We start from the raw sequence: 115,343 nt of genomic DNA, 5'->3' as shown, positions 1-115,343 counted from the left end.
GATGTAAGCACCACAAGCCACAGAATGTCCGCCCCCAGTCCCTCCTACTTTATTGGCCACTTCTTTTATTACGTTGCCAAAGTGGATTCCATCGTAGGCTAAAAGCCGTGAACAGCGTAAAGAAACCTTTAGACCGTCTTTTTCGTCCCCTATTTCAGTAAAAGCTATCATGGGTTTTTTCCAATCCCCATAGCTCAACAACATTCCGGCTAAGGTTCCAATAACGTTACTTTTTATCCCGTTACCATCGAAGTATTGCAGGTTTTGCAGAGATTTAATCCGGCTTTCTTCCTGGAGCCAATCCATTTGACGGGCCAGATAGCTCCGATGATCCTTGGCCAAGTACTCCATGTCTTTTAATGCCATTTTACGGTTACCTTTAAGGACTTTAAAGGCAATGTCCGGTCGATCATGCCGGCTGCAGGCGTTAACTGCCGTTGAAAATTCACCGGCATCACGAAGTGGAGAATACCTCTCTTCCTTCAAAAATTCGTAGGAATCACCAGAGACCAGACGTGGAACATATTTAGCATATTTACGGGGAACTTCCAGGGTTAACATACGTACTAACTCTGAAAATAGTCGCATTTTTTCATCTTGTGTTAAATCTGAGAGGGTACGCGGATTCCTGCCATTTTTACTTGGTATTCCAAGTTTTTTTAGTAGAAGTAAACATTCATTCCGATTATTAGTTATGGGAAGTTTAACATCTCCAAAATAGGATAGAGCGACGTATATGGGTCGAGTCTGTCTGCCGTAAATAGCCAGATCATTAAATGATCGAACCAGACCCCTCCGGGTGCTGTCTTCCAGTATAAATTGGTTTATTCCTTCTAACTTTCCAGTTAAACTATTCTGCATATCCCCAACTGCACTGAGAACCCCAATCCAACTTAAGTCCTCGAAGCCGAACTTTTTAGCCAGTAGGTAGGACATACCCCCTCCAGAAACATGATAAGACCCGTCCATACCGAAATAATTGGGATTAATTTCAATAAACTCTCCCCTCCAGCATGGTCCCATCTTTCTTAAAGGAGGGTGGTGGTCTAGAATTAAAACTTTGGAGTTGGAAGTGGCAAAATGGTCCAGATTCTGTCCAGAACCAAGATCAGAAAATATGGTCAGTTCGTTATCTGCTTTACGTTCTGGAATCATATCCAGACTAATAAATTCTACTTCATGATCTAGCTCCAGCCGATCTAGGGTGGAGGAGAGAATTGCTCCTGCGGATATGCCATCACAATCAATGTGAGATAATATCTTGATGTCCTCAGAATTTTCCACCAATTCACGGGCCTTATGCATGGGTCGGTCAAGTGGCCGAAGAATGCTTTCTGGGGGAAATTTTTTATTCATGAATTTCAAGAGCTTGGTTTGTAAATAATCACCTTGTTAAGTTTTTTTATCATGATCTGGATGATTTAATAAGGGTACTGATCTTTAAAATGGTTTCTCTTTTGGTAAATCTTTTATCCACAATTACCCTTCCGGAGTTTTCCCACCAGGATTTGGGATATGATTTTCCTTTTTCAGTGAAGGGATTTAACCCCAACTTCGCTGCGGCCTGCTTAATTTCACGAAGTTTGGGTGCTGAAACTGCCTCGTTAATGGGAATTTTTCTCCCTTCCCTTTGGGACTTTTTGGAGTCCAGATAAGCCGGCCAGATTATGGTTTTATCTTTATCTGCCATATTAATTCATCTCTTTAATTCATCTCTTCCATCATTTTATCTAACATGGCCTCTACTGTGTATTTAGAGGGGGCAATGTAGGGTAAATCATATTCCTGGATTGCATACCCAGTTATGGGTCCAATGGCAATAATCATAATTTTTCCAGATTTTAAATGGTCAATAAGTTCCTTTTTCCTGTTAGCAGCAATTTCAAATAGGTTATGTACAGTTAGGGGGCTGGTAAAGGTTATGGCATCTACTTCATCGTTAAGTATTCCCTCCATTAAATCCTGCACTGGTTTCAGGTCGTGGGGTATGGTGGACTTATAAGCCTCAGCCAGTAAAACCTGAGCCCCCATCTTTCTCAAACCCTCTGGCAAGACATCTCGGGCCGAAAATGTTCGAGGGATGCCTATGATTTTTCCTTCCAGATTTAAAGGGGCCATAACCTTCAAAAGGCCCTCTGCTGTGTAATCTTCAGGCACCAGTTCTGCTTTTAATCCGTATTCTTCTAAAACTCTTTGGGTGCGTGGCCCAATGGCGGCAATCCTGCAATCATGGTGTAAATCATATTTGAAATCCGGACAGTACTGGAACAGTGATTGCAGTGATGCCGGGGAAGTGAATATGATCCAGTCCAGGTTTTTAGCATGCTGGCAAAGTTCCAGCAATGATTCGGTGCGGGACATCACCAGTTCCAGTGTAGGTGCCAGCAGAGCTTCACCACCCTCTCGGGTGATAATATCCACCGCTACCTGTGCCCTCTCTCGGGGTCTAGTAACGGCAATCACCCTACCTTCCAATCTTTTCATATCAATCTTGGTTACTGTTTATTTCTAATCTTTCTATAAACATCGACTACAGGGCCAATTATCACCAGAGCAGGAGGTTTAACGTCTTTTTGGGTAATATCTTCCAGTGTCCCCGTTACTATCCTCTGGCCAGGCATGGTCCCCTTTTCAATGATGCACACCGGGGTTTTTGGATCTTTATAGTTCAGGATCTCCTGCATATTTTCTTCTAATTTACCAATGCCCATAAGTATTATGATGGTGTCCGCGTTAAAGTCCCATTTGACCTGACTTTCAGTTTTCGACGGGTCTTCGTGGCCAGTTACCACAGTAAAGGATGTGGCCACACCACGATGGGTGACTGGTAATCCCACTGTCCCTGGAACTCCAATGGCAGAGGTGACTCCAGGGATAACTTCCACTTCTATTCCCATATCCAAAAGTGCTAACATTTCCTCTCCACCCCTACCAAAGACGAATGGATCTCCACCCTTCAGGCGCACCACTGTGTCATGTTTTTGACCTTCATCAATTAATATCTGATTTATCTCATCCTGGGTCTTGTGATGAGCTCCGGCCTTTTTACCCACGTAGATAAGCTCGGCGCCTGCAGCCTCTTCGAGTATCTCCTCGTTGGCCAGCCGGTCATAAATCACTACGTCAGCTTCTTTTAATACTTTTATGGCTTTAATTGTCACCAGTTCAGGGTCACCGGGACCAGCACCTACTAAATAAACTACCATCAGTTCACCTTGTTAAAAATAAATTTTACAGACCAAAGTTGCTAAAATTCACCATTGGGGGGTTAATAATTAACCAGGCCTTTGAAAAACTTTAAACCATCATCTGATCCAAGAACAGACTCTGAGGCCCGCTCGGGATGAGGCATAACCGCACAAACTCTACCTTCCAGGTCACACACTCCCGTTATGGATTCTATAGATCCATTGGGATTGCTTTCCACGAAGCTGAGCACCACCTGATCCTGGTCCTTAAGATCATCAATTAGCGGGTTAAAGTAACGCCCCTCAGCATGGGCTATTGGCATCCTTATAGTTTCTCCTTTCTTGTAGAGGCTGGTGAACGGCGTTCTGGTGGTTTTAACTTCCATCTCTTCCCACTGACAGATGAACTGGGCTTTCTCATTGAGAGTGAAAACTCCCGGAACCAAACCCACTTCTGCTAAGATCTGAGCACCGTTGCAAATTCCAAGGACAGGCTTATCTTCTTTAACTGCTGCCTTTATTCCATCAATAACCGGGGTGATGGCGGCTATAGCGCCGGCTCGTAGGTAATCTCCATAGGAAAATCCTCCGGGTATTACTATGGCATCGAATTTAGATAAATCTCGCTGGTTCCACCAGATATATTCACCTTCACATTCTACCAGTCCCAGGGCATGAAAAACGTCTCGATCGCAGTTAGAACCTGGGAAACGGATTATACCCACCTTCATTTTACCCATCTCCCGGCCTTACTTTGATCTGGTAGTCGTGTATAATGGGATTGCAGAGAAGTCGCTGGCACATCTGGTCAACTTCTTTCTGGGCTTCGTCCGGGCTATTTGCTTCCAGAGAGAATTTAATAATCTCTATGGTTTTAGTGTCCTCTACCTGGTAATCTAAAAGGGCCAGAGCCCTTTGGATGGTAGAAGCCTCCGGGTTTAGCATACCCTTCTTCAGACTTATCCTTACTTCGGCATGGTACTTCATGTTAATCACAATCCTTTTTAGTTTAAAGGGCCTGCGGGGCCCAATTATTCAGGATCCAGACTCCATTTTTCCAGATCATCTTCATCCAGAATTATTTCTGCTACACGTCTATATGCCTCAATAACTCCTGATTCTCCTTTGCGAAAGAGATCCTTGTCCAAGATATCACAGGTTTCACGATCCCAGAAGCGACAGGTATCGGGGCTGATCTCATCTCCTAGAACAATATTTCCCTCTTTGTCACGACCGTATTCTATTTTGAAGTCAGGAAACATCAGTCCTTTACTTTCCAGAAAATTTTTTAGTATTTTATTTATCTTCAGGGTTACCCTGCGGATATAGTCCAAGTCATCCTGGGTAACGATACCGAGGGCTTTGGCGATATCATCGTTTAACATGGGATCATGATATTCGTCGTTTTTAAAGTCCATCTGAATGAGGGGAGGATCCAATTCTTGCCCCTCTTGGAACGGAAAACGACGTACTAAGCTTCCTGCAGCAACATTACGGGCTATAACCTCCAGAGGTATCATTTCCAATTTTTTACAGAGCATGTAACCTGGTTCAGGAAGATCCAGGTACTGGGTTTCCACACCCTCCTCTGCTAATAACAGGAAGAACTTAGCGGAGATAATGGAATTGTAATATCCTTTCTTGCCTATTTTATCCTTTTTTTGGCCATCACCTGCTGTTATATCATCCCTGAATTTAACCATAACCTGATCAGGATGGTCGGTTTCGTAAACATCCTTGGCCTTGCCTTGATATAAGAGCTTTCCCACTTCAAGCTTCATGTATAACTCCATTTTCATTTGTATCCAAGGTTTAATATACCTTTGAAACTACAATTATTTTATTGTGATTTCCTTAGTTTAAAATTATATACGTAGAGTAAGTTAAACTCAAACCTCATTTTTGGTGAAATAAAATGTGTGGGATTGTAGGATGTATACTTAAAGATAAAAAAGCAGCACCCATACTCTTAGACTGCGTACGGCGTTTGGAGTACCGGGGCTACGATTCGGTGGGCATAGCCACCTCATCATCATCAATTAATATCAAAAAAGACAGTGGTAAAATAGATGAAGTTCATGAAAAATTGCAATTAGATGAACTGCCGGGTAAGGTTGGAATTGCTCACGTTCGCTGGGCAACTCATGGGCTTCCAACCCGTGAAAATGCCCATCCACATACTGACTGCGATAATAAAATAGTCCTGGTACATAATGGCATTATCGAGAACTACCAGGAGCTTAAGGACCAGTTACAGGAGGAGGGCCACCATTTCCGCTCCGACACGGATACCGAGGTGATCGCTCATCTGGTCGAAAAACAGATGGATGGAGGAAATGATTTTGAGGAAGCTGTTCGTGGAGCAACTCAGAAAATTAAGGGCTCCTATGCCCTGGCAATTATTCACGCTGATTATCCGGATACCATCATTGGAGTCCGCAAGGAGAGTCCTCTTATTCTAGGGGTGGGGGATGATGACTATTTCCTGGCCTCAGATGTACCGGCCATACTGGAAGAAACCAATCGTGTAATCTATCTGGATGATGATGATATTTTCATTATTCGAAGTGATGGCATAATCATTAAGGATGTAAATGGTCATATAAAGGAGAAGAATATAGACGTTATTAATTGGGGCCCGGAAATGGCCCAGAAAGGTGGTTATGACCATTTCATGATTAAAGAGATACATGAACAACCGGAAGCAGTCCGTAATACCCTATCTGAACTTGATGAAATAGAAAAGACTGTTAAAAACTTTTCCAAGATTAATCGCTTATGTTTTGTGGCATGTGGTACTTCCTATCATGCAGCTATGGTTGGAAAATATTTATTTGAAGAGTTAGTTGGTCTTCCAGTGGATCTGGCATTGGCATCTGAGTTTGAGTTCTCTGCTGGTGCTCTTAGACCAGATACCCTAGTAATATTCATCACTCAGTCTGGTGAAACTGCGGATACTATGAAGGCCATGGAATTAGCCAAAGGAAAGTCAGAAACCCTGGCAATTGTTAATGTGATGGGGAGCAGGGCTACCCGTGAGGCTGATCATGTAATATACACTCGAGCCGGTCCTGAGATAGGGGTAGCTGCCACTAAAACCTATGTGAGCCAGTTAACTTGTATATATCTCCTGGCAGCATGTATGGCCAGAGATAATGCAATTCTGGATGAATTGGGGAAGGTTCCGGATTATATGACCACCGTTCTGGAACAGGAAGATTTTATAAAAGAAATCTCTCCCCAGTACAGGGATGCACAGGATTTCTTTTTCATTGGTAGAGGTTTTTCATATCCCACTGCCATGGAGGGCGCCCTTAAACTAAAGGAGATCACCTACATTCATGGAGAAGGATACGCTGCCGGTGAACTAAAACACGGGCCATTAGCCTTGATAAGTGAGGGAGTGCCAGTGGTAGCAGTGGTTCCTCCTGGCAAAAGTCATGATCGGACCATGGGCAATGTGAAAGAGGTTAAAGCACGTGGAGCTCGAGTAATAGGCTTAGGATCACAGATGGACACCAATTTACGTTCTGAATCCCATGATATGATGGGATTGGATGATGCCATCAGTGAATTGATTTCACCCCTTGTTTATGTGGTTCCCTTGCAATTACTGGCTTACTATATAAGCGTAGAAAGAGGCATAAATCCTGATCAACCCAAGAATCTGGCTAAATGTGTTACTGTGGTATGATGCAGTAATTCATTGGATCTGAATCATCTTATGAAAGATGTTACTAATTTTGCACATATTTAGCTTATTTAGAATTGTCTAAAGGTTAGAAATTGCCAGGGTAGTTTATTTAAAGATGAAGGAAAAATATAGTTTCTTGTAAAATGGATGACCACTTGGTAGGGAAAATAATCTTGGAACATGAAGAAAGGTCATTCTGAGGTTGAAGATGAAACCCCAAAAAAATGGAAAACTGTTTATCATTCTCTTGATTGCGCTTTTAGCCTACGGATTTGCATCAGGAGTTCATGCCCTGGGAATAGGAGAGGATGTGGGGGATAATCTTATAACTTCGGATTTGAGCCTTTCCGGGGATCAGAAGATTAGTGAAGTCAGTGACCCGTCTTTTAAACCGACTTATCTGAACCGAAGGGCAGTTAACGTTACCAACACCACCACCCCAAAAAACACAACAACTAATCAGACTCAGTAAAGTTTCAAAATGTTTAAAGATAGATTTAAACTATTTTCAGAAACTCGAAATATAATGACCTATTCTTAAGTTTATTCAGGTGATTTGATGCAGGAAAGGAATACGATTGGACCAAAAATTCGACAATTAAGAGAAAGTCGTGACATGACCGTGGAACAACTGGCAGAAAGCAGCCAGTGCAATGCTGAACTAATAAAAAACCTGGAAGAAGGTGCACTGGTCCCATCTCTCACTCCTCTTTTACGGATTGCCAAGGCTCTGGGGGTACGTCTGGGAACCTTTATGGATGATCATCCTCAAAATGGTCCCTTTAAATTAGAAGCCGATAAACATGAAAATCTGATAAGATTCTCTGGTAAAGATGCTACCAGTGACCAAAGCGCCCTGGACTTCTATTCCCTGGCCTACGGTAAAGGTGATAGACATATGGAGCCTTTCATAATCGATGTCCATCCCCTGCAGGCCGATGAATATAAACTTTCCTCCCACGAGGGGGAGGAGTTTATTTACGTCCTCAAAGGAAGCATTGAGATTTTTTACGGACAACAGAAATTCCTGCTCAATGAGGGGGATAGTATATATTATGATTCCATTGTTCCTCATGATTTACACGCTCACCAAGAAGATGCCAAGATCTTAGCAGTGGTTTACGCATCCATATAATTACGCTAATGAAAGTGATAATACATGTTAAATATTGTAGTGACCCCCCGATTCGGAGATACAGATGGACTAAGACATATAAATAACATAACCCTTGCAGAATGGTTTGAACTGGCCAGAAATCCACTTTATCGTTTTTTCACTCCTGACTTGGATCTGAGTTATGAAAAATGGAAGTTGATCATGGTCCGCACCGAATTTGACTTTCTGGGGCAGATGTACTACGGGTGTGACGTTCATATTAAAACCTACATAAGCAAAATCGGAAACACTTCCTTTGTCACTGCCCATGAGGCTTGGCAGAATGGCCATTTACGGGCCCAGGGAAAGGCAGTTCTTGTTCATTTTGATTTTATGGAACAGAAAAGTAAGTTCATCCCAGATTCTATCCGAAAAATGCTCATGGAACATCTGGTGGATGAAGAAAAAGAATGAAAATAAGGTGTCATGATGCTTTTCACTGAAGATACCATAGGATATTTCCTGGAAAAGGGGGCTGAAGAACACCCCGATAGAGACTTTATGGTCTATCCTGACCGAGATCTACGATTAAGTTATAAAGAATTTGATGATCGAGTAAACCTTCTGGCTAAAGGGTTATTGTCCATTGGGATTAAAAAGGGCGATCATGTGGGTATATGGGCCCTTAACGTACCGGACTGGCTTACTTTTATGTTTGCCACCGCCAAAATTGGGGTGGTCCTGGTAACCGTTAACACCGCCTACCGCAGTCATGAACTTGCCTACGTGATGGAACAGTCTGATATGAAAGCATTGGCCATAATAGACGGCTTCAGAGATATTGACTATGTTCAAACCGTTTATGAACTGGTTCCTGAGCTGAGAACCCAGGAACGAGGGGAATTAAAAAGTGAGAAGTTCCCTTACCTAAAAAGTGTCATTTATATAGGTCCTGAGAAACATCGTGGTATGTACAATACACCTGAGTTAATGTTGCTTGGAAAACATACTCCTGATGAGGAATTCGTAGGTATAAAGGAGAGTTTAGATGGTGATGAAGTCATTAACATGCAATATACATCTGGAACCACTGGATTCCCCAAGGGGGTAATGTTATCACATATTAACATCCTTAATAATGGTTATTACATTGGGGAACGTCAGAAATTCACAGGAAAGGACAGACTATGTATCACTGTTCCTTTATTCCACTGTTTCGGTATCGTGCTGGGAATTATGGCCACCTTAACCCATGGATCCACCAACGTGATGGTGGAAGTTTTCGACCCACTGTTAGTACTGGCTGCAGTCCAAAAAGAACGGTGCACAGCCCTATATGGTGTCCCAACCATGTTTATAGCCGAGTACAGTCACCCCATGTTTGATATGTTCGATCTTTCCAGTCTGCGCACTGGTATCATGGCTGGTTCCACTCCACCCATCGAGGCCATGAAGAAGGTGGTCAACGACATGCACATGACCGAGGTGACCAGTGTTTACGGGCTCACCGAAGGTTCACCCGGATTCACCCAGACCAGTACCAATGAACCATTCGATAAACGAGTGGAGACAGTAGGCAAGGCCCTTCCGGAATGTGAGGTTAAGATTGTGGACCCTGAGACCGGGAAAACCCTGGGACCTAACGAAACCGGTGAGATTTGCTGTAAAGGTTACAATGTTATGAAAGGCTACTACAAAATGCCTGAAAAGACCCGAGAAGTTATTGATGAAGATGGATGGCTGCATAGTGGTGACCTGGCCACTGTGGATGAAGAAGGTTACTACTCCATAGTGGGCCGCATCAAAGACATGATAATCCGTGGTGGAGAAAACATCTACCCCCGGGAGATAGAGGAATTTTTGTACACCATGCCAGGTATTCTCGATGTACAAGTCGTCGGTATCCCTGATGATAAGTATGGTGAGATCGTTGGTGCTTTCATCATCCTGGCTGATGGAGCGGATTTAACCGAGGAAGATGTGCGAGATTTCGCCCTGACGAAAATAGCCAGGTATAAGGTTCCTAAACATGTTTTTTTTGTGGATGAATTCCCATTAACTGCCAGTGGTAAAATTCAGAAGTTTAAACTAAGGGATCAGGCTGTAGAATTACTGGAAAAAAGAAAGGTCCAGGAAGATGATATTAACTAATGTGAATTAACCACGAAGGTCAACTGATATACAACCACTAAAGATAAAAGTTAGAAATAGGGGTTGTCCCGACCCCTACTGATTATTATTTTTTTGATGAAGACTATGATAATCCTGCGGAAAAAAAATAGGATTGTGGAACTTTTCCCAATAGGAAGTTCTAAGGGTGCCTTAAACCAAAGACGCCAACCCTTATTTTATGCATATTTAAAACTTCGGCGGGTTAAAGGCCAGTTGAAGATTCACCGTTTCGTGGTACAGAAAGATAAGGAAATGATTTTACCTCCCTCCGAGGCAGTAAAAATCCTTAGAAAACAGAACGTTTTTCTGGTGGGAGATGACCCGGAAGTTGAGGAGTTAATGGAATCTTTACACCTAAAATACCGAAAGACCAGCATATGCCGGCACTGCACCTTCACCGGCCACATAACCTTACTGGAACGTGAAAAATCCTATCGTTACCATAAGGATAATATCTGCCTTATTTGTGCCGAGGAAGAGATAAAAAGGGAGCTGAAGAATCATTCCTTTGATTTAAAGATGTTTCCCACCTTCCGTAGGATTCTCTACCGCACCGGGGATCTGGAGAAGGTTCTTAAAATGTTTGACCCCAGATTCAACCCCCTGGAGGAACGTAAGCTCACCCTCTATGACCGGATAGCCGGGAGTGGGGATGGAAAAAATCTTAAAGTGAGTATGGATCAGCTGGATATTCCCGATAATTTTAAGGCCATCTTAAAAAAACAGGGCACTCATCTTCTCCCGGTCCAGGTCCTGGCAGTCAATGCCGGACTTCTAGCAGGAGAAAACCTGCTGGTGGTCTCGGCCACAGCCAGCGGAAAAACACTAATCGGGGAGTTGGCCGGCATACCTAGAGCCATGAAGGGGGGAAAGTTCCTGTACCTCTCTCCCCTGGTAGCGTTAGCCAACCAGAAGTATCGGGATTTCCGGAAAAGATACGGGAATCTGGGCCTAAGAGTGTCTATCAGGGTGGGTATGAGTCGTATCAAGGCACGTGAAGAATTATCTTTACCGGAAGGTAAAGTGGAAGATTCTGATATCATAGTGGGAACCTATGAGGGTCTGGATTTTCTTTTACGGGCTGGCCGGGCATCTGAGCTGGGCAATCTGTCTACGGTGGTAGTAGATGAGATCCACATGCTGGGAGATGAGGATCGTGGCCCCCGCCTTAAGGGACTTATACAGAGGCTTCGCTTTCTGTTTCCAAATCTTCAGATAATTGGCCTCTCAGCCACGGTGGGTAACAACCGGGAAATTGCCTATAAATTTGGAATGAAACTGGTGGAATACTCTAAACGGCCGGTTCCCCTGGAAAGACATCTAATATTCGCCCGCACCGAGGAGGATAAGAACCATTGGATGACCCAACTAACCAGATCAGAATTTCAGAACCGTTCCAAGAAAGGATTCCACGGTCAAAGCATAATATTCACCAACTCCCGGCGAAAAACTCATCTGATAGCAGATTACTTGGTTAAAAGAGGAATTAAGGCCGCAGCTTACCATGCTGGACTCTCTTATTCTAAAAAAAATAGAATAGAAAAAGAATTTGGGGATCAAAAAATATCTACGGTGGTCACCACCGCTGCTCTGGCTGCTGGAGTTGATTTCCCTGCGTCCCAGGTCATATTCGAGAGTCTCAATATGGGTCGGGAGATGCTGACTCCCAACGAATTTTCCCAGATGATGGGTCGGGCTGGTCGTCCCAGCTACCACGACCAGGGCAAGGTCTACCTCATACCCGAAGTAGGGAGAAAATATGGGGAGGATAACGAGGAAAAAATGGCAATAACTCTCTTAGATAGTGGTGTAGAATCCATTCACGTCCAGTACAGCGAAGCTGGATTGGTGGAACAGGTGCTAGCTGATGTTTGTGCCAGGGGGCCTTCCAAGATTTCTGAAATCTCTAAAGGATATGAAAAAGATGAAATTCCCCTGGCAATGGCTACGGTCTGGGATATTCTACTGGACCAGAGATTAATAAAAGATAAAAAGGGTCAAGTGTCACCTACCGCCTATGGTAGGGCGGTTTCCATGTCATTTCTCAACTATCATGATGCTCTTTACATCCAGGGGAAGTTCAAAAAGACCAGACCATTGGAAATAGCCCTGAAGTTAGAACCATTTGAGAGCGCATACCTCTCAAGTCGGATAACTAATAAACTAGGCCGGGTTCTTAAGATAAACATGTCATCCCGGTTATTCGCGGATTCCACCCTGGACATCATATCTTCTGGAGATACACTGGTCAAACTGGAACCTAACTTCCGGGAGCGTATCCTGAATATGCAGATGGAGTTTTTTTCTTGTAAATGTAAGGAACGACCATTTTGTGGTTGTTTCCAACGAGAACTGTCCCGGAGAATCGTCAGGCAGCGCTTGAATAAGGAAGACCCGGCGGATATAAGCCGTAAACTCTTGCGTAACTTTGAAATACATGCCTATGCCGGAGACATCTTCAGCTGGCTGGACAGCCTCATCCGGATGCTGGAAGCCATCGAAAGGATATCTATGGCATTTGGAAAAAATAATGTGGTTAAAGAATGCAGAAGACTTATCAGAAGGATTGAAAATTGATTATTTATGAGAATTATTTATGTGACCACTTGTAGTCTATTTAAAATCCTTTAAACCTGGAGGGACACCCTACCGAGTATTCGGAGTTCATACTATCGTATTGTCTAAATTATGCTTCATTTTATGTCCCATTATTTTTGCATTGGCTCCTATGTTTAGAACTTGTTTTTCTCTGCTCCCGTACCGATAAACCGTGATTCCTTTACATTTAAGTTGATGGGCCAAGAGAAAAACAGCCTTAACGTCCTGGGGTGATGCTTCACCCGGGAGATTGACTGTTTTGGAAACTCCATTGTCTACAAATTCTTGAAAAGCGGCTTGAATCTCCACATGCCATTGCGGATCCATCTGATGGGCGGTTACAAATAAGTTTTTAATATCAGGGGGGACTTCGTTTAAACCCTGTAGGGAGTGCCTTCTAGCTATTTTCATCATAAGCTCTGTAGTGTAGAATCCCCTTTCCCGGGCAATTTTCTCGAATAACCCGTTTACTTCCAGAAGTTGAGTACCCCCCATAACTTCCCTTATATAACAAACCGCGAAGAGAGGTTCTATTCCGCTGCTTACGCCTGCAATTATGCTTAAAGTACCCGCAGGGGCGATAGTCGTGGTAGTTGCGTTTCTAATGGCATTAAAACCTTCTTTATGCCATTTACTCCCCTTAAATGCTGGGAAAGATCCTCTCTTTGTTCCAAGTCCGGCCGAAGCTTCCCTGCTGTTTTTACTGATGAATCTCATAATTTTCCTGGCCCATTCCAGAGCTTTTGGAGTGTTGTAGGGGATCCCCATCATGATGAGCATCTCGGCAAACCCCATTACTCCCAGACCAAGTTTCCTGGTTTTTAAACTCTGGGTTTCTATCTCCTTTAAGGGAAAAAGGTTGGCATCAATGACATTATCCAGGAAATGAACAGCAGTTTTAACCACAAAATCAAGTTTATCCCACAAGAATTTGCCGTCCTTAACCATTCTGGCCAAATTCACGGATCCCAAGTTGCAGGACTCATAATCGAGGAGGGGCTGTTCCCCACAGGGATTGGTGGCATTGATCCGGCCTAGATGAGATACAGGATGGGTGTGGTTTATCTGGTCTAAAAATATGATCCCGGGGTCCCCACTTTTCCAGGCCATTTCTACCATGAAATCAAAGACTTCCCTTGCAGACAGGCTTTTTACCACCTCCTGGTTTCTAGGGTTCACCAGGTCGTAGGGCTCACCTTCTTTCACAGCTTGCATGAACTGATCATCAACACCCACTGAAAGATTGAAATTGGATAGTGGACCTTCCATCTCCTTGGCCTTTATGAAATCCAATACGTCCGGGTGGTTGACATTCATTATAGCCATATTTGCACCTCTCCTCCTGCCACCTTGTTTTATTACTTCAGTGGCCACGTCAAAAATGCGCATGAATGAGAGGGGGCCGGAAGCAATACCCTTTGTTGATCTAACCACATCACCTTGTGGCCTTAGATTGGAAAAAGAAAATCCTACCCCTCCTCCTGATTTATGGATTAGAGCCATATATTTCAGGGTGTTGAAGATGCCTTCCACAGAATCAGGTACCGGTAGGACGAAACAGGCTGATAACTGATTCATTGAGGTGCCGGCGTTCATTAGGGTGGGAGAGTTGGGAAGAAATTCTAAATTAGCCATTAAATGATAAAAATCTTCTTCTAATCTATCTACATCTGTATTTTTATCGTAAAGAAGATCCACATGGGCTATAAAACTGGCAACACGTCTGAACATCTCTTGGGGAGTTTCAATAATCTTGCCAAGTTCATCTTTCAGAAGATACCTTCGCTCTAGGACCTTCAAGGCATTGAAGGAAAGTTCAGGAACCGATGAATTCTGTTCCCCATCTTTCATAGTTACACATCCTATATTCTACTGTCGAACTAAGTTTTGTTGTTCACAATACAAGTTTTCTAGGATTGAATGCTATTTTTTTTTGTTTAAGATGAATATCTTCTTTAAGATGCCAGGAACAAACAGTCACTTAATATGGAATTAGTTAGTTTATATAACTCATAAATTCACAGATGAAACCCACAAGAGAAACAATCACACAAAAGAAATAATAAATGTGAATTCAAAAAGGGCATTATAACAAACACATTCGTAATTTAAAGATGATAAAATGATGAGGGACACCAAAATAATGGTAGTAGGTGCAGGTAATGCGGGAAGACCTGCGGCTCAGCTTTTAAACTACGTGGGAAATGAAATTAGATTAATAGACCAAAAAAGTTACTCTGAACTTCCCCAGAAGGCACAAGATCAGTTAGAAAACCTTGAATCCAGTGGAATTACTTTAGAACTTGGAGAAGATCCCAATGAAAGTATAAAATGGGCTGAGGCAGTTTTCATCTCACCAAACATTCCTGATAATGCTTTAATTCGCGATTTAATCAGGAAAGAGCAGAACAATAGGGATCTGAAAGAAATAAACACTGCTGATATTGGTCGTATCCTAAATTCCCTGGTAAAGATGCCCATTGTGGGAGTGGCTGGAACTGATGGGAAAACCACCACCACCAACATGATTTTTCATTGTTTTAACCGGGCATATAATCCGCTTCTTTTCTCATCACTACAGGATTCTCTGGTTATTGAGGGGTTAATCCGATTAATAGTATCTGATACTGAGAACTTTGACCTGGCTGTTATAGAACTTCCCCATGGCACAATCCGGATGACTGAGGGACTGGAAATAGCGGTGGGGGTGGTTACCAACATGACTCCCGATCATATGGAAGAATTCGACTCTTACTCTGATTACATTCAAAGAAATTTGTCCATCAAAGATCTGTTACATGAAAATGGAATTCTGGTGGTGAATGGTGATGACCCCATCCTTAGCCAGGCCCATCTGGATGATTATGAAACCATTTATTATGGGCTTAATCAACCCAAAACTATTGAATACGATGGTGAAGTTTACAAAAGCACTGGTAAAACAAGATTTAACTTAGTAGCGGATCAGATCAAAGATAAGGGCATGTTTGGATCAGAATTCAGGGTAAAAATTTTCAAAATACCCACCCTAATCTGTGAAAACTGTAACGAAATTAGCTGTGAATGTGGAGATTTCAAAAGAAAATACACTGATTACCAAACTACTAATATAAAAATAAGTCTTCCTAGCACCTTTAATATTGAAAATACCCTGGCCACCATAGCCACGACTCTGGCCTGGGGGTATGATCTGGAAACAGCAAAAGCTTGTGTGGAAAGTTTCACCAACCTAAAGGGACGTTTTGAGAAAATTGGTACCGTGAATAATGTTGACGTATATCTAGACGCTGCCCACAATCCAGATAGTATCGAGATGCTTTTAAGCAGTTTAAAGGTTGAGGGCAGGCTTATCGTTACCCTGGATAATCCCGACACCCTAACCATACGTAATAAATTTAAAATTGGACAAATTCTGGGCGAATACGCCGATATTTTAATGGTCAGTGCTAAAAATGAGACCACCAAAATGGTTGATACCGATGCCGCAGAAGAAGTCCTCAGAGGCGCTAACCTAAGTGACCAATCCATGACCCTGGATGTAGAGGAGGCCATAAAGCAAGCACTGCAAAAGGCAGTTAAGGGTGATTTAATTATCCATATGGGTCCCGGTGTGGTTAACGAATACCAAAATGTTAAAAATGATATTTTAAAGGCCTTATTTCCGATGTGAACCTGGACTTGAAAAAAATCAAATTAAGGTCATATTTTTGGTGATATAGGAATCTAAATGAACTTAGCTGGGATTTTCAGCTGGCTAATCTTTGTACAGATTCTAGTTCTGTAGTTTGTCGAATGCTGTTCCTTTGCGTTGATTTTTACAATAAACCCTGAAAGCGGAAATTGGTTATTCAATTTCAAGATTTACATCAGTAACTTCTACAATCACATCCGAATCATGTAACATTTTTTTATAAGCTTCCGCTTCTATTATTGTTTTCAGTTTTGATAGCGATATTTTAATCCCTTTAGAGGCAAGATCAAGGGCAATGGTCCTTATGTCCTCATATTCTGCTTTAAGGGACAACAATTCACTTTTATTTTGTACTAAATATTTTATACGTACTTCTGATTCTGACTGCACCTTTCCTGCTTTAAACCTAACTTTTGTGGACTTCACTTCGTAAGGAAGGGCTAAATGTTCAGCATGGATAATTTTAATCCCTAATGTCCCAAACTCAAGAGCAAGTAGGGAGGAAATATCATCAAGTTGGGTTCTATTAACGTCCACAAAAATTATGTATTCTATCCTCCCTTTCTTGGTAATCGCATTTAAAACATGTATATTATTAGCTCCAGCTGCCAGAACTCTTTCGATAATATAAGGCAAGCCTTCAGCTGGCAGATCATCTACCGTGGTCATCAGGAGCATTTAATTCACCAGAACTTAGAATTCTGACATTATTTTCCTAGCCCGGTTGGCGACTTCTTCTGCCCTGGGAATTGCTCCCGGGATTGCTGATGAGATGTAAGCTCCGGTAACAGCCTTTTCAGCTATATCTTTAGGTGGGATGTCAGTAAGGGTAGCAGCCACAGCCGCTGGCACTATTATATTGATAATAGTGTGTCCACATAGTTGTAACTCCACGACAGGCACGGCTGCTAAGGGGATGGCCTCTAGTAGATCTTGCTTTTTATTAATAACAGCATCAGGAATCACCTTATGGGATAAACCTTCAAAGACTACTTTTTCACCGTCAACTGTCACTTCTACATTGGCATCGGTATCAAAGCCACAGTATTTCATCAGGAAGTCGTTGGGTTTTCTACGGGCACATCCCTTGTAACTGGTGATTTTTATAACTATATCTTTACCAGTCATTTGACTGAATAGATGACCGCAGGCATTTTCTACGTTCTCTAACTTTTCATCATCGAGCATGCGCACTATTTCATCCAGTTCATTACCATTCTTAAGCTGGTCATATGTAAATTTAGCCCGATCATAGACTGCCTTGGTCACCGCACCATCAGTGGCTAGTATCATGGCTTTCGTTACCGGCCCCCGGTTCACCTGTTCAGCTTTTCTGGAAATGGTGTTAGTGGCTACCTTGGCAAATTCGGGTTCGAGCCAGAAGTTTTCTTTGATTTCTTTTATTTTATCAGCTGCTTTTTCTAGGTCGCCTTTGCTTTCGATTAGAACTTTCATGGCTAACACGGCATCTGCGGTCATGTGGCCCAGTGGAGGTTGTAAAGGCCCTCCAGAGAAACCAGCACCAATCGCCAGTGATTCCTCGAATGCAGATAGCATCTCTTCAAAGGCGATCATACCCACCACTGAGGGACCACCAATATCTTTGAGTATAACTCCCAGGTCACCGACCAGGCGGGCGGTGTCGTATTCTTCGCTGGTACCCCTAATGTGAAGTTTTTCGGGTAGTCCAGCAGCTTCTACTGCCCCCATTCCGGCCAAATAGGCGCTGTTAGCTTTGAAGATTTCGCCGTACTCTTCTGCCACTTCTGAATCAGGGTGCACTATCTCCAGTATAGCTGCCGCACCGAAGATCGCGGCCATAATGGGGCTGGGTGGCATTCCTACATTGGCATAGGCTTTCAACATGCCCCTGGTCCCGGAGGCAGCACCATTCTTGGCCAGTTCGGGGAAGGCCACGTCTTCCCCCAGGGCACCGTGACCGTACAATGGCCCTCCACCCACTCCCAGTGGAAGGATGCTACCATCTATGCGTGATACTTTGTTATCAAAAATATCATCGTACAATGCCTTTACTGCAGCATAGCCGGATATCCTGTTGTTCACCTTGGCGGTGGGAATGGCCAACACTCCGCACCGGTCGACTCCTGCAATCATCCTGGCCATGGCTCCCAATTTTCGGTTACCAGCAGGCACACCTGCTTGGGCATTTGATCCGGCAAAATAGCATAAAGTTGCAGCTATCAAGGCAGCATTAGCAGGATCAGCTCCAGCTAGCTCCGCTGTGTCTATAGCTTTCTTTAAAACGGTATCTATGGGTAAATACTGGACGTTTTCATCAGTAAGCTTTAATTGAGTGCCCCTCAACACTTCTTGAGCAATGGTGTTTGCGGTACAAATTGCAGCGATGTTTAACATACCATGGCCCTTTGTAAGAGCCTCTATACGGTCGTTAGTCAACATATCCACGTCAGAAACCGAAGCCATAATAGCTGAAACTATTTCCTTTTTCACGATAACATCTCCTTATAGACTATAGGGTGAAGTTTAGTAAATAATTTAGCAAGTTATGTGAAGAAAAATTTTAAGATAAGGGTAATTAGTATAAACACCAGTTTCGTCATAAAAACCGCTGAACATACAAAAATGATTACAGGTTATCTGACAATAAAAACTGGATAAATTGATTACGCTACTTACCAGCAATGGCATGTTGATTTTTTTTAAAAAAAAGAATAGAAGATTTAGTCCATGGATTTAGTACATGGAAATTTCCTGTACACCAAAAACGCTACCAGTTTCTCCATCTACTTTAACATAGGCCACCACGGTACCTACTGAGTGTTGCCCTTCCTTGGTTACAACCACGGGAACGTAGTATATGCCTCCTTTTAAAGAGGGAGTGCCGGCTTCAGTATTGGAGAATTGATCGGGATTGGCAGCCATGTAATCTGCTGCAATGGATTTAGCCTTTGCCGCGGAAATTTTAACCGAAGTGGACTGATTATCCTGTACTTGCTGAGAATTGTCAGCGGTGTTGGTGGTATTGTTGGTTACATTTAATGTGGCATTCTCTGCTGGTTGGCTTATCCACAGATAGGCCACTGCCCCCACTAAAAATATAACCACCACTAACAGAATCAGAATAATGCCTTTATAGTTCATAGAATATCATCTCCTACTGGTTTATTTCTATATTTCTATATTAATTAATTTTTTGGATAAAAGGACCTAAACTAACCTCTTAGGGGATAAAGATAGTTTTTTTTAGAGTATTTAAAAAAATATAAATTTTAAAATTAAAAAAATAATAGAGTATTTCAAACTTCAATCAGACTCTTGATATCTTTAACCACATCCCCAATAGCCTCTTCCAGTAAAGATTTGCCCAGTTCCGGGTCTACCCGGATATATTTCCCCTCCGCCTCTCTTGCCCCTCTATCGATTCCATCATCAGCCTTTCTTGCTTCTTCAAGTCCAATCATACAGAATTCAGGATACTTTCCCACGTTACAGTGTTCTTCCAGTCTTTTGTGATCCGTAATTCCCAGGAACTCTCCCATGGACAGTTCCCCGGTTCCGGCATGCGGACCTTCAATCTCGACGATACGATTGTTAAAACTAATATGGAGTCCTAAATCTTCTTCAACATCTTTCAAATAATCTATTATGGGCACGTTACCTCCATGTCCATTGATTAGTATGATTTTTTCCAGTTGCAGACACTTTTTAGCGGTACGGAGGGTGGGTTTAAGCTGTCTTTCCACCAGTTCCAGGGGTTCCAGGTGCACGCCATGTTTAACATAGCTGTATTCGGTGGCGGCATATAATATCCCTAAAAATGCAGTTCCGGTCCGTAGGGATGCCTGGAGTGCAATATAGGCCGCTATTTTTGAGTCCGTATCTATTGGTAACGCGGCTCCATGGTTTTCCAGGTGTGAACCAAGGGCTAACACGCCTATTTTATGTACATAGGGTGATAAGATATTTCCTGAAGAGTATCTCAGTTTTACCATGTTTATACCTGTAGATCTGTTCTTTAAATAAAATGAAAGTCACTTAAAATTTTAGTTAAACTTCTAAATTCCAGATCTTATCCCCCACATAGTGCAGTGTCTTCACCGCTTTACCCTGCTGGTTTTTCACCATCTCGTCTCCAGAAATAAGGGCACGACCTATACATAGAGGTTTTCTGTGGGTTTCTTCAATGATGACCACTATATCGCCTTCTTGTATTTGGGGGTCGGCTTCCACGATACCGGGGGACATGACATCTGCACCTTTAGCCACGAATTTCACAGCACCCATATCCACCACCACGTAATGAGATTCTAAAGAACGTTGTAGAACTCCTTTAAGGGCAGGATAAGGTTCTCCGTCAAGTATCATTATTAAGGGTTCGCCATCTACCAATATAAGGTCTTCCACGTCGGTCTCTAACATTTCTATCTGTGCATTGGCCGGTAGGAGGTCAGAGTAAATGCCAAGTTTTTCCTTTACCTTTTTGAGGTATTTCTTTTTAAGGTGGTAACGTTTTTTTATTCTCAAATAAACAACACCTCATTAGCTTTTCTTCTCTCTCATCTTAATATTTTTAAGTGACGGTACATTTAAATATAAATCTCAACTACATGATGGTAAAGGAAAGGTGATAATAGTGAGTGGACAGAAGAATGTTAACACTTCCCGACCACTGGATGTTTTAGGTAGATCACTAAACTCCCAGGTCCTCATTAAATTGAAAGGTGGACGTGAATTCAGGGGAGTTCTAGAAAGCTTTGACATGCATATGAATCTGGTCTTAAATGACGCTGAAAAATTAGAAGATGGAGAATCAACCACCCGTCTAGGAGTGGTACTCATTCGAGGCGATAACATCGTCTACATATCACCCGGATAGATTTTTGGTTTGTCTGGATAGAAACGAATTGTATTTAATTTTTACTGGAGGTAAATAATGAAAGGTACACCCTCATTTGGTAAGCGTAACAAAAAAACCCACATACGATGCCGTAGGTGTGGTAAAAACTCTTACAATGCCAGGAAAAAGTACTGTGCTGCCTGTGGATTTGGAAGATCCAGCAGAATACGCACTTACAACTGGCAGAACAAGAAACTCAATGGATACAGGTTGAAATAGATGGACATGAGAAACCCCATCGACGTGCGTATCATTGTGGAAGGAGCGTCCGACGTGGAAAACGTCTCCCGGGCCCTGCAAAACATTGCCCTGGGAGCAGAGTACCACATCACCATCTCCTCCATTGTACCTACCACCAGTCCTGAAATTGCCAAAAAGGCAGTTGGTGGGGCCGACATAGTATTGATAGCTACTGATGTAGACGCACCCGGCAGGGAACTGGCTGAAAAGTTCCAGAAAACCCTCCGGGGAGAGGTGGGGCATGTAGAACGCATGAAACTACCCTTTGGACACGATGTGGAATACATCGATCCAGCCATCATTCGTAGGGAGATAAAAAACGCCATTATTCGTTCGGGGCTCATCGCCATTGCCAACATAAACCGTTTTCAGGACGTTAAGGATAAACTGCGCCGATCTGAAGACACCATCAAAGAAATTCAGAAAGAGAATGAAGAACTCTTACTTTTAAACGAAAAACTGGTTTATCAAAACCAGGAATTATCATCCTCCCAGGAACTCTTAGAATCCAAGTTAAAAAGTCTGAAGGAGGAATTCAAGGTTTTAAAACAGAAATATGCTGATACAAAAAACAAACACAGCATGCTGCTTAACAAAAACCTTTTCGAAACTTTTCCTATACAAAAACTCTGGAAAGAAGAATTTAATGAAGATTTGACTGTAGAAGAACAGGTTATCTTCATCACCAGCGAATTCAAGCCGGATAATATTCTGATGGGTCAGGGGTACATTGCTGCTCCATCCAAAAAAGAAGCAACCGAGTGGTTGAAGGTTATTCGCACGGTCCTAATTTTTTATGATTCTAAACTGGAGGATCTTAAGGAAGAAATGGAGGAAGATAAACTCAGCCTTCACCTTCTTAAGGAATAAAATTTCATGAAGATTTCCATATTATTTCTCATTATTCGTTAAATACGCATAGTATCGGGAGAACTTGAAGTGCAAGATAAATGTGGTATTGTAGGTGCTTATTCTCTTAATAAGTTGAAAAATGTATCTAGAGATATTTATTACGGACTCTACGCCCTGCAGCATCGGGGTCAGGAATCTGCAGGCATATCATCCCATAACGGTAATCAAATGTGCACTTATCGTGGGATGGGATTGGTCTGTGATGTTTTCAACAATGGAAATGTGGAAGATCTGAAGGGTCATGTGGGAATAGGGCATGTGCGGTACTCTACCACGGGTAAATCTCTATTAGAAAATTCACAGCCTTTTGTGGCTGAATTTGATTCAGGAAAAATTTCGGTGGCCCACAATGGGGATATAATTAACTCTCCAGAGCTTCGCCAGGAGTTGGAAAAGAAAGGGATTCAATTTTGCTCCACTACCGACTCCGAGGTCTTGTGCCATCTTTTAACCGGGGAGTACCGGAATACCGGGGATATGGTGGAGTCTGTTAAAAACGTTTCAAAACGACTTGTAGGTTCATACTCTCTGGTGATCCTATTAAATGATGATCTGATTGTGGTTCGTGATCCTATTGGTATAAAACCACTGGCCATGGGGAAAATAAATCAAACCACCCTGGTGGCCTCAGAAACAGTTGCTTTTGATGCTATAGGTGCCAGCTACGTTCGGGATGTTGAACCTGGTGAAATACTACTTATAAACGATGAAATTAAGAGTTACCAGATGCCTCGGGATAAGAATATTCCACGAGCCCATTGCATGTTCGAATATGTTTATTTTGCCCGTCCAGACAGCATCTTAGACGGACGTTCAGTCTACAACGTGAGACTAAACATTGGGAAATCCCTGGCCCGACAGTACCCGGTGGAGGCTGATGTGGTTATGCCTGTTCCGGACTCGGCCATCACTGCCGCCATAGGATATTCACGGGAGTCAGGATTACCATACGGTGAAGGCCTTATCAAAAACCGTTACGTGGGCCGAACTTTTATTATGCCCACCCAGGAAGAACGAGAGAACTCAGTTCGTCTTAAAATGAACCCCATACGTTCTGAACTGGAGGGTAAACGTATCGTAATAGTGGATGACAGTATTGTCAGGGGAACCACTTCCAAAGCCCTGGTGGACGTGATTCGTGATGCAGGAGTGGAAGAAATTCATCTCCGAATAGGATGTCCGCCTATCATTTCCCCCTGTTACTATGGCATTGCCATGGCCACCAAAAAGGAGCTGATTGCCTCGGATAAGAAGGTGGAAGAAATCCGGAAAACCCTGGGAGTTGATTCCTTGGGATATTTAAGTGCAGAGGCCCTGGTGGAGTGTATTGGTATCAAAAAGGATGAATTGTGTATGGGTTGTTTGACTGGTGACTATCCCACCGATTTACCGGATAATATAGCGGACTACGAGGCCTGCCGGTGTTAAATAAGGATAATAGTTTTTTTCAGTCCATGAGACAATTACCAATTACCTACATTTGAATGTATCTTTTAGATCAATAAAGTATATATCATGGCAATTCAAGAGTACAGTTGGCAATAGTTCTTAACATATTGACAATTTTATTGATAACACTCGAAAAAAATGTGAAAAAAAGGAAATGCTGGAATTTGATGATCTATTGTGGTGACAGGAAACCTGAAACAACAGTTAATGGTCATTCTGACCAAAAAATTTATGAAGAAAAAGTTAATGAAGAATTCTTTGATTCGGGGGAACGTTTTTCAGGGGAACGTTTTTCAGATATCATAAAATTTCTTCCCGATGCTACTTTTGTTATTAATTCTGCCGGTGATGTTATTGCCTGGAATCAGGCCATGGAAGACTTAACCGAGGTTAAGTCAGAAAATATACTTGGTAAAGGTGATTACGAATATGCTATACCATTTTACGGTCAGAGGAGGCCCCTTTTAATTGATCAGGTATTTTTATCCGACTCCTCGGTAGCAGGGAGATATGTTCACTACCAGCATAGAGATGAATCCATCACCGCCGAAGTTTTCATTCCTAACCTTAGAGACAAGCCTACTTATCTATGGGGCAAAGCCGCTCCACTTTATAACAGAAAAGGAAAAGTTGTAGGCGCCATTGAATCTATTCGAGACATCACTGATAAAAAGGATGCCGAAGAAGAAATTAAAAGATATCAAAATCATCTGGAGGAACTGGTGGAAAGACGTACCTCTCAATTGGAAGAAACCAATGAAAGGCTTAGAATAGAAATAAAACAAAGGGAACAGGTTCAAAAAAAATTAAAATATTCCCGGGAGAAGTATCGTAGTATATTCCAGCACGCCGGAATAGGAATATTCCAGTCTACCCCGGAAGGAAGATTCTTCAATGTAAATTTAACCTTCGCCCAAATGTTTGGATACCAGTCACCAGAAGAAATGATAAATGATGTTCATCAAATTGGTCATCAGATCTACACAGAACCCGGGCGTCGCAGGGAAATACTGGATATCATCCAGGATAGTCAGGGTGTTGTAAAATTCGAGAATGAATTCATCAAGAAAAATGGGGAAAATTGGGTTGCTGATCTTAACTTAAGAGTAGTTCGTGATGATAAGGGAGATCCGATTTATTTTGAAGGATTTGTAGAGGATATCACTCAACGACGACGTATGGAAGAAGCTTTGCGTAAATCTGAATCTAAATATAGGACTATATTTGAAAATACTGGAACTGCAACAGTACTTATCGAAGAGGATACTTCCTTATCCCTCGTAAATACCGAATTCGTGAGGCTAACTGGTTTCTCCCTGGAGGAGGTTGAGGGAAAAAGCTGGATAGAATTTGTTACGGAAGAAGACAGGGAAAGGATGATGAAATATCATCTAAGACGAACTATGGACAAATCAGCCCCGAAAAACTACGAATTCAGTTTTATAAGGAAAGATGGAACTTTAGGTGATGCATACTTAACTATAGAAAGTATACCGGGAACTTCTCAAAGAATAGCATCTATTATAGATATCACGGATCGTAAAAAGTCTGAAGAAGAGCTGCGCAACCTCAATCAAAAATTAAAAGAATCCAACGTTGCCCTGGAACAATTCGCCTCTACTGCTTCTCATGACCTGCAGGAACCTATACGTATGATAATTAGCTTTTTACAACTTTTAGAACGACGTTATAAAGACAAGTTAGATCCTGAGGCTCATGAATTCATCGAATTCGCATCTGATGGGGCTATTAGGATGCAAAAGATGATTAGGGATCTTTTAACCTATTCCCGACTCACCACCCGGGAGAAGGATTTGGCGGAGGTTGATTGCCAGAGAATCCTGGATCAGGTTTTAATGAATTTGAAGGTGGCAGTGGATGAAGGTGGAATAAAGATCACCTATGATCCTCTACCAGTACTCATTGCCGATTATTCTCAGTTATTACAACTTTTCCAGAATCTTATAAGTAATGCCATTAAGTATCATTGCCGGGATAACCCCCAAATCCACATTTCAGCCCAAAAAAAAGATAAAGGATGGCTTTTTATCGTGGAAGATAATGGTATTGGGATAGATCCCAAATATGCAGATCATATCTTCATGATCTTCCAGAGACTGCATCGGACTGAGTATCCTGGTACGGGGATGGGACTGGCTATTTGCAAGAAAGTTGTGGAAAGACACGGTGGACGTATATGGATGCATTCTAAACCAGGAAGAGGTTCTAAATTTTATTTCACTATTCCAGAAATTAAGGTCATAAGTAATTCCAAGATTCAATCCAAATTCTGATCCCAAACAAAAAATGTAACCAAAAGAATGTAATGTAGGGGATTATATTATTCACAAACAGTATACTAATTTTTTTGATTGCTACTAAAGATGATCCCAAACATGAGAGGTGATAATATCGTAGAATTACTGGTGCCAGCGCGTGATTTTTCGGCCCTAAGTGCTGCTATTAATAATGGGGCTGATGCCGTGTATGTGGGCCTGGTAGGACACAATATGCGAGCCCACTCCGGGGGCTTCTCCCTGGAGGATTTGAGAAAGGCAGTAGGGCGCTGTCATGAAGCTGGTGTTAAGTTATACCTGTGCACCAACACCATTATGCGGGATAATGATTTGGAGGATTTGAGGGGGAAGCTGCCAGAAATTAGTTCTTCAGGAGTGGATGCGTTAATTGCATCTGATCTGGGTATTCTAAACCTGGCTCGACAAGGAGACCTGGATGTGCATATGAGTGTTCAGGCCAATGTGTCCAACATTGAATCTTTAAAGCTGCTGAAAGAACTGGGGGTAAAAAGAGTGATCCTCTCCCGGGAACTATCCCTCCTGGAGATAAAAGAAATTGTACAGAAGAGTCCCCTGGAGGTGGAAGTTTTTGTGCATGGAGCCATGTGCCTGGCCATATCCGGAAGATGTTTCTTAAGTTCACATCTGTACCAGAAAAGTGCTAACTGTGGAGAGTGCCTGCAGCCCTGCCGCAGGGAATGGAAACTCACTTCTCACGATTCAGAAGAACTTCTTATAGAAAAAAATTTTCCAGAAAACCCAAAAACGGGTTCAAACATTTTAACTGGACATATACTAAGTCCCAAGGACCTCTGCATGGTGGGGCACATACCGGAACTCATGGATGCTGGAATATCCTCTTTTAAAATTGAGGGACGGGCCAGACCCGCTGAATACGTGGCCACGGTCACCAGGGTGTACCGGGAGGCCATGGACCGTAATCTAAGTGGACACTGGAAATTCGAAGATAAATGGTTGAAAGACCTTAGAAAGGTGTTTAACCGGGGATTTGACACTGGATTTTATTTTAAAATCCCCCACCAGATCAGCAGTTCTAACCAGGCCACATATCTTAAAAAAGATGTCGGTGAAGTGGTTAATTACTACCAAAAGGCACAGGCTGCAGAGATAAGATTATGGGATAGTCTCCAAGAAGGAGATGAGGTGATAATTCAAGGCCCAACCACGGGATCAGTAGTCCAAAAGGTAGGATCCTTAGAAATCCACGGAAAAAGAATTCAAAAGGCGGGGAAAGGAGATAATGTCGGATTAATGGTTGAAACCAGGGTGCGTCCTCGGGATCTGATATACAAACTTCATGAAAAAGTATAATAAAAGTTCAAGTATAATAAAAGTTTATTTAACTTTAAATGAGTGTTATCTTTTGTTTTTTCTCTATTAAAATTTATAACGCAAAATGGAAAAAGAAATAATCCTATAAAACCATACTAAAATATAATAATTTAATCCAGGAAGTCTATATCACAAATTTTAGATAGAAAACCACGCTTATGGAAATGATAATGGAGATGGTCATGTGATGAAAATAGAAGATGCCATGCAGAAAGAGGTAATCAAATTCAACCCGGAGGATAGAATCGTGGAAGTAGCACAGAGCCTGCGGGATAATAAGATCAGTGGAGCACCCATAGTGAATAAAGAGGGCCTTCTCGTAGGAATAATAAGTGAAGGTGATATCATGCGACTTTTGGAGGTACACTCCCCCCGCATCAACCTGATTCTTCCTGCTCCCCTGGATCTCATCGAATTACCAGTGCGTATGAAATATGAGTTGGATGAAATCGCTGAAGACATGAACAAGGCTGCATCGGTGCTTATTGGGGAGATAATGACCACCAAGGTAATAACCATCGGTCCTGAAGCGGATTTATCTGATGCCGCCCAACTAATGGATACTCATAATATTAACCGACTGCCGGTAGTGGATGAAAATGGTAAAATAATGGGCCTGGTGACCCGGGGCGACATCATAGCCGCCATGGTGAGATGAGATGAAAAAGGCCCGGGGTATTGCCATTTACGGTAAGGGTGGTATAGGAAAATCTACAGTGGTCTCTAATCTGGCCGCAGCCTACTCCCAGAATGAAAAGGTCATGGTTATAGGCTGTGATCCCAAGGCGGATACTACTCGCACTCTGGTGGGAAGACGGATCCCCACCATCCTGGATACCATGCGTGAGAATAAAAACGCCTCCGGTGGAGATGTTTTATTCACTGGTTATGGTAATGTCATCTGTGTGGAGAGCGGAGGGCCGGAACCAGGGGTAGGTTGTGCTGGCCGGGGAGTAATTGTGGCCATGAGTCTCCTGGAGAGAATAGGAGTATTCGAGGATGATCTGGGAATAATAATCTACGATGTCCTTGGTGATGTGGTTTGTGGTGGATTTGCAGTTCCACTCCGGGAGGAGTATGCCAAAGAGGTGTACATAGTAACTTCCGGGGAATACATGGCTCTTTACGCTGCTAACAATATATCAAAAGGTATAAAGAAGCTTAAAGGCCGTCTTGGTGGTATAATTTGTAATTGCCGGGGAATAGAACGAGAACAAGAGATGGTAAGAGAATTTGCGGAGAAAATAGGTTCCCAAGTGGTAGGAGTTATACCCCGTAGCGATCTGGTTCAAAAGAGTGAAATCAATGCCCAAACGGTGGTGGAGAGGTTTCCAGAATCAGAACAGGCCCAAACTTATAGTCAACTGGCAGCTTCCATTTTGAGTAACCAGAAATTCGTGGTACCGGAGCCCATGGATGTGGAGGAGTTCGAAAAATTCTTTCACCAGTTTAATTAATTCTAAAGTGTAGCCATATTATCCACGATTTTGGTGTTTATGGGTAAAATGTCTGATTTTCCTTTTTAAGGGGATTATGGGGTTAATACGGAACAAACCCTGCATTCTGATCCCGCTTGACATTAAGTGTTCAAGTCATCCTGAGAGCAATCGTGGTGGATCGGAAGATTCTAAAGACACCTAATTATCTAGATTTTTTCAAATCTTTAATGGTTTGCTGTTCCTGTCCCAATACACTGAAGGCACGTTTACAGGCTTCAACTGCTTCTAAGCAGTCATTAAAAAAGAAAAGATGGGAGTGACACTTGCAGTCTGATGAACCAAATTTCTCTATACCCCATCCCCTATTGGAAATTTCATTGGCCACCTGACATTCCAGACGCTCAGTGGTAAGTGCATATTTTACCTCGACTATTTCTGAATTTCCATTTTGAAGTAAATAGTCTATATGCCAGTGTAATTTCTTCTCCTGCCTTAAATGTCGCTTTATACGGGGCAGGAGGGAATTCAGGGCAGAGCCTACATACACGTAACAGCCGTCTTCAAAGATGATTTTTCCTTTCTTCCCAATCTGAATGGGAGATTTCTCTTTCAGAGTTATGATAAGGCAATATACGCCGGTTAAGGGTGGGCTGGTTGTCATTTCATTAACATTAAGTTCCTGTCATTTTTTGTAATTTGGGTAACTATCTTTTTAGCTAAAACACCTTTATATAGGACTTCCTCAAATTTAGTTATCTAAAGTATGAACTAAAGAATTAATTCCCGGAAAAGGAGTATTAGATCATGGAATTCACCTTCAAAGCACAGGGACATCCCAATATCACATCTCAGCACCGATCCACATTCGAGGTAACCAGGGATCAGGAAATAGGGAAAACAGCGGATTGCATTATTGGTGTTTCAGCCGGCTCGGTAATGAAGGATATCCCTTCTCAGATGAAAATGGCCTTAAAGCAGGAAAATACGGTTATAAAATTAATTTTAACGACGGAAAATGATCAGGACGAAATATCCGGATACGGACACCCCCTTCTAACTCTGGATCATCCCACTGACATGGTATGCCGCACCAGTGACTATACTTGTAGTCGCACCCTCATGATCAGGGCGGATAAGGCTGCATGTGATCTTAACTCCATTTTAATCCAAGATCTGAAGGAAGGCAAAGTGCTGGAAGTCAAGATCATAATCGATGAAGCCAAGATAGAGCCCTAGATAGATGATAATAAATCTCTTAATAACAGGTTAAAATGGTGCAGGGGACGGGATTCGAACCCGCGAAGGGACTCACCCACTAGGCCCTCAACCTAGCGCCTTTGACCGCTCGACCACCCCTGCATTTAACATTAATTGATTTCAAGAATTAATAGAGCATACCCTACTTTTTTTCTTTCCCTATTTAAATGTTACCCAACTTTAATTCACCCAAACTTAATACTTAAGATCCACTCAAAATATTATGGAGCAGGTGATTATATGGAGGCGGTGCGGATAGCTGGAGATGATTTATTGGTGGATATTGAAGTGACAACCCGTTCCCACCACTTCGCCCTGGCTGGTTATAATGCCTGGAGAAAAACCCTGGAAGTGAAAATAAAATCACCCCCACTCAAGGGAAAGGCCAATAAGGAGATCATTAAAGAATTTTCCAATTTAACTGGCCGTCCGGTAGAGTTGGTATCAGGACTGAAGAGTCAACAAAAGACCATAAGGATTAGAGGAATGTCAAAAAAGGATTTCATACAATTGTGGCCCGAATTTTGAAGATAATTCCAGGCGAAAAAGGACAACTGATCAACTTCTTACTAAAACACCCACGATGACACCTATAACTTGATATATGTTGAAAGAAGATTAAATAAATAGGATTATCATTACAAAACAGATTTAAGAAGTTTAATACCTTTAGGGGGCATCTGATAATGAAAGCTGTAATACCTGCTGCAGGGCTCGGGACCAGATTTTTGCCGGCTACTAAGGCCCAGCCAAAAGAAATGTTACCGGTGTTTAATAAACCCACCATTCAGTATGTGGTGGAGGAAGCAGTGGCTTCAGGAATTGATGATATACTGATCATAACCGGTAAGGGAAAGCGTTCCATTGAGGATCACTTTGATCGTTCCTTCGAACTGGAGTTCTTCCTTAAATCCTGTGGTAAAATAGATTATCTGGTTGAAATAGAGGCCATATCTGACATGGCCGATATATACTATGTTCGTCAGAAAGAACAGAAAGGTCTGGGGGATGCTATACTCTGTGCCCAGAAACACGTGGATGGAGATCCCTTCGCCGTCCTTTTAGGCGATACCATAACCCAGCACAGCACTCCCTGTACTAAAAACCTTATTGATGTTTACGAAAAATATAATGCATCAGCTATTGCCATTGAAAAGGTTCCCAAGGACAAGATCGAGAGATATGGGATTATTAAGGGCCAGAAAGTAGAAGAATCAGTATATCGCATCGAGGATATGGTGGAAAAGCCATCTTTAAATGAGGCTCCCTCTGATCTGGCCATTACTGGCAGGTACATACTGCAACCGGAAATATTCGATTATCTGGAGGAGGTGCCACCGGGAGTTGGCGGAGAGATTCAGCTAACCGATGCCATGCGTCTTTTGGATTCTATTTATGGCCACGTATTCCCTGGTCGTATCTATGACATCGGAACCACTCTGGAGTGGCTTAAAAGCTCTCTGGACATGGCTCTGGAGGATCCGGAAGTGGGGGAAGAGATGAGAGAGTATTTAAAGCAAATAATTAAATAAGATTTGTGGACATTTAGGTCCCTTTATCCCTTTTTTTTAAGTTTTCATGCCATTTCCAGGCTGTACTGATAATTTGACTTAGATCATAGAATCTGGGTTGCCATTTCAGGATTTCACGGGCTTTCTCTGAGCTTCCAACCAGAATCGGAGGATCACCAGGTCTTCTATCAGTTTCAATGGCCTTAATTTCTCTTCCGGTCACTTTTCTGGCTTCTTCTATTACTTCCCTGACTGAAAATCCGTTTCCATTTCCCAGGTTGAAAACGTCACTCTCACCCCTGTTTTCAAGATATTTCAGGGCCTTTATATGGGCATCTGCCAGATCAGTTACGTGAATGTAATCCCTGATGCAGGTACCATCCTCTGTGGGATAATCCGTGCCGAAGATCTTTATAGCCTCCCTTTTACCTAGGGCAGCGTCCAGTATGAGCGGTATGAGGTGAGTTTCCGGGTTATGCATTTCTCCAACTTCCCCATCCGGATCTGCTCCAGCTGCATTAAAATACCGGAGTGAAGCGTATCTCAGACCGTAAGCCTGGCTGTAATCTCTGAGTATTTGTTCCATCATAAGTTTCCCCCTGCCATAGGGATTGATGGGGGTTTGGGGGTGTTCTTCGGTGATGGGGATCTCAATAGGATCACCGTAGGTGGCACAGGTAGATGAGAAGACCAATTTTTTAACTTCAAACTCCAGCATTACTTCCAGCAAATTTAAGGTGTTTCTCAAGTTGTTTAAATAATATTTCTGAGGGTTTTCTACCGATTCACCAACGTAGGTAAAGGCTGCGAAGTGCAGAACTGCCTCAAAAGCGTAATCCTGGAATACTCTCCTGATTTCACGGGTGTTGGAGAGATCCACACGTTCCAGGGTTCCCCATTTCACAAAATCATCATGACCATAGCTTAAATTATCAAGAACAACAGTTTCGTATCCCTGTTTATTTAACTCTTTGTTGACGTGGGAGCCAATATAACCTGCTCCTCCTGTGACCAGTATCATCCTTACCTCCTTTAAAATAATATTGATATAGTGTGGGTTATATCATTGTATGGAAAAAGTATGTTTATAAAAATATGCTGATCTGGTTCTTTTGAGTAAAAATTATATAAAAAAACCATCATTTTCATGATTAAATTATACAAAATCCTTGTTAATTTGATTCTGATAATTAATCATGGTAATTGTTCACTTTTAAGGAAATAATTATAAAATTTATAATATTAGGGACTGATTTTTTTAGAAATCTAAGTTTTAATCCAGTTAATTTCTAAAAAATATTAAAGAGGAAACATCATTGAAAATGATAAAGTATAATCCCCTATTTGAAGGCTTTAAATCTCAAAATCAATCTTTTAACGTCCTTTCTGTCGGTTTTAAATGAAAAGTTTTATTACATGGGTGTTGAAGACAAAATCTTACCCACAGTGTATGTTGTAGTAATACAGCAATGTGGAGGCGGTATAAATTAAACATAAACCCATCTATGCAATTTTATTAATATCGGGTATGGTTCTTTTTTTCCTGCCATTTGGGGCAGATAACAATGAACTAACGCCACAGGAAACTTCAAAGATACTCACCGACAAAAAAACCGTGGAAGTGGACGCAAGTTACAAAACGACCTACGCATATTCGAGTATCAGATATAAATTCGTGCGTTCCATAATGACCTACAAAAGTTCAAAAACCTACAAGGCATCCAAATACAAAACTTACCGTACATACCGTTACAAATACGTCTACAAATGGAAAAAGATAGGCAAGAAATGGAAACGGGTACGGTACTTGGTCAAAATCAAGAAGGTTCGATATAAAAGGACCACTTCGACCAAAGCGGTTTCTGCCGCTTCAAAAACCACCACTAAAGTGACACAAGGTAACCCAGTCATAACTGCTGACTATGTAGAAGCAGACGCAAGGTGTTCCTGTAGTCTATCAACTGATTACAAAATTCATCACGGGAAATACGTAAACTACTGTCCGCACTGCAAGAAAAAAGGTATTCTAAGTTACACCAGCGCTCAGGGATGTCCTGAAGGAATGTTCTACTGTGACATGAAAAAAGGTGGATGTGACGCGGATTACTGCATCGTTCATGGCAAAGAACATGTTATCAAGAATCCCAAATACCTAACACCAGCCTAGTCTGTTCAACGCAGGACAGACTAATTATCTTTTTTTATTTTAATCAAAACATATAATTAAGGTCCATCTATAAGAATTTAATAGATAACATGGATTTCAAGATAATACTGGTTATAATCGCAATATTCATAGTTTCAGTGGCTGGCTGTGTGCAGGAAGATTATAATAAATCTTACACGGGCCTATCCAATGATAAAACAACCTCCAGCTCACTCAATAACACTACCACTGTACCAGCATCTTCTTCAGGTGAGGTAACTGGAAGATGTTACCATGTGGTGGATGGTGATACCATCGATGTGGAGGGGGTGGGCCGAGTTCGTTTGGTAGGTGTGAACACACCGGAAAGAGGCGAATCAGGATATGCCGAGGCCAAAGAATACATTAAGGACCAGTGTCTCTACCAGACGGTTTCCTTAGATATTGACGATGAAAAACAGACGGATAAATACGGGCGCACCCTGGCGGTGGTCTACGTGGGAGGCCTGAACCTCAACCAGCAACTACTAAAAAAGGGATACGCAGAGATAATGTATATTCCCCCCTCAGAATTCAATCCTTACGCCTGGTGAGTTACTAAATTTCTAATAAACGATAGTAGGAGCCATCTGTCCTTTGAATCCGGGTTAAAAGACCCTTATTTTGCAGGGAGTTCAGAAGGTTGTAAACCCGGAGGTTGCTGAGCTTCAAATCCCCATATAACAGATGCCCCTCTAATATGTGGCGTGATACGGCTCCTGATTCGTCGGCTAAGGATCTTATTAATTCTAAAGATGCACGTTCTGTTTCTGAAAGTTCAACTGGCAATTCCTCGGCGGGCAAGATCTCCGATGATTCCTTTTTTTCCGGAGTTTCTGGGGAGGATATTTCTACTTCCACCGTAATCTCTTCAACACTTTCTTCGGAGGATTCAGCTTCTATCAGATTAACTTTACCACTGGCCAGTGTAATGGTCCCCTTTGATTTCATGGTATGGATTAATTCGTGGAGTTGGTCATCATTCAGGTCCAGATCCAGTTTCAGGATGCTCAGGGGGACACCTTCCTTGTATTCAGCCTGGTAATATTTCAGAGTATTCAGGACCAGGACCTCTTGGTGGGGAGTGGGCATGGTTAGTAGGTTGTTAGTAATCCTATAAAATCTCGATGATATTCAAGTAAAACTAAAATGACTCATATTTTTAGTAATATTTAATATTTGATACGTTGACATATAATTTAAGAAATAAATGCTTTTAAACCGCTGATTAGATTTTTATAAGGGTTTGGAGGGAGTTATAATTAAGAACATTGGAAATTTAGTTGATAAATTGCAAAAAAGTCTCGATGCACCAATTGGAAACCCTTTATTTCGTAGTACAGATTGTGAAGCCTATAAACTGCACAAAAAAAACTTTAATCCCATCAGATTAGGGATGGCGGATAGAAAAATGGCTTTTGTTGATGGAGGAAATCAGGAGATAATTCACGCTCCTAATTTTTCTCTTCAGGTTAATCGCGTATATTTCAACTTATTCAAAGGTAAAGAACGTATAACTCCGGTTTCAGACCTTCCCATTAAGATGGAATTCTTGTCATTGACCACATCATATTTTAATGAGGATGAGGGAGATATTGCTTATGAAACCTCCATTTTCCCTTCTATTGATGAATTTAATGATTATCTACCAAGTGAAACTGATTTGAGCTTCACTTCTGGAACTAGGGCTAGTTTTTACGGAGTAACTCGATATGATATGGAGAGAGTGGCATCTATTGCCCGTCGTTTTGCAGAATGGTCTTTATCTAAACATATCATCGAAGATGAGCTGGGAGAAAATGATTTGCTGGTTAGGGATGGATCTCTTCAAATATCATTCGCCAATGAGGATAAATACTCTGAAGACGCGTTCGACGCGGCTAAAAGAAATAAAACCGTTTTTACAGGTTTATCGAAAACATCCCATCTAACTACAGACAGTAATTTTTCACTTCTTGGCTCCATCAAGCGCTTTGCCGAAGAGTCTGGGATAGAAGACGTGGCTTGGTGCTATTGTCCGGTTGGAAGATGCTCATCTAAGGAATATAGGGCTTTAATAATGGCAGTTAAACTTAATCCTAATTCTCGACATGTTTTCCGGTTTGAAATATTAAAAGAACAAGCTCAGGAAATAAAGAAAGAGGGAGTAATTGGTGTGGTGGAGGCTATAGCTGAAAACTCTGTGGATTTATGCTTTCCTGGATATCCTTATGGTTTAATAGATGCGGATCTCCAGGCCAGGGTACGAGAGGATGAAATGGGTATTTATGAAACGAGAATTTTATCTGAGATCTCAAAAAAGCCCGGAATGCTCCAAAAGGTCCTGGCCGATATGAGGGCAGTTGATGGACATGAGATTTTAAATTATTTGGCAGGTGAGTAAGATGGATGTGGTAGGTCAAATTATTGGTGGAGGAGTAGCGCGAATTCTGATCAGGGAAAAAAGTGGAATAAAATTGGAGATGGGAGACCTACTCTTAGTGGAGGAGATGGCTGATAACTCCCTTATTTTGCAAGTTACTGATCTTCAGTATCACAGCCAAGTTCCCCAGTCCATGCGTGAACTCATATCTGGAATGAAGCTGGAAGGACAGGGAGCCAGTTTGGACTTCATGGAGCCAGAATTACGTAACTACATCGTGGCCCAGGCCAAGGCCATTTTACAGATAAGAGACGGACAGTCCGGTATACCAAAATCTCTGCCAAACTTCTTCAGCTCCGTCAGGCACGTTAACGAAGAAGATCTCAAATTTTTAACCAAGCCCCAAAATCCATTATACGTCGGAGATGTTAGAAGTGGTTCGAAATTAATCAAATCCCGGGTATATCTTAATGCTAAGGATGCAATTCCTCATCACATCCTTATACCAGCTACGACCGGTAGAGGAAAGAGTAATCTGGTTAAAGTAATGTTATGGAGCATTCTAGAACTTGAAGGGTTTGGAATCCTGGTTTTAGATCCCCACGATGAGTATTATGGGCGTAACGAGAAATGCCTAAAGGATCATCCTAAAAGTGGGAATCTAGTCTACTATTCACCTGATGCTCCCCCTGGAACCAATTCACTCATAATAAATCTCGAATCCATTAAACCACATCATTTTAGGGGTATTGTGACTTTTAGCGAGGCTCAAAATGACGCAGTAAATTTGGCTTACAGTATGTATGGTAAAAGTTGGATTTTGAAGATATTAGAAGGAGTAAATATTAAAGGTGTGAAGCCAGGTACACTTACGGTTATAGAAAGGAAATTTAACAGCATACTCGGTATTTACATCGATGATGATGGAAATTTCCAATCTAGAAACAAGTTGTTCAGCGACACAGCCGGTGAAAGTACTATAAAAGACATAATACGATCCTTAGAGGAAGGTAAAATTGTCGTAATTGATACCTCCCGTTTAATGGGAAATGTGGAACTTGTAGTGGGCAGTATAATAACCGGAACCATATTCAATAACTACCAGCGGTACAAGGCAGAAAATATTTTGAGAGAAAAACCTATTATAGGTGTGGTAATTGAGGAAGCACCACGTGTACTCGGTGGAGATGTAATATCCGCACAGGGACACAACGTTTATAGTACAATTGCCCGTGAGGGGCGGAAATTCAATATTGGACTCATTGCTATTACCCAACTAGTCAGCCTTATACCCAAGACCATCTTAGCCAATATGAACACCAAAATCATTCTTGGAAATGAAATGTCTCAGGAAAGGTCAGAAATAATGGCCAGTGCTTCTCAGGACTTATCGGATGATAATCGAAACATTGCTAGTCTGGACAAAGGTGAAGCAATCGTTACCAGTATTTTTACCCGCTTTGCGGTTCCTATAAAAACCCCATTTTTTGAGGAATTTATTGAAAAGTATTTGGACGAAGAAACTGAAGAAACTGGAAATAGAGGTAAATTAGCCTTTATTTAGGTGGTCTTAGATGTATAAATTTGCACATTTAGCTGATTGTCATATTGGCGCCCAGAAATACCCTGAACTTAAAGAATTAGAAATGAAAGCATTTAAAAATTGTATGGACAGGTGTATCCAGGAACAAGTTGATTTTATCATAATATCTGGTGACCTTTTTAACTCCAACCTCCCCAACATGGGTGCTGTTAAGGATGCTGTAGAGAAGATGAGGGAAGTGCGAGATTACGGAATTCCTATTTATGTCAATTATGGTAGTCATGATTACAGCCCTAATGAAACTTCTATCATAGATTTATTGAACAGCGCTGGCTTAATACAGAAAATAGTTGAGGGCCAAGTAGAAGATGAAAAACTTAAATTGAAATTTTTTCAGGATCCTGGTACCGGTGCCAAACTCTGTGGAATTTCTGCCCGGAAAATGGGTCTTGAAGTTAGTTACTATGATGCTCTGGACAGAGAGAGCCTGCAAATTGAACCGGGATTCAAGATCTTTGTTTTTCATAGTGCAATAACCGACTTCAAACCCGAATTTCTGTCTGAAATGGACTCCATACCCCTCTCATTATTCCCCAAAGGCTTTGATTATTATGCAGGGGGTCATGTTCATCTACATTCTGAACACGATCCTGAAGGATTCGGTACCTTGATCTATCCTGGGCCCACTTTTGGATCATACTCTAAGGATATGGAAATCAGTGCCAAAGGTGAGGAAAGAGGATTCTACTTGGTTAACTTCCAGGATAAAGTTGAGAAGGTTGAATTTATCCCCTTACCCGTCTGTGAGTACGAATATTTGTACGAAGATGCAGATGGAAAGAATGCAATTCAAGTACAGAACAATCTGATCGAACGATTGGAAAAAATAGATGTGAACCAAAAAGTGGTATTAGTTAAAATACGTGGACAGTTATCTGGCGGGAAAACATCTACTATTGACTCCCGTGCAATCAAAGACATTTTAACACGCAAAGGCGCACTTTATGTGGGTATTAACCGTCATGGGCTGACTACCATGGAACAGGTGAAGGTTAAGATAACTGAGAGTGACATACCTTCCATTGAAAAACGCCTTTTCTCAGATAGGGTGGGGGATGTGAATTTGTCCCTTGTAGAGCTCAAGAAGGATAAAGGGATAAAATTGGCTGTTGAACTTTTAAGGACACTAAGAGAGGAACAGAAACTCAATGAAAAGAAAAAAGACTATGAAGAACGCGTAAAAAAAGATTCTATTTACACCCTTCACTTGGAGGAGGTGTTTTATGAAAATTAATTCATTACACCTTAAGAATATACGAAGTTATGAAAATGCTATAATCGATTTCAGTGAAGGAATAACTTTATTTGAGGGAGATATAGGTTCAGGGAAATCAACTATTCTTATGGCCATTGAATTCGCTCTTTTTGGGCTTGGCTCGGAGAAGGGAGCGGCCCTATTGCGTATAGGTGCCACTAAAGGACATGTTTTATTGGAATTTCAGGTGGACGGCTCTCAGTTCACTGCTTATCGTTCCTTATCAAAGCGAAAAAACGCTATACAGCAGGATAAATGCTTCATAAATATTGATGGGACTGAATTTAAGCTTTCCCCAACTGAGATGAAGGAAAGAATTCTTCAAATCCTTAACTTTAACGAACCAGCCAACAGCCGGGCTAAAAGTGTGATTTACCGGTACGCGGTCTTCACTCCCCAAGAGGAAATGAAGGCTATTATACAGATGTCTCCGGATCAAAGACTGCAAACGTTACGAAAGGCTCTTAGAATTGAGGATTATAAGATTGCCATGAGCAATGCTATTAACGTGGCTCGGGTTATTGATAGAAAATCAGTCGAATTAACATCTAAGGCTTCAAATTTAAATTCCAACCAAGATGAACTTATTTTAAAGGTTCAGGAATTAGATAAAAACCTTTTCAAAATAAAAGAACTTTCAGACGAGTGCCAGAAAATACGAGAAGAGCTGGATGGTCTAAAAATACAAATAAAAAGACACCAGGAAGAAAAAAATAGATTAAGCGAAGCTAAGGGTAAGGTGCCCCTGGTGGAAGATCAAATTCGAAATAATAACCAAATGATTAAAAAACTACAGGATGAAAATCAGTCAGCCCTTAAGCAAATTAATGAAAATTATAATCCCCAAATAGAACAATTTAATGAATTTGAGCTGCCTACTGATAAAGAAGAGGCAGAATTAATAGTATTACTAGAAAAATTGAGAAACGCTGAAAAGTATCTTAACACGCGTAAAGCAACTATTGAAGCTAAAATCGATGATTATAAGGCCATTGAAAATAATAATGTATGCCCCACCTGTGATCGGCCTTTGGATTCTGTGGAGATTAAACTAAAATTGAAACCATTACTTTCTGAACTCCAGGAATTACAATCAAAGTTGGAAGAATGTGAAAACGGCATTAAAGAAACTGATACTCTTCAAGTAAACCTCCGTAAGTATCACGAATTCCAAAAAGATATATCAACCTTAGAAAACCAGATTAAGGAAAAAGAAGGTTTGATTACCAGAAATGAAGATTCAATCCAGGGACTTAGAGAGCAAGTTATTCATGATGAAAAATCTCTTGTTGAACTAATAAATGAAATTGACGAGGGTAAGAAAATTTCAGAAGAAATCGAGAAGTTTGAATCCCAAAAAGAAAAAGTTGAAAATAAATTATCTGATTTAAATGGAGAAATATCCTCCAAAAAAACTGCAGTAAAGCTTTTAAATGATCTGATCCAGGATTTGAAAGCCAGAATAAAAAAGGAAAAGTCATTCAAAGAAAAAGGCGAAAAGTTACAGGAATATCATATTTGGATAAAAGAATTCTTCATACCATCTCTAGAAAACATTGAGAATCAGGTAATGCTGAGCATCAATTTGGAATTCAACCAGCACTTCCAACGATGGTTCTCTATACTGGTTGATGATCCTGACAAGACTGCTTTAATTAACGAGGATTTTACACCCATAGTTGAACAAGATGGTTATGAACAGGAAATTGACTATCTTAGTGGTGGTGAAAAAACCAGCATAGCGTTAGCCTACCGGTTGGCATTGAATAGTATAGTTCAGAGGGTTTCTACAGGTATTAAGTCTGACGTGCTAATTCTCGACGAACCTACCGATGGTTTCAGCAAGGAACAGCTCTTTAAATTACGTGAAATACTGGAAGAACTAGAATGTCCCCAGATAATTATAGTATCGCACGAAAAAGAACTGGAGAGCTTTGCAGACCAAATATTCCGCATTGAAAAAGTGGATGGAATTTCTAAAATTTCATCCTAAAATTCATTTAACGGAATCTCATCCAGATAAATACTCCAACAACCATCAAAAGTATCCCTATAATCTGAAATCCTTTGCCATGTGTTAAATAATACCCTAAATAAACATCTGCAGCGTTGATGATAAAAAGGCTAATTCCTATTATGATTAGGGTTAGTGCCGTTTGGTTGTAGTTAATTTTCATGAGCGTGAAGGAATTTTAAAAAAATAAGTAGATACAATTTTGGTCTTGCCTTAAAAAAATTTGGAAGGTATTTAGCTTTCATTGCCCGTTTCTTTCTTCCCATCCCGCTTCAACGATGCAAATATACCCACGAAGCACAGGGCAGTGAAGATGATGAAGCAGAGATGAATGCTTTCCAGAAGGGCGGGGAACTGTTCCGGGGTTATCTGTACCCGACCTATTAACAACGCAAACACCAGGGTGGCAATCCCGATACTCATGGTCTGGCCGATGAGTCTCATGGTACTCACCGTGGCTGAGGCTACTCCATAGAACCTTCTCTCCACAGACCCCATTATCACGTTGGTATTGGGGGAGGAGAAAAGACCGAATCCCAAGCCTAGAATAGCTAATCCAATGATAATACTGTTGATAGGTGTGTTACCATCCAGGAAGACGAAGGTGAACAGTGCTAAAGTCACCGTAGCCATGCCCGTGGCTGCTATTCTCCGGGCGTTAAAGCGATCCGACATTCTGCCGGCTATTGGCGCCGTTATGGCCATCACCACTGGCTGGGCCACCAGAATGAGACCTGCCACTTGTGGGTCCAGGTCCTTGACGTACTGCAGATAGAAACTTAAAAGCAGAGTCACGGCGAAGGTGGCACTGTAGTTTATAAGTGCGGCCAGGCTGGAAAAGGCGAATGTCATGTTCTTGAAAAGCCCGACATTAAAAACAGGACTTTCTGTCCTGATTTCCCAGCGGATGAAGGACAGAAGTCCGGCAACTCCTAATATCAACATTACTATTCCGGATATATTGGGAAGGCCTGAAAATCCGTACATTATTAAAAATAGCATCAGACTGTAGAGGATGGTTCCTACCAGGTCAAACTTCTCCCCACGGGATGCAGCCCACTCGTCATGAAGTTTCCAGTACACCAGTGCGATAACCAGAATTCCGAAGGGAATCATCAGGAAGAACAAACTCCTCCAACCCAGATACTGGGTCATCAAACCGCCTAAAACTGGCCCTAAAGACAGACCCACATATACCGATGCTACATTTATTCCAATGGCCTTTCCACGCTTATGGGGCGGGTAGACCGAGGTAATGATGGCCAGTCCCGTGACGAAGATCATGGCGGTTCCAATACCCTGCAGAACCCGGGCACCGATGAGTGATAATGTGTTGGGAGATAAAGCACATAACAGAGAAGCGATGGTGAATATAGTCATCCCGTAGGTGAAGATCTTCTTCATACCATGTATATCTGCTATTCTACCAAAGGGAACTGCAAATATAGCAGCTGCTAATAAAAAACCATTCGTTACCCAATTTAAAAGTACAGCATCCGCACCGAAGTCGGCCCCTATGGTGGGTAGGGCAATGTTAATGGAAGATCCCATGAAGGGAGTGAAAAAGGATGCTATACATGCCACCAGAAGTGCCGCTATTTTAATCTGATTTTTATCAGATTTCGGGGTCGACTCGGCTTCGTTCATTAATATCACGGGTACAATTAGTTAAAGATAGAAAAATGGCCAAAAAAAAGGGCTTATAAAAAAATCTAAAAATTATAGTAGAGGGCATATTAGCCCTTATACAATGTTGTGTTTCTGCAGGAGCAGTAACTCTTCTGTGGAAAGTTTCTTACCTTCTCGGAACTTACGATAAATATCTTCAGCTTTTTCCTTTTCTTCTTTGTTCTGCTGCCTTACAATTTCAGTTTCCCTGTTTCTTTCTTTGGCTTTAACACGATCAAGTCCCTTGTTCAGCCTTCGGATATCTCCCAGAGTAGATTTGACTTTCTCATGTTCCTGGTTCGCGGTGTCTCTGGTTTTTATGAATTTTTGATGAGCTTCGTCGGCCTGGGATCGTATTTCATCAATCTTTCGGAAGTACTCTAACATCTTCTCGTGTGTTTCCTGGGCACTGTCAGACAGTTCCACCACTTTGGCGTGATAGCTTTCTGACTTTTCTTTCAGTTCCAGTGCTTCCTCACGGGTTTCTTCGTCTTCCTGGAGGGTTTGCAGATTCTTCCTAAGATCTGTAACCTTGTTTACCAGTTCGTTTTCCTTTCTAATGTCCAGCACACGGGTTTCTATGGTTTTTTCCAGGCGTTTAATTTCGTCCTGGATTTTAACTATTTCTCTCCTACCTGAAGCCCATTCCATCTTCTTGTATTCCTGGTGAACTTCGTCCCGCAGCTTCTTGTACTTCTGAACGTCTTTATTTATTTTATCCCGTTCGTCACGATATTTAAGAGCTTTATCCAGGTTTTCTCGTATTTGGGAATTTAATTTGTCCCTTTCTTCCCGGTGAACCTTGGCCTCTTCATTGAGATTATCCCTTACAGTGGTTATTTCTCTTAATCTCTTTTCAAAGTCTCTTTTCTCGTCCAGAAGCTCATTAAAACTTTTTTTGGAGTCTAAAGTTATTTCCAAATTTCCTTCCACAGGTTTTTCATCAAATACATTCAACAATTCTCTCAAATCCTTTTTTTCTACTATAATGTCGGCACTTTTCTTTAATACAGGTTTAGCATTAAATGCAATGCCTACACCTGCTTTTTCAATCATTGAAATATCATTGGCGCCGTCACCGACTGCAGCGCACTCTTCGGAAGATATTTTTTCTATATCCATTATTTTAGCAAGTATATCTGCTTTAGAACCTTCAACCAGAGGACCACTAACTTCGCCTGTTAACAATCCTTCATCCTCCTCTAACGTGTTGGCGAAGGCATAATCTAAGTCAAGCAAGTCCTTCAATCGCTGGGCGATGTTTTCAAAACTACCACTTATGGTGGCAATTTTATAACCTCGATTTTTAAGTTCGGTTATGGTTTCTTCCGCCCCTTCCATTATGGGTATTTCCTGTACCACTTTGTTAATTTCTTCTACAGAAGTACCCTTCAATAAGGCTACCCTTTGCTTTAGGGCAGTTTCGAAATCTAATTTACCTTCCATGGCTTGTTGGGTAATTTCTGAAACCTCAGATTCAGCGCCAGCTAGTTTGGCTATCTCATCTATGGCTTCTCCATCTATCAATACATTATCGAGATCAAATGCTATGAGCTTAATCAAAACATCACCAATCAGTTCATTAGAGGACATAATTAAAGTAAACTTAGTTCGATTAATCGTTCTTTAGTTTTTTCAACACCCAACTGGGCATCGGGAATGGTTTTTGCACCAGTACAAACAACTTTACCAGAACCAAATAATAATAGAACGACTTTAGGTTCACCAAGTCGATAGACCAGGCCCGGGAATTGTTCTGGTTCGTATTCTGTGTTTTCCAGGTCAAGGGCCACTGCTTCCAGGTTTAAAGTTTTCATCAGATTGGCGGATGCCACGATGTTCTGGACTTTTATTTCAAATTCAGTGGGTATGTCTGGATCCAGAGTTCGCATTTTATCGACAGCAATATGAATAGCCTTTTTTGAGTCTTCGATGGACTTAGCACCAGTACAAACCAGTTTACCTGACCCAAAAATTAGCGCTGCCGTTTTAGGTTCTTTTAATTTATAAACAAGCCCAGGAAATTGTTCTAAATTATATTCCACACCTTCCAAGGCCGGGGCAACTTGGGGAAGGTCTATGGATTTTCCTAAAGTGGCAGATGCCACAATATTTTCCACTTTGATCTCCACATCTGACATCTAATTAATCCTCCAGTGCATAGTCATTAACAATGTACTTTTATGTTTTATAAATGGTTTTTTATATTTAATTTAAAAGTGTGACTTCATTGTAAAAATCGGGTAGGTATTAATCACACACCGCATAACAAAAAAGGACATACGAATAATAGATGGTACTCCTTTACTTATAAAAAGTGGCTATTGGGAAGGTGTCTTCTGCAATATCAACAATCCACCATCCAATCCAAGATGATCACAAACAGCTTGATTATTCTTATTTTTTTTTCATTTATTCTAAACAGGGCTAGATGACATAAATAGCTCTTTTTTATCTTTTAATAGGAAAATTATACATTATCCTTAAAAAAGAAGCCAAACTACTTATAAATACCATGGGCATATAAATATAGTATAATTTTATTAGCAGTATTTTTCTAAAAGGGGATGTTTGGTATGGTCAGTCCCAGAAGGTACCGGGAACAATTGGAAAATCTGGAAATTGAAGGGCTTGAAATAGATGTATCATCCATTAGAGATGCCATGGAGGTTCTTAACAGTCTGGAGGAGTATGAAAAGGTACTCCGGCAGATTAGATACAATGTTCGTAGTGATGTTAGAAATATCAGAATGGATTATCTGGATAAGCTTCAAAAAATAGAGGATCCCAACAAAAAAGGATTTTTCGGACGTGAAAGATCCAAAGAAAAGATTTTAAAAGAAAAAAAAGCCCTGAAAAAAGATCGTGACCTGGAGATTGCTGCCTATGATATTGTTGAAAATATGATCGACAATTATCTGGCCCAGATAGAGGATGCTCGTGATTATATCCGTCATTCTATTGAAAAAAAAGTAGGATAACTGTCAATAAGTGATATTGGGACTAGATAACATGATAGAAGTGGAAGTTAAGGCCCATGCTCCTGATCTTTCTAATGTTGCCAGTAAATTAAAGGTTATAGGTGCAAAGTGGATTAAAGAAGAATACCAGGAAGATATTTACTTCAATGCTCCTCATAAAGATTTCGCTAAGACTGATGAAGCCCTTAGAGTTAGAAAAGTCCATTATGATGGCACTAAAAAGACCTTTATAACTTATAAGGGTGCTAAGCTGGATGAACTCAGTAAAACCAGGGTTGAAATCGAGATGGGTGTTGAAGATCCCCTTCGAGCAGGAGCCATATTTGAAAATCTGGGTTTCAGGGCGGTAGCCACCGTAAAAAAGCACAGGACCATTTATTCTCTGGATGATCTTATCATAACTCTGGATAGGGTCAAAGGAGCGGGAAATTTTGTGGAAATAGAAAAAGACAACGAAGAGGGTGAAGATTATCAGGAAGTTCTGAACCACATCTTTGCGGTTTACAGAAAGCTGGGAATAAGGGAAGGTTTTGAAAGGAGATCCTACCTGGAGATATTGGGCATACATTAAAAAAGGGTATTGGTGCGAATTTAGTGAACCATTGACCGGAAGGAAGTTAGCGGTTGGTGGATTGGCTTATGCCCCGTGGATGATATTTAAATAAAAGGAAAGGTACATTTATATAAAAATGATTATAGACTAAAAGATTAGTTTCAGATTGTTAACTCCATTTGAAGCTTTAATCATAGTTTCAGTTGATTAAAATCGGATTAAGTATTTATTATACAATTAATGGCGCATTTACTGTGTGTTTTTAAAAAAATCAGGTTGTGAATATTCTTGCGATATATGGTAAGTCCCTATAATCAGCAGGTGGATTTGAAGTTTCCAGAAAAGATTACAGTCTACGATACTACCCTTCGTGATGGGGAACAAACCCCGGGGGTGTGTCTTCGAACTCCTGAAAAGCTAAAAATAGCCAGAAAACTGGATGAGTTGGGCGTTCATCAAATAGAAGCAGGTTTTCCCATAGTTTCAAATGAAGAAAGACGGTCAGTACGTGCTATCGTTAATGAAAATTTAAACGCCGACATATTAGTATTATCCCGGACCCGTAAGGAAGATATTGATATGGCCCTTGATTGTGATGTAGATGGAATTATAACCTTCATGGGAACCTCTGATCTACACCTTAAACACAAATTTAAGAAGACGAGAGCGGAAATACTGAATATCTGTATTAACTCCATTGAACACGCCAAGGATCATGGACTTTTTGTTGCATTCTCTGCTGAAGATGCCACCCGTACTGATATAGATTTCTTAAAGCAGATATATAAAAAAGCAGAAGACTACGGGGTGGATCGAGTTCACATCGCCGATACCGTGGGAGCAATAAGTCCTCAGGCCATGGCTTATCTGGTGGGGGAGCTCAAAAAAGAGTTAAAAACGGAGATATCTCTCCATTGTCACAATGACTTCGGAATGGCCTTATCCAATTCCATATCTGGTCTTTTAGCCGGTGCTAGTGCTGTTTCCACCACAGTAAATGGTATTGGGGAGCGTGCCGGTAACACTTCCTTAGAAGAGCTGGTAATGACGTTATTACTGATTTATGGGGTAGATCTCAATTTCAACATCGGCATTTTTTATGAGCTCTCCCGATTGGTGGAGGAATTGACCAACATGCGAATCCCTGAAAATAAACCTATAGTGGGTAGAAATGTCTTCCGACACGAGTCAGGAATACACGTTGACGCAGTTATTGAGGAGCCTTTAACTTACGAACCGTTTATTCCGGAATTAATAGGCCATCACCGACGTATTGTACTTGGAAAGCACTCCGGCTGCCGGGCTGTGAAGGCCAAGCTCACCGAATGTGGTATTGATGTAAGCCGGGATGAACTTTGTAAAATCGTGGAAAGAGTCAAAGAAAAAAGAGAAGAAGGCAAATATATCAATGATGATGTATTTAATGAGATTATTCGGTCAGTTAGGGGTCCAGTTGATATTTAAAGATTTTTAAGGAGTATTTTTAACTTTATGAACATCACGGAGAAGATACTAGCTAGGGCGGCTTCTTTAAAAGAAGTGCAACCTGGAGAAATCATTGAGGCCCAGGTGGACCTGGCCATGAGCCATGATGGAACTTCCCCTCCCACCATCAAAACTTTCCGTCAAATGGCCCAAAGAGTGTGGGATCCAGATCGGATTGTGATAGTATACGATCACAACGTGCCTGCTAACAACCCCGGTTCTGCGGAATTCCAGAGAATTACCAGGGAATTTGCCCGGGAACAGGGCATTAAAAATATTTACACTCATGGAGAGGGTATATGTCACCAGATACTGCCGGAAAAGGGTTATATTAAGCCGGGAACGGTGGTTGTGGGTGCTGACTCCCATACTTGCACCTACGGGGCATTCGGTGCATTTGCCACGGGCATGGGTGCCACTGACATGGCAGCGGTGTTTGCCAGTGGAAAAAACTGGTTCATGGTACCTTCTGCCTATAAAATCAGGGTAGATGGGGCTCTACCCACCTACGTTACAGCTAAAGATGTTATTTTAAATATTATTGGTGAAATTGGATCAGATGGTGCTACCTACAAGTCACTGGAGTTCAGTGGGGATACCATAGATTCTATGGATGTATCGGGTCGGATGACCATGGCCAACATGGTAATTGAATGCGGGGCCAAAAACGGCATAATGGAACCCAACCAGGCTACCTTAGATTATTTGAAGGACAGAAGGGTGGCAGGATTTGATCTTATTAAGTCGGATCCGGACTCCCAGTATGAACGTGAATATCATTTCCAGGTAAATGATTTGGAACCTCAACTAGCCTGCCCCCATAATGTGGATAATGTCCGACCGGTTTCGAGGGTCAGTGGAACCCATATAGACCAGGCAGTTATTGGTTCCTGTACCAACGGTCGTTTAGAAGATTTACGTATTGCAGCCGAAGTTCTAAAGGGTAATAGGGTTCATCAAGATGTTCGTCTGATTGTGGTACCTGCTTCCCGCCAGATATACCTGGATGCTATGGGAGAGGGAATCATAGAGACTTTCCTCCACGCCGGGGCCCTGATATGCAATCCTGGCTGCGGACCCTGCCTGGGTGCTCATATGGGAGTGCTCACCGATGGCGAGGTCTGTGTAGCCACCACCAACCGAAATTTCGTGGGACGTATGGGCGACCCTAATTCGGAGGTCTACCTGGCCAATCCTGCCGTGGTGGCCTATTCTGCTATTTATGGCGAGATAAGAGATCCAAGGGATAAAAATGGATGAAGTAATCTTAAATGGGATAAAAGAGATTGAGAAGAATTTAGGGAGCCTTTCAAGTGCCCAGAAGATTCTTTTGGCAACAGATGGGTCAGTAACTACCATCCTGGATGTTTTGAAGGGACATGTGAAAATCAGGACCCTAATTCAGGAGCTTCGTGAGGCTGATGAGGAAATGGCCAATCTCTTGCAGGTAGAACGGGGTGATGCCGTGAACTACCGGGTGGTGGTCATTGAAAGGGATGAGCCCCTGATACATGCTGTTTCCCTAATTCCAGTGGAACGTTTAAACAACGATTTTAAGGAAGATCTCATTCGTGCCGACATCCCCATTGGACGTATACTTAAAAAACACCAGATTGAGTCTCGCCGGGAGATAAAATCAGTGGCTGTGGAAAAATCCAGTCCAGAAATGGTGGAGATATTCAACGATGAATCCCCGGTTCTCAGCCGAACCTACCATATCATACACCAGGACCAGGTACTGGTTTGGATAAAGGAAACCTTCCCCTCCTCTTTGTTTAGGGAATGAAGTTATAGAATTATGGCATGCACTTTTTATTTAAATGGTGGTGCAGGTTATGGGTGTTAAGTTTCGAGACATAGTATCTACCGAACACATAAAGTTCGAAGATTTAGAGGGAAAAACTGTGGCACTGGATGCGGCTAACATCATATACCAATTTTTATCCAGTATCCGCCAGAGAGACGGCACTCCTCTTATGGACCATAACGGAAGAGTAACTTCCCATTTCAGCGGCATTCTCTACCGCACTACCTCCCTGATTGAGAGGGGAATCAAACCGATTTACGTATTCGACGGACAGTCCAGTCATCTTAAAAAGGATACCCAGGCCAAACGGAACGAGGTTAAGGTTCAATCCGAAAGGCGATGGAAAGATGCATTGGAGGAGGGTCGTATCGAAGATGCCCGTAAATTCGCGGTTAGATCGTCTAGAATGTCCCATGATGTAGTAGATGGTTCAAAAAAACTACTTACACTCATGGGAATTCCTTATATACAGGCACCGGGAGAGGGAGAGGCTCAGGCATCCTACCTGGTGGAGAAAGGTGATGCCTGGTGTGTTGGATCACAGGATTATGATTGTCTGCTTTTCGGTGCGCCGCGTATGGTGAAGAATTTAACCATCAGTGGGGGACTGGGTAAACTGGAACTGATAGAACTAAAAAAGGTCCTAGAAGAACTGGACATTACCCGCGAACAACTGGTCGACCTGGCATTACTGGTTGGAACCGATTTTAACCCTGGAATAAAAGGTATAGGTGCTAAAAAAGGTTTAAAACTTATAAAAGATCATGGAAATATTTATAGTGTCCTGGAAGACCGGGATGTTATTTTTGAAATACACCCCCAGGTTCTGCAAAACCTGTTCCTCCAGCATGAAGTAAGAACTGACTATGCACTTGAATGGAAAAATCCAGACCGAGAACAGATAGTGGAATTTTTATGTGGTGAGCACGATTTTTCGGAGGAAAGGGTGCTTAATGCCGTGGATAAGATCCGTAAATTGGATGCCAATCAGAGCAGTTTGGAGAAATGGTTTTAATATTTTAAAGGTAAAATCACTATTTTTTTTATTTACTTTAGATTCCATTTAAAACGGTGGATAATCTCCAAAAAATTCCTGGGCATATCTTTTTGCAGTTTCTACTTGTGGTGGATATAATTGAACCATTTTATCTTCTAATTCTTTGCGACTGTTAGAACCGGCTATGATTTTTAACACATTCACATAAACCGTGAGTGATTGGGGACCTGGGTTACAGGGCATCTCCAGGGTCATGCAGATATCATCCCTCTTAAAAAGAGTGGTCCGTATGTAGGGAGATACCGATCCAATCAAAACTCCTTCTTCCAACTCAATCAGAGGTGGAACTCCCTGTTCCGAACGTCGATTGGGACTGGTAAGCCGGTGGAAATTCTCTTTATTGTAACAGTGAAGCTCGATATAAACCTGGGGCTGGTAGTAATCAATGAGGTACAGAATCTCCTTACCAATCCTGCTCTGGTAGTATTGCTTCTTAAGAGTGCTTAAATATGGCGTATCATCACAGTTGTAGATAACCAGCCGGCCCTCTCCCACATCCTCATCGGATAACTGTTCAAGGGCCTGGCTGGTACTCCTGCCCTCTTTACCATGCACTCCCCCAATGAAAAGACGGTTAGGATGATCTCCCTTGTGTATGATCTGGAAGTAACTCACTTAGACCACCGATGGATGTTTATAATCTAAAAATATTAAAACCGCAGCTCTAACCTGTTTCAACTGTATTTGGTTTAGGTTGAGATCCAATTCTTGCATCAAATTTTCCATAAAAAGTATCAAGTCATCAGAATCCTTCAGATCACCGTTAAGAGCAAATTCTCTGGTTTTCTGAAATAGGGTAAGGAAATTATCGGAAAAATCAATGAAATACTTATTTAACTTAATCACCTGATGGGGGTAGAGTAACTCCAGCTTCTTAAGGATTTCTATGCGATTTTTGGAACCAGCTGTGATGTTCAAAACCTCCACATACACCTGGAGAGAATCATCGGAGGGCTGGCAGGGGATTTCCAGAATGAAGGGGAAATCATAGTTTTCGAAGAATACAGAACGGATTATAGGAGATACTGACCCAATTAAAACTCCTTTATCCAGTTCTACCAGGGGAGGAACTCCAATCTTGATTTTTCTGTCATGATGGATGAGATGGGACCGATTTTTTTCATGATAACAGTGAAGTTCCAGGTAAATAGTGGGTTGAATCTTTTTAATTAAATTTAAAACTTCACGGCCAGTGGAACTGTCATAGTAACGGCGTTCAAGGGTGCTTATATAAGGACTTGGCGGGAAGTTGTACAGGTAAAGCTCTCCACTATTTAAAGCTCTGTCATCGAAGCTCTTCAGGGCATGAAAGGTTGTTTCACCTTCTTTACCATGCACACCTCCAATAAAAAGTCGGGAGGGTCCGGGACCCTTATGGAAGGTCCTGGAAAATAAGGAATCCATATTTTCAGGTTCCTTCTTCCCAGCCCTCCAGGTATTGGTGTTGTCTTTCGGTGAGGCTGTCAATTTCAATATCCATAGCCTGCAGCTTTAGCCGGGCAACTTCATAATCCTTTTCATCTGGTGTTTTGTAAACTCCTGGTTCCAGCTTATTTTCCAGTAGATACTGGGTGGAAAGGGCCTGCATGGCGAAGCTCATATCCATGATCTCAGCCGGGTGGCCCTGACCCCTTTCACCAGCCAGGTTTACCAGCCTTCCCTCGGCCAGTAAATAAAATTTACGTCCATCTGACAGTTGAAATTCTTCAATATCAGGTTTTAAAAGCTCACTGGATATGGACATTTCCTTTAGATCCTCACTGTTGATTTCCACGTTGAAATGTCCGGAGTTGGCCAGAATACATCCGTCTTTCATTACTTGGAAGTGCTCCTTACTCACCACGTCGATGTTACCCGTGGCTGTGATGAGGATATCGGCATGTTTAACTGCTTCCTGGACACTCATAACGCGGTAACCATCCATTCTGGCTTCAAGAGCCCTTATGGGATCAATTTCAGTCACAATGACGTTAGCACCCAGTCCCTGGGCACGGAGGGCAATACCTCTGCCACACCATCCATAACCACACACCACCACGGTTTTACCGGCAATGAGGACGTTGGTGGATCCCATTATGGAATCGAAGGTGGACTGGCCGGTGCCGTAGCGGTTATCAAAAAGGTATTTGGTGTAGGCATCGTTCACAGCCATCACCGGGAATTCCAGGGCACCATCTTCATGCATGGCCCGTAGACGATGGATACCGGTGGTTGTTTCTTCACAGGCGCCAATTACCTTGTCTAAAAGTTCTCGACGATGCCGGTGTATCAGGAAGATCATGTCCGCTCCATCATCGATGATGACATCTGGTTCATGGTCCAGGACCCGATTGAGGTTCTGATAATATTCCTCGTTGGTTTCCTCCCTCCAACCGTACATGTGGAGGCCCAGGGAGGCTCCGGCAGCAGTGGCATCATCCTGGGTAGAAAGTGGGTTGCAACCAGTCATGGCCACCTCTGCCCCACCGGCCTGGAGAGTTAAACCCAGATTTATGGTTTTAGGCTCTAAATGCAGACAAGAACCAATGGTTATGCCTTCAAAAGGTTTTTCCTCTTGGAAACGCTTTTTTATATGTTCCAAAACTGGCATATGCCTTTGCACCCAGGATATCTTCTTCTTACCCTGGGGGGCCAGGGACATGTCCTTTACATCATAACTCATATTAACACACCTTTTTTTTTAAAAATTAGCCTGACCCAAAAATATGAAAGGTCTTAGGCGAGGAAAATTTTAGTTCACTTCGGTTAATAACCAAAATATGATCTTAAGTCTATTTAAACTAAAGGTTCTAGATTAAACTAAAGATAATAGATTTAATCAGAAAATAACAAAAATTTAGGAATGAAAATCTAAAAAAAGAGTTTTGAATTAGAAAATAAAAGAAAATGGGGAATAATTTTCCTAATTTTCCCCATTAAAGGCCGAATTAGTGGTACTGCGCTAAATCTGGTTTTTCTTCGGTTTTAACCTTTTTAAGGGCCTTTTTAAAGTACTTCATAGTCACTTCATTGGCGTCTATGTTATCCCTGAGAGTGAGCATCACTGCTTCCCGGCACACGGCCTCAATATCGGCCCCTACATAACCATCGGTTTCGGTGGCCAGTCTTTCCAGATCCACATCCTTGGTGAGGGGCATGTTTTTGGTGTGTACTTTAAATATCTCTAGACGTGCTTTGTGGTCCGGGTCATCCACCTTCACGTGACGGTCGAACCTTCCCGGTCGTAGAAGTGCCGGATCCATGATATCCACCCGGTTGGTGGCGGCCACCACGGCCACATCCTGCAACTCTTCCAGGCCATCAATTTCAGTTAGAAGCTGGTTAACCACCCTTTGAGTTACACCACTGTCAGTGCTACCTCCCCCACGGGTGGAGGCAATGGAGTCGATCTCGTCGAAGAAGATTACCGTAGGCGCAGTCTGCCTGGCCTTTCTGAATACTTCCCTGACGCCTTTTTCTGATTCTCCCACCCATTTGGAGAGGAGTTCCGGACCTTTAACTGCTATGAAGTTGGCGTCGCTTTCGTTGGCCACGGCCTTGGCCAAGAGTGTTTTCCCGGTTCCGGGAGGTCCGTAGATCAGAACACCCTTGGGTGGTGTGACTCCGAACTTTTCGAAACTCTCCGGATACTTTAGAGGCCACTCCACAGCTTCTCTTAGTTCTTGTTTAGCGTTATCCAGCCCTCCAATATCATTCCAGGTAATGTTTGGTACCTGTACCAGGACTTCTCTAAGGGCTGATGGTTGGATCTCTTTCAGGGCCTCCTTGAAGTCGGCCTTCTTAATTATCATCTTTTTAAGGATCTCTTTGGGTATCTCTTCATCGGCTTTGATGTCGGGTAAAACCCGACGCAGAACCCTCATGGCCGATTCCTTACAGAGTGATTCCAGGTCTGCTCCAACGAATCCATGGGTGGTCTCTGCGATTTCATCCAGATCCACCTTTTCGTCCAGGGGCATACCCCTGGTGTGAATCTGGAGAACCTCCCTTCGACCGTCTTTATCAGGCACGCCAATTTCAATTTCACGGTCAAATCTACCTCCACGTCGTATGGCTTGGTCCAGGGCGTCGGGCCGGTTAGTGGCTCCGATGACCACCACCTGTCCTCGTGTTTTAAGACCGTCCATCAAGGTGAGTAGTTGGGCAACCACCCTTCTTTCTACTTCTCCGGATACTTCTTCTCGTTTTGGAGCAATGGCATCAATTTCATCAATAAATACGATGCTGGGCGCGTTTTCTTCAGCTTCTTCGAATAATTCCCGAAGCCTTTCCTCGGACCCGCCCACATATTTACTCATGATTTCTGGGCCCTGAATAGCTATGAAATGGGCGTCGCTTTCGTTGGCCACGGCCTTGGCCAGGAGGGTTTTACCAGTTCCAGGGGGGCCATGCATTAAAACACCTTTAGGCGGTGATATTCCCAGCCTTTCAAAGAGTTCGGGACGTTTAAGGGGGATTTCGATCATCTCCCTTACCTTTTTAACTTCTTCTTTCAGCCCTCCAATATCCTCATAGGTGACTTCCACCAGGTTTTTTACTCCTTCCAGTTTTGAAACATCTACTGGTTCACTCTGGACTTCCACATCCGTCATTTCAGTTATTCTGACAATTCCAACTGGTTTGGTGGAGACCACGGCCAGTTTGAGTTCGCCCATGGGACTGAAATCGGTGGACATGTCCCTGAAGAATTCGTCAAAAAGCCCTCCCCGCAGGGACTGTTGTTGTTGGCGGATACCAGTAACGATCATATCCCCCTTGGACATGACTCTTCCTCGGAAGGCAGCTCTAACGTCACCCCTGATCATAATTTGCTGATCTACGGGTGCTAAAACAACCTTCTGGGCCTCTTTAACCTGGGCTTTTCGTACTACTACATCTTCCCCCAGTGATGTTCCTGCATTCTTGCGAATGTAACCGTCAATCCGAACTATTCCCAGCCCAATATCTGATTGTGAGGATGCTACCATGGTGGCGGTGATCTTTTTCCCTTCGATCTCTATGATATCTCCGTCTAAAAGATCCAGTTTTTCCATGCATTGTGGATCAATTCGGGCTATGGAGCGTCCAACATCTGCCTGTGAGAAGGCTTCTGCTACTTTTAATTTCATTTCTTCATTTTTAATGATAAAACCCCCATGTTATTTATTGTATTTTAAATGGAGTAAATCTTGCGGTTAAAATAAAATTCAGTAAGCTTTATATTTTAGTTAACTTATGTTACTTTAATCTTGTTGAAAGTAGTATATAAATGTTTCTGTTCAGATGATGATATTATCCAAAACAAGACCTTTTTTAGGGAGGATAAAAATTTGACTACAGGAATAGTCCAGTTTTAATCACCGGATTATGCCTCCAAAGCCCCTTAAAAAGGTTTCCACCTCTATAAGTGTCTCAGGATCCAGTACCTGGTAGCGAATGGTTATGCTCTGGGAATTGGAAGGTACCTGATCTCCCTGGTAAATATCCTTTACTTCCGCATCCACCACTCCTTTTAAATTTCCCACACTTTTTGCAATTAAACTGGCATCTGAACTTTTTGGAAAAATAACTGAGATGTCGTAGGTTTTAAGTGGTAAGTTGCTGATCTTCCAATTAAAAAGTTCACCCGGTTTAAGGGTTTCTACATTGGCTATCTTTAATTTTAAAATCTTCTTGTTGGTTTTAAGATATAGGAAATCAGGTGAAAGGTCTTCTAAAATACCGACGTGTATTTTACCGGAATAAATATGTCTCAATCCAACTTCCTGACCTATTGAATCATTTAAAAGCCTTATTTCTGTATTTAATGCTGATATGGCCTTATCCGACCTGCCCAGCGATGCTTCTATGTCGTCCAGGTGTTTGGCGGCAGAACTCATGGCATTAACAAATTCTTCCTGGTTCTCATTTTCTATCATAGCCTTTAATTCCTGGAAAGTTTCCAGGAAGGCCTGATGGGTCTCCTTTATATGCGAGTTTTTGGTCTGAATGGAATAACAGAGGTAGGGATTTTGAGCCACAATCCGGGCAATCATGTCCAGCATCAGGCTGTAAATAGGGCTTGAAAACTTTCTGGATTCTTTTAAATCCACTTCGAGCCGTTTTAATGTGGCTGCAATGGAGATGTAGGCGAAATGGGTTAATCCCTGCACCACACTCATCATACGGTCGTGAACTTCGGGGGTGGTTGACAGTACACGGACCTTTTCGGATTCAAGAAAATTAACTACTCGGGAGTACCATTTCCCCTTCTCTATTGGTGTTAACACCACCACCTGCCCTTCTAAGGATCTGATCCTGGGCCCAAACATGGGATGGGCTGGTAAAACTTCCACTCCCTCCGGGGCATATTTCTGCATTAAAAGAGCGGGTTCTTCTTTTATGGATGTTACGTCCATTAGAAGAGATCCTTTCTTCATAAAGGGTCCTAAATCTTTTATTGTTTGTGGAGTGGATTCGATGGGTACGGATAAAATAACTATATCGGCTTCAGAGGCAGCTGTTTGGTTGTTGGGGGTGTAGGAAACTCCAATCAATTCAGAGGCAGTCTCACCCGCCAGTGAATCTCTTCCCGTGATGGTCACCGTCTGTTTTTTTTCCTTCAGATAACTGGCAATCCAGTATCCTAACCCCCTGGTCCCACCAATAACCGCTACCTTCATGACTAATCTTTTTGATGAAGGAACCTATTAAATTATATCTCCACCGAACTCACATTCCTGTCCTCGCTTGCTCCTGTCATTTTTTCCAAAGTTTCCAGAAGTTCTCCCACACTTTCCTGATTCATCACATCCAGAAAACTGTTCAAATGTGATTTTTGTCTTAAAAATATCCCCCTGCGCTTTATGGGACTTCCCCTTTCATCCAATGGATTAATTTCCATCATGATACTTTCTTCCATGCCTTTTGAAGGGGCTTTTACTAAAAAAACTCCGCTTACGGATGTGGGGACTCTCTGCCATACTTTAACATTCTCCAGTGCTTCTTTTATTTTGTTTTCCAGTTCCTGTGACATTTTAATCACCACACCTTAATTAGTAATAACTTTTATTTAAAAGTTATGATGAGAAGATTTTATGGGGGAGATGATAAAGGACATATAATAATCGATAACCTTTAACCTATTAGATATCACTAGGGGAATTAAGAGGTCTTAACATGCGCTTGGTGAAGGAGGATGGAAAAAGGGGATTAATTGAAGTTGTTCCCGAAACCCTGGATGACTTGTGGCATCTTTACCATATTATACGACCGGGAGATCTGGTTTCATCCCGAACTACTCGCCGAATTCAGGATAATACTGGAGAACGCCTTAGAAGTGATCGGGGAATTAAAAAGAGCTTTTTTTTGGGAGTAAGGGTAGAAAACATAAAATTTCACCGTTATACGGGTAAATTACGTGCTATGGGCGTCATAGAAAAAGGGCCGGAGGATCTGGTCCCCCTGGGATCCTACCATACTCTAGATCTGAAACTACAGAACCCCATAAGGATCCAAAAGGAGCGATGGTCCCGATGGCAGAAAAAACGTGTAAAAGAGGCCATAAAAGCATCCATGACTCCAAAGGCCCTGGTAGTGGTTATTGAGGATGATACTGCTGATCTGGGGATTCTAAGACAGTATGGAATTGATTACTATGGCCCCATTATTGGGGGTATCTCTGGTAAGAGGGTGGTCATGAAAAACCGAAAACAGGCTATAGAGGACTTCTACAGTGAGGTGGCCCGAGTTATAAAAAACCAGGAAGGAGTGGAGGGTATCGTAATCGCCGGGCCTGGATTTACTAAAAACGATTTTTTCCATTATCTATCACAGAAATTTCCAGAAAAGGCCACTATGTCTCGTATAGAGAACACCGGAACTGGAGGTAGAGTGGGGATTAGAGAGGTTATTAAGAAGGGAATTCTGGATGAAATGGCAACTGAGGGACGTATTGTCCATGAAATGAGAGCTATGAACCGGGTATTGGAAGAAATAGGTAAATCTTCTTCTCTGGTGACCTACGGAATAAATGAAGTTAAAAAAGCAGCCGAAGCTGGAGCGATAGAGGAATTACTGGTCATTGACAATTTATTAAGGAAGAGAGATGTGGAAACAATCATGAATCTAGTAGAAAATCTCCGCGGCAAAGTGATGGTGGTTAGCAGTGAACATGAAGGAGGGAAACAGCTCACTGCCCTGGGGGGAATGGCTGCACTTCTGAGATACCCACTAACATGATGGTTAAATGGATAGAGGAACGATGCAGAAACTGTAACTTATGTAATCTGGTTTTATGTCCTCAGAAAAATGTTAAAAAGGCCATAGAAAGTGGTCTTTGTATGGGTTGCCAGGCCTGTCTATTGGCTTGTCCAGAAGAAGCCCTTATACCTGATCCATCCCTGAAGTATCCCTTTGAAGAATACCAAGTGGTGGTAAATGGGAAATCGTTAAAAGCCAGGGGAATGGTTAAAGATGTCCTTAAAAATGCAGAAGTTCGTATAGAACAGATTTATGGCGGGGAAAATAAATCTCATTCCAAGGTTTTCATGCCCTGCCGATCTGGAGCCTGCTGGGCATGTTCTGTCAAAGTTAACGGCCGATATGCCCTTTCATGTATTACTCCTCTGGCTCCAGATATGGAAATCAGGACCCTTGAAAATCCTCCTCCCTTACGTGTGGTGAGTGGATTTGGAGCACATACTGTGGGAGGAGTGGGCACTCCCTATCAGTTAAAGCTGGGAAAAGGACCAATAGAAGTTGTGGCTTTTACACACGGTTGTAATCTGCGCTGTCCTCAGTGTCAGAACTATCAGATGGCCTACACCGCGGGTGGACATCTGCTTGACAGTCATGAAACAGCGCGAATACTTATAGGCCTGAAGGACCAGTACCGGGTTAACAGAATTGCATTATCAGGCGGGGAATGTACATTAAACCCTAGCTGGTTGTTAGATGTAATAAAAAAAATCAGAACCATGGTTAAGGATGTTAAAATACATGTGGATACTAATGGGACTATATTAACTCCAGATTACATTGATAAACTGACTCAAGCAGGAATGACCGAAATTGGAGTGGATCTGAAGGCATTGCATACCTCTACCTTCATGAGAATTGCTGGCCTGGATGATGCTGCACTGGCAAAAAAGTACTTAAAAAATTCCTGGAACGCAGTTGATTACATTATAAAGAATAAATTGGATGTATTCCTGGGTGTGGGGATACCATATCATTCTGAGCTTATATCCAAAGAGGAAGTGGCAGAGATGGGGAATTATCTGGCTGATCTGGATCCTCTGCTTCAGGTTTCGGTACTGGACTATAGGGGTGAATTCAGGAGAAGGAACCTGATGAAACCAGCATTTGATGAAATGATGGAGATTAAATCTATTTTAAACTCCTCTGGTTTGCAAAAGGTGATAGCACAAACATCTGAAGGACACATCGGGCCTTAAATTGCTTTTCTCGTTTTTTTTATTTTAGGCCTTTTTATAGGTTTTGAAGAATTCATGATCCCTGGTGAACCCGCCTCCTGAATTACTTACTCAAATCAGTCAAAGTGGTAATTGCTTCTATCAAAAACCTGTGAATACGATTTTATTCTAAAAAATACGTTCATGTCCAGGGGTTTATAAGTGCATTGGACAGTTAACCACTCTACTTTTTTTAAATTTTTTTAAAGGAGCAAGATCAATTAATTTATAATGTCACTTGTATACATGCTATTTATAGCGGCGCTCTTACTATCTGCCATCTTGACTTTAATTTTCAAGGCTGCTTTCGAAAAGATTGGTGGAACTCTTTACACGCCTGTAAGGGGTGGTACCGCTCGGGCAGTGGGAGTTGCACCATTTATAGTGATTTTTATATTTTTTCCCCCGCCATACAACTATTTAATCGCTATTATGGGTATTTTTGCTTTTTTTGATGATATTATCGGCAGAAAAAAGGTTAATAACCTTCCTTTTGAGCTGGGACAGTTATCCCGTGGGTTAGGGATAATTCTGGTCATGTGGATGGGATACTACTACTTGGGTCCGGTTTCTATCCTGGTGGCCTTGATGGTGCAGCCCCTGAACATCGCCGATATGCAGCCTGGAATCGCAGCATCTACCATCATTATAATGGGTTCCTTCATGGCGTTGATTCTTTATCTGGTCTCAGGAGATCCTTATCTTCCCCTCATCATCATCGCCGCCTGTGTGGGCTACGCTCCCCTGGATTACCAGGGAAAAATTATGATGGGAGAAGTGGGTAACCATTCCTTTGGTGTCAGTTTGGGAATACTGTATGCATTGTTAGGTAATTATGTGTCTGGATTCTATGCCTGGGGAAGTTGGACTACGGTATTGATTGTGTTTGCTCTTTTAATACTCACGTCAATCTTAATCGCCATCTTAAGACGAAAAAATCTTCAGAATTTCTTGGAAACAAAATTAAAAATTATAGATCCTGTTTTTGGTGATTATGTTATGGATGTTTTAACCGGTGGCGGTCTGGGTGACCTTTCACGCCGGATAATATTGGGGAAACGGAGTGTAGTTATAAAAAATAGATTAGGAATATTTTTTGGATTCCGTCGACTGGTTTACAATCCTTATTCTCGGAATGATTAATGATTCAGAAAATATTTTTCTTAAGAAACAACTTATTTGATAAAATTTTTTTAAAAAAGAAATTAATCCCTGCGTTTCAGGGACCAGGTGGCCAGGGCTAGAAACAGGATGGCAAAGATTAATAGGGCCACTATATCGGGCCATATCCTGTCCAAACCCCAGCCTTTTAGCATTACCGCCCTAATAGCGTCTACTGCGTAGGTGGGTGGTACCAGATAGGATAAAGGTCTTAACCAATCGGGTATTGCCTGTAAGGGCCAGAATATTCCTGAAAGTAGGAATGCAGGTAAAACTACAAATGGGATGAACTGTATTGCTTGTTCAGGACGTTTAGCAAGACTGCTAAGCAGTATCCCCAGGGACAGGCTTACCAGTGATAGGATGGCCACGGTTAAGAAGGCCAGAAGCACGTTGCCCACTACCATGATATTGAAAAATACTATGGCGATGATGAGCAGAAAAGCCACCTGTATCACTCCCAGAATACCGAAGGTGATGGCGTATCCAGTTACTATCTCTCCTTCGGTAATGGGGCTGGCCATAACTCTCTCCAGAGTACCGTTACTACGCTCTCCCACGAAGGTGATGAGGGTTAAAAGGGTAGTAAGTAAGAATACTACGAATGCTAAAATTCCTGGTACGAAAAAGTCTATGAACTCAGCATCCTTACCATAAATAGGGTTTGAAGTTATTTTCAAGGCAGGATTAACTCCTTCCTCTTCCATGGTATCGCTGAGGGCTTCTGTCACCGTTTTCTGAATGGAATTCTTAACGTTGGTGATACTGTCATCTCCCTGGATTAATATCTCGGCACTTTCAGGATAAGACGGATTCTGGGTCTTCAAAAAGGCATTCTGGGTGAAATTTTCTGGAAATATTATAACCGCCGATGCCTGGCCGTCCACCACCTTTTGCCGGGCTTCATCAGGATTAGTACTATTCTCTATAGTTAAAACCTTGGTATCCAGGTTGGAAATGATATTTTGTGAGAGATAAGTGGTGTTACCCTGGAGATTGGTGAATCCCTGGTCCTGGTTGACTACGATCACATCCACTCCTTCCACATCACCACTGAAGGCCAGTCCAAAGACGGTCATGGCGAAGATGGGTGCAATAAACAGCATGGCCAGGGTACGCTTATCATTAGCCACATCCCGAAATACCCGTCGGGCAACAGCCATTATCCGATAAAACTTCATAAGACTCCCTCTTCGTCCCTTTGGGAAAACTCCAGGAAAGCATCTTCCAAAGAATCCATTCCACTCTCTTTTAGTAGTTCCAAGGGTTTACCTTCTGCTATGAGGCGTCCATGTTTCATGAAACCTATGCGGTCGCATCGACGGGCTTCATCCATGTAATGAGTAGTTATGAGGATGGTCACTCCATTTTCTCGTAATTTATTGAAGTAATCCCAGAAAGACACCCTGAGTTCGGGATCAACCCCAACGGTTGGTTCATCTAAAAATAAGAGCTTAGGCTGGTGCAATAGGGTACAGGCCAGTGAAACCCGGTGTTTCATACCACCAGAGAGATTCTCAACCATTTCATCCTTCCAGTCAGATAGGGCTACGAATTTTAAAAGTTCATCGGTTCTTTTTTTTATCTCCACTTTATCTAAACCAAATATTCTGCCGTAAAATTTAAGGTTCTGTTCCACTGTCAGTCCCAGATACACACCAGTCTCCTGGGGCATGTAACCGATTTTAGCAGATATATTCCCTTCAGGAATCTTTTCCCCAAATATGGTGGCGTGGCCAGAGCTGGGTTTAATGATGTTGGATAACATCTTTATGGCGGTAGTTTTACCAGCCCCATTTGGGCCTAAAAGTCCATATATCTCCCCTTTTTTTACTTTTAGGTCCAGATCATCCACCGCGGTGAAATTTCCATATTTTTTGGTTAGATGTGATGTTAAAATTGCAAGTTCGTTCTGGAAAGTCACCTTCTCACCTTCCCTACCCTAAAATTACTGAAATTATTCTTTTATCCAATTCTATGATCTACTGGAAACCCTCATTTATATATTTTGTAACTAAAAGAGTATAAATTGAAACAATTAAGGAGGTCTTTGATATGAACCTGGCCCGGGAAACTATTCATGCTCTTCAGACTATGGGACTAACAGATTATGAAACCAGAACCTACATTGCCCTTAACTCCATCATCTCCGGAACTGCTACAGAGATAAGCTTGGCTGCCAACGTTCCTCGTTCCCGGATATATCAGGTACTCAAAAGTCTTAACAAAAAGGGATTCATCGAAACAAGTCGCGGTAAACCTTTAAAATTCACGGTGATCCCACCTCGTGATGTTTTTCGGATATCCAGAAGTCAAATAAAAGAAAGTATGGATCTGGCTGAAACAGAACTTAATACTTTATATGAAAGTAAAATACCCCAGGTTCCTGCACCAATCTGGTTAATACACGGCCCCGATAAGGTGGTAAATAAGGAATTAGAAATTATATCCCGGGCAAAAGAATCATTGTTCGTCATGGGTGGCTTCATGTTTCCTGGAGAAACCTTGCGACTGAAAAATGTTATGGGAAAAGTCATCAAAAAAGGAGTCACAACTCGCCTGGTGACAACTCCAGAATGTGAGGTGGATGGGACCAAAGTACCAGTAGTGGATGAACTGAAAGATATTGGTGCCGAACTTAAGGTTTTTAAAATTCCTTACCTGAAACTGGTGGTCAGGGATAAAAAGGAGATGTTAATAGCTTTTTGCAAATTTAGGGGTGAGAGTGTGGTATCGGAAAGTGCAATTGCCATTTGGAATCAGTACCCCGAGTTTGTGGAAACCATTTCTGGCATATATGATTTCATCTGGAATATGGAACTGTTCAATCAAGGGTCTATTCAAATATAATACTTCATATAATTAATAAACAATATAGATAGGCTGTGTGGTGCAATGAAGGCTCTATTATTTGTAACTGGAAGAGGTGTCGGTGGGGATGCAGTTCTGGCAATTAATACCGCTCTGGCATTAACCGAAAAAGGTATTGATTGTGAATATGTCCTTGATAATCATGCTCCTGCTTATCTATTCAAAAAAAAGGAATTACCATTCCATAAGACCAGCATACCTCAGGCAGGGGGACATGCTGCCAGCAAAGTAACCATCCTCAAAGCTGGTCTTAAGGCAATAAAGGAGTCCCGGTCAGCAGCAAAACTGTGTCGAAAGGTCCAACCAGATATCGTGGTGGGTATCATCGGAGGAGGAGCCATCATTGGCTGCACCGCTGCGCGCATGGCGGGGATTCCCTCAGTGGGGATGGTGGCCACTCCCACCGATTCTAAAGTGGTGTCTCAGATGACCACCACCATCGCCCTCCCAGAATCCCCACTCTTCCACTACCCCCACAAAAAGAATAATTACCCCTCTTACATGCCAATAAACCCAGCTATCACCCAGGGCGACCGTGAACAGGCACTTAAAACCATGTCTGCAGGTTTTGATAAAAATCTGCCCACCATACTCTTTTCCTCCGGTTCAACCCTCTTTGAAAAGATGGCTATGGCCCCCTCTACAGTTCAGGATGAACTGGATGCCAACTTGCTAGTGGTTGGAGACCCCCTGGAGGAGATTTATCATAAATATTTAGAATCAGTTCTGCATCTGGGATATGTGGATAATCTCCCTGATCTGTACCGGCTGGCAGATGTGGCCATACTTTCCGATGATGGGTTGATGATCCACGAAGCACTGGCCTGTCAGCTCCCGACCATTGCCCTAACTCGAGTTAAATACGGACGTTACCACAACATGGCTAGCATCTTCCCGGGGAGTGTAGTAGAAAGCGGTCTGGAGGAATTATCCAAAAAAATCCGTGAGATCTTCCTGGAAGAAGATGAGATAAGAGTAAAAACTGATAAATTCGCCCGGGAGATTCTCCAGGCACCCTCCCGGATTGCGGATATTATCTATGCCAAGGCAAAGGAATAGTTCAATTAATATTTTATAATTCCTTTTTTTAAGTTAATCCTTTTCAAAACAGGGGATACAGACCATATTCCCATCTTTAACTCTACATCGATGTTCGGAGACCATATCTCCACATTCCGCGCACTGTACTGACGGATAAATCTTTGCCCGAGGTGGTAATTGCACATCAATCCTTTCCACTATAAATATTTCATCTAAGGGCATTTCCAGTATCTTCCTAGTTACGGAGGACATCAAAGTTTGAAGTTCCTCTTTTTCCTGAATAGAGGCAGTTCCTTGGGATACCTTCATCCTCAAGGGATTTAACTTTGGTTCCAGATTACTGACGTCAAAGGAACTTTTAATTGATACCCGCACTCCCTCCCCATCTTTTCGTGGGATGAAAGTGTATGCCTGTTTTCCATGGTCCAGGAATATGAGATTCCCTTTACCCAGGGTACAACCAGTAAGTACCTGAATGGCGTCAACTGCACAACTATCATTCTCCACCATGGCCACGATTTCTTCATCAGGGGCTCTTTCCTGTGATAATTCTTTCATACCCGCTTCCGCTGCCCTATAACCAATGGCTGAGCCAGGACAGACATGTCCATGAAATTGGGTTACTTCTTCGAATGACTTGATAGATTCATTTTCCATGTTCCTCACCTAAATCAGCAGTTATCATCTATTAAATGTATTCACCAAAAAAGCGTAAAAGTTTGTACACCGCATCAGTGGAGGGGTGCACCTCCAAAAAATCGTCAAAATCAGGGGCTTTATAACCATCCCGGATCATCTTAGCCAGGTAGGCCATGTTGGTCCGTGATGAAGGAGACACAGACGATACTCCTGTTATGAAACCTTCATCTAAATCTACTGAGACCTTAGTCAGCCCGGTTTTACCCTCCAGCACCCTCCAGAATGATCCTGGTCCCGCAGAACCAGGTATGGTGGCCACCGTCCCGGCCTGATGATCCTGGGGACTTAAAAAACTTACGTCATAGTACAGGGATATGGATTGGGGTGTCCAACTGTAATCCATGGTCGATGAGATCCCACAGGCATTCCGGGCGGCAATAACTCCTTCCATTCTGGAGATGGGCGTGTTGGTAACCCCACCAATAACATCCCCGGCAGCGTATACACAGGGATTGCTGGTTTGCATATGGGAGTCTACTAATATCTCTTTGTGATCACCTATTTTCACCATATTCTGGGCTATCTCTGAGTTGGGAGTAAGTCCGGTGGCCAGCAGAACCTGACCTTCAACTGTTTGCTGGGCTATTTTAAGCCCCTCATTGCTTATCTCATTCACTCGAGCACCTTCAGTGATATCTACCCCAGGCAACAAATTTTTAATCACATACTCTTTAACCTCCGGATCCAGCATTTTCAGGAACTGGCTCCGGCAGAATACCCGCACCTCTGAACCAAAGGAAGAAAATATACTGGCAAACTCGGCGGCTATCACCCCACTCCCCACTATTAACAGTTTCTCGGGAAGATCCTCCAGATAAGGAAGGTCAGCGTAGGTTACTGCATTTTCCACTCCCCTGATGGGTGGAATCTTAGCCCGGGATCCAGTGGCGATAAGGAGTTTATCGTAAGGAATTTCTTTATTATCCACCACCACCCTATCTTTTTGGATATGGGCCTCTCCATTTATTATCTCCACCCCGGTACTGTGGGTTTCAAACTCCAGCACCTTTTTGATCTTCCCCGTGGTATCTCTTAATCTTTTAGTAACTTCAGAAAAGTTGATTTCAGGAATCTCACTGATCATCCCCTGCTTTTGATAGTTCTGAGAGTCCAGGTAAAACTTGGCAACATCATTCAGGCCACAAACCACCATACAACCCTTATGGAGACATTTGCCCCCTATTTTATCTTTTTCTATTAACGTAACCTCTGCTTCCAGTTGGGATGCCTCCATAGCAGCACTCCTGCCTGCTGGGCCCCCTCCGATTACCACCACTTCCATTTTTACAGTCCTCCTAAAGGTATTTATATGGTGAGGAGACCTATTAAAATAACTAAACCTACCATTATTATAACACAGTGACGATTTATCCGCATTTTTTCAAAGAATTTGAACTTTACTGACCGAAATTAAATTAAAAAGGTGATATTGAATGTGCATCGCTGCACCTGCTCAGATTATGGAGATTAATGATAACGTGGCCATTGTAGACTTTGGAGGCGTGCGACAACAAGCTAAACTGGACCTGGTAGAGGATGTAGAAGTTGGAAGGTATGTTTTAGTCCACTCCGGTTATGCTATTGAAGTTTTAACCGAGCAGGCCGCCAAAGAATCTCTTGAAGCCTGGGATGAGCTGCTTAAGATCCTTGATGAAGAAGAACAGTCCTAGCGTTTCATAATTTTTATTATTTATTTTTATTATTTTAAGTCTTTATTTTAATTTATTATTTATTTTAAGTCTTTATTTTAAATTAATCAACCAATCCAACAAGTTTAACTCATTTCAAGTATTTTTTCCATGATGTGTTTAGTTTCCAATTTTTTTTAGTTTCAACGTAATTAATAAATGGAAACTCTTTTCACTCCGGGAATTTTTAAAAATTGATTTATTAACTCCCCTTTTACCGGTTTTTCAGTGATAATGGTTAGACGGGGATGTTCTTCCAGTTCAGGGTCACCGGCGTGGGCCTGTCTGATGCTAATTTTTTCCTGGGATATGAGGTAGGTGGCCTGGGCCACTATCCCTGGACTTCCGGCTTCAGCTTCGATTTCCACCACCCCAAAACCAAGATCACCAGCAACATTCTTTAAAAATGCTCCAGCTGGCCATAAGTTACCAAAGATTGATTTTAAATCTTCATCGGATAATATCACATCAACTGTTGCTCTAACAGCTCTCCGATCTACATCTGCTGCTCTGGCCAGGGCAACATCACTGATTTCAACGTCACCGCAATATATCTTCCCTTTTTCTCCTACCCTGAGACCAAGTTCTACAATTTTACCGGCCACTGCCATACGGGCCGGAAACTTCTCGAACTTGTACTTGATACGATCCCACATAAATCCATCACCAGTTATGGTTTAGCAGTGCACCTATATTTAACTTTATGCATAAATTTGTACAATAAAGATTTAAATAGTACTTTATATTACATATTTGACTGTGTTCTAGAAAATGATCTACCACTGGCGTCTGCCAATTGGAATATCTTACCAGGTGATTAAATGAAGGGCTGTGAATGTTTTTGGCAATATAAAATTGAATAATAAACCTAAAAGAATAAAACTAAGTTATGATTCGCCTTTTGATGTATTTAAAGGAGTATATGCTCATTGTGAAAGCTCATTCCTCTTAGAATCAATGGAAAGTGATGGTGGACTTTCAAGATATTCCGTGATTGGTTTTGAACCATTAATTATACTCCGCGCATTCGGAAACGTCCTGCAGATAGATGAAGGCGGAGAGATCAGGGAAATTGATGTTGATAATCCATTTGACATCATAAAAGACTTGAACGGCAAATTTAATGGACAAAAAGGTTTTCAAGGCGGTTTGGTGGGATATGTGTCATACGAGGCCTCCAGACACTTTGAGCCGGTTAGTTTAAAAGTTGGTGAATATCCTGATTTTGAATTCGGACTGTTCCTGGACTGTGTAATATTTGATAGAATAAACCAGCGGGTTGAATACTTGACTAGGGGGGAGAACCGATCTCCGGAATTGGAGTCTATGCTGAAAGAAAACCGCGGAATAGGTACACTGAAGTTTAAAGAAGAAGGTAAATACTTCTCCAAAAAAAAGTTTCACCACATGGTCACCGATGCCCAGGAAAGAATAAAAGAGGGGGAAATATTCCAAAGTGTCTTATCCAACGCTACAAAATACAGATTACAGGGAGATAAACTATCTTTTTATGAAAAACTACGCAGAATAAATCCATCTCCCTACATGTACCACCTTAAACTGGGAGATAGAGAAATAATCGGATCTAGTCCGGAGATGCTGGTCAGAGTCGAGGGGGATATGGTGGAAACTTTTCCCATAGCTGGAACCAGACCACGGGGGGCAAACCCTGCAGAAGACGCCCGGTTGGAAAAAGAACTTTTAGAAGATGAGAAGGAACTTGCTGAACATCTGATGCTGGTTGACTTGGCCAGAAATGACATAGGAAAGGTCAGTCAGTTTGGTTCAGTAACTTTACCTGAATATTTGACTGTAAAAAAATTTTCCCATGTGCAGCACCTGGTATCCCGTGTGCAGGGCAAACTGGCAAGGGATAAAACTGCTGTAGATGCCTTCTCGGCCATGTTTCCAGCGGGAACGGTGAGTGGAGCACCTAAAATTAGGGCCATGGAAATAATCAATGAACTGGAAGATAGACCACGAGGCCCCTATGCGGGGGCGGTGGGTTATTTTGCCCTGAACGGGAATGCTGATTTTGCCATAACCATCCGGACTTTAATCTCTGATGGTCAACATGCCAAGTTACAGGCTGGTGCCGGAATAGTGCACGATTCTGTGCCTGAAAAAGAATATGAAGAGTGCCAGAATAAAGCTAAAGCCCTAATTCTGGCTATGGAGTCATTGGAGGGTTATACATGATACTTCTTATTGACAATTATGATTCATTCACTTACAACCTCTACCAACTGATAGGAATACATAATCCGGATATTAAGATCATCAGGAATGATGAACTGAGTCTAGAGGAGATACGGATCATAAAACCGGATTATATTGTCATTTCTCCCGGACCTGGAAATCCTGAAAAAGTCAGTGACTTTGGAGTTTGTAAACAGGTAATAAAAGAATTAGGTTCTGAAATACCCATTTTAGGAATATGTTTGGGACATCAGGGTGTTTTCAATGCCTTTGGGGGAGATATTGTTCGGAACGAACCGGTACATGGTAAAAAAAGTCACATTGAACACAATCAGGATGAACTCTTTCAGGGGGTGGAAAATCCACTGGCAGTCATCCGTTACCATTCCCTGGTATGTCAGGAGGATTCACTTCCAGATTGTCTGGAAATCACGGCCCGAACACCGGAAGGTCTGATAATGGGCATAAAACATCGTGAAAAGCCAATATTTGGTCTACAGTTCCATCCGGAGTCGGTAGGAACCCGAGAGGGGTCCCGAATCATAGAAAACTTTCTGGGGATGGGATTATGACTTTTGTAAACTTTAAAGAAATTCTAAGCCAAAAAAGATTTTCCCTGGAAAAAATCCGAGAAAAGGTTCCCCTAAGCGAGATGAAAAGCAAATCAGAAGAGGTAAAACCGGCACTTGACTTTCTAAGGGTCCTGGAACTTAACAAGGATCTTAATGATGTATCAGTCATCGGTGAATACAAGCCTGCTTCCCCTTCCCGGGGTCAACTTTCTAATTTTAAGGTAAAGGAGGTCGTGGAAACTTACCAGCGAGGGGGGGTCACGGCAGTGTCGGTCTTAACTGAAGAAAATTTTTTCAAAAGCTCCCTGGAAAACCTCAAAGTCGCAGGCAAGCTTACTTCCATGCCTTTACTCCGTAAAGATTTTATAATGGACGAGTATCAGATATATGAGGCCCGAAGTGCTGGAGCCAGTTCTCTGTTAATGATGGTGAGTGTATATCCGGATCTGGGGGGAGGTATTGGACTCTGCCGGGATCTGGGAATGGAACCCCTGGTGGAATGTGCCAACCGGGAGGAACTTAAATTGGCCATAAAATCCGGGGCCAGAATCATCGGAATTAATAACCGAAGCTTCCAGGACTTCAGTATAGATTTTAACCGAACTCTTAAAATGGCTGACTATGTGCCGGATGATCTGTTATTGGTATCAGAAAGTGGAGTAAATGGTTATAGGGACCTTAAGTTATTGGCTGATTTCGGTGCCGATGCCGTGCTGGTGGGTAGCAGTATAATGGCCTCCAGCAGCATCGAAAATTTGTACTCTTCCGTGAAAAGTCTGGTTGAATCATCTAAGGGAATGAGGAGGACAAGATCCACATGAAAATCAAGGTCTGCGGGATCAGAAGGCTTCTGGATGTCCTGATGGTGGAATCCACTGGAGTGGATCTACTGGGATTCATAAACGTAGAACGATCCCAGAGATTTGCTGATCTCAAATTAATTAAACTTCTAAGCTCCCAGATGGATGATCCAGGTAAGGCGGTGATGATAATGGAGCCGGATAACCCTGGGGATGTAATTAAAAGGGCAGAAATTTGTGGTATAACTAAAATACAATTACATTCTCTCTCACCTCCTGATATTAATTACATTAAAAGGGCATCAGAACTGGAAGTTACCAGGGCGGTGGGTATCAGCGAAAATATCTCCGAAGATAATAGAAAAGAGATCAGAGGCTATGCTGAGGTCTGTGATGCCATTTTACTGGATTATGAGGTGAATGGTAAATGTGGCGGTACAGGTATTCAGATCCCGCTCCAAACTGCAATAGAAGGAGCAGAAGTTGTGAATGATGTTGCGAATGTTGATGTCTTCCTGGCAGGGGGTTTGAACGCCCGATTAATGAAAAAAAACAAGAAAATGATTGATAAACACTTCCAGGGCATAGATATAAACTCCGGAGTGGAAGAATCACCTGGAATTAAAGATCGGGCTAAACTGGAAGAATTCATGGAAATTTTAAATAATTGACATTAATAGGTGATTTAGATGATTTCAGACGGAAAATTCGGAAAATATGGCGGCATGTTTGTCCCTGAACTTTTAATCCCTGCTTTAGAAGAACTTGAAGCAGCTTTCTACAGATACAAAGATGATAAAAAATTTAATAAGGAATTAGATTATTATTTGCGAGAGTTTGCAGGTAGGCCTACCTCCTTGTACTATGCCCAGCGACTTTCACAGAAGCTGGGTTGTAAAATATACCTGAAAAGGGAGGATCTTTTACACACTGGAGCCCATAAAATCAACAATACACTGGGCCAGGGTTTACTTGCCAAATATATGGGTAAAAAGAGGTTAATAGCCGAAACAGGTGCAGGGCAGCATGGTATTGCCACTGCAGTTATAGGTGCACTTTTTGGATTTCCCACCGATGTTTATATGGGTAGTGAAGATATCAAACGGCAGAAATTAAACGTGTTTCGGATGCAACTTAGTGGAGCCACGGTAATAAGTGTTGAAAGTGGTTCCAGAACCCTCAAAGATTCCATAAATGAAGCTCTGCGGGACTGGATCACCAACGTGGACACCACTCATTACCTCATTGGTTCTAGTATGGGTCCCCATCCCTATCCCACCATGGTAAAACACTTTCAGAGGGTTATTGGTCGTGAATCCCGCCAACAAATAATTGAAAAAGAAGGTATGCTTCCTGATGCGGTGATTGCCTGTGTAGGTGGGGGTAGTAATGCCATCGGCATATTCTCAGCCTTCCAGGAAGACTCGGAGGTGGAACTTGTCGGTGCAGAGGGAGGGGGAGAAGGTCCGGGAGGGCGGCACGGGGCTACTCTATCCTTTGGAACAGAGGGCGTCCTACATGGCTCACTATCATTCGTACTACAGGATGATGATGGGCAGATAAGCGAGGCTCACTCTGTATCAGCTGGACTGGACTATCCCGGGGTGGGGCCGGAGCATTCCCAGATGATGGTGGAAGGAAGAGCCAAATATGAACCCATACTTGATAAAGAGGCCCTTAGAGGATTTAAGTTGCTTTCCAAATATGAAGGAATAATCCCTGCCCTGGAAAGCTCCCACGCAGTGGCTTGCGCCGAAAAATATGCAAAAAAGACGGAGAATCAGGGAAAAACTATTATAATTAATCTTTCAGGTAGGGGAGATAAAGATATGCACATTGTATCCCATAAAATGGGGGTGAGAGTATGAATAATCCGGAAACCTACTCGGAAATGTTTAAGCGAGTGAAAGAACAATCCGAAGGCGCTTTCATACCATTCGTGGTGGCCGGTGATCCGGATTTGGAAACCTCCCTGCAAATTGTTAAGGAGATGGTCAATGCCGGAGCAGATGCCCTGGAAATTGGATTTCCCTTCAGTGACCCGGTAGCTGATGGGCCTACCATCCAAGCCGCCGATATAAGGGCTCTAGAGGCAGGGATGACAACCTTTCGAGGATTTGAATTTATAAGACAGGTAAGAGAATTCACGGATATTCCCATCGGACTTCTAGTGTACTACAACCTCATTTACAAGATGGGTATTGACCAGTTTTACAGTGAAGCCAGAAAAAGTGGTGTTAACGGGATTCTTGCTGCAGATTTGCCGCCAGAAGAAGCTTCACCTGCCATCCAGGCTTCAAAAAAACACGGTATTAATCAGATCTTCATGGTGGCCCAGACCACCAGTAATCAACGTTTATTACAAATATCTCAAATAGCAGAGGGCTTTATTTATGTGGTGGCGGTGATGGGGGTCACTGGGGCCAGATCCACCCTAGGGGGGGAAACGGTGGATCTAATCCGGCGGGTTCGCAGTCATATTAATCTCCCCATCGCGGTTGGGTTTGGAATTTCAAAGCCTGATCATGTTCAACGGGTCCTGAAGGCGGGTTCTGATGGGGCCATAGTTGCCAGTGCCCTATTGGACTTAATAGATAGGTATCATGATAATCGGGAGCTAATGTTAAAGGAGATGGGCAGACGATGTGAGGCACTAAAAAAAGCAAGTCGGGGGTACCTTAAGTGATGGCTTACTGTGTAGAAAAAATTGTTTCTCGGTCTGATCTGACCCAGTATGAGGCTCACCAGTGCATGATTGAGATGTTAGAGGGTAAAGCTACTGATATTCAGGTTGCAGCTTTTCTTTCATCTTTAAAAGTTAAGGGCGAAACGGTTGATGAGTTAACCGGATTCGCTAGGGCCATGAGGCAGTTAAGTGTCAAGGTGAAGCCAAAAAATCTTAGTAATCTGGTGGATACTTGTGGAACTGGTGGTGACACCCTGAAAACATTCAATGTTAGCACTGCTGCTGCTATAATCGCGGCTTCGGTGGGAGTCAAGGTGGCTAAACACGGCAATCGCAGTATCACCAGTAAGTGTGGTGGTGCGGATATATTGGAAGCCCTAGGAGTGAACCTAGAATGCGGGCCCAATGATGTAGAACAGTGCTTGGAAACAACTGGAATAGGTTTTATGTTTGCTCCTATTTTTCATCCTGCATTGGGGAGGTTGATGCCTGTCAGGAGAGAATTAAACATACCCACTGTTTTTAATTTATTAGGTCCTTTGTGTTCTCCTGCAGAGGCCCCTATACAACTCCTAGGTGTTTTTGACCCATCTAAGGTGGTTATGATGGCCAGGGTACTCCAGAATTTGGGAGTTAAAAGAGCCATGGTGGTACATGGATTTGATGAGAATAATCAGCCTGCTATGGATGAAATTTCAACCCTGGGAAAGACCACCATGGCCTTTATAGAAGGAACTCAAATGAAGGTCCAGGATATTTACCCCGAGGACCTGGGTCTTAAAAGATCACACCGGGATGATTTAATGGCCTCCAAGTCACTGGAAGGTAATTTAGTTATAATTAAGAAAGTCCTTTCTGGAGTTACTGATAATTCGGCCGATGAAGCACGTCTGAATCTTTGTTTAGCCAATGCCTCAGCAATACTATTCTTAACTGGAAAAACAAATGATCTACGTGAAGGAGTCGAGTTAGCACTTGAAAGTGTATTAAAGGGAAATGCCTACCATAAACTGGTTGAACTGGTTAAGATCAGCAATAAAAATACTAAAATGAATAATTAAATCATATAAAACAGTTAAAACTGGAATTAAGATAAAAAAAGTGGCAAATTGGTAACAAATCAGGTGAATAATATACCGAAGTTACCAATTGCTCCAATTTTATGATAAGTCTCTGGTGGAATATAAGGTTTTTGAATTATTATATTATCATTTTATTTTAATAAAATATTAAAAAATTTGGGCCACTTAAGCCATCTTAGTCTGGTCAGGGCCTTCTTTCTTTCTTCTTTATATCTTTCTTCTTTTCTAAAAGTGCAGCGTTACATTAGGGTGAAAATAAAATTAAAAAATATATATATTAAAAATAATGGGCCCGCTGGGATTCGAACCCAGGACCTCACGGTTATCAGCCGTGCGCTCTACCGCCTGAGCCACGGGCCCGTCATAAGATATTAAGTTAACTAAAGAACTTAGATAACCCATCAACAACCCTAAAAGTAGAGTAGGTAGATGCAAGATTTAAACTTCATCATATATATCCTTTTCTGAATGTCAGTCCTAGTGAAAATAATGGGGAAGGATGTCTTTAAACTGTCACCAGCCGCCATTATCGTTGTAAAACACCTTTTAAATGTTCTAAACAGGTTTGGAGCTCATCATTTTTGAGAACCACAAGATTAGAACCTAAAATCGTACTTATCGAGACCATTGAATATTTTAAAAGAGATAGATGCTCTTTTACAGTTTTATAATCCTCTAAAACTCTTTTTTTTCCTCTATCCCTGGTTCGCCTTTGGAAAATTTCATCATAAGATGTTTCTATGATGATGATAATCTCTGGGGGAATAATTTCAAAGGGCAGTGATATTAAATAACCTTCTCTGGTTATATCCACGCCATGTAAATCAATGAGAACGTTTTCCGCATTTTGTATGCTTAAGGCTGCTGATTTCCAAATCCGGTACTGTAATTCTGTATTTAACTGGAGCATATCCTCCAGAGTATGGGCTAAATCACGTTCAATGGCTATTTTCAGCATCAGCTCCCCAAAATTAATGTAATGGTAACCTAGCTCCTTGCTGATGGCCTTACATAGGGAGGTTTTCCCCACTCCCGGCACACCAACCACTGCAGCCCGGTTCCAGAGGAGCATTTACTTATTTACCATCTCACTGATGGCATCAGCCATCATGTGTCCTTCTACTACTATTTCTGCTTTGTCTATACCTTCCACGCTTTCAGCTGCCTGCCGGGCTTGCATGGCGATGTTTGCGGCACTCATGCAACCGGGGTTGGTTGGTTTTATCACGATTTTGGCGGTTTTATTTTTTTCATTGATTTCAATGCCATCTACGATTCCCATTTCCACAATACTAATGCCCATGTGGGGGTCTAGTACCAGTGATAAGGCTTCTCTGACTTGATTCATTAAATCTTCGCTCATGTTTATACCTCAAAAATAACATATTTCAAGTCTTTAAATTGATTTTTATGTCATAAATGAACTTTTATAACTTTATATCCACCTATAAAGTTATTTTCTTATGTTTTAGTTCTGGTATTTATAGTTATTTGTAAAAGATGAATTTGATTTTAGTGCTTCTGGCGGTGCCTGACCCGGACTGCTACTCCTTTTTCGGCCTTTTTCATTTCTTCACCACTCATAACGGCCTTCCCAACCCCTATCACATCACCTTTACGAACTATTACCACCTCATCTCTGGGTAAGATTTCTGGGGCTGAATCAACAACTCCCGGAACAAAAAGGGTATTAGTTTCCAGTTTAAAATCGATTTCCACCCAGTTAACATCAACTTCACTCAAAAGTTGGCCTCCCTTGAGGTTAAGAGAAAATAGTCCGGTATCAAATTGTAAAGTGGCCACTTGTTGATTTTCATAGAATAATCGTCGGTTAAAACGCCCTTTAAGACGATAACCTGGGGGTATGAGCACATCTGCAGCCTTAGTGTTAAACTGATAGCGGGCTACCGATCTTAAACCATTCATTTCCCTGGATTTACCTTTTGGTTTATTATAATCCCTTAAAATTCTTTTCAAATTCTGCATGGACTCTTGGGAGGTGGTGCGACCGTCTTCACAGGTAAAATGGGCCTGCGGAATGTATTTTTCACAAACATCCCGGTATCCTCCTGATACGTGGGCTACCGCTTTAATTTCTCCAATATAATCCTTCAAACATTCTCCAGTAAGGTCTACCTCTTCTTGTGACCATTTTCCGGTGGTGGGAACATCATAAGATTGGATGGGATAGGTCCTTTCCATCTCACGGGGACAGACTCCAAATGGGGATGTTAAAATTGCTTCTTGGAATCCTTTAGTTGCATTCTGGAAGATACGATGTGAACGTGATTGGGAGTACGGCTTTCCCATGCTGCAGGGTAATACCACCACCACGTCACCGAGCGGATCTAAATGGGACATCCGATCTCTCCATCGAACTGCTTCAGGACGATGGAGAGAAGCTTCTGTGGTGCAAAGTACTTTGATCATGATCGTATTCATCCTTATTTTTTTGGGTACTTTAACTCCTGGAATTTGACACGTATCTGGGTGCCGTGGTCGGAATTAATCTCTAATTCACCCATAATTTGTTCGGTCAGGCTATGTATCAGACGCATACCTAAAGAATCGGTTTTTTTATCAGGGAAGTCTGGAGGTAAACCTATCCCGTCATCAGCCACCTCTAATAAAAATTGTTTGTTTTCTTTCCCTTTAAATCTAACGTTCACAACACCCTCAGAGTCTCCAGGAAAGGCGTATTTGAAGGTGTTGGTCAGTATTTCGTTAAGGATTAATCCCAGGGGGATAACGGTGTTGATGTCCAGCATATGCTGTTCCACTTCTAAGTCTAGCTGGATCCTCTGGGGGTCCTTAATATAAGCATGATAAATATCCCTGGCCAAGCTTTCCATGTAATCCTGCGCATCCAGCTTCTTAAGTTCCTTGGATTGGTATAGTTTTTCGTGAATAAGGGCCATGGTTTTGGCACGACTCTGGCTGTCCTTAAAAATATCCTTGGCCACTTCATCTTCAATGTATCTGGACTGCATATTTAGCAGGCTGGCCATGATCATCAAATTATTCTTAACCCGATGATGAATCTCTTTCATGAGGATATCCTTATCTTCCAGGGCCTGTTCTAACTGTTCCTCCATTATCTTTCGTTCAGTAATGTCTCGGGCCACATGCACACTTCCCATCACATTACCGCCGTTATCATAGAGGGGAGTGGTGGTAATCATGAAGAATCCGCCTAAATTTTCTTCGTGCACCTCTGCAGAGTGTTCCTCTTCATCATGCATGAGCATGACATGCGGGCAGGTGTTGATGGGGCATGAGGTGCCGTGAACGACCTCATAACAACTTTTACCAATTAAATCTTCTGGTTCCATCCCCATGGAATTGGCCATGCTCCTATTAACCCTGACTACCTTGTGGTCGCAGTTAATGATGGTTATGGCATCTGGGATGGAGTTGAAAATTAGTTCAAATAATTCTCCTGACTCCAAATCTTCTAAATTTATTCTACCCCCTCCATTCAAATTAGATTAAGTTTAAGGATGTTTTCCATTTAACCATATAAGCCCAGTGAGCCGGGCCAGATCAAGGGTGTTGCAGACCAGATCAGTATGATCCAAGTCAGAAACATTATTTTTACCCACCACACGTACTAAGGTGGCTATTTCCTTATTGGATATTGTAAGGAAGTTTTTGAGTTTTTCGATACCTTCATCCAGGTTCAACTGTTTTATTAGTTGAGGATTCTGGGTGGTCACCCCGGTAGGACACAGACCACTATGACAAACACGATATTGCTCACAATTCATGGCAATAAGAGCAGCGGTACCCAGATACACGGCGTCAGCGCCCAGTGCCAGACATTTAGTAAAGTCAGCAGAATTGCGCAACCCACCCCCAGCTATTAAAGAGACTTGGTCCTTTAATCCCATTTTCAACAGGGCCTTGTACGCCCGGGGAAGGGCGGCAATAATGGGAATACCTACATTGTCTCTGACGTAAGCTGCTGTGGCTCCAGTTCCTCCTCCAAAACCGTCAAGAGCAATAAAATCAACTCCAGCCTCTGCCAAAATTTTAACATCATCTTCAACGTTACCACAACCTATCTTGGCACCAACTGGGGATCCGCCGGTTAGATCCTTGAGCCCGGCTATTTTTTCTTCCAGTTCCTGAGGGTTATTAATGTCAGGATGATGAGCGGGAGAATATGCAGATTCACCACGTTCTAGACCTCGGATACGGGCCACTTCTGCGGTGATCTTATCTGCTGGTAGAAAACTACCCTTACCGGGGTAGGCACCCTGACCAAATCGGATTTCAATGGCTGCTGCATTTTTCATTAATCCCTCCTCCAGACCGAATCTTCCGGTGGAGTACTGGACTATCATGTAATCAGAAAACTGGTTCTCCTCTTCTAAAACACCACCCTCGCCGGAGTTGAATCCCAAACCCAATTCCGTGGCAGTCTGTCCAATAATAATTCTAACATTCCTGGAAACGGCTCCAAAACTCATACCCGATATTAAGATGGGTGATGCCACTTTAAATGGCTTTTTTGCCTCAGGTCCGATGACAACTGTGGTATCTACTGTTTCTTCCGCATTTACCGGAATCCGGGATAACTGGGCTGGTATGAAATGCAAATCGTCAAGTTTAAATGGCAGTTCCTTCTGGGACCCCATGGATGCCACCATCTCCATACCTGCACTCTTATCTTTAATATCCACCATTTCCTGGTAAGAAATGGTGCTTTCTCTCTTAGAAATCTTACGAATAAGTGTTTTACTCCGTCCTGCTTCCACTTTATCGCAGTGATAAATTCCCTTAAGCCCATACTCATAATAAATGGCGCAGGTATCGCATATGCAGCCACTTGTATTTATATCAGTTTTACTGGCCCCTAAACCACAGTACAGTATTTCCCCATCACATTCATGGGGATAGCTGGGACAAAGTGGACAGTGACATTTGGCCCGATTTTCAGGGGTATCTTCTATCTTACTCCTTATTTCTTGAGCATCCTGAACCACGTGGAGTTCTCCTTTTTTAATTTGTTAAATGGATTTTAAACTTTAATTACTCTTTTAATTACAATGCTTGAATGAACCTTCGGGGGTCGGTTTCAATATCCACTAGCACCGGCCCTTCTGTATCCAGGGCCTCAGAAACGGCGGTTCTAAGTTTATCAGGATCTTTAACATTGATTCCTGTTCCCCCACATTCTCGGGCGTAACTGGCAAAATCAGGGTTATAAAGTTGGGTTTGCCAGTTAGGATAGTTCTCAACCTTCTGTTCCTGCATGATCATGGCCAGCTGGTGGTTGTTCATCAGGAATAGTTTCACCGGAAGTTCATACTTCACTGCGGTGAGAAAATCGGCCATCACCATGGAAAAACCACCATCACCAGTTATACAGACCACTTGTCTATCAGGATAGACCAACTGGGCTGCCAGAGCAGCAGGGAGTCCGAATCCCATGGTGCCTAGATAGCCGGACATCAACATCTTCTGGGTTTTTTTCATCCAGAAGTTTCGACCAAACCACCATCCATTCTCACCCGTATCCAGGGTAATGATAGCATCCTCGGCCAATTCTTCGTTTAGGACTTTTATGATGTACTGCGGCCTAACTGGAGTTAGAGTACCATCTGCCTCTTCCTCCAGGAGGTCCAGCCACTCCTGTTTTAAGTTTTTGATTTCTTCCCGGTACAGAGGACGCTCTTTTTCCTGGACCATGCCCAATAGCTGGGGGAGGATTTCGGCACTGTTACCCAGAAGCCCCACTTCAACTGGATATTGCCGGGCGATCATCAGGGGGTTCAGATCGATCTGCACCGTCTTTTTAGGGGGTATCTGGGTCATATCTGAGAAGGAGGAGCCAATTACTATGAGAAGGTCGCAATCGTCCATCAGAACCGTGGATGCTGTGGAGCCTATAGTTCCATGGCTACCCACGTAGAGGTCATGATCTTCATCAATAACTCCCTTACCACGGAAAGTGGTGGTTATGGGGGCATCTATTTTCTCCGCAAATTTTGCAAGGACCTCTCCCTGACCCATAGCACCGAAACCAGATAGTATAACTGGTTTTTCAGCTTTGTTAATGGCCTGGGCTGCTTGCAGAACCAGGAACATTGGTTGGGATACGGCGTTGTTAGGGAAACTTCCTTCGAATGGAACAGGACGGGCCCGGAATGGTTCCTTCTGCACATCGTTAGGCATACCAATGTGAGAAACACCCCCCTCCAGGAGGGCATGTTTAATTCCCAGAGTAACCAGGTTAATGGTCTGTTCAGGAGACATTAAGATTTTGTTGAAGACTGTGAGAGGTTCAAAGAATGAATGCTGGTCTATTTCCTGAAAAGAACCAGGACCCATGAGTTGTCTTTGCACCATCCCGGTGATGGCCAGCACCGGAGCATGGTCTAATTTCGCATCGTAGAGGCCGGTGGCCAGATTAGTGGCCCCGGGACCAGCGACCGTTAAACAAGCAGCCAGGTGTCCGGTTAATTTACCATAGGCAGAAGCCATCATGGCTGCCGTCTGTTCATGACGCACCTGTATGTATTTAATCCGGTCTTCTTGCCGGATAGCGTCCACCACACCCAGTGAGGAGGTACCGGGGATTCCAAACACGTATTGAATACCCCATTCTGCCATCTGATCCACCATCACTTCTGAAACAGTGGAATCAACATCTTTATATTCTATCTTGGCACTCAAAAGCACGAAGGTTGATAGCGGCGAATTACAAACCGGGCATCGCCAGTTCTCGGGCAAATCTTCAAATTTAACTCCTTCCCGTTCTTCATCCAAGATGTAGTTACATACCGTGCACCTGTACCTGGCCATTACAATCCCCCTCATCTAAACTAAATAAACCTGTATAAATATTATTTTTGAAATTAATAAAGACACCTCCTGGCAAAAAAGACGGAGTTTAAAGACGATTTAGAGATTTTTTAGAGATTTTCAATTTATATCCCATAAACCTCAAAATATAAGCTTATGGGGAATTTCAAGATTAACTGCAGGGATGATAATCAAAACTTCATACCCACCCAATCCTACCATGAATTACTAAGATCCTTTTCAAAGTTGAAAAAACAACGTGGATTAATACTGCACGTAGTTGGTGCCCCGGGGGTGGGAAAATCTGCCAACATTTATCAGGCCTCTGCTGAGATCGGTTTAGAAGTTTATGAGGCTGGTTTATCTCTGGATAGTGAAAATGTTCAACCAAGAAGGGTGTTCGAGCTTACCCTGGAGTCTGTGAAAAAGGATCTGGGGGTTAAAAGTGATCAAGCACTGTACCGCAAGTTAAAAGAATTTGACATGGTACTATTTGCCGACCTTTTCCATGATTCTCATCTTATAAATATGGATGCAGTTGGTTTCAGTCAGTGGAGCGCTAATAAAGGATGGGGGGCCTTTCCCTATTATTGGTACTGCTTGAAAGAATACCTCAAACAAAAAAATGAGTTTAAGGACTTAAATGTTGTTTTCCAGACCTCATGGGGGCTTCGTTTAGGCGGGAGGAAAAGGGACCTTTTCACTGAACTGGGCATTATTTCCAGAATTTCACTTTTTCTTTTAAAAATATCCTTTCAAGTGGTGGAGATATCTTATTCTCCTCTAGAAACTATAAATATTGTGAAAAGCCACTTTCATAATGTTGAGGAGGATAGAATAAAGAAAGGAATTGCTCTCTACCATTGCAAGCCCAGATTTATCTGTGAAGCCCTTAAAACGGAAAAAGTCTAAAGAAATGATGGAATAGAAATAAATGAAAAATAATGTCCTTTTAACCCTTCTCAAATCCACCCGGATAAGCTGGGCTTCAAAGAATGTGCACATGTACTTACTGGCACTTACTTACGCTTATTTTGCCAATCAACCCATAAACAATCCCCTGCTAATATTAGGGGGTCTACTTTTGGTATCATTATTCTGGGGGGGCCTTTACACCCTTAATGACCTAACTGATCTTGAAGTGGACCAAAGGGATAGCTTCAAAAAAAACAGGGCATTTATACAGAATAAAGTGGATGAAAAATGGATAGTACTGTTTGTAGTTATCATACTGGCCACGGTCTTCATTTTGTCCATGGTCTTTATGCCAGTTTCCTTTACCCTGATTCTAATATTGATGTTGTTAAATCAAATAATCTATACCCTGCCCCCGATAAGGTTAAAAGAAACTTCTCTTGCTCCCTTATCCAGTACAGCCACTAACTCTGTTTTGAGACTGGCCTCCTGTGCAGTTTTGCTAGGCAACATTTATATCGTACCCCTGGGTGTGTATATTTTCATGTTCATTGCCGGGATGGCTACTTACCTCATGTACAAATCCAGACCGAGGGATGCAAGTATTGTGGGAGTGTTATGTGTATTGGTGCTGATTTATTTAATCTATTCCGGGGAAATGAATTTAATACAATTCCTGGTGGCACTGGTTCCATCCATTGTGGCTGGAATACCCCTATACCTATCACTGTTTACCAATCAGGGAAAAATGCTCAAACTGGCTGATATTTTATACCACCAGATCGCACTGGGATTCTTCCTAATATGCATTCTGATTATTATTTTTTAAAAAAGAGTTAGGAAGGGCCTTAAAAAAATAACCCTTCAACTGTCAAAATACCTTAAAACCTTCTAGAATAGCTTTCCCAACTTTAAAAGAGCCTTAGGGGAGACTTTAACCAATTTTTTTATGAGTTCGCTAGTGTTTATAACGTCAAAGTCCGTTTCCTGGAAAGCTTCTGCGATGGAGTCCAACTCATCATCGGACAGGCTTAACATGTATTCCTTGGTCTTAAGGTACTTCTTAAAGGATTCTCCAACTTCTTTTTGGCAACGGCTTTTATACTCCTTTAAGTCCTTGGCAGACCAGGATCCGTTTTTAATAGCCTTTGCAGCTATTTCTCCGGCTATTCGTCCGCCGGTCATTCCACTGGTAATTCCTCCACCAGTGAGAGGGTTTACCATTCCTGCCGCGTCTCCCACCACCAGGGCATTATCAGCCACCAGGTCCTTGATTACTCCACCCACCGGATCACCGCCAATGTTCAATTCCACTGGCTGAGCATTCTGGGTGGCAGGGTTGTTATCTACAAACTCTAAGAGGTGTTGGTAGGCTGTTTTCTCAGTGAGGGTGTTTAAAATCCCCAAACCCACGTTGGCTATGTCATTCCCTTTGGGGAATATCCAGGCATAACCTCCGGGGGCCACACTACCAAAGTGAAATTCGATACAGTCTGGTTCTGCCATCTCCACGTTTACCATTTCAAATTGGGCACATGATTCCATGTTCTTGGGTTTGGTACCAGTTTTAAGCCCAGCCCAACGACCTACTCTTGATTCAGGACCGTCAGCAGCAATTAGGATCTTGGCCTGAATTTCAAACTCGTGACCCATGTGTTCGGCTGACACTATAACCCGATCTCCATCTCTTACCAATCCGGTGGCCAGAGTTTTGACCATAATCTGCGCCCCGGCCCGGGCAGCATCCATAGCCATGAATTTGTCGAAGACTTTTCTTTCCAGGATGTAACCTGCTTCGGGAAGTTTAACCTTGCCTTCATCCAGGACCACGTCGGTACCGTTAGGTGAGACCATACGAATCCCACTCAGTTCCTTGGTTATCCAGCGGGAGTTTGGTTTTATTCCCAGTTCTTTAAGGCCTTCCTTGGAAACTCCCTCGGCGCAACGTTTAGGGCTTCCAATTTCGGATTTTTTATCGATCATGAGCACTTCCGCCCCGTTTAAAGCGGCGTGCTTGGCTGCAGATGAGCCGGCAGGACCGGCTCCGATTACCAGGACATCAACTACTAACATAAAAGGTCTCCTTACTTTTTTAGGGCGTCCACTGGACATATCTGGATGCAGATCTGACATTCTTTGCATCCTTCCTCGTTAAATCTTAAACTTAATTCTCTCACTTCGATGAGGTTGCGAGGGCATACTCCAGCACACTCCCCACAGTACATACACCATTCCTTAACAATCATAGTATCATCCTTTAAAAGTTAGACAATTAATTTGGTTATCTTAGTATTTAATGCTTGGACATTTATAAAATTGGGTTTAAAACCCGAGGTACATTATCTATAATCCAGATCTCCACCACTGTAGAGAAGTTGTAGTTTAATGAAATTTCCCAGTTCGAAATTTCGGTATGGGCTATAAATATAGGGGAAAATCATCCCTTTAAGAGTATAGATATAGGCAGGAATTAAACCGTATTCTCTCCGGAGAATATCAAAGTACAGGGGAAAACCGCAACCCTGGACGAATATTGGATTTCCGTTACGTGCGTTTCCATGCCAGGCCAGAGGGAGGGGTCCTTCCTGTCCATGTTTTTGGGCTACTTGGTAAACGTGATCCATGGCCTCTTCGTAACTGTTGAAAACAATACCGTCTGATTTATATTTGTAACGTCCATCTGGGGTTCCAAAGAGTGCTATTTTAAGCGAATCAGTGTAATTGGTAGGGCCAGTGGCACCCGTTCCCTGGGTATCTATGAAGGCCAGTTCAATGATGTAAACATCATCTTCCACATAACTTCGATAATTGGAACTTCCCCCAAAATGGGTTATTAAAGCACACTTCGAACCTCTTTCTTTTGCATATTTTGCTAATAGTTTTGAATGGAGGTGTCCGGGATAGAAATCTGGATTCATCACCTTCACAAAGGCCACACGTCCCATGGGTTCTAAATCACTACCGGAAACCACGGTATAGGAATAAACTATCATAAGTCCTATTATGGACAGCAGGATAACAGCGGTGACTGTTTTGAGGTTCATTATCTAAACTCTGTTTTATTATATTAAAGTTTGTTGTAGAACATTAGATGCCTATAAATAATGAAAAATAAATGTTAAAATCTTTTTTGAAGGACATTTTCGCCAGCACGGCATCAACACAAACAGGCCTTGAATTTATCTATTTTGCCATTTTTAACCACAAATATATTCTTTTTTTTGAATATCTCATAATCCTTAGCTGACTCCAGAATCTTCAAGCCCATAGCATCCGCTTCCAGGGCCAGTTCCACTTCCCCTTCTTGTAAGGCACGCTTTAAAATATCCCTTATGTGGGAGGATGTTTTTTCAGGATCAAGCAAATCTACGTATTCCACCTGATAGGGAGCGTGAATATCCAATTCAAGACCTTTATTTAAAATTACTATGGTTTTTTCAGCCTGAATGAGTTTTATTGCCTCTTTTACAAGGTTATTGCTGATATTAGTAATTAATATGGGCATAGATCCTCCAGTAACTATTTGATCATAAGGGACATTATTCCACCTCTTTTACCTGACTTTAAGGATGGATCAGATGGCATCATATTGGCCATCATCTCTTTAGTGGCTCGCTTGTTGATATCTTCAAATATCATCTTATAGGCCGTGCATTGGGGGTCAACGTTCTTTATATGGCCTCCATCTGCTTTCAATGCGTTATAGGGGCAACCACCACGACACATCTTAATGAAACGACACTTCTTACAACTTTCGTCCACTAGGTCCATGAAACTTTGAATAACCTTCCAAGCTTCAGATTGTTGCAGATCTTCCACACGGGGTTTGTCGCGAACGTTACCCATCACATAATCAGGCATCTCTACGAAACGATAGCAGGGATAGATGTTCCCCTCAAAATCAACAGCCAGGGTGTTTCCCAGACAATCTGCCAGCACGCACACGGTGCCTTTTCTGATGAAGTAACTTTTACAAAAGTGATCAAAGTCCACTATTTCAATATCATCCAGATGGGATAGGTACTTATCAAGTAAAATTTTTAAGAGTTTACCATACTCTTCAGGAGAAATAGCCCATGGATCAGAGTTATCTCCTCTTAAAGAAGGTAGGGCGGGGTGTAACTTGAGATTAAATCCACATTCTAAAAAATATTCAAAAATCTCATCAACAAGGTCCTTAGAGTAGGAAGTGAACGTACAGATGAAGTTAACTGGAAGATCGTTTCTTAGGGCAATTTCGTAGCCTTTCATAGTTTTATCAAAATACCCTTTGCCCCTTTGTAGTTCATTAATGTCTTCAGGACCATCCAGGCTGGAACTAACCGCTACACCATAATCCCGAAATAACTGGGCCAGTTCATCTGTAAGGAGCCAGAGATTACTTTGAAGAGAGAAACCAGCTCCACGGTCACCTAAACCTTCCTTTAACAGGGGTAGGGCTTCTTTATAGAAATCGTAACCAGCAAGGAGAGGCTCCCCTCCATGAAACGTAAAATGCACGGGGTCTTCTCGGTAATCTTCAAGCCATTCAACCACTTTTTTAATAATCTCAATATCCATTACTCCTGCATTATCCTTAGAACCCCAGCAGTAGCTGCAATTAGAAGGACAGTTAAGGGTGGGTACTAACATAACGTGGTACATTTTCTAATACTCCATAACTGGGATTTAATTTATGAGATCTGATGAACTTATGAGATCTGATAGTTAATATTAATTTGAATTTATAAATTACTACTCTTCTTCACCTTTTTTAAACACGTAACCGCATTCACTGCAAACCAATGCTCGTGTGGATCCATGGGCATGGTGAATGGGATCCAGTTTTCTCTGGATGGTTTTGTCCTTACAGCCGCATTTAGGGCATTTTTCATCGATTTTACCTAGTTTCATAGGGTCTCTCCACTGTTTACTCCACTGTTTTCTACTCATTATTTACTGAATTCTTATAATTATACTAACATCTTTTTTCAAAAAAAAGAATAGTCATCCTTTGCTTAAAATAATCTATATACTGTGGGATTTTGGTCTAAATTGGATATCATAATAATCTTACCAGCTAGGGATAATTAATCTGTTGATGAAAGCTATATTAGTCACCATCATTAATTTTCTATCAATCAAAACAAGAGAGGTGTGTTGATGTTCTGTCCTAACTGTGGAACCGAAGTAAATGATGGTAAATTTTGTCCGAATTGTGGTGAAACCCTTAATGTAACCCAGGAAACGCCTTCTGAACCTGTTCAAGAAATCATGGCTAGCACAAGTAAATATACGGTTAGCCAATTTATGAATACCACCATGCAGAAGGATGTTGGATTAGAAACCTTCGAATTAGAAAATGGATACCTCCTGGATGTAAACCTGAATGGTCGAGTATGGGCTAAGAAGGGTGCCATGGTAGCCTATACTGGTGATGTTAGTTTCCACAGGGAGGGGACTCTGGAACATGGGTTGGGAAAGTTCGTAAAGAAGGCTATGACCGGCGAAGCAACCACCATGATGAAAATAGATGGAACCGGCCATGTGTACTTGGCAGATATGGGTAAGAAGATAATTGTATTGAAACTTGAAAATGACAAGATCTACGTTAATGGTAACGATGTACTGGCATTCGAGGATGAAATTGACTGGGATATCAAGATGATGACCAAAAGTTCCAGTGTGATGTCGGGTGGCCTATTCAACATACGATTGCAGGGTAATGGAATGGTGGCCATAACCACCCACTTCACACCACTGACTCTGCGGGTAACTCCTGATAATCCGGTAATGACCGATCCACAGGCCACCGTAGCCTGGTCTGGAGGATTAAAGCCAGAACTTAAAAGCAATGTGGACTTCAAGACTTTAATTGGAAAAAGCAGTGGCGAAACGTACCAGATGAAGTTTAAGGGCGAAGGATTTGTAATAGTACAACCATTCGAAGAATATCGAAAGGAATAGGGTAAAATAATAAGGTAAGAGGGAATAAGCCCTCTTTTTCTTTTAAATTTTTTTAGAATGGTGCATATATCCCAATGAATACCAGCCAGGCCAGAATGGTTTTAGCTACCAAACTGAGTATTATATACACTCTTTCTCCGTACAGATAGTCCTTCCATTTGCCAATACCCTTGTACTGGAGAATCATGTTAATAGAGAAGGTGTTGAACATGATAAAGTACAGAACAAGGGCTAGATATACAAATGTTGGCGGTTCAGTTTCTCCGGACCCAAGCGCAGCTACAAAATAGGCTGCTATCACGATCCACGGAGTAAATCCGGAGATACAACCCAGAAGGTATGGTGACCAGTCGGTTTTTTTAGGATACTGATTGATCTTCTCCATCAGGTATCCAAACATGATCATCATGGCGTTTAAGACGAAGATCATCACCAGAGACCATAAATCCCACACACCCACGAAGGTAGCCAGAATTACCAGCATAATGGAACTGGAAAGGGCATATTCATACCAGCGGTAAGGGTTCATCCCTTTTTTCAGGTTTTCGTTGTACTGTTTGTTCCTTACAAAAGCAATGACGTAGTGTGCAACTGCTGAGATCAGTAGGAATGATGCTAATATCACACCTAGATAAGTTATGGTGAATGCTACTTGAGGGTCGGGTAACACTTGGAAGGTGGGTGGTGCTAGGGAAATTATCTTAAACTTCAGATAGAAGGTATAGATATCCCGATTCCAGGTTATTAAAACGCCCAAGGCTAACATCATGAGTCCCTGGATAAAGTGCAGGGTCCCTGCGCCTATATTTAGTTTCCTCAAACCAGAATAGGTTATGGGAGACTTTTCAATTAATTCTCTCCTAACATCGTTGTCCATTGTCACACCCCGTTTGACAAAAAATATACTTATATTCTGTTCTTTAAAGGTATTAATCTTTTTCAATAGGGATTATTTTTTCTTAAATTGTTTTTATGCTATACTTTCCTTGCATACCATACTTTCCTTGCTATTACCCTCAAAAAAAATATTGGCGTGGAAATAATTGAGAAAAAAACTTATTTCCTGATTTTTCAAAAAGTTTTTAACATTTCCATTGATATAAAGATAGTCGAACACCCATCTAAAAAAAAATTTATGCAAGTTGCTCCTATATCCATCAGTATTAAATGAGGTTATACCATGACCGAAAGCCCAGCCTATCTTCTGGAATCGAAGGAAGATAATTTTGAAATAAGGAGATATCCTGATTACCTACTCGCTCAAGTGGATGTGGAAGCCGATTTTGATGGTGCTATAGGTATTGGATTCTCAATACTGGCTAATTATATTTTTGGGGCTAATAAAAAGCGATCCAGCATCCCCATGACCACTCCAGTTTCTATGGAGAAGATTCCCGGGTCGGAGAAAATTCCCATGGCAGCTCCTGTCACTCAGGAGGTGCCTTCTGAAAGGATAAACATGGCTGTTCCGGTGACTGAGGAAAAACAGGAAGACAACATTCATCGTATTTCTTTTACTATGCCTCAAAATTACACCCTGGAAACTTTACCCGAACCCAACAACCATAGAATAATATTTAAAGAAATCAAAAATCAACGTGTAGCTGTCTTGAGGTTCTCAGGCCGTGTAAAAGAAAAAATGGTTTATGGAAAAATTGATAAACTCCGTGAATGGCTGAATGAAAAAGGTATCAGTCCCCAATCAAATTTTATAGTTGCTCAATACAATCACCCAGCGGTTCCTGGCTTTTTAAGACGAAATGAGATCATAGTGGAGATATGACCCAAATCATTTGAGGATGTGAAAGTATGATTTATAAAAATAAAGATTTAATGGATGTTCCTGGTGTAAAGGGAAGTTATATCTCTGGAGTTGAAATAAAAGACTTGAAAAAGATTCCAGATGAACGAGGTAGCATTTATCACATGTTAAGGGCCGATGATGAAATTTTCAAGGATTTTGGCGAGATCTATTTTTCAAAAGTGTATCCCGACGTGATTAAAGGATGGCATCTACACCAAGAGATGATACTGAACTATGCGGTTATTCATGGGATGATTAAACTGGTTCTTTATGATGATCGAGATGATTCTGTTACCCATGGGAATATAATGGAGATTTTTATGGGTGAAGAGAATTATATCCTGGTGGAAGTGCCTCCCCTCATATGGAACGGTTTTAAAGGAATAGGAAACTTTCCTGCGATTGTGGCTAATTGTGCGTCTATACCCCATTCTCCAGATGAGATATTAAGAAAAAATCCTTTTTCTGAAGATATTGGCTATAACTGGGATTTAAAGCATGAATAAGATTTTGATTGATTCGTGCATAGTCCTGTCATAATTTCATTATTGTCAGTTACTTTTATTTCTTAATTATCATTATTGCTCATAATTGACAATGTTTATATATTTGACCAACCAATATTATAATAGATAAACTGGGGGGATTCAAATTCTCGAAGAGAAAATACCAATGGTTAGCGTATTAATGTCGTGTTATAACCATGACAAATTTGTAGGAGAGGCCATTGAAAGTGTTTTAGGTCAAACTTTCCAAGATTTTGAATTTATTATTTTGGATAACGGATCAACTGATGGATCTACACAAATAATCGCAGATTATGAGAAAAAAGATGATAGAATTAGGGCTATATTCCATGAAAATAATTTAGGAATTCCTAGGGCCCTTAATGAATTGATAGATAGTGCAAACGGTAAATTTTTAGCCCGTATTGATTCTGATGACGTGTGGGTTGAAGAGAAACTCGAAAAACAGTTAGAAGTGATGGAACAGGATGAAAATTTGGTGGTGTGGACTGAAGCAGATTTAATAGATGGTGAAAGTCGTTCCACTGGAGGAAAGTTTACTGAAATGTACGAGAGTTCAGAGAAGAATGGAAATCTTTTTGATGATCTTTTAGCTGGAAATTTCCTTTTTTGTTCAAGTATGATGTATAAAAGAGAGAACTTGGATGGCATCCGATACAATGAACATATTAGGAACTTAAATGATCACAAATTTAACTTAGACTTGTCATATCGATATGATTATTACTTTGTACCAGAAATCCTTTCAAAATACCGGTTACATGGTGGAAATACCATTTTTTCTGATATGGAAGGATGGTACAAGGATTATATGGCCATTGGTAAGTACATCGCCGAGGAATATCCTGATAAATTAAATTCTAATGAAAATAAAAAGAAACTGTTTCACTTAATTTTTACCATTCCTTTCAATGGAGCGATCAAACAAGATACTTGGAACAGGTTAAATCTGATTTACGGGATTAAACTCCCGATATATGCTATTAATATTCTGATTAGAAGTTATTTTTAAATAAATTTTATAATATCCAAATTCATCCAAAATAATTTTTATTATAATAAAAACTGGTAAAATGAATACCATTCAAAGAATTGCAAAGAATATTGGAGTATTGTCTGGTTCACAGCTTATAGGGTATTTATTCGCTTTCATTTATACCATATATATGGCTCGCTACCTCGGTGCCGATGGTTATGGGATATTATCGTTTGCAATTGCATTTACTACAATTTTTGGTATTTTAGCTGATTTAGGCCTCAGTACCTTGGCTGTGAGGGAGTTATCGAGAGATAAATCCGAGATTAACAGATATGTGGGAAATATAATACTTATAAAAATAGTTCTATCAGTTTTTACCTTGGGGATGATTGCACTAATAATTAATCTACTAAATTATCCTCAAGAAGTCATTAATGTGGTTTATCTTTTTGGTTTATCAGTGGTATTATCATCATTCTCCCAAATGTTTTATTCAATATTCCAAGCTCATGAAAAAATGGAATACCAATCGTTGGGCAATCTTTTAACCAACATTTTAATTTTTGTAGGAATTTTCTATGGAATCTCTAAGGGATTTGATGTTCTTGAATTTGCTATTATTTACTTCATAACAAGTTTAATCGTGTTGGTTTATAATTTCATCATTTCTGTGCGACGTTTTGTTCCACCAGTGTTAATGTTTGATAAAGATTTTTCCAAATTTTTAATGAAATCGGCGATACCTCTTTCTATCGTAATTATCTTTTCTACTATGTATGTAAAGATCGACACTGTTTTACTTTCATTGTTGCAGGGAGATGTTGCGGTTGGTTGGTATAATGCAGCTTATCGATTAATTGAGCTTTTACAATTTGTTCCCAGCGTATACACACTTGCAATTTTTCCAGTCATCTCTAATTTCCATTCTTCTTCAAAAAAAGACTTTGAAGCCATATATCGGAAATCTTTCAAATATTTAATTATATTAGGGCTGCCAATAGCAGCTGTAACTACTGTTTTAGCTGATAAAATAATATTAATTCTTTTTCAATCCGGATTCTTAGAATCAATAATAGCACTTCAAATTTTGATTTGGAGCGTACCATTTATGTTTTTGTCTTATACGGCTGCTTGGATTTTTATTTCAATGAATAAACAAAATTTATTGCTAAAATTAACATTTGTAGGTCTAGTTTTAAATATAATCCTGAATTTAATACTCATCCCTCAGTTTAGCTATATAGGTGCTTCTGTGGTAACTGTTATAACGGATGTATTTGGCATCACCCTTGGTTACTACTTCCTATCAAAATATATTGGTAAAATAGGAATTCCCGGGATTGTTGTTAAACCTGCAGTAGCTAGTATCCTAGTGAGCTTATTAATTTTTAAACTTAATATGGGTCTAGCTATTTCCATTATTATCTCTATTATTTCTTACTTTGCATTATTAGTTCTTTTTAAAGCTTTTTCTAAAGAAGATTATGAAATATTTCGGAATATGATAAAATAAGATGTTTCGGGAATATGACAAATATAAATTTATAAAAATTCGATTAAATTACTAAAGTAAATAAAATTGAAATTAATTTGTTAATTTTGATTTATTTTGGTATGGGAAATTCCAAATACTAGAATTGCAAGGATTATGACTAAAATGTTAACATTATAATCAACAGTAGTAATCAGGCCTAATTGATATTGACTCCAGCTTAATGGATAAAATAAGTATATTCCTCCAGTATAGTAAGTCATAAGTAGATCTAGTCCAAAATGAGTTAAAAATCCAAGAATTAAAAATAAAAAGACTAATTTTTTTTCTTTAAATAAAAGAGAGAACATAGCTGCCAGTATCAACGAACCAATCGGCATATGGAAGGTTGAAATGAAAATAGATAGATCATATCCTGAAAAATTCTGAATAGGAATAGCTAATTTATACAAGTCTGGAAGTAATGCTCCTACCATGGCGATAACCGTATTTTCAGTATTGAATTGTTTGTATCTAAATCCGATAACGGTACACACACTATAAGCAACTAGTATGTGAGTTAACCAGTCTGGCATTTATTTTCTCCTTATTATTTCCCAGTTTTGAAAGTCAAATTTCCAGTATCCAATAAAAAGGAGGATGAGGATAAACAAGGCGAATACAGATCTTCCCAATAAATATTCATACATCCAACTCTCCTTCAAAAAGACTTTTTTAGCTATTATAGTGTTATTAATAGATAACGTTCCGAATACAGCTACATTATCACCTGCAGACACCTTTGCACTAGAATTTACTTTGAAATAGCTGTCCTGACCATGATGAAAAATATACAGTTCAAATCCGTCTTTTGAGGTATCTAAAACCTCTCCTTCAAAGCCGATAATCTGACCTTCAGGATAATTCAACAGAAACGTTTTAGCAGAAGGTGGTTCTTCATACTCTATGTAGTTAACACTGTAGTAACCCATAAGAAGAATTAAAGAAGCTAAAAGAATGAAGAAAATCACCAACCTAGTTGTCAGAAACTTCAAAACTTTTGACAAGGTTATTTCTCCGAAAATATTCATTCAATTATAAATCCCATCAATTGAAATGACGTATGAGTAATATTTATCAAGCCTATTTGTTGATATCTAATATAATAAATGTACTAAAATCATGTAATCTGATTGATTCTATGAAAACGAAAAATAATTGTTTATATTTAGATAGGAGATGAATAAAATATGTATCCAAATATTTCTGTTATAATACTTAACTGGAATGGATGGCCGGATACAATAGAATGCTTAGAATCTCTTTATCAAATAAATTATCCAAATTTCCATGTAATAGTTGTTGATAATCACTCTGTGGATGATTCAATTCACCAGATCAAAAATTTTTGTAATGGTGAACTGAAGGTAAAATCTAAATTTTTTGATTATAATCCTAATAACAAACCAATCACTGTATTTGAGTATTCTAGTGGCGAATTTAAATATTCAAATCAAGTGAAAGTCTTAGATTCTGGTAAAAAATTAATTATAATCAAAAACGACGATAATTATGGATTCGCGGAAGGGAATAATATAGGTATGAGATTTGTATTGGAAAATTTAGATTCTGATTATGTGTTACTTTTAAATAATGATACCGTGGTACAACGGGACTTTTTGAGTGAATTAGTTCGTTGTGCGATTCTAAATCCCGATGCTGGAATTGTTGGCCCAAAAATCTTTTATTACGATAAACCAAACATCTTAAATGCTGCTGGCGGGAAAATATTGTGGTCAGTGGGAGCAGGTTTAAATATAGGCATGGGCGAAGAGGATTTAGGGCAATATGATAAAATTTCCAAAATAGATTATCTAATGGGGGCTTGTCTTCTAATTAATAAAGCTTTAATAGAAAAGATTGGTTATATGGACAAAAAGTTCTTTTTATTACACGAAGAAACAGATTTCTGCATCAGAGCAAAAAAAGCAGGTTTTAAGCTCATATTAAATCCTGAATCAACCATATATCATAAGGAAGGAATTTCAGGCAAGCCAAGCCCCACTAAATACTATTATATGTACAGAAATAGGCTTTTAATTATAAAAAAACATCAAAAGCCCATTAAAGTGCTCCTTTATAGTTTAAATATTTCTTTAAGAACACTTATGATTATTTTGTATCATACGGCTAGAGGCAACACTGAAATTTCAAAAAATATTCTTAAAGGATATATTCAAGGAATTAACGAGATCCTTTAGACTTGTTTATATTATAAAATTGAGGTCTTTTCAGTAATTCATTTTAATAAACGTTTGGAGTTAATTAAAAAATTTTCTTTGACAAATTTTGTAAACTCTGCAAAATTATATTTATAATCTTTATCTCCCACTTCTGGGCATAGTATCCAATAATGAATACCAGAGGTAATCCTATAATAATCAGGAGTAAATTATTAAGCGTGGTTGGAAGATTGAAAATAAATAATATTTTATAAAGTAAAATAGTACCCACAATGTCGTGTAGAAGATAAGTAGCGTAAGCACTGTAAGATATTTTAGAAATTACTCCGTATGTTTTAGATTGAAAGAATTTCTTATAATTTCGATTTATAACCTCGATAAACATATTGAGTACAAAATAAATAATCAGAACAGCGATTATATACTCCATTTGTATAATCAGGGTTAAATATGCGGGGAATGAGTTAATCAAGGTCGGCTGACTAATTAATATCCACGCGAGCACTGCCAATATTGCAATCAAAACTAGGCTCTCAATAAGTAACTTTCTATAATCTAATTTAAAATCTTTATAATTTTCATTTAGACAGCATAGTACTATTCCACTAAAAAAAACCCAGTAATAGAGGAAAAATTTTACATTTACCACGTGAAAATTTATGGATATTAACGAAAATATCAAAAAAATGGCTGCTGCCATGGAAAACTTATTGATTAAGCTTTTAGGACGAATCAATATAGGATAAATAAGGTAATAGATTATTATAATGCCGATAAACCAGAGATAAGTAGTATTCACATAATACGTTTCGGGAAAAAAACCTTGGAGTCCTAAAAAGCCAATAATTGAATTAGCGAAAAAATATTTATCAATTATGAAAATAAGCACGATAAAAGCTACCCAATACAATGGATAAATCCTTTTTGCTCTTTTACGGAAGAAATTAACTATGTCACTTGCAGATTCTAAGCTTTCATAATTATAGTATAACACATAAGCCGATACAAAAAAGAACAAACAGAGCCCTATATTTGCATAATAGACGGCTTTCAAAGCGGCTAAATCTTTGTTTTGACAACAAAATAAATACCAATGGAACAAAACAATTATGATAATTGCCAATGCACGCAATATATCCATATCTGGTAAATTTTTTTTCTTTAGCATTATTCAAACTCCGCTTTCATAATTAAATTTGATTAAATTTGATTATGATTTTTGCAGCGATAAACTGACTAGAAGCAATGTTTTTCAGACCGGAATATTATTTCGACTAATTACTAATTACTTTCATGATTCATGCCAGGCCTAGTGCTCAAAAAAAGGCTTTATACGCTCTTGTTAGTAATTTTCATGTCTTATTAAGCTTCATAGACTTTTTCATAAGCCTCTAAAGTTTTATCTATAGTATTATCCCAACTAAACTTTTTGGCACGTTTAGGCCCTTGAAGTTTTAACTTTTTCTGTAGATTCTCATTATTTAAGAGTAAAGAAATTTTATTCGATATTTCTTCAGGATTCAATGGGTCATCAATAAACACACCAGCATCTCCCACTACTTCTGTAATAGAACTGTTGTTAGAAGTAATTACGGGGGTACCGCAGGCCATAGCTTCTAATGGGGCAAATCCAAAGCCTTCATAAAGTGAAGTAAACACCAAAGAGGTCGCTCCGCTGTATAATGGTGGTAAATCGTCGTAATCCACATATCCTGGAGTGATGACTCGATCTGATAAGCCATTTCCTTTGTCGATCTTTTCAATAAAAGCCCTTAAATTACCCTGATTGATAGGACCAACTAAAACTAAATCTTCACCGATCTCTTTGTAAATTCTACTGTAAGCTAGAATAAGATTTTTTAAATTTTTTCTTGGATTATCATTTCCTAAATAAAATAAATAATCATTTTTTATTCCGTATTTAGCCATTACTTCTCCATTATTTTCTCTTGGATAAAAAAAAGATGAATTTACTCCTAAATGTGCAACATTTACCTTATCTTCTTTTACTTTGAAATACCGTTCCAGATCTTTCTTAGTAAAATAACTGTCAGCAATTATTAAGTCACTATTTTCAATTAATTTGGGTAAAATGTATTTAAAATCAAATTTCATCATACGATTATGGATATCGGGAAATATAATCGGTGCAATGTCATGCACGGTTAATACTCTTTTCATTTTACTATCAGAATCTCCAAAAAGGAATGGACCAAGGTTATCTACGTTGTGCAAGATCTCAATATCATCATTCACCATCCTCTTCAACAGGAAACTTCCAAGGAAAATCTTTAAATTCGGGCGATTTACAAGAAATCTATTATTCAACAATTTAACCTCTAATCCACGTTCAATTAACCCTCTATATAGATATTGGCAATATTTAAACTCGCCAGTATTTGAATTAGGTGGTATTAGGCCTATTTTCATTTAACCGCTCCCCTTTAGTATCCACACATCACCATTATCGTACAATTTGAAAATTTTGTTCTCCAGATTTGTATTATTCAGATAGTAAAGTTCATTTTTGACATTGGCGACCAGAAATTGCTGTTTGTTAATATTGTACTTTCCAAAAAACACATAGGAATTTCCGAGAATCTCCGTAGAGTTTATTATATAATCATACGGGAAAGACGTTTGATATTCGAGAGTATAGATATTTGTATAGGGTAGCCCCAGAGAAAGGTAATAGTTGAGTGGCTGCGTATTATCTGAATAGATAAGGCTTAATAGAATAAGAAATTTATATATATCCCCATAGATTTTCGTTTGCGGGTCATAATATTTTTTTAACCACTCAATTCCAGTTACTTCTATATTATTAACTTCATAAAAATCTCGATTGTTATCTAACGCAAATCTACCCATCTTAGGTTGATCAAAAATTTCATACACAAATGCCGAGTTGAAAATAGAAAAAATGATCAAAAAGAGGGTAAGGATATATAGTGCGTTTTTGATACTGATTTTAAATGACCTGGACTTCAAGATTTTTTTAAATATTTTGTTTAGCCCCCGCACTGCAGTTAAAAAGCCAGTCACAAAAAATACAGACAAGAAAAATAGGCTAATATTAAATATCCTATCGGTGTTCATTGCCGCAGCAAAAAAGGGGAAAATAATTGCAATAACCAGTAGTAAGAAACTGGTAATTGAAAATACTTTAAATTCAGGATTTATTCTTTCATCGAACAATAAACCGAATATTCCAAGTGCAATCAGAACATCACCAAAGAGATATAAAAATCTTTCAGCAGATTGGTAATACGACATACCACCAGTTAAGTAGTAATATCCTTGTGAAGTTTCGGGATTAAGAATGTCTTGGATTGAATTTATGATTTCATATCCAAGTATGGTTCCATTTTGGAAAATAGAGTAGTTTGAGACATATATAAACCATGCTAATGTTAAACATAGGAAAAATAATGGGAAAGCAAAATTAAGAATATTGTAATTTGTATATTCAATTTTAATTCCCAATTTAGTTTTAAACCTCTTTAAAAATAGTAATACAAGGATTGATGCCCCTATTATCAACAGAAATACATAGGCCACACCGTAATGTGAAACAACTAAGGAAAATCCAAATAAGACGAGTAAAATAGATTTAGAGTGCTTATTAATTTTTTCGTCAATCAGGATCAAAAGAATTAGGGCCAAGAAAATTCCTGCGATCATCTGTCTGCTTACTGCAGGAAGAGTTGTATAAAAGGCGTTGACGTTAATAAAGAATATACAGGCTAAAAATGCAATTTTTTCATTACTTACCTTGTTGTATACCACATATAATGCTACAGGGACTAAAGAAAATAGGGCGGGATATATTATTTTAAAGCACCATATAAGGCTTAAATTTGATATAATGGAATAAATTGGGCCTAAAAGCACAATACTCAACATTGCATTGTAATCGAAATTAATGGAAGGATACCATAAAGAGTTGATTATTACGTACTTGGCTAATGTCAACTCCAGATTGATATCTGCGCCCCAGATGTAGGGACTGATTAAAGTAGTGTGTAACAAGAGGGAGATTGATAAAATGAAAATTACCAGTGGATAAAATTTTTTATTTATCCAAATTAGGGAAATTAACGGCAAAATGGCAATAACTAATAATAAAAGCATTTGAATAGTGTTATTTCCATATTGGTTAAGCAGGAATGTTCCAAATATTGAAAGGAATGGAATTAAACAGAGAAATAGAGTAGAAGGCGATAATAATTCCGTAATAAGTAACGTATTTTCATTTGAAAAATCTTTATCTCTAACATAACATAAAATACACAGTAAAAAAATGAACAAATTTATGGTTATTATAAGATAAAATAGTGAAATGGGCTTTGAAATTCCAATAATTGGATAAATAGTATTCATGAACAATCCAATTAACATTAAACTAGCTATACTTAACCCCACAGAATAAAGAAGGGTTTTAGCATTACCTAGATTGTGGAGCTTTAGAATTCTTAATATTAAAACACCAGGGATAAATGTTAAACTAAGAAACGAGAAAATCTGCCGGATTATGGGGATTTGAATGTTTATAGAATCCAGCAATATTAAACACAATAATGAGATTTGAATTGCAAAAATCAGTAAGAGAAAAGATTTGATATCCCAATCATTCATTTGTAAGGGATTGTTAATTTGCATCATTACTTCTCCTTATTAAATCTGAAAAGATTGTTTCATATTCCTCTGTCACCTCATCCCAAGGTTTTACTTTAAGACTGAAGGGGCCAACTTTTACATTGTCTTTATAAATTTTAACAATCAAATTAGCAACTTCAATTGGATCAGGTGGATATTCGACACCAAAGCAACCGGGTTCATTTAAAAATTCGTTTAAAGCCGTCCTTTTTGTAACTATAACTGGTGTCCCCATTGCTAAAGCCTCTGGAACTACAATTCCATAATTTTCTGATTGAGATAGTAATAGAAATATATCGGAACTTCTATAGAATTCCTTCAGAGTTTCATTTTGTGATTGTGGAATAAATCCTTCCCACCTAATAAATTGAGCAACATTTAACCTTTCAGCCAGTTTTTCAAGCTGGAATTTATAGGGCCCGTCTCCCACAATGCTAAAACAAACTTTAACATTCATCTTGAATACTAATTCGGAAATTGCCTTAATAACATGCTGAACTCCTTTTAGTTCCAACAAATAACCAACGTATAAAAGATTTATAACATCGGAGCTTCTCTTATTTGATGTAAAATCAATATAATTGATTCCATGAGGGATAACCTTTATATCTTCTTTAGGGACGCCTAAAACACGATTAATATTATTGAATTCAAAATCTGAAGCAGCAATGATAAGATCAGGATATTTCATGTATCTTCTACCAATATTTTTATTAAAAAAATTCCAAAGGTATTTGCCAGCAAAGGTATCATGAGAAAATATGTCAAAATGAGGTGAGAAGACCATGGGTGTTTCAGAATCTATCTTTTTTATTAAATAAATTACTTCCGGAGAGAATAAAGTATGGTACCCATGAACATGGATGATATCTGGATTAAATTCTCTTAAAATCTTTTTTAAATAACTATATATCCCCAAATTTAATCCATAGAATGAGTCAGATATCCTAGATTTTACCCTAATTATTTCAAATCCTTCATAATACTCTCTTTGAGGCAAATTCTTAGGGTTATTTTGCAACACCACGACATCATGTCCCTTTTTTGACAGGTTTTTTGAGAGTTCTAGAATCGTTTTGTTGATTCCGCCTGGAGAAAGGGTGTCTAAATAATTCACCAAGAGAATTTTCATTTTCTACTAACCTCAGTTTATGAATATAATCCATGCTATGATTTTCTCACGTAATCTTGATTGGATATACTTATCAATATTATTGGAATGCAACAATATTTATATTTGGTTATCAAACTAATTATGCAGTTAAAATAATGTAATAACTTAGGTATGGCTAGGCCCCCAGTTTAATCTAAGAGGATGAATATGAAAACCGAAAATAGCCTAAGGAATCCGAGTTATAGTGATCTTATACTTGCAGCGATCCTCACTCTTCTCTTCTTGATCATTGCGATATTTCCATCACTAAATGAAAACTTTGTTCTGAGAATTTCTGCTCTCCTTTTGGTTTTATTTATTCCGGGGTATGTTTTGATGGCCACATTTCTCCCAAGGATTGGCGAAATGAATGTTTTTGTTAGGATTAGTTTAAGCATAGCCTTAAGCATAGTCATTACAGCAGTTCTGGGGCTGATTTTTTATTATACTGATGGGATTAATAGTTTAAATCTAATAATCATCATTATTTCTGCTTTAACGTATATAATCCTTTTATTAGCTTTTCAGAGAAGAAGGAGACTAACAGAGAGTGGTAAAATTTCGATACCATTCTTGAAATCCTACCATGAACTTCAGGCTTCCTTCCAGGGAGAAACTAAAAAAGAGATATTGGCATCAGTCATTCTAATTGTCTTATTAGTTTTAGCCGTGTTAACCACTGTTTACATAATAATGAACCCCTTACACGGAGAACCTTTCACTGAGTTCTATCTGTTGGGACCAAATGGTAAAGCCAGTAACTATCAGACTGATTTAACAATTAATCAGCAAGGTAAACTTATCATCGGGATTGTAAATCACGAAGGAACCATCGTAAATTATAGGTTAGTTGTGAAAATGGATAATAACGTTCTCCAGGACGAAATTGTAAGTCTTCCCAATAATCAAAAAGAGGAAATATCCTTCATTTACTCTGCAGATACTCCAGGTCAAAAGAGATTGGAGTTTTCACTCTATAAGTTGCCCGATAACCAGAAAGTTTATCGCTCACTGCATTTATTTTTAAATGTGACTTAAGAAATGATTATTTTATTATTAAAACAATTTTAACAATTAAAATAATTAGAATAACATTAAAATGGTTCAATGCAATTAGTGAAACTCATGATATTTATATAATGGAAATTGAAATAATTACATATGTTTTACAACATCAACATCGCTACAACCTCTGTCACAGATCCTGTGGTTTCTCTGTCCTACATAATGAGTAGTAGCCTTGTTGTTGTGGTTTTTCTACTAATTTTGTTGGCTTTGAAGGTTATTGTAAGTTCTGATACCTATGGAAACACTAAAATCGTTAATTTAAATACAAGTTTAAATGTGGTTATTTTCCCATTGTTAATTGTTCTGATATTTTTAGTTGTTTATATGGCCAATACCATAACCCTATCTTTATGAATTTTGTATAATCTAATTGCTGGATTATCTAATGATTATTCATTTTCAGAAATTAGAAAAAACTTTTTTATACCGCTCCTTTAGGCATCAACCAAAATTATTTAATTTATTTTGAAAAATCAGAAATTATATCAGGCATTTTTTATTTTTAACCATAAAATATTTTGGTAGAATGGTAAAAAATATGAATGATAATTGTACTATGATGAGATGGTTGCTTAATATGCACAATATTTATTATGATGGTTGACATATTATTGACCAAAAGTTCGACCATCAAAAATAAAAAAACACAAGGTCCGGATATAAGCAGGAGAAGTATATGGGATTAAAAGAAAATAATAGGGGGGTTATTGAGAGTCCAGATTCCCATAAATTGCTTGAACAACATAAAAAACTCCTAAAAATTAGGGATATTAAATTAAAAGACCTTAAATTAGAACTATCTGAATTTAACTTTTCAAAAGAAATGAAGTTAGTTCTGTCGTTATATGCACTGACATTGGTGTTAGCAGAATTTGTAACAGTTTCCCTTGAACCGACAAAGAGCATTTTGTTTCTTGTAGTGATAATTATATCCCTCATTATTTTATCTTCCTTATCCAGCTCCAAGAAATTTTCATATCTATTACAAGCCCTAATTTTAATTCCGCTACTTCGGATAATGAGTCTTAGTATACCGGCTACAGAAATCGATCCAGTCTATTGGTTAGCCATCACAATTTTGCCTTTAATAGCATCCTGCATTTTCTTGATGCAAGGTCAGGGCCGGAATAGAACTGATATTGGTCTTAACCTGAAGAATTTACCTGTCCAAATTTTAGTTGTTTGGGGAGGTCTGGCAATGGGATTCATCGCTTATTTAATATTGAAACCACCAGTGATTGTATCAAATCTGAACACGATTAATTTACTTGTAAGTATCATCATCTTGTTATCGGTTGGATTCACTTTAGAGCTTATTTTTAGGGGGATAATTCAAAAAAACGCTGATAATTTAATGGGAAAACATTGGGGACTGATATTTGTTTCCATCCTTTTCACGATCCAGTCCATCAATTGGAATTCCGTTCCTTATTTAGCTTTCGTATTCGGTGTTTCAATAATTTATGGGTATATTTTTCAAAAAACAAACAGTATATCAGGAGTGGGCCTGTCTCACGGCATCGCAAATGTAATGTTTTTCTTGATCCTGCCTTTATCACAATTATAGATATGATTAGTAGAATAAATGAACACGGAGGGAGTAAATGAAGGTTGTAATACTTTGTGGGGGAAAAGGAACGCGTTTGAGAGAAGAAACAGAATTCCGCCCTAAACCCATGGTAAAAATAGGTGAAAAACCCATTCTTTGGCACATAATGAAGATCTATGCTTATTATGGGTTCAAAGATTTTGTCATATGTTTAGGGTATAAAGGAGATATGATCAAGGAGTATTTCCTTAATTATGGAATCATGAACAATGATTTCACAATTGACATGGCCAATGAAGGTAATTTAGAGATTTATAATAATAAAGAAACAGAGGATTGGAGAGTTACACTTGCAGACACTGGAGAAGACTCCCAGACTGGAGCTAGGGTGAAAAAAATAGAAAAATATATCGATGGAGATACTTTCATGCTTACTTATGGTGATGGAGTGGCTCGTATCGATATTAAGGATCTCTTGCAATTCCATCAAAATCATGGAAAGACAGGGACGATGACTGGAGTCCATCCTTCTTCTAGGTTTGGAGAATTTTCCTTAGAAAACAATAGAATTACTAGATTCAGTGAAAAACCGCAGACTACCGCTGATTTGATCAATGGTGGGTTTTTCGTCTTCAACACAGATTTCTTTGATTATCTAAGTGAAAATGAGGATTGTATAATGGAACAGGACCCACTGGAGAATCTTGCAACTGATGGCGGCCTCATGCTTTATCGTAATAAAGATTTCTGGCAATGTGTAGACACCTACCGGGAATTAGAACATTTAAACGAATATTGGAAGGGGAAAAATCCTCCGTGGAAGGTTTGGTAGTTGGGGGAATATAATTGTCTTTTGAATTTTGGAATGATCGCAATGTCTTTGTTACGGGATGCACGGGACTTCTAGGTTCTTGGCTTACCAAAAAGTTGGTCGAGAGTGGTGCTAATGTAATTGGACTTATCAGGGACCTAGTGCCTAAATCTAACCTTAACTGGTCTGGATTCGATGATAAAATAGTTACAGTGCGGGGTGAAATAGAAGATTACTTTATCTTAGAGAGGGTACTCAATGAATACGAGATCGACACTGTATTCCACTTAGCAGCTCAGACCATAGTTACGATTGCTAATCGTAATCCAATTTCAACCTTCAATGCCAACATTAAGGGAACCTGGAATCTTTTAGAAGCTGCTCGTAGATCTCCTCTTTTGGAAAGAATGGTGGTGGCCTCCAGCGATAAAGCCTATGGGAGTCAGTTAAATCTTCCATACGATGAAAAAACACCTTTAGAAGGAAAGCATCCCTATGATGTTTCCAAAAGTTGTGCTGATCTTTTATGTGGATCTTACCACGAGACCTATGGTCTTCCAGTCTGCGTTACCCGTTGTGGAAATTTCTATGGAGGAGGAGACTTAAATTTCAACCGCATAGTTCCAGGAACAATTCGTTCTGTTCTAGAAAATAACAGACCCATTATCAGGAGTGACGGTAAGATGGTAAGGGACTATTTCTATATAGAAGACGGTGCCGAGGCTTACATGTTACTCGCAGAAAAAATGACCAAAAAAATTCACGGTGAAGCCTTTAATTTCAGTAATGAAGATCCGATGAACGTACTGGAAATAGTGAATGAAATTCTCAAAGCCATGAGCAGCGATCTCAAACCAATAATTCGCAACGAATCAAGTAATGAAATAGAGAAACAGTACTTATCTGCTTTAAAGGCTCGCGAAATATTAGGGTGGAATTCTCGTTATAGTATGGAAGAAGGGCTGGAAAAGACCATAAAATGGTATCAGGATCTAAGCTTAAATTCTAATCAGTTAAAAAAATAAGGCTAGCTTATGAAAATCACCTTCTTAGGAACTAATGGATGGTATGATACGGAGACCGGAAATACTATCTGCACCCTCCTGGAGACAAAAGACTACTATATTATCCTGGATGCTGGAAATGGCATTTACAAAATTGATGAATATTTAAAAGATTCAAAAAAACCAATTTATCTATTTTTGAGTCACTTCCACCTGGATCATATTGAAGGCCTTCATATATTGAATAAATTCAATTTTAAAAATCAATTTATGATCTACGGACAATTTGGAACACGTAAAGTGTTGAATAATATTATTAATCAACCATACACAGTTCCCTTAGAACAACTACCCTTTGAGGTTCATGTAAATGAGGTTGAGGAGGGGGTACATCACTTGCCATTTAGAGTTGAATGTAAATTCTTACCACACGCCTCACCCTGTTTAGGTTACCGCTTTAATGTTGATGGAAAGGTTATTACCTACTGTACCGACACTGGGCCTCATAAAAATGTCGAAGAACTGGCTGATAATGCTGATTTACTCATTACTGAGTGTTCTCTTCGAATGGGGGAGAATTATCCTGGTTGGCCACATCTCAATCCTCTTGACTCTGTTAAAATAGCTTTAAAGGCTAATGCTAAAAAATTAGTTTTGACCCATTTTGATGCCAATATCTATCGATCTAGGAGTGAAAGACTGGAATCGAAGGAATCTATGGAAAAATTATTTGAAAATATATTCTATGCCAGTGATGGATTGGAAATAGAACTTTGAAATATTTATCATGTTTAATGGTTTGGGGGAATAAAATGGAAAAAAAAATCCGAAGCGAAATTTTTAAGAAAGTTACTGAAATTTATGAATTACGAAAATCCAGTGAAACATTCCAACCTGGCCAAGACAGCATTAATTATGCAGGAAGGGTTTATGATGAAAAAGAAATGATCAGTCTAGTCGATTCAGCCATAGACTTTTGGCTTACTGCTGGAAAATATGCAGAAGAATTTGAAAGAGAGCTTGCCAGATTTATAGGAGTTAAACATTGTCTCCTTACTAATTCAGGGTCATCTGCTAATCTACTGGCTGTTTCAGCGTTAACTTCTCCAAAATTAGGTGAAAGAAGGTTAAAACCAGGTGATGAAGTTATTACTACTGCATGTGGCTTTCCAACTACTTTAAATCCTATTTTGCAGAATCAGCTAACTCCGGTATTTGTTGATGTAGAACTGGGCACTTACAACATCCAGTCCGATGCCATTGAAGGAGCTATATCAGAGAAAACTAAAGCAATATGTGCGCCGCACACTCTAGGGAACCCTTTTAACATTGATAAAATTGATGAAATTGCCAAGAAAAATAATCTGTGGCTCATAGAGGATAACTGTGATGCTTTAGGTTCCCGATTTAATGGTAGCTATACTGGAAGCTTTGGTCATTTATCTACCTTGAGCTTTTATCCAGCTCATCATATAACCATGGGGGAAGGTGGAGCAGTCTTGACCAATGACCCTCTCCTTAAAGAAATCGTTGCCTCTTTTAGGGATTGGGGACGAGACTGCTGGTGTGATCCGGGTCATGATAACACATGTGGCCGCAGATTCAACTGGCAACTAGGTTCTCTGCCCTATGGCTATGATCATAAGTACATCTATTCTCACATTGGTTATAATCTTAAGGTTACCGACATGCAGGCTGCAGTGGGCCTTAGACAACTAGAAAAATTGCCAGATTTTATCGAAAGTCGAAAAAATAACTTTAAAGTTCTTCAGAAACTCCTGCTTGAATATGAAGATTATCTACTACTGCCCCAAGTAGAAAATAAGGCAGATCCGAGTTGGTTTGGGTTTCCTATTCTTGTGAAGAATGATGCACCATTTAATCGTGATGATATCGTCGATTACCTCGAAAAAAATAAAATAGCAACTAGGATGTTGTTTGGCGGAAATTTAACTCGACAGCCAGCTTATGAAGACATGCAATTCAGACAGATTGATTCACTTGAAAATACAGATCTGGTTATGAATAACTTATTCTGGATTGGAGTTTACCCGGGGATAACCGAAAAAAAGATGGAATATGTGATTAATACAATTAGAGAGTTTTTGGGGGACTTTTAATTTGAAATGAAAGGGTCTGAAGTAATTAGCTTTCACAACTTTAATCTAAAATCTCCCACATCCTTTCATGTAATGAATTCAACATTAATAAGAATTCAAATAGCCCACCACAGTCTTGCATAGTAAACAAACTTGCAGTAAACAAACTGTTAAAAAAAAAGCGACGGTTAAAAAAGGATTTTTAAGAATTTTTTCAAGTTAAAAAGGATTTTCGAGCATGATTTTTTGAATCAACTGTATACTTGTTTTCCTCAGGAATTCCTTTATTGTTAACCATAGTGGTATGACACGGATATGACTTCTTTTGGGTTTTTGGTCTCTTAATTCCATCCAAACCATTAGGGTTTAAAGTACTAGGCAATTTTACCGTCTTCAACTATTAATTTGGTGTCTTTTGCATTTATTTTACTGTCCTTGATTATTTTAGATTCTTCCAGGTTAATTTGACTATTTTTGGCTATACGTTTGCTATCTTTAGTTATTAGTTCTATGTCTTCGGTAATTAGTTCAATATCTTCTTTGATGAGTTTTAGATCTTCTGCAGGAAGTTTAATGTCCTTCATGTCCGTCTCCATTTCCTGGAGAAGCGAATGGTAATCTTCAGTGATTTTATTCCATAGATAATTCTTTTTCACCCGATAATACACATTATCCTTAAGATCAAGGTAATTTTCATTGTACCTGTACACCAGTTTCATTTTTCTGGCTAGTTCTGTCTCATTAGCAAAGTAAACCGCTGATTTTCCGCACACTTCACTGTTAAACTGGTTATCATGTGCTATTATTATATTGCGAGAAATGGCAGCCTCTAAAAGTGAAGGATTGGTTCCTCCTACGGAATGACCATGTATGTAGGCCGTACAGTTCTGTCGGAGCATATTTAACAGATCTTGATCGTAGACTGAGCCCAGAAATATTACTCCGGGATGGACACAAGTCTCTGCCAGGGATTCAACCTGCTCTTTATAACCTTCGCTGGTAAAATCGCCCACAATTACCAGTGGAATATTAATCTCAGCCTTGCAGAATCCATCCACTATGGTATGGATGTTATTTTCAGGCTCAAGTCTGGCAACAACTAAAAAATATTTTCCGGGAACGATATCCCTAGAAGTGTAGTTTTCAAGTCGTTTCAGAACTTCTCCATTCCAGGGGATCCGTTCTGGAGAGTTAATTCCGTAGGAAAGATAGACAGTTTTGTCCCAATATTTTTTATCCACGTAGTTTTTCATTGCTTCAGCATCAGCTACAATCTTATCTGCAAACCTGGTGGCCATGTTATGATTTAATTTAAGAAGCCATCTTTCTAATCTATTGAATTTACTTCTTTCCCACATTACACCGTCTATATTTACCATGACAGTTGATTTCCTGTTAAGAAGCTTGGGAATGAAAAGAAACATTCCCACTTCTATACCGAGGAAGTAAATCATTTCATTTCTTCTACTTAACTTAAGCAGGAAGTAAATATCTGAAAGATTTTCATAAAATTTTCTTAATAGGTAATTTTCCGGCGGTTTAATGGGGAAGTATTCCAGTTTAGAACCTTTAAAGCTATCTTTACGGGAATCTTTTGGTTTGTACTCACAACTGACCGTTATATCGTATCCTTTTTCCACCAGATTTTCAGTTAATCCATGGGCAAAGGTTTCAAAACCGCCATAGTTGGCTGGTATGCCTCGACTTCCGATAATAGCAATTTTCATCTCAAGCTCCCCCTTCTCATTTTTACCCAATTAGAAAACAATCTTATGAAAATTTTAACTCCATCATTTACAGAATTCAATTTAGTGGCATCTAATCTGCTTTTATAGTGAATAGGAACTTCTAAAACTCTGAAATTATTTTTAGATACTTTTGAAAACATTTCGGCTTCTATGTCAAATCCATCAGAATCAATTCCATCCTGCAATAGTTGCTCAATGACGTTCTTTTTGAATGCCCAGTAACCAGTGCATACGTCGGAAACATTGGAGTACAGTAAACTAGCAAAAAAACTGAGCAGATGATTTCCTAATAAATTAAATCGACTGATGGAACCTTCTTCGCGTTTACCTCGAAGTCTAGAGCCTAAAACCACATCAGCTTCGCCTTCCATGAGAGGTTTTAAAAGTTTCTGAGCATCTTTAGGATCATAAGTATTATCCGCATCCAACATCACTGCGAATTCAGATTTAATGTTTTCAAAACCAGTTTTCACCGCAAATCCTTTGCCCTGTTTACGTTCTCGAAGCACGTTGGCTCCAGATTTTTTAGCAATCTCTGCGGTTCTATCATTGGAATTATTATCAATAACTAGAACTCTAGATTTACGACATTTCCGCACATCTCTAAGTAAGGTACCAATTGATTCTTCTTCGTTATATGCGGGCAATAAAAATGTGACATGTTTCATGGAATGAGTATAATCTCTATTGAGAACTTCGCTAACAGTGAGTTGGCTATTGTGCGTATTAGAATACTCTTCCACATCTTTGATAAAACTAATAGATTGAATAGACTGATTATCCGTAAAATTTTTTGTATTCATCGATCCCCCCCCAAGAAGATACTGTTTCTTATTATATATTTGATTCTTAAAAAACTTTTGTTATGAATATTTACACACTGAAATAATATTGCTTGTCCATAATTTTATTGGCATTATAAAATTTTATTGGTATTTAGTTTACATTGTTAGAGGTTCTTAACAAAATTGTAGGTTATAAAGGCCTAATATCGCTTAGATTTTTAGAAATTGGTGGTCAACGATAAATGAAATTACTTTTTTAAGCATGATTTCAAGCTTAAATGAAAAAAATTAAATGATAATTTTATATATAGGTTTAAGAAACGGGTTCTTTGTTAGAATAGTAAAAAATGGGATATATCATAACATTTATATTGATTTATAATGATAAATATTTTATAACCAAAAAACTTGGGGTGTTTTATGTTAACTTCAGTCCAAAAGGAAATCCTGCAAAGTCTTATTAATTTATACCGCAAGGCTGACGGTAAGTCCATCAAGGGAGAAGAAATAGCCGAGGTAATGAACCGTAACCCGGGTACTATTCGTAATCAGATGCAATCCCTTAGAAGTTTAGGTTTAGTTAAAGGAGTTCCCGGTCCGCGTGGTGGATACAAACCGACTGTAAAGGCATATCAAACCCTTAATATTGATGAATCTGATAAACAGACTTTAGTTCCAATTTATAAGGATGGAAAAAAGCTTAAAGATCTTTCTGTAACCAAGATCGAATTCACCAGTATAACTCATCCTGGAGAATGTGAGGCTGCTATCAAAGCGGTGGGCAATATAAAACACCTGGATCTGGGGGATAAAGTTCGTATAGGTCCCACCCCTGTCAACAAACTGGTGGTTGATGGTGAAGTGGTAGGTAGGGATGATATGGATAACATCCTGCTTCTGGACACTACAGCCATCAGGAGCATACCTAAAAAAAAGGTTATAGAAGTTGCAACTAAAAAATTAACTACCCTTGATGCTTCTAAAAGGATCAGGGAAGCTGCTATGTTACTGTCAGAGCGGGAAATTGAGGGCGCTCCGGTAACCAAGGAAGGAGGAATAGTGGGAATGTTGACTCTCAGCGACATCTCTCAGGCCCTGGCGGAAGGTAAAGAAGATCTTAAAGTGGCCGATATCATGTCCACTGACATAATTACCGTAGAAGAAGAGATCATGATTGCGGAAGCCATTGAAATTATGAATAGAAATCACATCGGTCGGCTTATTGTAGTGGATGAGAATGGTAATTCCATTGGAATAGTCACTCGCACCGATCTTCTGGACAAGATTGCGGGAATAAAATAGAACAATTTTTTAGAACAAATTTTTTTATTATAATAATCTAAAGATTATCCAACAATTTTAATCAAAAATAAATACTGTTTCTAATTTTAGATAGCCTATCTGAGGTTGTGATGAGATTTGAAAGTTCAACAAATGAATATTAAGGAAGGTATGAGCATCAAGGAGCTTCTGGAGGAGATGGGAAAGGCAGGAGCTTTAGGAGCTGGGCGTATTCACCGAGCAACTAATTTAATGGCTGAAGTAATGGCCGATCAAGATACGGCGGTGTTTTTAAGCGTAGCTGGACCAATGGTCCCGGGAGGTCTTCGTAAAGTTATAAGGAATCTAATTCATGATGGACATGTTCAGGCCCTCATAACCAGCGGTGCAAATATCACCCACGACCTTCTGGAGGCGTTCGGTGGGGCACACTACCGGGGACTAGATCATGATGATGAAAAACTCTGTGACATGGGTATGGGCCGAATAGGGGATATATATACAAATTCTGAGGATTTTGAAGTTTTTGAAAAAAGGATGGTCCCCATAATTTCCTGTATCTCTCAGGAAAAAAAACATCTCACCATCCAGGAGTTCATTAAAGAAATTGGTTTACTACTTCAAGATGATGAATCCATAATACGCACCGCTGCCCTAAAGGATGTGCCTATTTATGCGCCGGGAATTGTGGATAGTATGTTAGGATTGCAGCTTTGGATGTACACCCAGGAGAACCCACTCCAACTGGACGCAGTGGGAGATATGCACCGACTATCTGACCAGGTATTTGATTCGCAAAAGGTAGCCACTGTTATCCTGGGAGGGGGATTACCAAAACATTATGCTCTGGCCTCAAATCTTATAAAAGGAGGAGTGGATGCTGCTATTCAGATAACCATGGATCGTAGTGAAACTGGAAGTTTAAGTGGCGCTCCCTTGGAGGAGGCAAAATCCTGGGCCAAAGCCAGAGCAGGATCCAATCTGGTCACCGTTATAGGGGATGCTACTATAATATTCCCCCTGATGGTGGCTGGTGCTAGGGAGATTATGTAAAAGGAGAATTCTAATTTATTTAAATTCTTAAGATCAAAATCTTAGGATCCAAATTAAACACTGATAAAATGTTAATTGAGGCTATTTTTTACCCTCTGGCCGGATTTTTCATGAAAATTTCTGATGATGCTCAGGATGTGAAGAAAAACACAGTTTTAGCGGTTCTCGCCGGTTTAATATGTGTACTGGCCCTAGGTTATTTATCTGTTACCAGCAGCGATGCTTCCACCATATTCATTGGAATATTGGTGGGTACCCTCCTGGCCGGGAAGGTAGATCGTCTGGCCCACGTTATTACCCTGATCATATTCCTGTCAATACTAGCTATCTTTGGAATCCCCTCGATGGGAATTGTGGCCCTTCTGATATGTACTGCTGCAGCTTATCTGGATGAGATGGGAAATGATGCTTTATGGTTAAGAGGAAAAAGAAAGTTTAATCTATTTTTTAAATATCGCTTAGCCCTTAAATTTGCTGTGCTTTTCCTGGCTATGGGTGGATTAATTCAATACCTCTACCCTGAATTTGTGAAGGTCATTTTTTTCCAGCCCGAGACATTCGTCTACTTCCTTCTTTTCGATTTGGCCTATGAAGTAGCCGGTCTATACTTCAATACTATCTATGAAGGACTGAATGGCAAGCTCCGGATCTTCGGATAGATAAATACTGCGACCGATGATGATTGCGTCTGCAAAAGTAAGTGTATCTTTCGGAGTTCCTCCCTGGGTTCCCACACCCGGGGAAATGAGGAAGGAATCTGATCCAATGACGTCTCTTATTTTTTCCAAGCGATCTAGTCTTGTTGATGGGCCTACAAAGTTTTCTATGCCCAATTTGACTCCCATCTTGGCTATTTCTAGAGAAACCGGTTGTATAAATTTCGAAGCTCCAGGATGTGACATTTCTGTTAATAGGAATACTTCCCCACCATTACTATGAGCAGAATCCATGCAGGCCCGGGCACTATCATCCCCCACGAAACCTTGAACAATAACCGCATCAGCACCAGCCTGGAAAGTTAAATCGGCTATTTTACGGTTGGTGTCGGGAATATCGGCCACTTTAAAATCAGCAATCACCTGACAACCAAATTCATCTTTAATGGTTGAAATAGAATCCAGCCCCTGTGCTAGGACAAGGGGATATCCTATTTTAACCGTATTTATTTCTTCTCTAACTGCTTCCACCACTTGCATGGCCTCCTCCAGGTCCGGGAGGTCCAAAGCAACTATGATCTTATTTTCCACTTCCATGTTCTTACTTGTTCCCTGGATTTTAAATGATTTTTGAAATCCCGATGAATTTAGACGGAACTCAATATGCTCTGTTACTTAGAAAAATTTTGGTGGAACTAATCTATACCATATTCATAGAAAATAAACCGGTTGTATTTACAAAAATCAAGCAATTTTCACACAAAGTATATACGTGGCGAAATTAATACGGTAAGTTAAGCCATCTGTCATGGCTAATTTGGAAAGTGATTTAATATGTTTAGAGATGACTACGGTAGTAAAGGTAATTCTGCTCCTGTTAATGAAGGAGAAGAATATGATGTTAAGATTGAGGACACTGGTAGGGACGGTGACGGGATCACTCGTATTGAAGGTTTTGTGATTTTCGTTTCTGGTGCCAAGGTTGGCGATGAAGTTAAAATCAGGATTAACTCTGTCAGAAGGAACTTCGGTTTCGCCGAAGTAGTGGAATAAGATTATTCCACCTCTTTTATTTTTATTTTTGAAATTTTTTGTTCTAATTGAAATGGATATAATCAAACGTATATTACTTTGATTAACTATGATTCAGAAATTCTCATTTTATCGCCTAAAAGAATGCTATTTTTACCAGCACAACTAATAACATGACCATTATGGCCATTAACAGTAAAAGAGTAATTCCTAGGCCAATACTAATGGGTGTTTTATATTTTGAAATTTCGTCCAACATTTCTTGAGTATTTTCCACAGACTTATTGGCGTTGGCAAGGACTTTCTGGGATTCTTGCACGGTTAAGTCCAAATCATCCAGTAATTTCTCTATACGGGGCTGTTCATGCGTATTGAAACGTTCCACTGTCTCTTTCAACTGATAAATTGTTTCTGGAATAATCCCGGGCTTTTTATATAGAACTTCTCGCAGGGCGTCTTGCAGTGTTAAGATTTCTCTTGATAAGGTCCCCAGTTTTGTAATTTTTTGTTCTTCTTCTTCATTGTATAAATCAAATCTTGGATCTCTGGCTAGTGGGGAATTTAGCATATCATATTGGGCTATGTATTTTTTTAGCGAAGTTTCATCAACTTCCCCTCCAAGATCCTTGAGCTTCATTAAAAGTTCTGATTCTTTTTCTCGGAGAATTTTCAGCTTTTGAACTTCTTCATCCAAAAAAATAGCATCCTCACTTCTTGGATAGTCTAAATCCACGCTAAATAATTTTTCAATTTCACCCATAAATTTTTCAA

General features: G+C 40.4%; 114 protein-coding genes and 2 tRNA genes (2 of these 116 running past the window's edge). 61 read left to right on the top strand and 55 right to left on the bottom strand.

Annotation, left to right across the window (positions count from 1 at the left end; all coding sequences use genetic code 11):
* The 7 genes from recJ to purC all read right to left on the bottom strand — a co-directional run.
* Nucleotides 1–1,356: the 5' portion of a single-stranded-DNA-specific exonuclease RecJ gene (gene recJ, locus FGU46_RS02340; RefSeq protein ID WP_286476135.1), read on the bottom strand. The gene continues 63 nt to the left of window position 1, outside the view; only the first 1,356 of its 1,419 coding nucleotides appear in the window; the start codon lies at nt 1,354–1,356; the stop codon falls past the left edge of the window.
* Between the two features lie 49 nt (nt 1,357–1,405).
* The gene (locus tag FGU46_RS02335) at nt 1,406–1,690 is read right to left on the bottom strand and encodes a signal recognition particle protein Srp19 (RefSeq protein ID WP_286476133.1); all 285 of its coding nucleotides are present in this window, start codon (nt 1,688–1,690) and stop codon (nt 1,406–1,408) included.
* A gap of 14 nt (nt 1,691–1,704) precedes the next feature.
* Nucleotides 1,705–2,484, bottom strand: coding sequence for a uroporphyrinogen-III synthase (locus tag FGU46_RS02330; protein ID WP_286476132.1), 780 nt, complete (start codon nt 2,482–2,484; stop codon nt 1,705–1,707).
* An 11-nt stretch (nt 2,485–2,495) separates the two neighbouring features.
* Nucleotides 2,496–3,206, bottom strand: a complete 711-nt coding sequence (gene cobA / locus FGU46_RS02325; protein ID WP_286476130.1) for a uroporphyrinogen-III C-methyltransferase — start codon at nt 3,204–3,206, stop codon at nt 2,496–2,498.
* A gap of 62 nt (nt 3,207–3,268) precedes the next feature.
* Entirely contained in the window at nt 3,269–3,919 is a 651-nt protein-coding gene (gene purQ / locus FGU46_RS02320; RefSeq protein WP_286476128.1) for a phosphoribosylformylglycinamidine synthase subunit PurQ, read from the bottom strand.
* Nucleotide 3,920: 1 nt separating this feature from the next.
* Nucleotides 3,921–4,175 carry a phosphoribosylformylglycinamidine synthase subunit PurS gene (gene purS, locus FGU46_RS02315; RefSeq protein ID WP_286476126.1) on the bottom strand — a complete coding sequence of 85 codons (255 nt, stop codon included), beginning with the start codon at nt 4,173–4,175 and terminating at the stop codon, nt 3,921–3,923.
* A gap of 44 nt (nt 4,176–4,219) precedes the next feature.
* Entirely contained in the window at nt 4,220–4,969 is a 750-nt protein-coding gene (gene purC / locus FGU46_RS02310) for a phosphoribosylaminoimidazolesuccinocarboxamide synthase (RefSeq protein ID WP_286476124.1), read from the bottom strand.
* Between the two features lie 134 nt (nt 4,970–5,103).
* On the opposite strand from purC, the gene glmS reads away from it, so the two are divergent.
* From glmS to FGU46_RS02280, 6 genes are all read left to right on the top strand, one after another.
* Nucleotides 5,104–6,882, top strand: coding sequence for a glutamine--fructose-6-phosphate transaminase (isomerizing) (gene glmS, locus FGU46_RS02305; RefSeq protein WP_286476122.1), 1,779 nt, complete (start codon nt 5,104–5,106; stop codon nt 6,880–6,882).
* A gap of 208 nt (nt 6,883–7,090) precedes the next feature.
* Nucleotides 7,091–7,354 carry a hypothetical protein gene (locus FGU46_RS02300; RefSeq protein WP_286476120.1) on the top strand — a complete coding sequence of 88 codons (264 nt, stop codon included), beginning with the start codon at nt 7,091–7,093 and terminating at the stop codon, nt 7,352–7,354.
* A gap of 87 nt (nt 7,355–7,441) precedes the next feature.
* Entirely contained in the window at nt 7,442–8,017 is a 576-nt protein-coding gene (locus tag FGU46_RS02295) for a helix-turn-helix domain-containing protein (RefSeq protein ID WP_286476118.1), read from the top strand.
* 24 nt (nt 8,018–8,041) lie between these two features.
* On the top strand, nt 8,042–8,452 hold the full coding sequence (locus FGU46_RS02290) for an acyl-CoA thioesterase (protein WP_286476113.1): 411 nt from the start codon (nt 8,042–8,044) through the stop codon (nt 8,450–8,452).
* Between the two features lie 15 nt (nt 8,453–8,467).
* Entirely contained in the window at nt 8,468–10,129 is a 1,662-nt protein-coding gene (locus tag FGU46_RS02285) for an AMP-binding protein (RefSeq protein WP_286478490.1), read from the top strand.
* A 105-nt stretch (nt 10,130–10,234) separates the two neighbouring features.
* On the top strand, nt 10,235–12,727 hold the full coding sequence (locus FGU46_RS02280) for a DEAD/DEAH box helicase (RefSeq protein WP_286478488.1): 2,493 nt from the start codon (nt 10,235–10,237) through the stop codon (nt 12,725–12,727).
* A gap of 87 nt (nt 12,728–12,814) precedes the next feature.
* On the opposite strand, the gene FGU46_RS02275 is transcribed toward FGU46_RS02280, so the two are convergent.
* On the bottom strand, nt 12,815–14,599 hold the full coding sequence (locus FGU46_RS02275; RefSeq protein WP_286476111.1) for an adenosylcobalamin-dependent ribonucleoside-diphosphate reductase: 1,785 nt from the start codon (nt 14,597–14,599) through the stop codon (nt 12,815–12,817).
* A 271-nt stretch (nt 14,600–14,870) separates the two neighbouring features.
* Between FGU46_RS02275 and FGU46_RS02270 the strand changes: the two genes are divergently transcribed.
* Nucleotides 14,871–16,418, top strand: a complete 1,548-nt coding sequence (locus FGU46_RS02270; RefSeq protein ID WP_286476109.1) for a Mur ligase family protein — start codon at nt 14,871–14,873, stop codon at nt 16,416–16,418.
* A gap of 174 nt (nt 16,419–16,592) precedes the next feature.
* Here the strand turns inward: FGU46_RS02270 and larC2 are convergent, their stop codons facing one another.
* The 5 genes from larC2 to FGU46_RS02245 all read right to left on the bottom strand — a co-directional run bounded on the left by larC2 (nt 16,593) and on the right by FGU46_RS02245 (nt 20,945).
* Nucleotides 16,593–17,117: a nickel pincer cofactor biosynthesis protein LarC2 gene (gene larC2 / locus FGU46_RS02265; protein ID WP_286476107.1), complete on the bottom strand. Its 525-nt coding sequence runs from the start codon at nt 17,115–17,117 to the stop codon at nt 16,593–16,595.
* A gap of 15 nt (nt 17,118–17,132) precedes the next feature.
* Nucleotides 17,133–18,911 carry a hypothetical protein gene (locus FGU46_RS02260; protein ID WP_286476105.1) on the bottom strand — a complete coding sequence of 593 codons (1,779 nt, stop codon included), beginning with the start codon at nt 18,909–18,911 and terminating at the stop codon, nt 17,133–17,135.
* A gap of 243 nt (nt 18,912–19,154) precedes the next feature.
* The gene (locus FGU46_RS02255) at nt 19,155–19,562 is read right to left on the bottom strand and encodes a hypothetical protein (protein WP_286476103.1); all 408 of its coding nucleotides are present in this window, start codon (nt 19,560–19,562) and stop codon (nt 19,155–19,157) included.
* A gap of 155 nt (nt 19,563–19,717) precedes the next feature.
* Nucleotides 19,718–20,413 carry a 2-amino-5-formylamino-6-ribosylaminopyrimidin-4(3H)-one 5'-monophosphate deformylase gene (arfB, locus tag FGU46_RS02250; protein ID WP_286476101.1) on the bottom strand — a complete coding sequence of 232 codons (696 nt, stop codon included), beginning with the start codon at nt 20,411–20,413 and terminating at the stop codon, nt 19,718–19,720.
* A gap of 55 nt (nt 20,414–20,468) precedes the next feature.
* Nucleotides 20,469–20,945 carry an RNA-binding protein gene (locus FGU46_RS02245; RefSeq protein ID WP_286476099.1) on the bottom strand — a complete coding sequence of 159 codons (477 nt, stop codon included), beginning with the start codon at nt 20,943–20,945 and terminating at the stop codon, nt 20,469–20,471.
* Between the two features lie 109 nt (nt 20,946–21,054).
* Between FGU46_RS02245 and FGU46_RS02240 the strand changes: the two genes are divergently transcribed.
* The 8 genes from FGU46_RS02240 to cfbC all read left to right on the top strand — a co-directional run bounded on the left by FGU46_RS02240 (nt 21,055) and on the right by cfbC (nt 29,026).
* Entirely contained in the window at nt 21,055–21,297 is a 243-nt protein-coding gene (locus FGU46_RS02240) for an LSm family protein (RefSeq protein WP_286476096.1), read from the top strand.
* A gap of 57 nt (nt 21,298–21,354) precedes the next feature.
* Nucleotides 21,355–21,537, top strand: coding sequence for a 50S ribosomal protein L37e (locus tag FGU46_RS02235; protein ID WP_286476094.1), 183 nt, complete (start codon nt 21,355–21,357; stop codon nt 21,535–21,537).
* Nucleotides 21,538–22,428, top strand: coding sequence for a toprim domain-containing protein (locus FGU46_RS02230; RefSeq protein WP_286476092.1), 891 nt, complete (start codon nt 21,538–21,540; stop codon nt 22,426–22,428).
* A gap of 69 nt (nt 22,429–22,497) precedes the next feature.
* Nucleotides 22,498–23,898, top strand: coding sequence for an amidophosphoribosyltransferase (gene purF, locus FGU46_RS02225; RefSeq protein ID WP_286476090.1), 1,401 nt, complete (start codon nt 22,498–22,500; stop codon nt 23,896–23,898).
* Between the two features lie 161 nt (nt 23,899–24,059).
* A complete protein-coding gene (locus tag FGU46_RS02220) occupies nt 24,060–26,213 on the top strand; it encodes a PAS domain-containing sensor histidine kinase (protein ID WP_286476088.1) in 2,154 nt (717 codons plus the stop codon).
* 102 nt (nt 26,214–26,315) lie between these two features.
* On the top strand, nt 26,316–27,548 hold the full coding sequence (locus FGU46_RS02215; RefSeq protein WP_286476086.1) for a U32 family peptidase: 1,233 nt from the start codon (nt 26,316–26,318) through the stop codon (nt 27,546–27,548).
* Between the two features lie 208 nt (nt 27,549–27,756).
* Nucleotides 27,757–28,227 (top strand): CBS domain-containing protein, encoded by a 471-nt coding sequence (locus FGU46_RS02210; RefSeq protein WP_286476084.1) that lies wholly within the window; start codon nt 27,757–27,759, stop codon nt 28,225–28,227.
* A gap of 1 nt (nt 28,228) precedes the next feature.
* Nucleotides 28,229–29,026, top strand: coding sequence for a Ni-sirohydrochlorin a,c-diamide reductive cyclase ATP-dependent reductase subunit (gene cfbC, locus FGU46_RS02205; RefSeq protein WP_286476082.1), 798 nt, complete (start codon nt 28,229–28,231; stop codon nt 29,024–29,026).
* A 184-nt stretch (nt 29,027–29,210) separates the two neighbouring features.
* Here cfbC and FGU46_RS02200 read toward each other — a convergent pair whose 3' ends face one another.
* Nucleotides 29,211–29,669, bottom strand: coding sequence for a GIY-YIG nuclease family protein (locus FGU46_RS02200; protein ID WP_286476080.1), 459 nt, complete (start codon nt 29,667–29,669; stop codon nt 29,211–29,213).
* 143 nt (nt 29,670–29,812) lie between these two features.
* Between FGU46_RS02200 and FGU46_RS02195 the strand changes: the two genes are divergently transcribed.
* A complete protein-coding gene (locus tag FGU46_RS02195; protein ID WP_286476078.1) occupies nt 29,813–30,244 on the top strand; it encodes a DUF371 domain-containing protein in 432 nt (143 codons plus the stop codon).
* Nucleotides 30,245–30,280: 36 nt separating this feature from the next.
* Here the strand turns inward: FGU46_RS02195 and FGU46_RS02190 are convergent.
* Nucleotides 30,281–30,367 (bottom strand) — tRNA-Leu (locus FGU46_RS02190).
* A gap of 138 nt (nt 30,368–30,505) precedes the next feature.
* Between FGU46_RS02190 and FGU46_RS02185 the strand changes: the two genes are divergently transcribed.
* Together FGU46_RS02185 and galU are read left to right on the top strand one after the other, a co-directional pair.
* On the top strand, nt 30,506–30,793 hold the full coding sequence (locus FGU46_RS02185; RefSeq protein ID WP_286476076.1) for a DUF167 family protein: 288 nt from the start codon (nt 30,506–30,508) through the stop codon (nt 30,791–30,793).
* A 158-nt stretch (nt 30,794–30,951) separates the two neighbouring features.
* On the top strand, nt 30,952–31,797 hold the full coding sequence (gene galU, locus FGU46_RS02180; protein ID WP_286476074.1) for a UTP--glucose-1-phosphate uridylyltransferase GalU: 846 nt from the start codon (nt 30,952–30,954) through the stop codon (nt 31,795–31,797).
* Between the two features lie 13 nt (nt 31,798–31,810).
* Here galU and galE read toward each other — a convergent pair whose 3' ends face one another.
* On the bottom strand, nt 31,811–32,797 hold the full coding sequence (galE, locus tag FGU46_RS02175) for a UDP-glucose 4-epimerase GalE (protein ID WP_286476072.1): 987 nt from the start codon (nt 32,795–32,797) through the stop codon (nt 31,811–31,813).
* Between the two features lie 507 nt (nt 32,798–33,304).
* Between galE and FGU46_RS02170 the strand changes: the two genes are divergently transcribed.
* The gene (locus FGU46_RS02170; protein WP_286476070.1) at nt 33,305–33,943 is read left to right on the top strand and encodes a hypothetical protein; all 639 of its coding nucleotides are present in this window, start codon (nt 33,305–33,307) and stop codon (nt 33,941–33,943) included.
* 89 nt (nt 33,944–34,032) lie between these two features.
* Entirely contained in the window at nt 34,033–34,515 is a 483-nt protein-coding gene (locus tag FGU46_RS02165; protein WP_286476068.1) for a thermonuclease family protein, read from the top strand.
* Nucleotides 34,516–34,519: 4 nt separating this feature from the next.
* Here FGU46_RS02165 and FGU46_RS02160 read toward each other — a convergent pair whose 3' ends face one another.
* Nucleotides 34,520–35,053, bottom strand: a complete 534-nt coding sequence (locus tag FGU46_RS02160; protein WP_286476066.1) for a hypothetical protein — start codon at nt 35,051–35,053, stop codon at nt 34,520–34,522.
* Nucleotides 35,054–35,207: 154 nt separating this feature from the next.
* Here FGU46_RS02160 and FGU46_RS02155 point away from each other — a divergent pair, with 154 nt between their 5' ends.
* From FGU46_RS02155 to FGU46_RS02140, 4 genes are read left to right on the top strand one after another with little or no spacing between them, the layout of a single operon-like run.
* The gene (locus tag FGU46_RS02155; RefSeq protein ID WP_286476064.1) at nt 35,208–36,344 is read left to right on the top strand and encodes a DNA double-strand break repair nuclease NurA; all 1,137 of its coding nucleotides are present in this window, start codon (nt 35,208–35,210) and stop codon (nt 36,342–36,344) included.
* Nucleotide 36,345: 1 nt separating this feature from the next.
* Nucleotides 36,346–37,887 carry an ATP-binding protein gene (locus tag FGU46_RS02150; protein ID WP_286476061.1) on the top strand — a complete coding sequence of 514 codons (1,542 nt, stop codon included), beginning with the start codon at nt 36,346–36,348 and terminating at the stop codon, nt 37,885–37,887.
* 10 nt (nt 37,888–37,897) lie between these two features.
* On the top strand, nt 37,898–39,160 hold the full coding sequence (locus FGU46_RS02145; RefSeq protein ID WP_286476059.1) for a metallophosphoesterase family protein: 1,263 nt from the start codon (nt 37,898–37,900) through the stop codon (nt 39,158–39,160).
* Nucleotides 39,150–41,174, top strand: a complete 2,025-nt coding sequence (locus FGU46_RS02140) for an AAA family ATPase (protein WP_286476058.1) — start codon at nt 39,150–39,152, stop codon at nt 41,172–41,174. Before FGU46_RS02145 ends, FGU46_RS02140 begins: the two co-directional genes overlap by 11 nt.
* Nucleotides 41,175–41,429: 255 nt before the next feature.
* On the opposite strand, the gene FGU46_RS02135 is transcribed toward FGU46_RS02140, so the two are convergent.
* The 3 genes from FGU46_RS02135 to FGU46_RS02125 all read right to left on the bottom strand — a co-directional run bounded on the left by FGU46_RS02135 (nt 41,430) and on the right by FGU46_RS02125 (nt 45,004).
* Complete coding sequence (locus FGU46_RS02135; protein ID WP_286476056.1) at nt 41,430–42,842, bottom strand: MFS transporter; 1,413 nt, start codon at nt 42,840–42,842, stop codon at nt 41,430–41,432.
* Between the two features lie 96 nt (nt 42,843–42,938).
* Nucleotides 42,939–44,426, bottom strand: coding sequence for a phosphoserine phosphatase SerB (gene serB / locus FGU46_RS02130; protein WP_286476054.1), 1,488 nt, complete (start codon nt 44,424–44,426; stop codon nt 42,939–42,941).
* 32 nt (nt 44,427–44,458) lie between these two features.
* The gene (locus FGU46_RS02125; protein WP_286476052.1) at nt 44,459–45,004 is read right to left on the bottom strand and encodes a TATA-box-binding protein; all 546 of its coding nucleotides are present in this window, start codon (nt 45,002–45,004) and stop codon (nt 44,459–44,461) included.
* Between the two features lie 435 nt (nt 45,005–45,439).
* Here FGU46_RS02125 and FGU46_RS02120 point away from each other — a divergent pair, with 435 nt between their 5' ends.
* The 6 genes from FGU46_RS02120 (at nt 45,440) to fen (ending at nt 50,704) form a co-directional block, all read left to right on the top strand.
* On the top strand, nt 45,440–45,844 hold the full coding sequence (locus tag FGU46_RS02120; RefSeq protein ID WP_286476050.1) for a hypothetical protein: 405 nt from the start codon (nt 45,440–45,442) through the stop codon (nt 45,842–45,844).
* Between the two features lie 31 nt (nt 45,845–45,875).
* Nucleotides 45,876–46,415 carry a class IV adenylate cyclase gene (cyaB, locus tag FGU46_RS02115; protein ID WP_286476047.1) on the top strand — a complete coding sequence of 180 codons (540 nt, stop codon included), beginning with the start codon at nt 45,876–45,878 and terminating at the stop codon, nt 46,413–46,415.
* A gap of 270 nt (nt 46,416–46,685) precedes the next feature.
* Nucleotides 46,686–47,861 carry a homocitrate synthase family protein gene (locus tag FGU46_RS02110; RefSeq protein ID WP_286476044.1) on the top strand — a complete coding sequence of 392 codons (1,176 nt, stop codon included), beginning with the start codon at nt 46,686–46,688 and terminating at the stop codon, nt 47,859–47,861.
* Between the two features lie 27 nt (nt 47,862–47,888).
* On the top strand, nt 47,889–49,142 hold the full coding sequence (gene hacA / locus FGU46_RS02105; RefSeq protein WP_286476042.1) for a homoaconitase large subunit: 1,254 nt from the start codon (nt 47,889–47,891) through the stop codon (nt 49,140–49,142).
* A complete protein-coding gene (locus FGU46_RS02100; protein WP_286476040.1) occupies nt 49,135–49,668 on the top strand; it encodes a chorismate lyase in 534 nt (177 codons plus the stop codon). The genes hacA and FGU46_RS02100 overlap by 8 nt, the downstream gene beginning before the upstream one ends.
* Nucleotides 49,669–49,717: 49 nt before the next feature.
* Nucleotides 49,718–50,704, top strand: a complete 987-nt coding sequence (fen, locus tag FGU46_RS02095) for a flap endonuclease-1 (RefSeq protein WP_286476037.1) — start codon at nt 49,718–49,720, stop codon at nt 50,702–50,704.
* 48 nt (nt 50,705–50,752) lie between these two features.
* Here fen and FGU46_RS02090 read toward each other — a convergent pair whose 3' ends face one another.
* The 6 genes from FGU46_RS02090 to FGU46_RS02065 form a co-directional block, all read right to left on the bottom strand.
* Nucleotides 50,753–51,361: a DUF2119 domain-containing protein gene (locus tag FGU46_RS02090; protein ID WP_286476035.1), complete on the bottom strand. Its 609-nt coding sequence runs from the start codon at nt 51,359–51,361 to the stop codon at nt 50,753–50,755.
* Nucleotides 51,362–52,150: a DUF2119 domain-containing protein gene (locus tag FGU46_RS02085; protein WP_286476033.1), complete on the bottom strand. Its 789-nt coding sequence runs from the start codon at nt 52,148–52,150 to the stop codon at nt 51,362–51,364.
* A 4-nt stretch (nt 52,151–52,154) separates the two neighbouring features.
* A complete protein-coding gene (gene ahcY / locus FGU46_RS02080; protein WP_286476031.1) occupies nt 52,155–53,408 on the bottom strand; it encodes an adenosylhomocysteinase in 1,254 nt (417 codons plus the stop codon).
* Between the two features lie 265 nt (nt 53,409–53,673).
* Entirely contained in the window at nt 53,674–55,869 is a 2,196-nt protein-coding gene (locus FGU46_RS02075; RefSeq protein ID WP_286478486.1) for a CDC48 family AAA ATPase, read from the bottom strand.
* Between the two features lie 213 nt (nt 55,870–56,082).
* On the bottom strand, nt 56,083–57,387 hold the full coding sequence (locus FGU46_RS02070) for a prephenate dehydrogenase (protein WP_286476029.1): 1,305 nt from the start codon (nt 57,385–57,387) through the stop codon (nt 56,083–56,085).
* A gap of 32 nt (nt 57,388–57,419) precedes the next feature.
* Nucleotides 57,420–57,740, bottom strand: a complete 321-nt coding sequence (locus FGU46_RS02065; RefSeq protein ID WP_286476026.1) for a hypothetical protein — start codon at nt 57,738–57,740, stop codon at nt 57,420–57,422.
* 143 nt (nt 57,741–57,883) lie between these two features.
* Here FGU46_RS02065 and FGU46_RS02060 point away from each other — a divergent pair, with 143 nt between their 5' ends.
* From FGU46_RS02060 to FGU46_RS02050, 3 genes are all read left to right on the top strand, one after another.
* Nucleotides 57,884–58,945, top strand: a complete 1,062-nt coding sequence (locus FGU46_RS02060; protein ID WP_286476024.1) for an mRNA surveillance protein pelota — start codon at nt 57,884–57,886, stop codon at nt 58,943–58,945.
* The gene (locus FGU46_RS02055) at nt 58,942–60,162 is read left to right on the top strand and encodes a radical SAM protein (RefSeq protein WP_286476022.1); all 1,221 of its coding nucleotides are present in this window, start codon (nt 58,942–58,944) and stop codon (nt 60,160–60,162) included. Before FGU46_RS02060 ends, FGU46_RS02055 begins: the two co-directional genes overlap by 4 nt.
* Nucleotides 60,163–60,411: 249 nt before the next feature.
* Nucleotides 60,412–61,323, top strand: coding sequence for a cell wall biosynthesis protein (locus tag FGU46_RS02050; RefSeq protein WP_286476020.1), 912 nt, complete (start codon nt 60,412–60,414; stop codon nt 61,321–61,323).
* A 62-nt stretch (nt 61,324–61,385) separates the two neighbouring features.
* On the opposite strand, the gene FGU46_RS02045 is transcribed toward FGU46_RS02050, so the two are convergent.
* Both FGU46_RS02045 and FGU46_RS02040 read right to left on the bottom strand, forming a co-directional pair.
* A complete protein-coding gene (locus FGU46_RS02045) occupies nt 61,386–62,522 on the bottom strand; it encodes an ABC transporter permease (RefSeq protein ID WP_286476018.1) in 1,137 nt (378 codons plus the stop codon).
* Entirely contained in the window at nt 62,519–63,265 is a 747-nt protein-coding gene (locus FGU46_RS02040; protein ID WP_286476016.1) for an ABC transporter ATP-binding protein, read from the bottom strand. The genes FGU46_RS02045 and FGU46_RS02040 overlap by 4 nt, the downstream gene beginning before the upstream one ends.
* 131 nt (nt 63,266–63,396) lie before the next feature.
* Here FGU46_RS02040 and FGU46_RS02035 point away from each other — a divergent pair, with 131 nt between their 5' ends.
* Complete coding sequence (locus FGU46_RS02035; RefSeq protein ID WP_286476014.1) at nt 63,397–64,191, top strand: TrmB family transcriptional regulator; 795 nt, start codon at nt 63,397–63,399, stop codon at nt 64,189–64,191.
* A gap of 45 nt (nt 64,192–64,236) precedes the next feature.
* Nucleotides 64,237–65,271 (top strand): glycosyltransferase, encoded by a 1,035-nt coding sequence (locus tag FGU46_RS02030; RefSeq protein ID WP_286476012.1) that lies wholly within the window; start codon nt 64,237–64,239, stop codon nt 65,269–65,271.
* A 33-nt stretch (nt 65,272–65,304) separates the two neighbouring features.
* On the opposite strand, the gene FGU46_RS02025 is transcribed toward FGU46_RS02030, so the two are convergent.
* Both FGU46_RS02025 and FGU46_RS02020 read right to left on the bottom strand, forming a co-directional pair.
* On the bottom strand, nt 65,305–65,910 hold the full coding sequence (locus FGU46_RS02025; RefSeq protein ID WP_286476010.1) for an FmdE family protein: 606 nt from the start codon (nt 65,908–65,910) through the stop codon (nt 65,305–65,307).
* A 31-nt stretch (nt 65,911–65,941) separates the two neighbouring features.
* Nucleotides 65,942–67,234 carry an NAD(P)/FAD-dependent oxidoreductase gene (locus FGU46_RS02020; protein ID WP_286476009.1) on the bottom strand — a complete coding sequence of 431 codons (1,293 nt, stop codon included), beginning with the start codon at nt 67,232–67,234 and terminating at the stop codon, nt 65,942–65,944.
* Between the two features lie 151 nt (nt 67,235–67,385).
* Between FGU46_RS02020 and FGU46_RS02015 the strand changes: the two genes are divergently transcribed.
* On the top strand, nt 67,386–67,622 hold the full coding sequence (locus tag FGU46_RS02015; protein ID WP_286476007.1) for a HypC/HybG/HupF family hydrogenase formation chaperone: 237 nt from the start codon (nt 67,386–67,388) through the stop codon (nt 67,620–67,622).
* A 170-nt stretch (nt 67,623–67,792) separates the two neighbouring features.
* Here FGU46_RS02015 and FGU46_RS02010 read toward each other — a convergent pair whose 3' ends face one another.
* Complete coding sequence (locus tag FGU46_RS02010; protein ID WP_286476005.1) at nt 67,793–68,296, bottom strand: amino acid-binding protein; 504 nt, start codon at nt 68,294–68,296, stop codon at nt 67,793–67,795.
* A gap of 175 nt (nt 68,297–68,471) precedes the next feature.
* On the opposite strand from FGU46_RS02010, the gene trpE reads away from it, so the two are divergent.
* From trpE to trpD, 7 genes are read left to right on the top strand one after another with little or no spacing between them, the layout of a single operon-like run.
* Complete coding sequence (gene trpE / locus FGU46_RS02005; RefSeq protein WP_286476003.1) at nt 68,472–69,839, top strand: anthranilate synthase component I; 1,368 nt, start codon at nt 68,472–68,474, stop codon at nt 69,837–69,839.
* Nucleotides 69,836–70,411: an anthranilate synthase component II gene (locus FGU46_RS02000; RefSeq protein ID WP_286476001.1), complete on the top strand. Its 576-nt coding sequence runs from the start codon at nt 69,836–69,838 to the stop codon at nt 70,409–70,411. The genes trpE and FGU46_RS02000 overlap by 4 nt, the downstream gene beginning before the upstream one ends.
* On the top strand, nt 70,408–71,232 hold the full coding sequence (locus FGU46_RS01995) for an indole-3-glycerol phosphate synthase TrpC (protein WP_286475999.1): 825 nt from the start codon (nt 70,408–70,410) through the stop codon (nt 71,230–71,232). Before FGU46_RS02000 ends, FGU46_RS01995 begins: the two co-directional genes overlap by 4 nt.
* Complete coding sequence (locus tag FGU46_RS01990) at nt 71,229–71,882, top strand: phosphoribosylanthranilate isomerase (protein WP_286475997.1); 654 nt, start codon at nt 71,229–71,231, stop codon at nt 71,880–71,882. Before FGU46_RS01995 ends, FGU46_RS01990 begins: the two co-directional genes overlap by 4 nt.
* An 18-nt stretch (nt 71,883–71,900) precedes the next feature.
* Complete coding sequence (gene trpB, locus FGU46_RS01985; protein ID WP_286475995.1) at nt 71,901–73,079, top strand: tryptophan synthase subunit beta; 1,179 nt, start codon at nt 71,901–71,903, stop codon at nt 73,077–73,079.
* Nucleotides 73,076–73,897 carry a tryptophan synthase subunit alpha gene (trpA, locus tag FGU46_RS01980; RefSeq protein ID WP_286475993.1) on the top strand — a complete coding sequence of 274 codons (822 nt, stop codon included), beginning with the start codon at nt 73,076–73,078 and terminating at the stop codon, nt 73,895–73,897. Before trpB ends, trpA begins: the two co-directional genes overlap by 4 nt.
* Complete coding sequence (gene trpD / locus FGU46_RS01975) at nt 73,897–74,958, top strand: anthranilate phosphoribosyltransferase (protein WP_286475991.1); 1,062 nt, start codon at nt 73,897–73,899, stop codon at nt 74,956–74,958. The genes trpA and trpD overlap by 1 nt, the downstream gene beginning before the upstream one ends.
* A gap of 308 nt (nt 74,959–75,266) precedes the next feature.
* Here trpD and FGU46_RS01970 read toward each other — a convergent pair.
* The 7 genes from FGU46_RS01970 to FGU46_RS01940 form a co-directional block, all read right to left on the bottom strand.
* A tRNA-Ile gene (locus FGU46_RS01970) sits at nt 75,267–75,339 on the bottom strand.
* A gap of 166 nt (nt 75,340–75,505) precedes the next feature.
* Nucleotides 75,506–76,051: an AAA family ATPase gene (locus tag FGU46_RS01965; protein ID WP_286475989.1), complete on the bottom strand. Its 546-nt coding sequence runs from the start codon at nt 76,049–76,051 to the stop codon at nt 75,506–75,508.
* Entirely contained in the window at nt 76,052–76,342 is a 291-nt protein-coding gene (locus FGU46_RS01960; RefSeq protein ID WP_286475987.1) for a metal-sulfur cluster assembly factor, read from the bottom strand.
* 149 nt (nt 76,343–76,491) lie between these two features.
* Nucleotides 76,492–77,409: a DUF5591 domain-containing protein gene (locus tag FGU46_RS01955; RefSeq protein WP_286475985.1), complete on the bottom strand. Its 918-nt coding sequence runs from the start codon at nt 77,407–77,409 to the stop codon at nt 76,492–76,494.
* A gap of 14 nt (nt 77,410–77,423) precedes the next feature.
* Nucleotides 77,424–78,428, bottom strand: a complete 1,005-nt coding sequence (locus FGU46_RS01950) for a PAS domain-containing sensor histidine kinase (RefSeq protein WP_286475984.1) — start codon at nt 78,426–78,428, stop codon at nt 77,424–77,426.
* A gap of 45 nt (nt 78,429–78,473) precedes the next feature.
* On the bottom strand, nt 78,474–79,967 hold the full coding sequence (locus FGU46_RS01945) for an FMN-binding glutamate synthase family protein (protein ID WP_286475982.1): 1,494 nt from the start codon (nt 79,965–79,967) through the stop codon (nt 78,474–78,476).
* A 58-nt stretch (nt 79,968–80,025) separates the two neighbouring features.
* The gene (locus FGU46_RS01940) at nt 80,026–81,789 is read right to left on the bottom strand and encodes a thiamine pyrophosphate-dependent enzyme (protein ID WP_286475980.1); all 1,764 of its coding nucleotides are present in this window, start codon (nt 81,787–81,789) and stop codon (nt 80,026–80,028) included.
* A 156-nt stretch (nt 81,790–81,945) separates the two neighbouring features.
* Between FGU46_RS01940 and FGU46_RS01935 the strand changes: the two genes are divergently transcribed.
* Together FGU46_RS01935 and FGU46_RS01930 are read left to right on the top strand one after the other, a co-directional pair.
* Nucleotides 81,946–82,701 (top strand): hypothetical protein, encoded by a 756-nt coding sequence (locus tag FGU46_RS01935; RefSeq protein WP_286475978.1) that lies wholly within the window; start codon nt 81,946–81,948, stop codon nt 82,699–82,701.
* Between the two features lie 22 nt (nt 82,702–82,723).
* Nucleotides 82,724–83,533, top strand: a complete 810-nt coding sequence (locus tag FGU46_RS01930; protein WP_286475976.1) for a UbiA family prenyltransferase — start codon at nt 82,724–82,726, stop codon at nt 83,531–83,533.
* 62 nt (nt 83,534–83,595) lie between these two features.
* On the opposite strand, the gene FGU46_RS01925 is transcribed toward FGU46_RS01930, so the two are convergent.
* From FGU46_RS01925 to FGU46_RS01900, 6 genes are all read right to left on the bottom strand, one after another.
* Nucleotides 83,596–84,777, bottom strand: a complete 1,182-nt coding sequence (locus FGU46_RS01925; protein WP_286475974.1) for an NAD(P)/FAD-dependent oxidoreductase — start codon at nt 84,775–84,777, stop codon at nt 83,596–83,598.
* Between the two features lie 11 nt (nt 84,778–84,788).
* Complete coding sequence (locus FGU46_RS01920) at nt 84,789–84,950, bottom strand: DUF362 domain-containing protein (RefSeq protein WP_286475972.1); 162 nt, start codon at nt 84,948–84,950, stop codon at nt 84,789–84,791.
* Nucleotides 84,951–85,043: 93 nt separating this feature from the next.
* Nucleotides 85,044–85,748, bottom strand: coding sequence for a hypothetical protein (locus FGU46_RS01915; protein WP_286475971.1), 705 nt, complete (start codon nt 85,746–85,748; stop codon nt 85,044–85,046).
* Nucleotides 85,749–85,861: 113 nt separating this feature from the next.
* Entirely contained in the window at nt 85,862–86,209 is a 348-nt protein-coding gene (locus tag FGU46_RS01910) for a hypothetical protein (protein ID WP_286475969.1), read from the bottom strand.
* Between the two features lie 14 nt (nt 86,210–86,223).
* Entirely contained in the window at nt 86,224–87,348 is a 1,125-nt protein-coding gene (locus tag FGU46_RS01905) for a TIGR04083 family peptide-modifying radical SAM enzyme (protein WP_286475967.1), read from the bottom strand.
* Between the two features lie 90 nt (nt 87,349–87,438).
* Nucleotides 87,439–87,597, bottom strand: coding sequence for a TIGR04165 family Cys-rich peptide (locus tag FGU46_RS01900; RefSeq protein WP_286475964.1), 159 nt, complete (start codon nt 87,595–87,597; stop codon nt 87,439–87,441).
* A 249-nt stretch (nt 87,598–87,846) separates the two neighbouring features.
* On the opposite strand from FGU46_RS01900, the gene FGU46_RS01895 reads away from it, so the two are divergent.
* Nucleotides 87,847–88,650 (top strand): AIM24 family protein, encoded by an 804-nt coding sequence (locus tag FGU46_RS01895; protein WP_286475963.1) that lies wholly within the window; start codon nt 87,847–87,849, stop codon nt 88,648–88,650.
* A 52-nt stretch (nt 88,651–88,702) separates the two neighbouring features.
* Here FGU46_RS01895 and heR read toward each other — a convergent pair whose 3' ends face one another.
* On the bottom strand, nt 88,703–89,527 hold the full coding sequence (heR, locus tag FGU46_RS01890) for a heliorhodopsin HeR (RefSeq protein WP_286475961.1): 825 nt from the start codon (nt 89,525–89,527) through the stop codon (nt 88,703–88,705).
* Between the two features lie 303 nt (nt 89,528–89,830).
* Here heR and FGU46_RS01885 point away from each other — a divergent pair, with 303 nt between their 5' ends.
* From FGU46_RS01885 to FGU46_RS01870, 4 genes are all read left to right on the top strand, one after another.
* A complete protein-coding gene (locus tag FGU46_RS01885; RefSeq protein ID WP_286475959.1) occupies nt 89,831–90,433 on the top strand; it encodes an SOUL family heme-binding protein in 603 nt (200 codons plus the stop codon).
* A 26-nt stretch (nt 90,434–90,459) separates the two neighbouring features.
* Nucleotides 90,460–90,960, top strand: coding sequence for a dTDP-4-dehydrorhamnose 3,5-epimerase family protein (locus FGU46_RS01880; RefSeq protein ID WP_286475957.1), 501 nt, complete (start codon nt 90,460–90,462; stop codon nt 90,958–90,960).
* A gap of 166 nt (nt 90,961–91,126) precedes the next feature.
* Nucleotides 91,127–91,993: a glycosyltransferase family 2 protein gene (locus tag FGU46_RS01875; protein WP_286475955.1), complete on the top strand. Its 867-nt coding sequence runs from the start codon at nt 91,127–91,129 to the stop codon at nt 91,991–91,993.
* A 61-nt stretch (nt 91,994–92,054) separates the two neighbouring features.
* Nucleotides 92,055–93,473, top strand: coding sequence for a flippase (locus tag FGU46_RS01870; protein WP_286475953.1), 1,419 nt, complete (start codon nt 92,055–92,057; stop codon nt 93,471–93,473).
* 80 nt (nt 93,474–93,553) lie between these two features.
* Here FGU46_RS01870 and FGU46_RS01865 read toward each other — a convergent pair whose 3' ends face one another.
* Together FGU46_RS01865 and FGU46_RS01860 are read right to left on the bottom strand one after the other, a co-directional pair.
* Nucleotides 93,554–94,027, bottom strand: coding sequence for a metal-dependent hydrolase (locus FGU46_RS01865; RefSeq protein ID WP_286475951.1), 474 nt, complete (start codon nt 94,025–94,027; stop codon nt 93,554–93,556).
* A complete protein-coding gene (locus tag FGU46_RS01860; RefSeq protein WP_286475949.1) occupies nt 94,028–94,498 on the bottom strand; it encodes a hypothetical protein in 471 nt (156 codons plus the stop codon).
* Nucleotides 94,499–94,681: 183 nt separating this feature from the next.
* Between FGU46_RS01860 and FGU46_RS01855 the strand changes: the two genes are divergently transcribed.
* Nucleotides 94,682–95,692 carry a glycosyltransferase family 2 protein gene (locus tag FGU46_RS01855; protein WP_286475947.1) on the top strand — a complete coding sequence of 337 codons (1,011 nt, stop codon included), beginning with the start codon at nt 94,682–94,684 and terminating at the stop codon, nt 95,690–95,692.
* Between the two features lie 64 nt (nt 95,693–95,756).
* Here the strand turns inward: FGU46_RS01855 and FGU46_RS01850 are convergent, their stop codons facing one another.
* The 4 genes from FGU46_RS01850 to FGU46_RS01835 form a co-directional block, all read right to left on the bottom strand.
* Nucleotides 95,757–96,842 (bottom strand): acyltransferase family protein, encoded by a 1,086-nt coding sequence (locus FGU46_RS01850; RefSeq protein ID WP_286475945.1) that lies wholly within the window; start codon nt 96,840–96,842, stop codon nt 95,757–95,759.
* 194 nt (nt 96,843–97,036) lie between these two features.
* The gene (locus FGU46_RS01845) at nt 97,037–98,104 is read right to left on the bottom strand and encodes a glycosyltransferase family 4 protein (RefSeq protein ID WP_286475943.1); all 1,068 of its coding nucleotides are present in this window, start codon (nt 98,102–98,104) and stop codon (nt 97,037–97,039) included.
* Nucleotides 98,105–100,339 carry a DUF2206 domain-containing protein gene (locus FGU46_RS01840; RefSeq protein ID WP_286475941.1) on the bottom strand — a complete coding sequence of 745 codons (2,235 nt, stop codon included), beginning with the start codon at nt 100,337–100,339 and terminating at the stop codon, nt 98,105–98,107.
* A complete protein-coding gene (locus tag FGU46_RS01835; protein WP_286475939.1) occupies nt 100,326–101,465 on the bottom strand; it encodes a glycosyltransferase family 4 protein in 1,140 nt (379 codons plus the stop codon). Before FGU46_RS01835 ends, FGU46_RS01840 begins: the two co-directional genes overlap by 14 nt.
* Before the next feature lie 189 nt (nt 101,466–101,654).
* On the opposite strand from FGU46_RS01835, the gene FGU46_RS01830 reads away from it, so the two are divergent.
* The 6 genes from FGU46_RS01830 to rfbH all read left to right on the top strand — a co-directional run bounded on the left by FGU46_RS01830 (nt 101,655) and on the right by rfbH (nt 108,038).
* Nucleotides 101,655–102,524, top strand: a complete 870-nt coding sequence (locus FGU46_RS01830) for a DUF1616 domain-containing protein (protein ID WP_286475937.1) — start codon at nt 101,655–101,657, stop codon at nt 102,522–102,524.
* Between the two features lie 706 nt (nt 102,525–103,230).
* A complete protein-coding gene (locus FGU46_RS01825) occupies nt 103,231–104,121 on the top strand; it encodes a CPBP family intramembrane glutamic endopeptidase (protein ID WP_286475935.1) in 891 nt (296 codons plus the stop codon).
* 37 nt (nt 104,122–104,158) lie between these two features.
* Nucleotides 104,159–104,935: a glucose-1-phosphate cytidylyltransferase gene (rfbF, locus tag FGU46_RS01820; RefSeq protein WP_286475933.1), complete on the top strand. Its 777-nt coding sequence runs from the start codon at nt 104,159–104,161 to the stop codon at nt 104,933–104,935.
* A gap of 14 nt (nt 104,936–104,949) precedes the next feature.
* Nucleotides 104,950–105,939 (top strand): GDP-mannose 4,6-dehydratase, encoded by a 990-nt coding sequence (locus FGU46_RS01815; protein ID WP_286475931.1) that lies wholly within the window; start codon nt 104,950–104,952, stop codon nt 105,937–105,939.
* Between the two features lie 9 nt (nt 105,940–105,948).
* Nucleotides 105,949–106,695 (top strand): MBL fold metallo-hydrolase, encoded by a 747-nt coding sequence (locus tag FGU46_RS01810; protein ID WP_286475929.1) that lies wholly within the window; start codon nt 105,949–105,951, stop codon nt 106,693–106,695.
* Nucleotides 106,696–106,730: 35 nt separating this feature from the next.
* Complete coding sequence (gene rfbH / locus FGU46_RS01805) at nt 106,731–108,038, top strand: lipopolysaccharide biosynthesis protein RfbH (protein WP_286475927.1); 1,308 nt, start codon at nt 106,731–106,733, stop codon at nt 108,036–108,038.
* A gap of 353 nt (nt 108,039–108,391) precedes the next feature.
* Here rfbH and FGU46_RS01800 read toward each other — a convergent pair whose 3' ends face one another.
* Together FGU46_RS01800 and FGU46_RS01795 are read right to left on the bottom strand one after the other, a co-directional pair.
* Nucleotides 108,392–109,744, bottom strand: coding sequence for a DUF1972 domain-containing protein (locus FGU46_RS01800; protein WP_286475925.1), 1,353 nt, complete (start codon nt 109,742–109,744; stop codon nt 108,392–108,394).
* Complete coding sequence (locus tag FGU46_RS01795; RefSeq protein WP_286475923.1) at nt 109,741–110,568, bottom strand: glycosyltransferase family 2 protein; 828 nt, start codon at nt 110,566–110,568, stop codon at nt 109,741–109,743. Before FGU46_RS01795 ends, FGU46_RS01800 begins: the two co-directional genes overlap by 4 nt.
* A 402-nt stretch (nt 110,569–110,970) precedes the next feature.
* On the opposite strand from FGU46_RS01795, the gene FGU46_RS01790 reads away from it, so the two are divergent.
* The 3 genes from FGU46_RS01790 to FGU46_RS01780 all read left to right on the top strand — a co-directional run bounded on the left by FGU46_RS01790 (nt 110,971) and on the right by FGU46_RS01780 (nt 113,543).
* The gene (locus tag FGU46_RS01790; protein ID WP_286475921.1) at nt 110,971–111,852 is read left to right on the top strand and encodes a CBS domain-containing protein; all 882 of its coding nucleotides are present in this window, start codon (nt 110,971–110,973) and stop codon (nt 111,850–111,852) included.
* 132 nt (nt 111,853–111,984) lie between these two features.
* On the top strand, nt 111,985–112,884 hold the full coding sequence (locus tag FGU46_RS01785; RefSeq protein ID WP_286478484.1) for a deoxyhypusine synthase: 900 nt from the start codon (nt 111,985–111,987) through the stop codon (nt 112,882–112,884).
* Between the two features lie 68 nt (nt 112,885–112,952).
* On the top strand, nt 112,953–113,543 hold the full coding sequence (locus tag FGU46_RS01780) for a hypothetical protein (protein ID WP_286475920.1): 591 nt from the start codon (nt 112,953–112,955) through the stop codon (nt 113,541–113,543).
* Here the strand turns inward: FGU46_RS01780 and pyrF are convergent.
* Nucleotides 113,487–114,137 (bottom strand): orotidine-5'-phosphate decarboxylase, encoded by a 651-nt coding sequence (gene pyrF / locus FGU46_RS01775; RefSeq protein ID WP_286475917.1) that lies wholly within the window; start codon nt 114,135–114,137, stop codon nt 113,487–113,489. The two genes, FGU46_RS01780 and pyrF, sit on opposite strands and share 57 nt — an antisense overlap.
* Nucleotides 114,138–114,374: 237 nt before the next feature.
* Between pyrF and FGU46_RS01770 the strand changes: the two genes are divergently transcribed.
* Nucleotides 114,375–114,593 carry a TRAM domain-containing protein gene (locus tag FGU46_RS01770; RefSeq protein WP_286475915.1) on the top strand — a complete coding sequence of 73 codons (219 nt, stop codon included), beginning with the start codon at nt 114,375–114,377 and terminating at the stop codon, nt 114,591–114,593.
* 115 nt (nt 114,594–114,708) lie between these two features.
* On the opposite strand, the gene FGU46_RS01765 is transcribed toward FGU46_RS01770, so the two are convergent.
* Nucleotides 114,709–115,343, bottom strand: partial view of a hypothetical protein gene (locus FGU46_RS01765; RefSeq protein ID WP_286475913.1) — the 3' portion only. The gene runs 28 nt beyond the window's last position; only the last 635 of its 663 coding nucleotides appear in the window; the start codon falls outside the window, past its right edge; its stop codon occupies nt 114,709–114,711.

It is taken from the genome of Methanobacterium sp. CWC-01, assembly GCF_030323845.1.
GTDB classification, from domain to species: domain Archaea; phylum Methanobacteriota; class Methanobacteria; order Methanobacteriales; family Methanobacteriaceae; genus Methanobacterium; species Methanobacterium aridiramus.
The sequence above is the reverse complement of the archived record's forward strand: the minus strand, read 5'-3'. Positions and strand labels throughout refer to the sequence as shown.

Excerpts from the sequence above, each read along its gene's own strand:
- trpB (WP_286475995.1), top strand. The coding sequence starts at position 71,901 with ATGATTTCAGACGGAAAATTCGGAAAATATGGCGGCATGTTTGTCCCT.
- FGU46_RS02300 (WP_286476120.1), top strand. The coding sequence starts at position 7,091 with ATGAAACCCCAAAAAAATGGAAAACTGTTTATCATTCTCTTGATTGCG.
- FGU46_RS02140 (WP_286476058.1), top strand. The coding sequence starts at position 39,150 with ATGAAAATTAATTCATTACACCTTAAGAATATACGAAGTTATGAAAAT.
- ahcY (WP_286476031.1), bottom strand. The coding sequence starts at position 53,408 with ATGAGTTATGATGTAAAGGACATGTCCCTGGCCCCCCAGGGTAAGAAG.
- FGU46_RS02285 (WP_286478490.1), top strand. The coding sequence starts at position 8,468 with ATGCTTTTCACTGAAGATACCATAGGATATTTCCTGGAAAAGGGGGCT.
- FGU46_RS01955 (WP_286475985.1), bottom strand. The coding sequence starts at position 77,409 with ATGATCAAAGTACTTTGCACCACAGAAGCTTCTCTCCATCGTCCTGAA.
- galE (WP_286476072.1), bottom strand. The coding sequence starts at position 32,797 with ATGATACTGGTCACAGGAGGAGCAGGTTATATTGGCTCCCACGTCAAC.
- FGU46_RS02160 (WP_286476066.1), bottom strand. The coding sequence starts at position 35,053 with ATGCCCACTCCCCACCAAGAGGTCCTGGTCCTGAATACTCTGAAATAT.
- FGU46_RS01940 (WP_286475980.1), bottom strand. The coding sequence starts at position 81,789 with ATGGCCAGGTACAGGTGCACGGTATGTAACTACATCTTGGATGAAGAA.
- FGU46_RS01965 (WP_286475989.1), bottom strand. The coding sequence starts at position 76,051 with ATGCTCCTCTGGAACCGGGCTGCAGTGGTTGGTGTGCCGGGAGTGGGG.
- heR (WP_286475961.1), bottom strand. The coding sequence starts at position 89,527 with ATGGACAACGATGTTAGGAGAGAATTAATTGAAAAGTCTCCCATAACC.
- FGU46_RS01870 (WP_286475953.1), top strand. The coding sequence starts at position 92,055 with ATGAATACCATTCAAAGAATTGCAAAGAATATTGGAGTATTGTCTGGT.
- FGU46_RS01865 (WP_286475951.1), bottom strand. The coding sequence starts at position 94,027 with ATGCCAGACTGGTTAACTCACATACTAGTTGCTTATAGTGTGTGTACC.
- FGU46_RS02235 (WP_286476094.1), top strand. The coding sequence starts at position 21,355 with ATGAAAGGTACACCCTCATTTGGTAAGCGTAACAAAAAAACCCACATA.
- FGU46_RS01895 (WP_286475963.1), top strand. The coding sequence starts at position 87,847 with ATGTTCTGTCCTAACTGTGGAACCGAAGTAAATGATGGTAAATTTTGT.
- FGU46_RS02070 (WP_286476029.1), bottom strand. The coding sequence starts at position 57,387 with ATGAAGGTAGCGGTTATTGGTGGGACCAGGGGGTTAGGATACTGGATT.
- FGU46_RS02085 (WP_286476033.1), bottom strand. The coding sequence starts at position 52,150 with ATGGATTCCTTATTTTCCAGGACCTTCCATAAGGGTCCCGGACCCTCC.
- FGU46_RS01840 (WP_286475941.1), bottom strand. The coding sequence starts at position 100,339 with ATGATGCAAATTAACAATCCCTTACAAATGAATGATTGGGATATCAAA.
- FGU46_RS02200 (WP_286476080.1), bottom strand. The coding sequence starts at position 29,669 with ATGACAACCAGCCCACCCTTAACCGGCGTATATTGCCTTATCATAACT.
- FGU46_RS02135 (WP_286476056.1), bottom strand. The coding sequence starts at position 42,842 with ATGAACGAAGCCGAGTCGACCCCGAAATCTGATAAAAATCAGATTAAA.
- FGU46_RS01845 (WP_286475943.1), bottom strand. The coding sequence starts at position 98,104 with ATGAAAATAGGCCTAATACCACCTAATTCAAATACTGGCGAGTTTAAA.
- FGU46_RS01880 (WP_286475957.1), top strand. The coding sequence starts at position 90,460 with ATGATTTATAAAAATAAAGATTTAATGGATGTTCCTGGTGTAAAGGGA.
- FGU46_RS01855 (WP_286475947.1), top strand. The coding sequence starts at position 94,682 with ATGTATCCAAATATTTCTGTTATAATACTTAACTGGAATGGATGGCCG.
- FGU46_RS02030 (WP_286476012.1), top strand. The coding sequence starts at position 64,237 with ATGAAGGCTCTATTATTTGTAACTGGAAGAGGTGTCGGTGGGGATGCA.
- FGU46_RS02230 (WP_286476092.1), top strand. The coding sequence starts at position 21,538 with ATGGACATGAGAAACCCCATCGACGTGCGTATCATTGTGGAAGGAGCG.
- FGU46_RS01825 (WP_286475935.1), top strand. The coding sequence starts at position 103,231 with ATGGGATTAAAAGAAAATAATAGGGGGGTTATTGAGAGTCCAGATTCC.
- FGU46_RS02195 (WP_286476078.1), top strand. The coding sequence starts at position 29,813 with ATGGAATTCACCTTCAAAGCACAGGGACATCCCAATATCACATCTCAG.
- FGU46_RS02290 (WP_286476113.1), top strand. The coding sequence starts at position 8,042 with ATGTTAAATATTGTAGTGACCCCCCGATTCGGAGATACAGATGGACTA.
- FGU46_RS01930 (WP_286475976.1), top strand. The coding sequence starts at position 82,724 with ATGAAAAATAATGTCCTTTTAACCCTTCTCAAATCCACCCGGATAAGC.
- FGU46_RS01900 (WP_286475964.1), bottom strand. The coding sequence starts at position 87,597 with ATGAAACTAGGTAAAATCGATGAAAAATGCCCTAAATGCGGCTGTAAG.
- FGU46_RS02050 (WP_286476020.1), top strand. The coding sequence starts at position 60,412 with ATGTCACTTGTATACATGCTATTTATAGCGGCGCTCTTACTATCTGCC.
- FGU46_RS01790 (WP_286475921.1), top strand. The coding sequence starts at position 110,971 with ATGTTAACTTCAGTCCAAAAGGAAATCCTGCAAAGTCTTATTAATTTA.
- FGU46_RS01785 (WP_286478484.1), top strand. The coding sequence starts at position 111,985 with ATGAATATTAAGGAAGGTATGAGCATCAAGGAGCTTCTGGAGGAGATG.
- hacA (WP_286476042.1), top strand. The coding sequence starts at position 47,889 with ATGAACATCACGGAGAAGATACTAGCTAGGGCGGCTTCTTTAAAAGAA.
- fen (WP_286476037.1), top strand. The coding sequence starts at position 49,718 with ATGGGTGTTAAGTTTCGAGACATAGTATCTACCGAACACATAAAGTTC.
- FGU46_RS02065 (WP_286476026.1), bottom strand. The coding sequence starts at position 57,740 with ATGTCACAGGAACTGGAAAACAAAATAAAAGAAGCACTGGAGAATGTT.
- FGU46_RS02270 (WP_286476109.1), top strand. The coding sequence starts at position 14,871 with ATGATGAGGGACACCAAAATAATGGTAGTAGGTGCAGGTAATGCGGGA.
- FGU46_RS02125 (WP_286476052.1), bottom strand. The coding sequence starts at position 45,004 with ATGTCAGATGTGGAGATCAAAGTGGAAAATATTGTGGCATCTGCCACT.
- FGU46_RS01960 (WP_286475987.1), bottom strand. The coding sequence starts at position 76,342 with ATGAGCGAAGATTTAATGAATCAAGTCAGAGAAGCCTTATCACTGGTA.
- FGU46_RS01770 (WP_286475915.1), top strand. The coding sequence starts at position 114,375 with ATGTTTAGAGATGACTACGGTAGTAAAGGTAATTCTGCTCCTGTTAAT.
- FGU46_RS02255 (WP_286476103.1), bottom strand. The coding sequence starts at position 19,562 with ATGAACTATAAAGGCATTATTCTGATTCTGTTAGTGGTGGTTATATTT.
- FGU46_RS01935 (WP_286475978.1), top strand. The coding sequence starts at position 81,946 with ATGGGGAATTTCAAGATTAACTGCAGGGATGATAATCAAAACTTCATA.
- FGU46_RS02035 (WP_286476014.1), top strand. The coding sequence starts at position 63,397 with ATGAACCTGGCCCGGGAAACTATTCATGCTCTTCAGACTATGGGACTA.
- FGU46_RS01925 (WP_286475974.1), bottom strand. The coding sequence starts at position 84,777 with ATGTTAGTAGTTGATGTCCTGGTAATCGGAGCCGGTCCTGCCGGCTCA.
- FGU46_RS02150 (WP_286476061.1), top strand. The coding sequence starts at position 36,346 with ATGGATGTGGTAGGTCAAATTATTGGTGGAGGAGTAGCGCGAATTCTG.
- FGU46_RS01800 (WP_286475925.1), bottom strand. The coding sequence starts at position 109,744 with ATGAAAATTGCTATTATCGGAAGTCGAGGCATACCAGCCAACTATGGC.
- FGU46_RS01835 (WP_286475939.1), bottom strand. The coding sequence starts at position 101,465 with ATGAAAATTCTCTTGGTGAATTATTTAGACACCCTTTCTCCAGGCGGA.
- FGU46_RS01830 (WP_286475937.1), top strand. The coding sequence starts at position 101,655 with ATGAAAACCGAAAATAGCCTAAGGAATCCGAGTTATAGTGATCTTATA.
- purS (WP_286476126.1), bottom strand. The coding sequence starts at position 4,175 with ATGAAGTACCATGCCGAAGTAAGGATAAGTCTGAAGAAGGGTATGCTA.
- rfbF (WP_286475933.1), top strand. The coding sequence starts at position 104,159 with ATGAAGGTTGTAATACTTTGTGGGGGAAAAGGAACGCGTTTGAGAGAA.
- FGU46_RS02020 (WP_286476009.1), bottom strand. The coding sequence starts at position 67,234 with ATGGAAGTGGTGGTAATCGGAGGGGGCCCAGCAGGCAGGAGTGCTGCT.
- FGU46_RS02120 (WP_286476050.1), top strand. The coding sequence starts at position 45,440 with ATGGTCAGTCCCAGAAGGTACCGGGAACAATTGGAAAATCTGGAAATT.
- FGU46_RS02000 (WP_286476001.1), top strand. The coding sequence starts at position 69,836 with ATGATACTTCTTATTGACAATTATGATTCATTCACTTACAACCTCTAC.
- FGU46_RS02045 (WP_286476018.1), bottom strand. The coding sequence starts at position 62,522 with ATGAAGTTTTATCGGATAATGGCTGTTGCCCGACGGGTATTTCGGGAT.
- cfbC (WP_286476082.1), top strand. The coding sequence starts at position 28,229 with ATGAAAAAGGCCCGGGGTATTGCCATTTACGGTAAGGGTGGTATAGGA.
- FGU46_RS01885 (WP_286475959.1), top strand. The coding sequence starts at position 89,831 with ATGACCGAAAGCCCAGCCTATCTTCTGGAATCGAAGGAAGATAATTTT.
- FGU46_RS02280 (WP_286478488.1), top strand. The coding sequence starts at position 10,235 with ATGATAATCCTGCGGAAAAAAAATAGGATTGTGGAACTTTTCCCAATA.
- FGU46_RS01995 (WP_286475999.1), top strand. The coding sequence starts at position 70,408 with ATGACTTTTGTAAACTTTAAAGAAATTCTAAGCCAAAAAAGATTTTCC.
- FGU46_RS01990 (WP_286475997.1), top strand. The coding sequence starts at position 71,229 with ATGAAAATCAAGGTCTGCGGGATCAGAAGGCTTCTGGATGTCCTGATG.
- FGU46_RS02100 (WP_286476040.1), top strand. The coding sequence starts at position 49,135 with ATGGATGAAGTAATCTTAAATGGGATAAAAGAGATTGAGAAGAATTTA.
- FGU46_RS02275 (WP_286476111.1), bottom strand. The coding sequence starts at position 14,599 with ATGAAAGATGGGGAACAGAATTCATCGGTTCCTGAACTTTCCTTCAAT.
- FGU46_RS02295 (WP_286476118.1), top strand. The coding sequence starts at position 7,442 with ATGCAGGAAAGGAATACGATTGGACCAAAAATTCGACAATTAAGAGAA.
- trpA (WP_286475993.1), top strand. The coding sequence starts at position 73,076 with ATGAATAATCCGGAAACCTACTCGGAAATGTTTAAGCGAGTGAAAGAA.
- FGU46_RS02335 (WP_286476133.1), bottom strand. The coding sequence starts at position 1,690 with ATGGCAGATAAAGATAAAACCATAATCTGGCCGGCTTATCTGGACTCC.
- trpD (WP_286475991.1), top strand. The coding sequence starts at position 73,897 with ATGGCTTACTGTGTAGAAAAAATTGTTTCTCGGTCTGATCTGACCCAG.
- FGU46_RS02010 (WP_286476005.1), bottom strand. The coding sequence starts at position 68,296 with ATGTGGGATCGTATCAAGTACAAGTTCGAGAAGTTTCCGGCCCGTATG.
- FGU46_RS02025 (WP_286476010.1), bottom strand. The coding sequence starts at position 65,910 with ATGGAAAATGAATCTATCAAGTCATTCGAAGAAGTAACCCAATTTCAT.
- rfbH (WP_286475927.1), top strand. The coding sequence starts at position 106,731 with ATGGAAAAAAAAATCCGAAGCGAAATTTTTAAGAAAGTTACTGAAATT.
- cobA (WP_286476130.1), bottom strand. The coding sequence starts at position 3,206 with ATGGTAGTTTATTTAGTAGGTGCTGGTCCCGGTGACCCTGAACTGGTG.
- FGU46_RS01875 (WP_286475955.1), top strand. The coding sequence starts at position 91,127 with ATGGTTAGCGTATTAATGTCGTGTTATAACCATGACAAATTTGTAGGA.
- FGU46_RS02170 (WP_286476070.1), top strand. The coding sequence starts at position 33,305 with ATGGTTCTTTTTTTCCTGCCATTTGGGGCAGATAACAATGAACTAACG.
- cyaB (WP_286476047.1), top strand. The coding sequence starts at position 45,876 with ATGATAGAAGTGGAAGTTAAGGCCCATGCTCCTGATCTTTCTAATGTT.
- FGU46_RS01920 (WP_286475972.1), bottom strand. The coding sequence starts at position 84,950 with ATGATTGTTAAGGAATGGTGTATGTACTGTGGGGAGTGTGCTGGAGTA.
- purQ (WP_286476128.1), bottom strand. The coding sequence starts at position 3,919 with ATGAAGGTGGGTATAATCCGTTTCCCAGGTTCTAACTGCGATCGAGAC.
- arfB (WP_286476101.1), bottom strand. The coding sequence starts at position 20,413 with ATGGTAAAACTGAGATACTCTTCAGGAAATATCTTATCACCCTATGTA.
- FGU46_RS02055 (WP_286476022.1), top strand. The coding sequence starts at position 58,942 with ATGATGGTTAAATGGATAGAGGAACGATGCAGAAACTGTAACTTATGT.
- larC2 (WP_286476107.1), bottom strand. The coding sequence starts at position 17,117 with ATGCTCCTGATGACCACGGTAGATGATCTGCCAGCTGAAGGCTTGCCT.
- glmS (WP_286476122.1), top strand. The coding sequence starts at position 5,104 with ATGTGTGGGATTGTAGGATGTATACTTAAAGATAAAAAAGCAGCACCC.
- FGU46_RS01810 (WP_286475929.1), top strand. The coding sequence starts at position 105,949 with ATGAAAATCACCTTCTTAGGAACTAATGGATGGTATGATACGGAGACC.
- purC (WP_286476124.1), bottom strand. The coding sequence starts at position 4,969 with ATGAAGCTTGAAGTGGGAAAGCTCTTATATCAAGGCAAGGCCAAGGAT.
- FGU46_RS01795 (WP_286475923.1), bottom strand. The coding sequence starts at position 110,568 with ATGAATACAAAAAATTTTACGGATAATCAGTCTATTCAATCTATTAGT.
- FGU46_RS02145 (WP_286476059.1), top strand. The coding sequence starts at position 37,898 with ATGTATAAATTTGCACATTTAGCTGATTGTCATATTGGCGCCCAGAAA.
- FGU46_RS02210 (WP_286476084.1), top strand. The coding sequence starts at position 27,757 with ATGAAAATAGAAGATGCCATGCAGAAAGAGGTAATCAAATTCAACCCG.
- FGU46_RS01850 (WP_286475945.1), bottom strand. The coding sequence starts at position 96,842 with ATGCTAAAGAAAAAAAATTTACCAGATATGGATATATTGCGTGCATTG.
- FGU46_RS02330 (WP_286476132.1), bottom strand. The coding sequence starts at position 2,484 with ATGAAAAGATTGGAAGGTAGGGTGATTGCCGTTACTAGACCCCGAGAG.
- FGU46_RS02015 (WP_286476007.1), top strand. The coding sequence starts at position 67,386 with ATGTGCATCGCTGCACCTGCTCAGATTATGGAGATTAATGATAACGTG.
- FGU46_RS02185 (WP_286476076.1), top strand. The coding sequence starts at position 30,506 with ATGGAGGCGGTGCGGATAGCTGGAGATGATTTATTGGTGGATATTGAA.
- FGU46_RS02165 (WP_286476068.1), top strand. The coding sequence starts at position 34,033 with ATGGATTTCAAGATAATACTGGTTATAATCGCAATATTCATAGTTTCA.
- pyrF (WP_286475917.1), bottom strand. The coding sequence starts at position 114,137 with ATGGAAGTGGAAAATAAGATCATAGTTGCTTTGGACCTCCCGGACCTG.
- FGU46_RS02215 (WP_286476086.1), top strand. The coding sequence starts at position 26,316 with ATGAGAGGTGATAATATCGTAGAATTACTGGTGCCAGCGCGTGATTTT.
- FGU46_RS02060 (WP_286476024.1), top strand. The coding sequence starts at position 57,884 with ATGCGCTTGGTGAAGGAGGATGGAAAAAGGGGATTAATTGAAGTTGTT.
- FGU46_RS01915 (WP_286475971.1), bottom strand. The coding sequence starts at position 85,748 with ATGAACCTCAAAACAGTCACCGCTGTTATCCTGCTGTCCATAATAGGA.
- FGU46_RS01905 (WP_286475967.1), bottom strand. The coding sequence starts at position 87,348 with ATGTACCACGTTATGTTAGTACCCACCCTTAACTGTCCTTCTAATTGC.
- FGU46_RS01910 (WP_286475969.1), bottom strand. The coding sequence starts at position 86,209 with ATGCCCATATTAATTACTAATATCAGCAATAACCTTGTAAAAGAGGCA.
- FGU46_RS01780 (WP_286475920.1), top strand. The coding sequence starts at position 112,953 with ATGTTAATTGAGGCTATTTTTTACCCTCTGGCCGGATTTTTCATGAAA.
- galU (WP_286476074.1), top strand. The coding sequence starts at position 30,952 with ATGAAAGCTGTAATACCTGCTGCAGGGCTCGGGACCAGATTTTTGCCG.